The sequence below is a fragment of the Rummeliibacillus suwonensis genome, assembly GCF_007896435.1.
Taxonomy (GTDB): Bacteria; Bacillota; Bacilli; order Bacillales_A; family Planococcaceae; genus Rummeliibacillus; species Rummeliibacillus suwonensis.
Map to the genome: position 1 here is coordinate 2,102,749 of NZ_VCBL01000001.1, position 115,343 is coordinate 2,218,091.

The following is a 115,343-nucleotide window of genomic DNA, read 5'->3' on the forward strand; positions in this document are numbered from 1 at the left end:
ATGATGTGGTTGCACAGCAAAGAGATCAATTCCCGCTGTTGTAAGATTAGTGATCAATTTTGGCACATCCTCTCGTTCGATTGAAACTAAATAACCTTTTGAAAATTTTTCAAATAGATAATTTTGTTCTTTTAATAATGGCTCACATGGTTGTCCCACTTCAATATAGTATGTTGATTGCTGTTCAACAGTCATTTCACGAATATCAATTAATTGTCCATTTTTAATAACCGCAATACGGTCACAGATCAATTCAATTTCCGCCAATAAGTGACTGGATATAAAAATAGAAACTCGTTCTTTTTGAGCAATTGTGCGGAGATGTTCCCTAAATTCACGAATACCAGCTGGATCAAGTCCATTTGTCGGTTCATCTAATATTAAAAATTGAGGGTGATGTAATAATGCTTGGGCAAGTCCTAATCGTTGTCTCATACCAAGTGAATACGTTGATACTTTTTCATTTATACGTTTTTCAAGCCCGACAAGACGAACGACTTCCGCTATTCTTTCCTTTGACACGTTTTTATGCATTCTAGCAAAATGAAGTAAGTTTTTATATCCTGACATATATTTATACATCTCAGGATTTTCAACAATGACCCCTACTTTACTAATGGCCTCTTCAAAATTTTCTTTCAACGAAATACCATCAATTAAAACTTCTCCACTTGTTGGTTTCATCAACCCAGTCATTAAACGAATAGTCGTTGTTTTTCCAGCTCCATTAGGTCCTAAAAAGCCCGTTATTTGACCAGGGAAAAGCTCAAGATTCAAATCTTTAATTATTTCTTTCCCTTTGATTGTCTTAGATAAATGTTTCAGTTCAACAATTGGTTTCATCAAATCATCCTTTGCTATCTCTTTTTCCTTTCGACATTTTCTTATTGATTCAAGTTGTAAAAGTTATGATCTCCTTTGCCCTATATTTAGAGAAATCTTTAAATTGAGATGAATATGTCCCATTAAATTCGAGAAGAACTCATCAATATTTGGTAAATATGCTATATCTATTGCACTTTAATGAGGAACCATTTGCCCATCTATTTCAATTTTTCCCTTAATTGGAATTTTAACATTTACCAACAAACGGAGCAAGGTCGATTTCCCACAGCCACCTCCACAAGTAGGGTTTCTTCATTCCAAATAGTGTTGTTGGACCGGTCAGACTTTTACGAGGAAGCATCCCAATGTATCCCAATCTCTTTTCTTTCAGCTCATTACTTAAGGCTCAAGTCAAGGAATCTTACTAACTGTTCATGCGGGATAAACTGAAAAATCAGTAATAACTTATAGGAATAAAATAGTATATGTGTCTTCACTATTTTATCAATTCTTTTTCACACTTCATTCACATTTCACACAAGAAGTGTGATTTTTGTCACATCGAAAGCGTTTTATTTTATATATCATGAATTTAAGAAAGGAAGTTATAAGAATAAAGGAGAGGATCAATATGGCTAACAAAAATGAATCCGAAGAAAACCTTAAGGGCACGCTTTACCTCGTTACAGGAGTAGGCATTGTGATCATAGCTTTTTGGGCTACATGCTTTGGTCTATTTGTTGATCGCTTTTAAACAGAAGGAAAGAAGGGAAAACTATGCATCTTCATAAGTATGAAAAATATTGGCTAACATTTGGTGTTGGATCCCTGATCGTATTTTTATTGATTACCGGTATAATGGCCTTTCATAATGGGAGTCACCCACCAAGTGCAAAGAACACTATCAATCATGAAAAAGTTGATGAAATCGCACCATTCAACAAACCGGGGGTACATAAAGTATCCGGTAAGGATTGGGACTATGAAGTAGTAGTAGTAGCTTCCGCTTTCTACTACAATCCACCTGAATTGAAAATACCAGTAGGATCAAAAGTTAAATTTATTGCTACTTCTAAAGATGTTGTCCATGGTTTTGAAATTTCAGGAACTAACGTTAACATGATGCTAGAACCTGGTTATATTTCAGAATATACAACAACAGTGGATAAAGCTGGCGAATACTTAATCGTATGTAATGAGTATTGTGGTGCAGGTCACGCTCAAATGCATTCTATGCTTAAGGTGGTGGATAAAGAATGAGTCAAACAGTAATTGATCAATCTAATGTAAATGAAGAAAACGTAACGGTTTCAAGAAAAATAGCGAAGAAAACTACTGAATTATTAAAAGTAGATTCTAAAGATGCTAAACTTACAATGGCACATATTTTTGTAGCGTTTATCGCCTTATTTTTAGGTGGTACTGCTGGTCTTTTACAAGTATTAGTTCGTTCAGGTCACTTTGAACTACCTTGGGGAATTGGCTATTATCAAGTTTTAACCGTACATGGTGTGTTACTCGGCTTAATTTTAACAACATTCTTTATTATGGGCTTTCACATTGCAGGAGTTAGTCGTACATCCGGTGCACTATCTTCAAAACAAAGGTTGCTTTGTTGGATTGGTTTTTGGAGCATGACAATTGGTACCGCAATGGCAGCGGCTATGGTTCTCTTAAATGAGGCATCTGTTCTTTATACATTCTATGCTCCATTACAAGCACACTGGATTTTCTATGTTGGTTTAGCTCTTGTCGTTGTTGGATCTTGGATTGACGGACTCGGTCAATCATTGCGCTGGATACAATGGCGAAAAGAAAATCCACATCAAACATCACCATTGCTTTCATTTATGGCAGTTTGTAATAACTTAATGTGGTTTGTAGCTACTATAGGGCTTGCTATTGAAGTATTATTCCAATTGATTCCTTGGTCACTAGGTCTTGTTGATCGGGTCAATATTCTATTATCTCGTACACTATTCTGGTCATTCGGTCATGCACTTGTTTACTTCTGGTTACTCCCTGCTTACATGGTTTGGTATGTAGTTGTTCCAAAAGTAATCGGAGGAAAAATATTCTCTGATGCACTAGCTCGACTTTCATTTATGTTATTTGTTATATTCTCAGTTCCAGTCGGACTTCATCACCAATTAACTGAACCAGGTATCGATGGTTCTTGGAAATTCTTACAAGTTGTTTTGACAATGATGGTTGTTATTCCATCCCTATTAACGGCGTTCTCCTTGTTTGCCACATTTGAAATGCGTGGACGTGAATTAGGAGGTAAAGGTGTATTCGGTTGGTTGAAAAAATTACCTTGGGGTGATGCTCGTTTCTTTGCTCCATTCATGGGTATGTTAATCTTCATTCCAGGTGGTGCTGGCGGTATCGTTAATGCATCTTACCAAATGAACCAATTAATTCATAATACCATTTGGGTAACAGGTCACTTCCATTTGACAGTTGCTACCGCTGTAGTGTTAACATTCTTCGGTGCATCTTATTGGTTGGTTCCTCACCTTACAGGACGTACTTTGACAAAACAATTGAATCGCCTAGGGATCATTCAAACGATTGTATGGGCTGTTGGTATGATTATTATGTCTAGTTCAATGCACATTGAAGGTTTGTTGGGTGCCCCTCGTCGATCAGCATTCTCTGATTATGGTGGCGCTGAAATCGCAAAGACTTGGGCTTCTTATCAAGTTGCGCAAGCTGTTGGTGGAACATTATTATTCATCGGGATTATCTTGTTCCTATATATCTTTGTAAAACTTTGCTGGTTTGCTCCTAAGGGTGAACAAGAATTCCCAATCGGAACTGTAGCACCACATGCACAAAAGACTCCAGCTTTCCTAGAAAACTTCAAAATCTGGATTGTCATTTTAGTAGCATTAATCTTAATAGCTTACACGTTCCCAATCTACGATATTATTCAAAACTCTCCGCTAGGTTCTATAGGTTATAAACTTTGGTAATTGCTAGCGATAATAAAAAATCCGCTTTCTCAGTAGAGAGAGCGGATTTTTTTACTTTTCGAACCTCTTAATGGTTACTGTCTTTAAATAATCACTCATAGGGCATCAATGATATTCATCAGCAGAAACTGCAAAAATTGGTTCTATTTGTGCTTTATAATGTGCTTCTTCTTCATTTAACAAGATATGAATATCGCCATAATCATTGGATGTTCGAATTAGTCGTCCCATTCCCTGCTGCAAACGTAAGAGCATGAATGGAAGATCTACATCACCAAAAGCATCCTCTGCAAATTCCCGCTTTGCATCAAATAAAGGATCATTAGGTGGGAATGGCAAATCATAAATAATCACACGAGTCAATGTTTCTTCTGGCAAATCTAATCCTTCCCATAAATGATACGAACATAATACTTGGATTTTACCCTCTTGGAAATCGCGGATAATGGATGATAATTCTCGATCGCCTTCGAAGCCAATTTTAGTGGTCAAGCGTTCATCAATTTGCGACTTAAAGGCCTGCATTGCTTTTTTAGACTTAAAGAGTATGAGTGTTTGCTTTTCTTCTTCGAGTAAATCCTCAACTTTTTGAACTTTTTCTATTTGCTTTAAATGATGCAAAATGATTTTCATAACCTCTTCATAATCAAATGGTGATGATACTGAAAAAGACTGATAGTTTTGAATGCCTAAACTTCCCGCCATATAGCTGAAATCTTTATTGATTGATAGGGTTGCGGATGAAAAAACATATGGAATCCTTTTTGAAAATACTTTTTCTTCTAGGACCTCCGTGATAAGACGCGGCATAATCACTAGTGTTTCTTCTCCATCTGTTTCTTCCAACCAGTCGACAGCGTCACCCTGCGCTATGAAAATTCGCATCGCAGCCTCATACTGTTCTAAAAACTCTTCTGCCATGCGTAATTCATATTCTGGAATAACATATAATTCTGATTCAAACACAAATTCCTCTAGTAATATTTCAACAGTTTCAATAACCTTTTTCCCTAACTTTAACAGCAAAGCAGACTTTTTGATTCGTTTCCGTTCTTCATCTGAATCAATAACATCTTCTCGTAACTGTTCAAAGAACAATTCATGACCATCTTGTAATTGTTCCATTGTGTACAATGTTTTTTCTCTTAAACCATCCACCATTAAATGATCAAGTAATTGTACAATCGTATAATCCTGAACTTTATAGGTCATTGCTTTTTGTGCCGCATACTCCAGTAAATGCCCTTCGTCTAAGACGATCATTGATACCTCTGGAAGCAATGCTAATTGGCCCTCACGTATACGGGATTCTTTTGTAGAAATATGCTCCATTAAAAAGTCCTGCGAGCAAATGATGAGATCCGTTGATTCACGATAATGGGCACGGTGAAGCGTTTGCCCACAACGATTTCTTAAATTGCAGACTGAACATTGTTGAATGGAGTTGTAATTGACTAAGTTCCATTCTTCATCACTAATATTGGGATAATCACTGTGTTGACCATATAATTCTAAGGAACCTTGTCCAAATACGCCATCTGGAATTGTTTCTGCTATATCATCTAAAAATTCCCCATCAGCGAATTTTTCGGCTTCCTCATAACGCTTTAAACATAAATATTGATCACGTGATTTCGCTAGTCGAACATCAATCTTCAAATCTAGAAATTGTTGCAGTTTATAAATATCGCCCCCCTCTTTAACGAGCTGATCGATGAGTGCTTCATCTGCACATGCTATTAATGCAGGTTTTCCTGTATAACGAGCATACGCAATCGCTGGTAAAAGATATGCGATAGTTTTTCCTGTACCCACACCTGCTTCAGCAAAAAGGATGGATTTTTCTCGTAATACTTTTTCAATCTGATAGGCCATGAAAATTTGTTCATCACGACATTCTAGCCCTTTTTCAGGTAGTTCATCGTATAAAATATCGCCAATCCAGTCTCCCAATGAGTCAAAGAAAGACTTATCTTTGGATAAGGCAAATGGTATTGATTGTCTCATTCAAATTCCCCTCTTCTTGTACAGACAACGAAACGGAAGGGGTCACCCCCTCCCGTCTAAACATATTCAAAAAAACAGAGTCTATAATATTATAGACAAATATCCATCATTATAAAATATGATTTTAAAATTTTAAATAGTAATTTATTTTAGGATTCATCTTGTGTTTGTTTTGGTGTACGTTTTCCCCAGAATTGATAATAATCTGTTTTGATAAATCCATTAAATAGTTTGCGTTTTTTGGTTGCTTTTTTACCATACAGCGCTTCAAAGTTTTCCATGGAAGATAGCATATATACTGACCAAGACGGATATTGACTCATCATATGTCCCATGTCACGAATCATCTTCTCCAATACCTCTTTATCACCAATACGTTCTCCATACGGTGGATTACCGATCATTACGCCATCTGTCAGATGTGTAGTGAAATCTGTTACTTGCATTTGTTTCCAAGAAATTAAATCTGAGAATCCGGCTTCCCGAGCATTCGTTTTAGCGATTTCTACCATACGATGATCAATATCTGAACCAAAGATTTGGAGAGGTTGGTCATATTTCGCTATATCCTCTACTTCCAGACGTACTTCATCCCAAATTTTTTGTTTCATCCAAGGCCATTCTTCACTGATAAAATCACGATTATAACCGGGAGCTATGTTTTGTCCAATCATGGCCGCTTCTAATGCGATTGTCCCAGAACCGCAGAAAGGATCCACAAATGGTCGATTGGGATGCCATTTAGAAATATATACAAGGGCAGCAGCCAATGTTTCTTTTAACGGTGCTTCACCCTGATTAATTCGATATCCACGCTTATGCAATCCTGCACCACTTGTATCGATCGTCAGTGTCGCTTCATCCTTTAAAATAGAAACTTCAATTTTATATTTTGCACCTGTTTCCTCTAAAAAACCAAGTCGTTTATAATAATATTTCATTCGCTCTACAATAGCCTTTTTCGTAATGGCTTGACAATCTGGAACACTGAATAATTTTGATTTCACTGATTTTCCGGATACCGGAAATTCCGCATCCACTGGTAAGTACTTTTCCCATTCAATGGCTCTTACACCTTCGAATAATTGTTCAAATGTCTTTGCCGGAAATTTACCTACAACAATTTTTACCCGATCTGCTACACGTAGCCACAGATTTGTTTTCGCTATATCCTTTTCGTCACCTTCAAAATATACTTTGCCGTTTTCGGTTCGCGTTGTATAGCCCAAAACTTTTAACTCATCAGCGACAATGGATTCTAATCCCATCGCTGCGGTTGCCACCAATTGATAGTTTGTCATACTTATTTCCCTTCTAATTCTAATTCCCAGAATTCTAAGAATTCCATCAGCTTATTTAATGGGAGAGGTTTTGAATAATAATATCCTTGAATCATATCACAATCCAATTTATTGAGCAATTTGACTTGCTCCCGCTGCTCCACGCCCTCTGCAATCACCTTCATTTGTAAGCGGTGCGCCATTTGAATAATGGCATCAACAACTGCTTGTTTATCGTTCAATGAACAAATCTGTTGAATAAAACTTCTGTCAATTTTCAAATAGTCTAATGGAAATTGTACTAAATAACTGAGTGATGAATAACCTGTCCCAAAATCATCAATTGATAGTTTAAATCCCATTTGCTTTAGCTTGATTAATTTCCGAATGGTTTCTCTTTCATTTTCCATAATAGTCCGTTCAGTTAATTCTAATTCAAATTGTCTTGCTGGTAAGTTATTTTTCTCTAATATTTGTTCTACTGAACGGATAAAGTTTCGCTGATGAAAATGGATACTAGAGATATTTATGGCAATCGGCATCGCTTTATACCCTTTGCTTGCCATTATTTGAGCATCTAAACAGGCACGTTCAATAATACATTCACTGATAGGGATGATCAGTCCCGTTTCTTCCGCATAGGGGATAAACTCCGCTGGTGAAACATTTCCGAGCTTGTCATTATTCCACCTTACAAGTGCTTCGACTCCAATGATTTGATATTTTTTTAGATCCACTTTTGGTTGGTAATAGAGTTCAAAACTGTTATTTTTAATAACCTTTCTTAACTCATTGTCCAAAAGTAACGCACGTTTAGCATCGGTCTTTAGCTCATCAAAATAAAATGCGAATTGATTTTTCCCATTTTCCTTTGCATAGTACATAGCTTTATCGGCTTTGCTCAACAAGATCTCCGTTTCATCGCCATCATGTGGATAGAGGCTGATCCCGATACTAGCAGAAATATATACTTTTTGATCTTCAATGAAGAATGGTTGCTCCAATAATTGAATGATCTTTTCTCCTAAATGTATAGCTTCACGAGGATGATGTATGTCTACAAATGTGATAACAAATTCATCACCCCCATAACGAGCTAAAATATCCTTGTTTTTTAACAAGGTTTGAATTCGTTTCGTTACTTCTACTAATAACTGATCTCCAACTCCATGACCTAATGTGCTATTCACTTGTTTAAAACGATCTAAATCTATAAACAAGATTGCATGCTGGTAATTATGATTTTTAGAAGAATTCAATAGAACATTCATACGCTCATTATAGGCAAAACGGTTTGAAATGCCAGTAACAGAATCTGTCATTGTACGCCTTTTGAGTTCACTTTCAACAATCTTTTCCTCTGACAAATCAGAAAATACTCCACAATATCCTAGAGTTTGATGATTATCATCGTGGATTCTAATGATTTTCAACCATTCTGGGTATATATCCCCTGTTTTTCTTCGATTCCAAATTTCACCTTGCCACTCACCATACTGATCAATATCTCTCCACATTTTCTTGTAAAACGCTATCCCATGAACTCCTGACCTTAGTACATCAGGTTTTCTCCCAACTACTTCCTCTTTTTTATATCCTGTAACAAATTCAAAAGCTGGATTTACATCAATAATACGGCTATTTAGGTCTGTGATCATTACCCCTTCTGAAATTGCTGCAAGAATCTTTGGTGTTATGTATTGACAATTATCAGTTATGTTTTCCTTGTTAAGTATTTCTTGAAAATCTTTATTATCCATCGTATTTATCACCCCATTTCTAAAAGAAAAGCTCTCCAAAAAACTCTGGAGAGCTTGTCTAATCATGTTGAGCATCATTAAAAGATCATAAGCCATGTTTTGTGCCCAAGTACTATAACGGCTTTCACCTCGTACAATTGGGTAGTAATCATCTATCTACAAAAGTTTTATACTTTTGTCTCTCCATCCATTCATTTCCTTCAGGAGAGCGCCCCTACCATAATTTGGGTTGCTCACTCGCGGGGTTTACCTCGTTCCACCTGATACGTTTCCGTAACAGCTTCGTCACTGTGGCACTTTCAGAGAGTTTCAACCATATCCATATGGACTTAGGTCTTCCTCTCGCCGTCAGCTATCAAACTGCCTTAGCTTATTTATTCACTAAGCACGAACACTACGGTCATCTCAGAACCGTGCGAGCATGGACTTTCCTCAACAATGCTTAAGCATTGCAGCGATTACTCGTTCTTTCATGATGATAGGACAATTATATGCCTAATAATTACTAAATTCAAGAGTTTTATACTCTTTTATAGTGGCATGTGAGAAAAGTGTGAAGTCGTCAAAGAACTTAAAACTATATGCTAATCATAAAGTTTATCGCCAAATACATGTTTTTCTAAATTGGCAATGCGCTTTAAAATATCAAAGTTTGTGTTGCCAGTATAAGCTGGAGAAGTCAATTGACGTCTTGATTCTTGCGATGATGTTTGAGATTGAGCAAGCTTCAATTCATTTTTTAAAACATCTATTTCTTGTTGTTTTTCTGCTAATGCTTTCTCAAAACTTTCATAATCCTGGATGATAATATCTAAAAATTGGTCTACCTCATCTTGGCTATAGCCTCTAATTCCTGTTTTAAAATCTTTATCTAAGATCGTTTTTGCTGATAATTTAATGTCCATATCCATCTTCCTTCCATATAAACGTAGGTTTTATAATTATACCACATTTCACATAAAACTATCGTACTCTCTTCCAATGTTTAGCAAATTTCTCTTGCTATTTCCCCGGAAATAATCGTTTTTTTTCATTTCGAAATTTTCTCTTTTCAATTTCTCTTAATTTTTTAGATTTCAAATCAGATTTCCACAATGTACTATTTTTTACCAATTGATAAGCTTGGTGAGTATAATAAATAGCTTGCTCATAATTTTGATGACGATGTTCATCGATTTTAGCTAATTCAATCAGAGCAATGATTTGCTGTCGTTCATCAATGAAAGAAATCGCATTTTTAAACGACTGATAGGCCTGCTCAAAAGATTGCTGTTTCTTTTGTTGAAATGCCAAATGATAATAAGCATAACCTGTTTCACTGTTATTATATTGCTTTGTCACATTTTTTAATAGTTCGCTGCTTTTTTCAATATCAGATAAATCACCATACCATTTTCCAATGTTCGTATAAGTTGTGGCGGATTCTCCTTGAATACCTTCACATAGTAATTTGGTTGCTTGTATATAAAGCGTTATTAATGACAATAGATCATATTCGTTATGCTCTAATACTTTTAGCAATGACTCTGGATCACCATTTTTTACAGCATCTAAATAAATGACTGGAGCAAGATAACCAGGTATATCACCCTCTCGATGGAAACCTAACTTTTCTTCTTCCACCTGTGATAGTTTCATTCGAGATAAATCATTTTTCCAGATCCTTTTGGAACCATGAAGTAAATCAATTTGCTTTTGTTCTGGTAGTTTCGGTAAATCTTTTCTATGCAGAGTAAAACGTGTTTGTAATTGTGGCCAATCAAAACTTTTTCCATTATAGGTGACAATTGTTTTATGTTCTTGCCACAATTTTGATTCCCATAAAAAGGCCACTTCATGGCTTGGGTCTGCTAATACATATTGCTTTAAAACAAACCTATTATGATCTCGATCGGCTTCTAAAATACCATTTAAAAAGATCTGTGTTCCTACACCCTTTAATCCGGTCGTTTCCGTATCGTAAAAAACTAAATTCTTATCATCTGTTAACGCTAACGGATGCTTTTGATCTGTACACTTCCATAATTGAAATGCATGATAAAGTTCGCCCAATTGAAAATTACCATGTTGATAATGAAAGGAATAATGCTTTTCCAGTAAAAATACTACACCAAAATCGTTATCGATCCTTTTCAACCCAGCTTCTTCCCATTGGTCTGCATATATTGGCACATTAGGTTTTTTAAATATTGTTTTTGATGGCTGCTCTGTTTTAGGCGCTTTTTTAAGCATTTTTTTCATTTGAAGAATTTTATTTTCATATGACATTTAATCATCCAACTCTGTTAATAATATTGATTTTAAGAAAGTTAAAACTTGTCTTTTTCCTTCGCCATTTAAATCTTGTGCACCAATACATGAAGGGCATCCGTTTTGACACGGGCAACTTGCAACATGATTGTACACGTGTTGAAGTAGATCCTCCCATAAATCATAAACACGTTCGCTCAAGCCGATGCCCCCTGGGTAGCGGTCATATACAAAAAAGGTTGACTTTTCTGAGTGAGTCGCTTTTACTTGTGGCACAACATGAACATCACTACGATCACTTTGAATGAATAATGGTATAAAACTGTTCATGGCATAAGCAACTCCTGTCATAGCCCCTGTTAAATCATCTTCTTTCCAATTTTCTGGCTGGTCGAAAGACAGCCAAGTGCCACTTGTATGTAGTTCTTCGGGTGGTAAATGAATAGGTCCACTTCCTATATTATCATGCGTTCCAAAGCGGATTTTTTTAAAAACCGTTGTGCTTGCTAATGTCATAATATCTCCGAATGCGACTTCCACATGTCCTATTTGCCTACTTTTATCTTCACTAATGACTTTCAGCTCTACAGCTAAATTTGCATCTGTAAAATAATCTACATCGACTTCACGAACATATGCCTTTTTTTCTTCCCAATCTAGCTTTTCAACTTGAAACTGAGTCCCTTGGTGTAAATAGATCGCTTCTTCGTGAAGTAATGTTAGTGCACTATAACGATCCATTTCACCGATAACTTTTGTTTGAGCGGGAATAGATTGATCAATAATTACAACATTTTCTTGAGAAGCCGATCGAAGACTTATATCATGTGCTGGAAAGCTATCACTCATCCAATGCCATTTATCAGATGTTTTGATGAGCACACCTTCTTCTTGTAAATATTCTAACAAATCTTGTATGTCAAATTCGCCATACGTATCATCTGTTGTGAATGGTAATTCAAAAGCGGCGCATTTTAAATGATCCATTAGAATTAACATATTCTCCGGATACACTCTTGCTTCTTCAGGTGAGCTTTCAAAAAGATATTGTGGATGCTTAATAATATATTGATCTAACGCAGTAGATTGTGCAACATAAATAACTAGAGCATCATCCTGTCTTCTACCAGCCCGTCCTGCCTGTTGCCATGCGCTCGCAATATTACCTGGATACCCTGTCATGATACATGCTTGTAATTGTCCAATATCGACGCCTAATTCTAATGCATTGGTCGAAACGACGCATTGTATGGTGCCGTCTCTTAAACCTTTTTCAATGGCACGCCGTTCAGACGGTAAATATCCTCCACGATACCCACGAATTGTTTCATCCTGAATTTTCTTCACTGTCAAGGACTTCATATAAGTGACAAGCATTTCTACTCTTACTCTACTTTTGGCAAAAATAATTGTTTGGATTCTCGAATTATATAATTCTCTTGCCAAATCGCGTACTTCTAATATGGCACTTCTTCTCACGCCAAAAGTCGGGTGGATTATTGGTGGATTGTAAAACAAAAATGTTTTCTTTCCAGTTGGTGCGCCATTTTGAGCGATTAATTGGTGCTCTGTATTGGTTAGATTTTCTGCCAATTCTTTTGGGTTTTTTATCGTAGCCGATGTACAGATAAAAACAGGATGGCTTCCATAAAAATGACATATTCTTAAAAGGCGTCTAAGTACATGTGCCACATGTGAACCAAATACCCCTTTATATGTATGCAATTCATCTATGACAATATACTGTAAATTTTCAAATAGTGAAACCCATTTTGTGTGGTGTGGCAATATTCCTGAATGCAACATATCCGGGTTCGTCATCACTATATGCCCCGCTTTACGAACCTTTTGTCGGATTCCAGGTGCAGTATCCCCATCATATGTATAGCTTAAAATTTCTTCACCACTTTCTTCGATCAACTTATTTAAATCACTTTTTTGATCCTGCGCCAGTGCCTTGGTTGGAAACAAATATAATGCTCTTGATGCTCTGTTCTCCAAAATCGCCTGTAAAACGGGCAAATGATAGCATAGCGATTTACCTGATGCAGTAGGTGTAACTGCAGTAAAAGACTGACCATTCATCGCATATTCAAACGCTTCCCTCTGATGAGAGTATAGTTGATAAATCCCTCTCTTTTGTAAAGCTTTTTTAAGAGAAGGATGCAGCTTAGCAGGAAAATCAACTAATTTTGCCTCTTTAGCAGGTAGTGTATGAACGTATTTAATCCGGTCTTGCATTTCTGGATTGGCTTGCCATTCTTCTAGTATTTCTTCGATGGTTTTCTTTTTACTGATCATCTGAATCATCCTTTTGTAAAATACGTTGCAAATTTTCTAAAGTATATGTAACAGATTGAATCGATTGATATAATCGTTTTTTACTTGTTTTCTGATAAAAGGATTGCACGATCAATTGATCCATTGCATCTACAGCATTTTGAATTTGGATTTTATGTATATATTTTGGCTTTTCTTGATCAATCCAAATATCCACTTCACTTTTCCAAGCTAACAGTTTTTCATGGTATAAATTAGCATGTGGCTTTACATCGGCAAAAAAATCTGGAGATGTGTTGGTTTCTCTCATTTTTAAAAATCGTTGCCAACATTCTTCGCATTCATCTAATAATTCTTCTGTTAAAGCTTGCAGCATTGTACACACCTCCAAATAAAACTTCTCTCAGTGGAGATTTTCTCCATCCCTCACTGTGAGTTAGGGGAACTCAGGTTAAAAGCGCCACGTCCTGTGGCAACACCTGAGTGACCAACATCTTGTTGGCCCGAACCAATCGGGCAACTTGTTTCTATTATTATAGTGTATCAAAAAAGACATCATTTCACTACTTTAAAGCGAACAAATATTCTTTTTGCTGTTCGATCAACTCAAGGCGGTTTGCAACATCAGTCATATTCTTTTCAAGCGTCTTGCTAAACATTTCCTCTTCATGGTTCACTCTGTTTTGTATAAGTTCATCCACCATTTCAATTAAAATAATTAGCTTGGTTATTTTTTGCATGTTCATCGCCTCCTGCTGATACTTTTCAATATCTAAATAACAAATCCTTTGAGGTGGACAAAACAAGTGTATATTCGACGATAATAGTTTTATTTTTCAACTTCTTCTCATGAATTTCTCATCAATTACCATCCGTGGTTTATGGTATTATAGAGGCAGATGAGGTGAGATGAGGTGCTTTTATGACGATTCGCTATCCAAATGGGAAAAAATATACACCTGTACCCAAAACAGATGGGAAACTTCCCAAAAAGAAAGATTTATCTTACAGTAATCGCGGGAAAACTCTTGAAGAAGAAATAGACGAAACAAATGAATTTTACCTACAAAGAAATATTGCAGTGATTCATAAGAAACCTGTTCCTATACAAATCGTCAAAGTAGAATATCCATCAAGAAGTGCTGCAGTTATACGTGAAGCATATTTTCGAACACCATCAACAACCGACTATAACGGTGTTTACAATGGTCACTACATTGATTTTGACGCAAAAGAAACAGAAAGCAAAACAGCTTTTCCATTGAAAAATGTCCACCCACACCAAGTCTCCCATATGGAGTCTTCAGCAAAACAAAAAGGCATCTGCTTTTTGTTGGTGCGTTTTTCTTCCTTAGAGCGCTATTTTGTAGTACCTTTAGAAATGCTGTTACTAGCATGGAGTCGTATGCTAAATGGCGGAAGAAAGTCAATTCCTCTAGGGGAATTTGAGGAACAAGCTATAGAAATTCAACTTAGCTATATTCCAAGATTAGATTATTTAAAAGCAATCACACAATTGCTACCATAACTTGATCGTAGTTATGAGAAAGTGAGGAGAATGTTGTGGATCAACAAATAAATTCTCGAAAACAACGAAAGCAACTAGAAGAACAGCAACGAAGAAAACAACATGCAAAGAAGAAAAAAGCAAAAAATCCCAAGGAACCAAACCGTTCTTGGCTTAAAAAAACCATCATCGCTATTTTAGCGATCGGTATAGCAATGTTTGTAATTGGTGCTTCTGTTTTTGCATTTTATGCAGCACAGGCTCCTAAATTGGATGAAGAATTATTAAAAGATCCCGTATCATCAAAATTTTATGATGCTAACGGCAAAGTTTTTTACACAATGGGCGATCAGGAACGCGAACATGTAGCATATGAAGATATTCCGGCAAGTATGCGAGATGCTATCATTGCGACAGAAGATTCCCGTTTCTTCCAGCATCATGGAATCGACTTTGTTCGTTTAGGCGGAGCAGTATTAGCCAATTTCCGCTTTGGTTTTGGTGCACAAGGTGGTAGTACGCTAACGCAACAGGTGATAAAAAACTCTTTTTTAAATAATGACAAAACATTAAAACGTAAAGCGCAAGAAGCTTACTTAGCCATACAATTAGAACGTGAGTATTCAAAAGAAGAAATTTTCGAAATGTACTTCAATAAGGTGTTAATGTCTGGTCGAATCTATGGTTTTGGGACTGCAGCAAAATTCTTTTATGGAAAAAATTTAAAAGAGTTAACCCTAGCAGAACAAGCTCTTTTAGCAGGTATGCCACAAGCGCCTAATGCCTATAATCCATTTAAAAATCCAGATCGTGCAGAAAAACGTCGTAATATTGTTTTAGATCTAATGTATCAACATAAAAAAATTACAAAAGAACAAATGGAAGCCGCTAAAAAAGTTGATGTCAAAAAAGGTCTTCTACCTGAAAGTAAAAGACAAACTGCCAATGCATCAAAATATGATGCATTTATAGATGTCGTGTTAAAAGAATTAGATGAAAATGGCGATGAAAAAGCATTAGAAGATGGTGTCAATGTATATACAACATTAGATACATCCGCTCAAAAGATCGTTGAAAAAACAATGAATAATGATGCAAACTTCCCGACAAAGGATATACAAGCTGGACTATCTGTGATTGATACAGAAACTGGCGCGATTGTTGCGGTAGGCGGTGGACGTGATTATGGTCCAGAACGTGGATTTAACTATGCAGAAGCCCTTACAAATCGTCAACCTGGTTCTACTATGAAGCCTTTGATGGATTACGGTCCTGCTATTGAAAATCTAAAATGGTCTACGGGTAAAACAATTGTAGATGAGCCAATAACTTATAGTGGAACAGATCAACAAATCAATAACTTTGATCATCAATATAAAGGGGCTATTACGATTCGACAAGCATTATATAATTCGCGTAATATTCCTGCTGTCAAAACATTTAGAGAAGTTGGTGCTGCTAAAGCAAAAGCATTTGTTAAAAATCTAGGGGTAAATGCAAATAACGTTACAGAATCAGATGCTATCGGTGGTGGTGAGATCAATCTATCTCCAATTGAAATGGCAGGTGCATATGCTGCATTTGGGAATAATGGTATCTACACTAAACCACATGCTATTAAAAAAATCGTCTATCGTGATGGTAAAACGGCTAAATCATATACACCAGACCCAGTACCTGCAATGAGCGATTATACAGCTTATATGGTGACAGATATGTTGCGAGATGTCGTAAGTTCTAAGTATGGCGCATCTGGTACAGCCGCAGGAATTGCAGGATTGGATGTTGCCGGTAAAACTGGGACAACAAACTATAGTTCAGACAATTTTAGTAAATGGGGACTCCCTGAAACTTCTGTTCCTGATTCATGGTTTGCTGGATACACATCAAAATATTCAATCGCTGTTTGGAGCGGTTATACAAATTATAAAGATCCAATTACAACCAGTGCAGAACGGGTTCTTCCACAGCAATTGTTTAGAATTGTCATGTCACAAATTTCGGCAAATGTCCAAACGCCTGATTTTAAACAACCTAATTCCGTTGTGAGAGTTGGCGGTGAACTATACGTGAAGGGTCAACAACCAGCTGAACCGACAACGAAAGAAGAAGATACGAAAGAAGAAGATACGAAACTAAATGCTCCATCTGGTTTAAAAGCAACGTATGATGCTAATTCAAATTCAATCAATTTGTCTTGGTCACACGAGTCAAACGGCGAAGAAGCTACTAGTTTCAAAGTTTCTGTATCTGTCGATGGCGGAGGTTCACAGGCTTTGACAGAGACATCTTCAAAATCTTATACGTATAGTGGTGCAGAAGATGGCAAAACTTATGTATTCTCTGTTGTCGCAGTTGCTGGCGACAAGACGAGTAGCGCTGCAACAACGTCTATTCAAATACAATCTTCGGAACCCGAGCCTGATGTAACAGATCCAGATCAGACAGAAACGCCGACAAACCCTGATGAGACGGAAACGCCAAATACACCGTCTGAAGGAGATAACCAAGATAATACGAATACAAATCAGAATGATCAAAATGACCAAACAGATCAACAAACAGAAAACAATCCAGATACAAATCAACAAAATAATCAATCCAATACGGGAAATGTGAACCGAAGAAATAAGGCGAATCTCAATAGCGTGAATAAAAATAGCACACCCGATCAGACAGATAATCAACAATAATCATCGTTTCAAGATGATTTGGGCTGACGACAAAAAGGGATAGCAACCTTTTGTTGTCAGCCCTTTTTAATCATTTGCTCTAATCTGTTATACTTTAATCCGTTAATAATAATTGTGATGGAACACTGAGTGAAAGTGGCACTTCAATATGGCAAAGAGCAAGAATTTAGTGTATCGAATCACTCCGTGTTTTCAGAAAACGTTTTAGATTTTATCCTATAAGTTGTTTGATGATTGCTTGCCCTTTAGAGAACCTCATTCATTGTATAAGTCTAATGTTTTTTCTGTTAAAGGGACTTATTGGATAGATTTAGAAAAAACAAAAAGGTACGAATGCTGTTTAATCATCATTCGTACCTTTTTAGAGTTTTTATTTTGAAAAGGGCTTATACCCCTTTAATGTTTTAAGCGCAATCTTGCACATCTTTTTTTAGTTTCGATAAATAATTCATCCAACTGCCTATAGCATGCGTATTGGCCCGGACGAGATTTAATAAATGACAATCTTTCCATTGCATTGATTGGTAAAATTTCGTATTCTTCGTTTTCCGATAATACATCTTGCGTATCCGATGCGTCCAAAACGAAAGATTCATATAGCTGAATCGCTTTTAACATTATTTCTTTTGCATTGCCATCTCTAACTGAATGTGATTGGTGAATACCTTGTCGAAGCATTTCCCATTTCTTCATCCACTCATCTACAAGTTCCTTTGTAATGGCTTCTTTCTTGCATGCAATCATCTGTTTACAAGACCCTTCTTTGCCCTTTTTTGGCCTTCCCTGCATAAGTCAAATAAGGGACATTCTTTGCAATTAGGATTTTGTGCCTTGCAATGATAACGTCCAAAGAATATAAGTTGATGATGTGTTTTTGCCCATTTTTCTTTTGGTGTCTTTCTCATAACAGTTTGTTCTACTTCCAAAACGCTATCTTTCCATTTACAGAGTCCTAATCGCTTCGTCACCCGTTCTACATGTGTATCAACCGCTAACGCAGGTTGTCCAAACGCAACAGACAATACGACATTGGCGGTTTTACGCCCTACACCAGGTAAAGTTACTAGTTCCTCACGTGAATGTGGAATGACCCCATTATATTCATCTAGTAAACGTTGACAAAGCTTTTGAATGTTTTTGGCTTTGCCCCTATACAATCCGATTGAGCGTATATCCTGTTCTAATTCTTCTAACGGAACCGCTAAATAATCCTCTGGTTTCTTATATTTTTTAAATAATGTAGCAGTTACCTTGTTGACTAATACATCTGTGCATTGTGCTGAAAGCAAAGTAGCAATCGTTAATTCAAATGGATTATCATGTACAAGCTCACAATGTGCATCTGGGAACATTTCCTCCATTTTTTCCAAACAATATTGCCATTGCTTGATAGTTAGCATGTCGAATCCCCCTTTCACTTATGACGATCTAACCAGTTATAAAAAGGGACATTACTTGTCGGAGAACTTTGATCAGTCTCTTTTTTCATAGGCTGATGATCCGTATTTTTTGGGATAATATTTTTTCGGAAGTTATGACTCAATTTTTCCGCGTCTTCTGGCGTTTTGACATTATTTTTTTTCCATTCAAATAAAATACGGTCAATGTAACGAAGACTCAACTTTTGCGATAAAACAGCTTCCTTTAACGCTCTACGAATAACTTCAGGAGAATGTCCATCTTGGTCAAGCCACATGGAAATCATTTCGGTTTCCATAGGTGATAAAAAACGGCCGAATTCTTGCTCAAATAATTGGAATAATTGTCCCTCTTTTATTTTTTCCATTTCATTTTTATCATTCTCTTTTTTGACAAGAACACAATCAAGAAGTCTATTCCATAATGGCAGTAAACTGATAACTTCATATAGAACGCCTTTATCATCCAATTTTTGATGGATTTCCATAAATCCTTTTTGCATAAGCCTTTGCATACTTGTAGAAATCATATTTTCTGTCATACTCATACGTTGCGCAATATTAGCAGGAGTGGGGAATTCGTTTCCTTCCTCATGAAATGCGTTTAAATGCATAATTAGCATAGCTTCCGCATCTGAGATTTGTAACTCATTATAAAACTGAAAAAAAAGCTGAGAAATACTGACACTTCCCCGCTCAAGCCAAGTTTGGAGCCGCTCTGTTTCATTCATTACCATCGAACTCCTCTTTTATTTATAAATTGAACAAGAAGAATCGCCTAAGCGTTCCTTCTTGCCATTTGTCGTCTTTTTGAAAGCTGTATAGTGCATACCGGTTTTAGGATTATGGATAAATACGATTGAGCAAACGTGGGAATGGAATCGTTTCTCGAACGTGCTCGGCACCTGTAATCCAAGCAACTGTACGTTCTAGTCCTAAGCCGAAGCCTGAATGCGGTACGGAACCATATTTACGTAAATCCAAATACCATGCATAAGCTTCTTCATCCAATCCATATTCTGCAATACGTTGTTTCAATAGATCATAATCCCATATACGTTCAGAACCACCGATAATTTCCCCGTAGCCTTCTGGTGCGATTAAGTCTGCACATAGGACGACATCATCACGGTCAGAGTGTGGTTGCATATAAAATGGTTTGATCCCTACTGGATAACATGTGATAAATACTGGTTTGTCAAAATGTTCGGCAATAGCCGTTTCATGTGGAGCCCCGAAATCTTCTCCCCACTTGATATCATCAAAACCTTTTTCATGTAATAACTCGATGGCATCATCATAAGAAATACGTGGGAATGGAACTTGTACTTTTTCAAGTTTAGAGATGTCACGGCCTAATCTTTCTAATTCCAGTTTGCAGTTTTTAAGTACAGACTGAACAATATAGGAAACATATTGCTCTTGAATTTTAAGAGATTCATCATGTTCAACGAACGCCATCTCCGGTTCAATCATCCAGAACTCGATCAAATGACGGCGAGTTTTAGATTTTTCAGCACGGAATGTCGGACCAAATGAAAATACTTTTCCAAATGCCATCGCTGCCGCTTCCATATACAACTGACCTGATTGAGAAAGATAAGCATCTTGATCGAAGTATTTTGTATGGAATAATTCAGATGTTCCTTCAGGAGCCGAGCCCGTTAGGATGGGAGGATCGACTTTTGTAAATCCATGATCATTGAAAAATTCATAGGTAGCGCGAATAATTTCATTACGAATTTTCATATTCGCATGTTGTTTTTTAGAACGTAACCATAAATGACGATGATCCATTAAAAATTCTACACCATGCTCTTTTGGTGTAATTGGATAATCATGAGATTCAGCAATCACTTCAATTTCTTTTACTTGTAGTTCATAACCGAATGATGAACGAGTATCTTCCGTTACTTCACCGATAATATAAAGTGAAGTTTCTTGATGAATTGATTTTGCCAAAGCAAAAATTTCTTCAGAAACATTTGCTTTTACGACTACACCTTGTACGAATCCTGTTCCATCACGTAATTGTAAAAATGCGATTTTACCACTTGAGCGTTTGTTCGCAAGCCAAGCGCCTATTTTTACAGTTTCACCGACATGTTTAGGCATGTCTTGAATTGTAATTTTGTTCATGTTAACCTCCAGTATTTCAAACATTCATTAGGAAATATTCCTAATAATGTGTATTCGAGTTTTTTCGCAATGAGATTCTATATTGCCTTTATAAAATCAACATAAGAGAGCATCAATCTTTACAATTGATCAAATTTGATGCTTTTAAAAAAGTTACTTTTATGTTTCTTTTTTGGTTACAATGGCATCTCAAGTTTCAGCGAGTCCTATAAGGGAAACTTCACACAGTAGTTTTTACTCCCCTACTGCATGTTCATTCAACCAATCGGGCTTTATAGGTAGGTAGGCAAAAGACCACCACTTGTCCTCCTGGTTTTCACCTTGAGGCTTGCAAGATAAAGACGTCCATGCGAAATCATTGTAGCAACATCATTCTATATACAATGAGAATCACTTACCTTTATTATATACAAGTTTTGTCTAATTTTCGTGTGAAATGATTTGGATATTTGATTCAACAGGGACACAGGCATATGGGCAAATCTTATAAATTTAAAATACGCTTCCACCATTGACCGTTTTCAAACATGATATATACATAATTCAGTTTATCTTGTTTATTCAAATAGGTTATTTCCCATACAACACCTGGTTTTTCTACTCCAAGCCTTGTGTGTAGAATTTCCTTCACATCGCCTTTTTTAGATGCTTCTGCAATGGCTTCTTTTTTAGAAATCCCATCCTTTAAAAAGACTTCTGTCGGTTTCTCTTCACGATTATTTTTGGGCATAAAAATAGCCTTCTTCTTTCCATTGCTATCTTTTCCAATTACCGTTACATATGATTTTTTACTTTGATATACATAAGCATCTGTCACCTTACTAAGTTGTTGGTTATGTAACACCGCTGCTTTGGCCGTTTTTTCTGAACTGTGGAACGGTGCATATGATTTCCATCCAACTATAACAACTAATGATAGAGCTAGTATTGGTAAAAAGATTGAGAAGAACTTAATCCAATTTTTCATTATATCACCTTATATTTTATTTATCCTTTATATCGAGAAATCACATGATATGAAGGAGATTACCTTTAAAACAAAATAGCATAGCTTTAGGCTATCCTCCTTCAATGGATGCGGTCTTTTCGAACTGATCTCTCTTTTACTTTATCCAGTTGCGTTAGCCAGGATCTTGTCACTTTCGATAAAGAGCCCCTTCCAACACCTGTTGATCATTTCGACTCGACTCCACTTTAATGATTATACCAATCTTCTAATTCGAAGACCATGTGTTCAAGTGATACTTTTTTGATTGGTATATCTGGTAATGCTTTCATAAATTCTTGTCCATATGATTTTGTATCAATCCGACGATCAAGTACGATAAAAACGCCTTTATCATGTGATGATCGTATCAACCTGCCAAAACCTTGTCTAAAGCGTAAAATGGCTTCTGGTAAAGATAATTTATAGAACGTATTCATCCCTTTGCTTGCCATTCTTTCTGCTTTTGCCTTAAAAAATGGTTCCTCGGGTGAAGAAAATGGTAAACGTACGACAATCACTGCAGATAGAGCATCTCCAGGTACATCCACCCCTTCCCAAAAGCTATTCGTTCCAAATAAAACAGAGTGTTCAAAGCGTTGGAACATCTTTAACAGGCGCATACGACTACCCGAAGACATTCCTTGTGCAAATAACATATAATCGTCCAATGTTCCTGTTTCTTGGATAAGCTCTACTGTTTTTCGAAGCATATCCTGAGCCGTAAACAATACAAAACATCTTCCTTGAGTTGCTAATACCGTTTGAACGATAGCATCTGCGACAGCTTCTATATAAGCTGTTTGCGATACTGTTTTTATATCTGGCATATCTTCCACTATATAGACACTCGCACCGTCATAATAAGACTTAGGTGCTTGAAATTGATACAAAGGAACATTTTCTGAGAGCCCTAATTGCTGTGCGATAAAACGTTCATCATTCGGAACGGTCAATGTACCAGAAGTCCATATGATCCCCGATTGATGACGAAATGATTGCAGAACCTTTGTAATTTCTTTTTCAACTCGTACTGGCCTTTTAAACAAATGGAGACTTCCTGGCATACTTCTTGTGTCTATTTCAATCCAAGATGTATCTTCTTCCTGATACTGTAAAAAAAGAGCATTCCATTCTGCAAGTCTTATTTTAAGCTCACCAAGCTGAAATTGCCAATCTGCCAGATTCGCCTGTTGTTTTTTTGATAGTTCATCAGGATAACGCAAGTAAGTCGCTGTAACTGATTCTGCAAGTTGAATCCATTGGGTTAATTTATGACTAAACTCTCTACCAAAAGAAGGGTCTAATGGGATAGCTGATCGTAAAAAACTATATTTATGCTGATGTGTTTTAGTCCTGCGCAACGGCAATTGACGTATAAAAGAGTTAATTTCATTATCAAAAAGAGCTGTTATCTCTCTAAACGATGATTCCAAGGTTGTCAACTGCCGACGAGGGATCTTATCTTGTCGTTTCATCCCTAAATAAAAAGGATGCTCTATTGTATGTGTTTCAGTTGATTCTATCTGCCCAAATAGATATTTCCATTGAGTATATGAAAAAATTTTCTCATCTCTTATAGTAGCTGCCTGTATAAACTGATGCCCTTCATCTAAAATCCAACCACTTATATTTTCTAAAATCGGTTCTTTTCTACCTAAGTCAGCCAATACCATAGCATGATTAGTAATCACTAAATCGGCATTTTGACAATTCGTAAGTGCTTGGATATAAAAATCATAGGCACCTTTATGACGCGTATCAGATGTTGTTTCTGTTCGTCGTATTTTATCGATAAAATGCTGTCCGCCACCGGATACAGTGATTTCCCCTAGATCTCCTGTTTGGGTTTCCTGTAACCAAACAAGCAGTTGCATCTTCATGAAATTCTCATCGTAAGAATCATTCTTTACCTGCAAAAGATCACAAAACCGATCCATATCAACATAATGTTCCATACCCTTTACAAGCGCTGTAGAAACATCCGTTTTCAAAATGGCTTTTGCTTTCGGCAATTCTTCTAATAAAATTTGATCCAACAGATGTGATGTATAGGAACTAATCCCGACAGTACAAGTATTCTTTTTGGCAAATATGATCGAAGGGATAAGATATGCTAGCGTCTTCCCAATCCCTGTTGATGCTTCTGTCATAATTTCTTGCTTTGTCACTAGTGCCTGCCAGACTATATCCATCATTTTAAATTGATCTGGACGTACTTCAAAAGAATCGAATGCTACTTCAAAAAGTTTTTCCTTTTCCTTGAAAGAAGAGGGATAATGAAGCTCTCCTCTATCCGCTTTTTTGATTTTCACAGGTTGTTTTAAAGCAACATCCCGATAATAAATATGATTTTGTAAATCGTTTGAAAGCTTTCTTTTTATATGAATAGCCTCTAAAAATAGTTGGGATAAATTTGACTTTAGTCGAAACGATCTCTTATGGAGTTGTTCAGTTGTCACAAGAGGTAGAGCTAAAAGTTTTTCCCAACAAGTTTTTAATAAATAAGCTGTTGCTAATGCATCATCATCAGCGCGATGAGCATGTGTCAGTTGAATGCCTAATTCCATCGTAATATCTTGTAGCTTAAAGCTATAGGCAGTTGGAAAAAGAATTTTCGATAGTTCTACAGTATCCATATGCTTCCCAAACCATTTGGGTAAACCCACTCGTTTAAATTCCGCTTGTAAAAATGGCAAGTCAAAATCTGTATTATGTGCAACAAATACCTTATCTTGAAGAATTTCATAAATCTGCTCTGCCTGCTCTTCAAAAGAAGGCGCCTCTTCAACATCTTTATCTGAAATATGTGTTAAATCTTGTATGAAATAAGGAATTTTCTTTCCTGGATTTACAAAAGAGGTATACGTTGATACGACCTTCCAATCTTTCATCAAAACGATGGCGATTTGAATGATGCGGTCTCCTTGTTGTGAGGAATGACCCGTTGTTTCTAAATCGACAATGGCGTAAGTTTGACTTTCCATTTATTCTTCACAACTTTCCGTTCATGGTATATGGATGATTTTATCATATTTCGAGAGGAATAGCTGTGAATGAACAGCAAGACATTGAAAATATTTTCTGCAATGAACGGCAAGTTTCATGCTCAAAAATAAAGACTGTTCAATAAATGATTTTTTCATTCATTAAACAGCCTATTACAATATTATTTTATCCCACGTAAATACATCATTCGCACTTCCGTAGATTTCCAAAAATAGAACTGGGGACTACCCGAAAGTTCTACCAACACACCATCGAGCGAAAAACACTCCCCATTGTGTGTTCGTTTTACTTTATGATGGTTGCCTCTGGTTCATCATGTATTAATTGCTTTACTTTATTGTTATCATCTAATATAGCAACAACAGGTTTGTGCTGTGCAGCTTCTTCTACTGTCATGTAACCATAGCCAATAATGATTACAATATCTCCCGGTTGCACTAATCTTGCGGCTGCTCCATTTAAGCAAATAACACCTGATCCTCGCTTTCCAGGAATTGTGTATGTTTCAAAACGTGCACCATTGTTATTGTTGACAATTTGAACTTTTTCGTTAGGCAACATTCCTACTGTATCTAGTAAGTCTGCATCGATAGTAATACTCCCAACATAGTTTAAATCAGCTTGCGTTACAGTGGCACGGTGGATTTTTGAAGTCATCATCATTTTTAGCATTTCGTTAATCTCCTCAATTAAAAAAGAATATTATCTATTAATCGTACATTTGAAAAATAAACAGCTGTGGCAAGTAAAAAGTGTCGAGTTTCAGGATGAATCTCTTGTAAATCAGGGTAGCTACGTAATTCTAAATAATCGATCTTTCCTGATGTTTCGCTTTCAATCATGGTTTTGGCGATTTGAATAGCCTTGTCTTTGTCATGGGATTGCAAAAATTCTTTCTGTGCTTGTTGCAAAGCTTTTTGTATAGTGGGTGCTTGTTTTCTTTCTTCTGCTGTTAAAAAAACATTGCGAGAACTTTTGGCAAGACCATCTTCCTCACGCACAATCGGCACGCTACAAATCGTTAACGGGAAATTAAAATCTCTAACCATCATTTTAATCAATGCTAATTGTTGCGCATCCTTTTGCCCAAAATAAGCATGGGTTGGTTGAACGATGTGGAATAGCTTCGATACGACTTGTAAAACACCATTAAAATGAATAGGTCTGGATGCTCCGCAAAGAATTTTAGACGCAGGTCCTGCTTCAAAGCGAATACCTCCATCTGTTGGGTACATTTCTTCTACTGATGGAGCAAATAAATAATCGACCCCTGCTTCAGTTGCGATTTTTTCATCGTGTTTTAAATCTCTTGGATAACTTTCATAGTCTTCATTTGGCCCAAACTGTGTTGGATTGACAAAGTCACTCATTACAACAATATCATTATCTTTTCTAGCTGTCTTAGCTAGGGTTAAATGTCCATCATGCAAATAGCCCATTGTTGGTACTAATGCAATTTTCTTCTTGGCGGTTCTATACTTTTCAAGCTCTTGTTGTAATTCATCGATTGTTGTAACGACCTTCATCTTTTAATACCTCCATATAGCTGGCTAAGTGTTTCTTCTGACATTGAAAATTGATGTTCCGGCGCTGGGAATTTTCCTTGCTTAACAGCATCTCTATAAGCGGCTATCCCCTGTGTTGCTTCCTTTCCAATATCTGCGAAAGTCTGAACGAATTTAGGAACATGATGACTTCCATAAGACAATGTGTCATGGAATACTAATACTTGTCCATCTACCTCTTGACCAGCTCCAATGCCAATAATAGGAATCGTTAGTTTTGCAGCTACAATACCCGCCAATTGATGTGGCACACATTCTAATACAATAGCACAAACACCTGCTTCTTGAAGTGCCAAAGCATCATTGATCAACTTTTCAGCTGCTTCCGTTGTTTTTCCTTGCACCTTATATCCACCTAATACAGCAGCGGATTGTGGCTGTAAGCCTAAATGCCCTACAATGGGAATACCTGCTGAAATTAGTGTTTTAATCGCTTCGATTATATGTCCAGCACCTTCTAGTTTTAAAGCGTTGGCCCCTGTTTCTTGGAATAACCGTACTGCATTTTTTAACGTGTCCCCTACATCACCATGATAACTTCCAAATGGCATATCAATGACGACAAAGGTATCTTTCGCACCTCTTCTTGTCGCTTTTCCATGATGAATCATATCTTCCAACGTCACGTTAACTGTGGAATCATAACCAAGAACGACCATTCCTAGTGAATCTCCAACTAAAATCATATCGATGTCAGCGTTTTCAGCAAGCATCGCGGAAGGATAATCATAAGCGGTCAACATCACAATTTTTTCATGACGTTCTTTCATCTTTAAAAATTCAGCTGTGCTTTTCATTCTTGCTCCTCCTTTTTTTAGAGGAAGAAAACAAAAAACCCTTCTATCTAAAAATGGACAGAAGGGTAGTGTAGTCTCACATTGAATCGTTTTCTTCCGTCCCTGTCTAATAAGATCAAGGCAGATCTTTTTGTTAAAGTATTAAAAATGAGGTACAGTTCCGTTGAGATACTGTCCTATGGTACCACTATAACAATATTTAATGCGATTGCCAACATTATTTTTCAACTTCAATGTCCGCTGAATAGATTTCTTTTATGGTTCCATCGTCCAGTTGCAATTTTAATATGCCATCCTTTGTAATCCCAATGGCTTTTCCCACATAAACTTCACGTAGTGTTGTCGCCTTAATACGATTGCCAATCGTACAAGAATATTCTTCCCACAATGCTTTAATATTTTCAAAACCTTCTCTAACATACTGATTGCTGAATTTTTCTAAATAATAAAGAATCTTAGCCACAAGTTCTGCACGATCAATGGACTTACCCATTGCTATCTTCAAGGACGTTGCTAAATTGACAATTCTATCATCAAAATCTTCAGGTTCCTGATTTACATTAATACCGATTCCCATAATAATCGCGTTTACACGATCTGGGTCTGCTTGCATCTCTGTTAGAATTCCTGTGAATTTCATTCCGTTGATCAATAAATCATTCGGCCATTTAATATCTGGTCTAACACCAGTGACATCCATAATCGCACAAGTAACGGCAACAGCCGCCACCAATGTAAACTGTGGTGCTTCATAAGGAAGAACGTTAGGACGTAAAATAACACTCATCCAGATCCCCTTACCTAATGGTGCACTCCAAGGTCGCTTTAAACGTCCTCTTCCTTCGGTTTGCTCCTCGCAGATCACAACTGTACCGTTTGGTGCTCCATCCTGTGCTTGCTGATGCGCTATCGTTTGAGTAGACGTCAGTGATTCTTCATAAATGATTTTTTTCCCGAATTGCTCTGTTTCAAGTATAGCCGTTATTTTAGCAGGGTCTAAAGTATCTGGCGTGGAAATTAGGATATATCCCTTTTTTCGAATAGATTCAAATTGATAGCCTTCTTCTTCTAATTGCTTCATATGTTTCCATATAGCCGTTCTAGACAAATTTAAATCATCTGCTAATTGTTGACCTGAGACAGGCTTTCCTTTCGCATCAGATAACCGTTTTAATAGTTCATATTTAATGGGTACGCTCATTTAATAACCATTCCTTTATTTGTTGTCGTTCATTTTTTAGACGATTTTCAAGAATTTCAATCAGTATTTGATCCAGCGATTCTTTTAACCATGGGCCACTTTTTCGACCGCTCCATTCGATCAAATCATGTCCTGTTATCACTAAATCTGATTTTTTTTGTAAAGCTAGACTAGATTTTATCTTCTCTATTTCGATTAGCGATTTGGGCTGTACAATTGTTTTTCCAAAATTGTTTGCAAATTCATAAGCCGTTTTCAATATTTCTAAATGGAACGTAAAGTAATCTTTTTTCGTCCAGCCCGTTGAGATTAGAGATTGATAGGCTTTGATGATTTCATCTACTTGTTTTTTTTCATTATTGGAACATTTAAAGGCATGCATCATCTGGCTATCTTGAGGCTGTTGCAATAGGCAAAAATAAGCCCATCCCTTCCGTGCATCTTCACTTGCCTTGAAATGATTCCAGTAGCTCGCTTGATGCCTATATTCTCCTGGCAAAAATGGAGCTAAACCAGATTGCTGGATATTGTACATAGCATTTTCAGGATGCTCGCTAGTAAAGATTTTATCGAACTCAGCTTTTATTCGCTCTACCGCTATAAAACGGATATCTTGAGCCTGTCTTGAAATGGCTTGGAATGTAGCATCATCAATTTGAAAACCTAATTGTGCACTAAAACGGATTGCACGAAGCATTCTTAAAGCATCTTCTTTAAAACGCTCTATCGGCTCTCCTACAGCCCTTATCACACCATTTTTTAAGTCCTCTTGACCACCAAATAGATCAATGATTTTCCGATCTCCCGACATCGCCATGGCATTAATCGTAAAATCGCGTCTTTTTAAGTCTTCTACTAAAGAAGACACAAATTGCACCTGATCGGGACGACGATGATCCTGATAAGTACCTTCTGTACGATATGTCGTCACTTCTACAGGGCTCATCGGATGAATAACTAAAACTGTACCATGTTGAATGCCAACATCTGCCGTATGTGTAAAAACCCTTTTTACTTCTTCAGGTACTGCATTCGTAGCAACATCCACATCATTAGCCATGTGACCTCTGAGTGAATCTCGTACAGCTCCACCCACGATCACTGCTTCATAGCCATTGTCCTCCAGTGACGCAATCACATCGAAAGCTGCTTGCCATGCTTTTTGTTCAGTCATGTTTTCGTGCCACCCTTTCATAGAGCGATTCATATTGATCGACAATTTTAGACGAGTGAAAATGATGATTCGCCGTAAAGATAGCATTTTCTCGAAACTGTTGAAGTTTATGTTCATCTAGTAATAAATCAATTGCATATTTTGCGGCCTCTTCGTAATCGCCAAGTTCTACAATATAGCCATTTTCTCCGTGCTGAATAACTTCAGGTATCCCTCCAATATTGGTACCGATTCCTGGTACTCCACACGCCATTGCTTCTAATAATACGAGCCCAAAGGCTTCCTTTTCAGACATCAACAATTTTAAATCACTCATGGCATACAACTCGGACAAATTTTCTTGTTTGCCTAGAAACAAAATATCTGTCGCAAAAGGACATTTTTTCACTTCATGCATAATTTGGGTTTTTTCAGGGCCATCGCCAACTAATAATAATTTAGCGGGCATTTTCTCTCTTACTTTGATAAACGTTCGAATAACATCTGGTACATGTTTTACTTTTCGAAAGTTTGAAACATGTATTAATACCTTTTCATGCTCTTGAATACCAAAATCTTGTTTTAACTGAGTACCATCTTTCGGATAATATTCACGTTCATCTACAAAATTATAAATCGTTTCAATCGGTTTATCTGTTTCGATCAAATCATAGGTCTGCTGTTTTAAAGAAGATGAAACAGCTGTAACAATATCGGATTTCTCAATTCCATATCGAATGGCGCTCGTTAAAGAAGAATCATATCCTAAAACCGTAATATCTGTACCATGCAAGGTTGTGACGATGCCGATGTCTTGTCCTGACATATCACGTGCTAGAACTGCACATACAGCATGTGGGATCGCATAATGGACATGTAATACATCTAACTCTTGACTTTGAATGACATCCGCCATTTTACTTGCCAAAGCAATGTCATATGGAGGATATTGGAAAACCGAATAATTATTCACTTGGACCTCGTGATAAAAAATTGTCGGATAAACTTTATTTAAACGGAATGGCATACTAGATGTAATAAAATGAATTTCATGACCTCTTTCTGCCAGCATCTTACCAAGCTCTGTTGCCATAACACCAGAGCCTCCGACGGTCGGATAACATGTAATACCGATTTTTAGTTTTTTCATCCGACCACTACCTTTCTAATTTCTGCGTTCTTGTATTAATCGCCAATCAATAAATCCTTTCTCTAATCCTTTCAATAATACTTCCGCTGTCCCCATATTCGTCGCTAAAGGAATTTGGTAAACATCACTTAAACGGATTAATGCGGATACATCCGGCTCATGGGGTTGCGCTGTTAATGGATCACGGAAGAAGATAACCATATCCATGTCATTATTGGCAATCATAGCACCTATCTGTTGGTCCCCGCCTAACGGTCCCGAACGAAATCGCTTTACATTCAAACCTGTAGCATCTATTACTCGTTGTCCAGTTGTCCCTGTTGCAAATAATTCATGTTGTGCCAAAATGTCACGATATGCTGTCGCAAATTGCACCATATCACTTTTTTTCTTGTCATGCGCAATTAGAGCGATTTTCATAGATAGTCATCACCTTTTATAAAATATTTTCTAGCCCATAGACTAATTCTTTTAATTCCATTACTTTTTCAATTGATAATTTTACACCTGTCATAAATGATTTACGATCAAACGAATCGTGGCGAATGGTCAATAATTCTCCTGCTCCCCCAAAGAGAACTTGTTGATGTGCAACAAGTCCTGGCAAACGAACACTGTGGATGCGCATGCCATCAATATCAGCACCCCTTGCACCAGAAAGATTTTCGTGTTCTTCTGGATTCCCTTGTTTATGTGGCACACGGTTTTTGGCTATCAGTTGAGCCGTTTTCACACCTGTACCAGATGGTGCATCTAATTTTCGATCATGGTGCATTTCAATAATTTCAACATCCGCAAAATAATTCGCTGCCATTTGAGCAAATTTCATCATTAATACAGCACCAATAGCAAAATTAGGAGCGATTATACATCCTACTCCTGAAGTTTTCGCAATGCCCACAAGTTCTTCTAATTGTTCATCCGTAAATCCAGTTGTGCCAATGACAGGACGCACACCTGCAAAAAGAGCTGCCTTTGTATGTTCGTATCCTACTTTTGGTGTGGTCAAATCTACAAAAACATCTGCTTGTACAACATCAAATAATGTATGTAATTCTGTATAAACAGGGACATTATATTGTTCTGGAAATTGTTCATATTGTGCTAAATTGGGTGCTAATTCTTTATGATCCAGCACTGCTACTAATTCCATATTATCGTCATTGATGACCGTATGTACTGCTTCTTGTCCCATTTTCCCTCTTGGTCCTGCGATTACAACTCGAATAGTCATTATTTCTCTTCCTTTCTAGTCCAACAATTATCATCTTATATTTTAATTTATCTCACATGAACAAGCCGTAAGATTCCTCTCTTCTCGGTTCAAATAAACATGAAGAGGTGGTGGGAATCTTCTGCCTGTATATGCCCAATTGGTTCTACTAACATCTAATGAGGAGATGAAAATCCCTCTTCTTATCCTAATCAACTATCATCATTGTTGTCAAAATCTCAAAAATGCATGATAATATAATCTTGTGCGAAGTTATTAAAAAGAAACAATCTTACTAGCCATCTATACGCCCCAGCGTAATTGCGCCAACTATAGAGATGTCTTTTTCTGAATCAAGATCAATTTATGTTTCGCTGTCAAATTACGTATACTTCAAACCCAACTATTTATCTACACACTAACGTTATTATACTCTATACAACTAAAAATGAGGTGAAACGACATGCCAAATATTAAAATAAAAAATACTTTGTTCATTATATTAGGAGCCGCTATTTTCAGTTTTGGCTTTGTGCATTTTAATATTCAGAACCATCTTGGTGAAGGCGGGTTCAACGGTATTACATTAATCTTATACAATGTATTCCATTTAGATCCTGCGATCATGAACTTAATGTTAAATATACCCATGTTCATCATCGGATGGCGTGTACTCGGTAAAAAAACTTTTGCTTATACGATTATTGGAACTGTATCTGTATCCGTATTCCTAAAAATATTTCAAATTTATCAATTTCCAATTGATTTGCATGATGATATGTTCCTTGTATCATTATTTGCTGGTGTATTTCTTGGTGTTGGGCTTGGTATCATCTTCCGTGTTGGGGGCACAACAGGTGGCGTGGATATCATTGCTCGATTAGTGAATAAATTCTTCGGTTGGCCAATGGGGAAAACAATGTTTATCTTTGATGCAACCGTCATCGTCTTATCATGGATAACGTATCTAGATGCTCGCTCTGTTATGTATACATTAGTCTGTGTATTTGTCACCGCTCAAGTCATTGACTTTGTACAAGAAGGAGCTTATGCAGCAAGAGGGGCGATCATTATTTCAAATAATAATCATAAAATTGCTGAGCGCATTGCCAAACAAATGGATCGAGGTGTTACGTTTTTAAAAGGGTATGGCTACTATACAAAGGAAGAACGCGAAGTCATCTATTGTGTAGTCGCCAAAAATGAAATGTTCAAGCTGAAAAGTATCGTTCTGACAGTAGACCCACATGCCTTCATATCTGTCTCTGAAGTGCATGACGTTAGTGGGGAAGGTTTTACTTTAGACGATCAAAAAAGACCGATTGAATAAAACTTAGTGTGGATTTTCTTCATCTTTCTAGGTGTTCGCTAAATGATTCGGCCAGACCGCACCATCGTATAAAGTGAAGCTTCCATCAGTAGGCGCTTCTTCTTCCTCACTGAAATAGAGGAACTCAGGTGTTGCCACAGGACGTGGCAACACCTGAGTAACCAACATCTTGTTGGCCCGAACCAATCGGGCTTTTACGGGCAGTTGATCCCCCACTCTCTTTCTCATTTTTCCCTAAACCCTGAGGTGGGGTCTTACCGCCTGTTAACGCGGGATAAAATATGAAAAAAATAATTTTCCTCACGACATATTATTTATAAATATCATTATTCTTAATATACCAAGCACAAGTTTCTTCAATAGCTTATCCATATGAAGTTGGCTCAAATTCAAAATTACTAGTAAATTTGCTTGAATCTACTGTAAAATCATTAATATTTTGATAGATTAGTTCCAAAAAAATTACCCATTCATTCGAATATTAATACTCTAGTATTGACTGACAAATAATTATACTTTAAATGTATTTTACCCTGTAAGCTATTTGTTTCTTTACTATTTTCATGATTTAAACCCCTCTTGTATTTCATTTCTTAATCATTTTTTGTATGTCATCTAAATAATCTGTGAAAACACCATCAACACCATATTGTAACGTTTTATGAATGAGCTCCTTCTCATTTGAATGATCGAACCAAGCATGCACTTTTAAATGCGCTTGATGCATTCTGTCGACAAAGCTTTTATCAATCAGCTTCGCATAAGGCCCTACACCTATTGCATATTGCTTAACAGCATTTATATTTACGTTTTTTACTGCGTCGCCAACTAACAATAAAATTAAAGAAATATTAGGATCTAAACTTTTTACTCGCTTTAGACTATCCTGTGAATATGATTGTATGATGACTTGTCTTTCTAATCCATATTGATGAATTAGTTTTAACAATTCACCTTCCATCACAGTTTTTCCATCAACTTTCCTTGTTTCAATATAGTATTTCGTAGTCTTTCTGAAACGAGCAAAAATTTCTTCAAGGCTAGGTATTTTTTGGCCATCACCCAAGCTTAATTGTTTTAACTGCTGTAAAGTATAATCTGAAACTTTTCCGGTACCATTAGTGGTTCTGTCTACTGTTTCATCATGCATAGCTATTAACTGGTTATCTTTCGTTAATCTAAGATCAATCTCGATGTAATCCGCCTTTTTATCAACAGCTTGCTTATAAGCGAGTAGAGAGTGTTCAGAAGCAAGATGATTAGCTCCTCCCCGGTGAGCAATGATTAAGGGATGAATTGCTATATTTTCTTTTGTAGTTTTTACTTTTGCTGCATTTGGAGTATTTTCGTGTTTCACTGATTTAATTGTTTTGACTACTTTAATATATTGACCATTTAACCAGCCTTTTTTATTTTTATATTTCATTTTATACCAAGTACCATTCTTAGTACGTTTTTTGGAAATATAAATAACCTTTTTTCCTTTTGGAACTACGAGAATACGTGAAGATTTTATACTAGCCCCCTTACGCATATTTATATTAGCTGTAGTTTTATAAGTTGAAATCGAACTTGCCTTTGCAATCTCTGCTCCCCCAAAAACATTCCCATCAGTATTGAGTAGTAATGATATTGCGATGATGCAACATACTACTGCCTTTTTCATATGATATTCTCCTCCAAATATATGTGTATTTACCAATGAACGGCTTTTGTTATTTTTTCGACATATACTTGAATTGTTTTAGTCAAATTATGTATGATCTTACATCTCCGTCGTTTAATGAATAGCTAGATTCGGTAGATCATACCAAGAAATTTTCAACATTTATATGAGTTGTTTAAATACGTACATATAAAACAAAAAGGTACCTACAAATAAATTTTGTAGTATACCTTTTGGGCCTAGCTGAGTATTTTCATACAAACATTATGTTTGTACTACATCCTTAACCAAGATGCCTTAATATTATTTACGAACACTATTCATCATCATTATTCATACCTGTAAAGATTAACAATAATCGTAACAATTCCAAGATGGCGGTAGCTGCTGCTGCTACATAAGTTAAAGCTGCTGCACTTAATACTTTTCGCGCATCAGGTTCTTCTTCATTACGAATAATTCCTAAGCTAACAACTTGATTGAGAGCGCGTTTAGATGCATCAAATTCTACTGGTAGCGTAACAAATTGAAAAAGTACTCCAACCGCTAATAGTATGATTCCAACAAGCATCAATGATTTTATTGATCCAAGGAGACCAATCATAATGAAAATCCATGATGCATTTGAAGAAATATTGGCTGCTGGTACTAATTTTGAACGAAATGTTAAAAAAGCATACGCTTCCTTATGTTGAATTGCATGTCCGCATTCATGAGCTGCTACAGCAGTACCAGCAACGGAAGCATGATGATAATTTTGCGATGATAAGGCTACAGTCTTAGTTGTTGGATCGTAATGATCCGACAAAACACCTGATGTTTCTACAACTCTTACATTACTTAGCCCATTGCTATCCAAAATGGTTCTTGCTACTTCTGCACCTGTCATCCCCGAAGTGGAACGAACTTCTGCATAACGCCTATACGTTTTTATTACCTTCCGTTGTGCATAAAGAGGCAATAACATTAACACGAGAAAATATACGATATACATCGCTATTGACAAATAAACCATCCTCCTATTACGTACTTAACCTTATTTTAAAGGGAATCATTTTTTACCGCAAACGATAACCTTTTTTGTGATACAAAATAAGCTAACGTAATACAAGCAATTGATAACCAGAATGTGAAATAGCCTATTTTAGACATGTACATAGAAAGCATACTATAGATCGGCATCTGACCAAAGACATAATCAATAACATCATTATGTAGAGTCCAAATTGAAGCAATTCCTACATGAATCATCTTCATATTATACATGGGGATATATAAAATCCCCTGAACGGCCATTGCAAAATGAGAAATAACAAGCATCCATCCTAGAAAACCGATCGACCCCATTTGCATAAGTGCCAATATATTCATCACTACTGCCCAAAGACCATATTTAACTAATGTAATAAGCGCTAATGCTTCTATCAAGCTCCAGTTTTTGCCGAATAGCCATCCTATAATAGCAATCGAGAAAAAGAGAGTAGCTGTCGGACTATCGGGAACAAAAATATAAAAAATAGGACTCGTAATCGATAATTGCTCACCATACCAAATATAACCACCAATTGTCCCTAATATATTAATGATTAATAACATCCACAGAAAAAAACGGTGCGATAATATCTTCCATACAAACATCAATAGTCTAGTCATCATTTTCCCCTTATATTATAAAATAATTTGTTATGTATTATACAGTATTATCTTTATATGTAAAGAATAGAAGCAGTCCGAAAAAGAAAAAGAGCTACCCAAAAAGTCGGTGAAAACCAACTTTTCGGAGTAGCTCCATTAGCTAGTAAAAAATGTTTCGAAGATTATATAGTCCTCTATTATTCAGCTTTTAAACCTGAAATAAATTTAGCTAATTTTTGAAGATCTTCATCAGATCCTTTGTATTGGCCTGCTGGCATAGTACGTATACCTTTATGAGCAATATTAGCAATTTCATCAGCTGATAAGCCTGTATCCGTTAATGCAGGACCTGCACCGCCTTGAAGTTTATCACCATGACAGTTAATACATGATTGTTTCGCATATACTTTGTAACCTGGATCTTCTTGATTAATCTCAACTGTTTTAACGATTTGTCCTTGTTTCTTAGCAGCAGCCCAGTCGTGGTTAACAACTGATTCCCATGTTAAGAAGACCATAGAAGCAAGTGTTAATAACATAAATGCTACTGGAAGTGGTCGTTTTAATGGTTTACGTTCAGGACCTCTATCTAAGAATGGCGCTAACATCAATGAACCAATCGCAATGGCTGGAATAACGATTGCACCAATTGTATTATAAGGACCTGAAGCATATTCATATTTAAGTAATTGATATAAGAATAAGAAATACCAGTCCGGCATTGGAATATAGCTAGTATTAGTTGGATCAGCTTGTCCCTCTAGTGGAGATGGGTGAGCAATTGTTAAAATTAAATAACCAACTAAGAATACCGCACCAACCATCCATTCTTTTAACAAGAAGTCTGGCCAGAATGGTTCTGTTTTGCCTGGATATTCGGAATAATCTGGTGGATATACGTTTTTGTTGTCCTTTTTTGGAACACGCGTATCTCCTACGAATTTCATTCCTTTTCCTTTATGCATTTTGTCCCCTCCTTAAGGAAATATTAATGGCTGTATTGTAATACTACAATGGGCCAGATATCCCTTGTCTACGAATCATGATAAAGTGCGCAGCAAGCAATGCAAGTAGACATGCTGGCAAGAAGAATACATGAATCGCAAAGAATCTTGTTAATGTTTGTGCACCGATGATGGATGAATCACCAGCTAATAATATTTTGATTGCTTCACCAATAAATGGTACAGAAGCTGCAATTTGAATACCTACTTTTGTAGCAAATAATGCTTTCATATCCCAAGGAAGTAGGTAACCTGTAAAGCCAAGGCCTAACATTACACAGAAGATTAGAACCCCAACAATCCAGTTCAATTCACGAGGCTTTTTATAAGATCCTGTGAAGAATACACGTAATGTATGAAGGAACATCATGACAATTACGAGGGAAGCGCCCCAGTGGTGCATACCACGCACAATTTCACCGAATGCTACCTCATTTTGTAGGTAGTAAACAGATTTCCACGCATTTTCGATATCTGGTACATAGTACATTGTTAAGAACATACCTGATAAAATTTGAATAACAGTAACGAAGAACGTTAACCCGCCAAAACAATATACGAATGCAGAGAAATGGTGTGCAGGGTTTACGTGCTCTGGAACTTCGTGGTCGGCAATATCGCGCCAAATCGGTGTAATATCAAGGCGTTCATCGACCCAATCATAGATTTTATTAAGCACTGATGTCGTACCCCCTTACAATTATACTAAAGTGTTTGCTCTTGTTTTTCCGATCAATAATAGACCGTCTTTTACTTTTACTTCAAACTCGTCTAATGGACCAAGTGGTGGTGTACCTGCCACATTTTTACCGTTTTTCTCATAACGGCCTCCGTGACATGGGCAATAGAATTCGTTTTTAAAATCCTTGTTACCATCCCAGTTAACCGTACAGCCTAAATGTTTACATACTGGTGAAAGCGCAATAATCTTATCCCCATCTTTATAAACCCATGCTGTATTTGTAACTTTTGATTTGTACCAAGCATCAACTTGTTCAAACGTAAAATCTACTTTTACAGGAGTGTCAGAAAGCTCTGAGGCTTTTTTGTCAGTAGGTACGAAGTCTCCCCCAGCTTTTTTTTGTAAAATTGGGTCGACTGCGAAGCGAGCCATTGGCATTAACATACCAGCTGCCATGAAACCACCAACACCTGTAAGTGTATAGTTCAAAAATTGACGTCTTGTGACACGATTGTTACTCATCCTTTTCCCCCCTCTAACTTCAGGTCAGTCCAACGGACAAACTTATACAAAATAGTAATACTAGGACATATCTATGATATATCAACTAAAATGTGAGGTCAATAACGCATTCAACTGTTTTATGTCCATTTGTGAACATTTATTGAAAGAAGATTTATTGTTTTGACCATTTTGAAGATAGCACTGGTATTACTTGTCTTAACTGATCACTTAGAACTGATTGTTTAACTTTTTCATCCATATCACCTAATGGAATAGATGGCAGCCAAATCATGTCATAATTTGTTGTGAATCTATTCCATTCATGGTCAGATGTTATAAAGAAAATATATTTGAAACCAGCAGCCACTAATTCATCATAAATAGCTGTGATTATGTCTTCTTTTGACATTGACGCAGTATATGTAATTGGTGAAGTTAACACAATTCGTCCCTTGAATTGTTGTTCAATGAAATTTGTTAATGACATTAAAAATTCTGCCCCAGAAGCACTCTGTTTTATACCTAAATCTTTTCCTTCTAATATGACTAATGGAACTAATGCTGTATCAATAAACTCCTTTTGTTTTAAAAATTCATCAATATCCTTGCTTGTCCAAAACATTTTTATTCCTCCTAAAAGTAAGACTTCATCCAATGACGGATGAAGTCTTTATTTTTTTTCTACATTTTTAATCACATTCAATAATGCAGACAACCTATAAAACTTCTCTTTATCATTTTGATCTAACGCTTCATCAATCTGTTTTAAAATAGCTTCCTCTTGAAAAGTCTTCATACTATCTTGCAAAATTTCCTCTGCAAGCTGACGATCTGATTCGCTTATTTGTAAATAATTTGGCATATAAGGATTCTCCTCTAATACCGTTAAATATTCTCTACTTGGCGGAACCTTTGGAAAATTTAATTGGATGTACATCTCTTCATCTGAATGAAGTCTTAAATCATGGAAGGATTTTTCCGCATCTGCTGTCATAATATTCCCCCGATAGAAGCGAAATGGTATGCCAGATGATTCGGTTGTTGACATAACCATTGCTCGTGGGCAGTAATGTGCTTCTTCTACAAAATGAATATGTTCTAATAATTCATCATGACCAAGCAGATAATTCAAAATCCATACACACTCACGTCGTTTCATTTGGTACTTCTTTAAAAACCAGCGGACAAATTCTTTTTTGTCCAAGACAGAAACGGATGCGGTCATTTTGTATGAGCCTCCTCTCATTCAAAAGTTTGCAAAAGATCTTGCCAAGTAGGTTCTTCTGGTTGTAAAGCAATCAACTGTTTCACTACATCTTTTGCCTCAGCGCGTTTACCATCTTCAATCAAGAAATAAACGTATTTTTCAAGGAATAATGGATCTTCCTTATGGTCATTATATGCTAATTGATAAAAATCGTATGCACGTTCATAATTTTCTAATCGATCGTAAGAGATAGCTGCAAACGCCGATAAAGTGGACCAATCAAAACTTTCTTGCTCTAGTTTTTCGATTAGTTCAACAATTTCTTCATCTCGTTCTTCTTTTGAAAGGATCGAAACAAGGGTAATAATGGCTTCCATATATTCACTGTCTAACGCAATTGCTTGTCGTAAATATTGTTCAGCTTCTTCTGGTAGGCTGTTTTTAAGGGCCATTTTTCCTGCAAATAGATAAAGCTCTTTATCATACTCATCGCGAGTTATCCCCTCTTTGATCACTGCTAATGCTTGTTGATTATTTTCAAGCATCGCATAACTTTGCGCTAATAGCAGATAGGCTGAAAAGTAATCTGGATCTAAAGTTTTTAAATCCTCCGTGTATCGGATAGCTGTTTCATACATTTGTGATTGGAATGCAGAATAGGCTGCACCAAATAATAGGTCTGGTGATGTATTATCCTCAAGTGCTTTCATATAAAAAGTTAAGGCCTCTTCAAACGCCGCTCCTGCACGATGTACTTCTGCTAATCGCTCAACTAACCGTACACCTGCTATTTCAGTTTGTTCTTCGTACAATTCATGATAGATACGAGCTGCCTCCGTAAAACGTCCCATTTCCATTAATAATTCTGCTTTTGCAAAATGTAGTAAGGGTTCATCTGGCAATAAATCTAATGCTTCATCTATACGCTGCTCCGAAACTTCATATAACCCTTGCATTTGATAATAATCCGCCAAAGCCAATAAAACTTGTGGATACTCTGGTGCAGCATTGTCGATCGACATCAATAAATTTAATGCCTCATCCTCTTGTTCTCGCTCCATCAATAATGTAGCACGATCAATTTTAAGTTGCGCTTCATCTGGGAATAAATATAATAAGTGTTCTAATAATTCATCAGCTTCCTCTAAAAAGCCGAAATTCGTCAGCAACCCTATTACTTCATATTGTATAGAAGGATCTGCCTGTATTTTAAAATCTTCGAGAAGATTTTGAATGCCTTCTAAGTTCCCTTTTTGAATGGTATCAATCATTTTTTCCTGTATATCCATTTTGTCACCTGATTCTACTTTTTATGCCTTCATTAAGCTGAGCTACAACTTTAGCGCGGCTAAAAATAACTGCCCCTCGTACACTTTTTAACCTTCAATTGAATCATTAAAATAACCGCTTTCGATTTGGATTTTCCAATGATTTTCGAAGCTAGATGCACTGCCTTCGCTTTTAACATTATGCTACATGACTATGGCTTTATACACAAGGAAAAACTCTCCTAATATAGGAGAGTTTCTTGAGAACCTACTATTTTATAATTTTTTGAATATCTTCAAAGAATGTTGGATAAGATACCGCGATACACTCTATATCATCCAATTCGACAGCATCATCTATCAGCAAGGCCGCAATCGCGCCCATCATACCAATACGATGATCTCCGTATGTTTGAAGAGAGGCACCATGGAGCTCGCTGCCGCCATGAATAATCATGCCATCATCCGTTGCTTCGATGTCGGCACCCAATTTTTTTAACTCATTGACGACCGCCGTAATACGATCAGTTTCTTTTACTTTCAATTCAGCTGCATCTCGAATAACTGTCGTTCCTTTTGCCTTAGTAGCAAGTAAAGCAATAATCGGGATTTCATCAATCAAACGAGGGATTAGCTCACCATCTATTGTTATGGCTGCTAAATCAGATGTTCGAACCGTAATCGTAGCAGTAGGCTCAGCAGCTTCTTCATCAGCTACTATTATTCTCATATCAGCGCCCATTGCAGCTAATACATCAATAATTCCTGTCCGTGTGGGATTAAAACCGACATTATGCAGTGTGATTTCGCTATTTTCAGCCATTGCACCAGCTACTAAAAAGAATGCTGCAGAAGAAATATCGCCTGGTACATCTACATGTGTCGCGTGTAAAGTTTGTCCGCCTTTGTAAGATACGGTTCCGTTTTCTACAGTTATTTCTGCTCCAAATTGACGTAGCATTCTTTCAGTATGATCTCTTGAGACACTTTTCTCATGAATGACAGTAGTCCCTTCGGCTTGTAACGTTGCCAGTAAAATAGCTGATTTTACTTGTGCACTAGCTACGGGCATTGTATATTCAATCGCATGTAACGGACTACCTTTTATCGCTAAAGGTGTATACTGCCCATCCATTCTTCCTGTAATATGTGCACCCATTTTACGAAGTGGTGTAATCACACGTTTCATAGGTCTTTTTCCAATAGAAGCATCACCGTTTAGAATAGCATGTATGCTAGATCCAGCTAGTAACCCTAACATTAAACGAGTCGTTGTACCAGAATTTCCTGTATACAAAATATCGATAGGCTCTTTCCAATTTTTCATGCCTTGACTATCGATCACCACATTTGTATCATTCAGCTCGATTTCAACCCCAAGCTTTCTAAAACAGTCAATCGTACTTAAACAATCATCACCTAATAAAAAACCACTTACAGTTGTGCGACCTTCTGCAATACTCCCAAACATAATGGAACGGTGCGAAACAGATTTATCGCCAGGAACTGTAATGTCGCCATGTAGAATAGGCTTTTTATAATGTAGTCTTACATCTGCCAATTATGCAACCTCCTTTACGATATATATACCTCGTATGGGCTACGTTTTTCAATACAAGCAGCCGCCTTTGCTCGGTCATCTGCATTTTGGAAACTAACGACCAATATTCCGAAGATATCTTCACGTGTTTCTACAATTCGAATATTCGCAATACTAATTTGCTCATCAGCTAAATAAGCAGTGATTTCTGCAATACTCCCTGGATAATCAGGTACATCAATATACAAGTCATAAGTTGAATAAACCGCCCCTTGAGCAGTACTTGGAAGTTCATCTCTGAAAGCCTTTGCCTCCGCAAAGAAAGCTTCGATTTGTTGGTCATCTCCACTTTCCAATAGTGCTTGAACTCTTAACATTTCTTTTTGCCAATTAGCAAGTTGATGAATAATTTGCTTACGATTTTGCAGTGTAATATCACGCCATAAAATAGGATTAGATGATGCTACTCGCGTAATATCTCTGAATCCTCCAGCCGCTAGAAGCTTTGTTAAAGAATTATCTTTACTCTCTTTGGCGAGCTGATATACTAATGAAGCTGCTACGATATGTGGAAAGTGACTCACTACAGATGTCATTTGATCATGAGTTTCTGCTAAAACAGTCGTTAGTTTTGCCCGTGTATATTGAAGAACATTTTTTAACTGTTGTATTTTGTTTTCATCTTCATCTTCATGTGGTGTCAGCATATAATAAGCATTTTCAAAAAGATAAGGTTTTGCAGCAAGGACACCACTTTTATGAGAACCTGCCATTGGATGTCCTCCGATGAAAGTAATTCCCAAGTCTTTTAACTCAACTGCTTTTTGCATAATCAGTGATTTTGTACTTCCTGTATCAGTGACAATTATATTGTCAGGTAAATCCCAAGTTTTCAATCTTTCCATCCATTCGATCGTAGCATTAACTGGTGTAGCAAAAAGTAGGATATCTACATCTTTTACAGCCAACTCAGGTTGTTTTGTGACATCTTGCACGACACCTAGCACTTTGGCACTTTGAAGTGTTTTTTCGTTTGTGTCATAACCTATCACTTGAATATTCGATGATTTTTGTAAAGCCAATGCAATGGAACCACCGATTAGACCTAACCCTATGATAAGGACTTTTTGCTTCAAGAAAAGACGCCTTCTTCTTTTAAAATCTCTGTCAATTGTGCTAGTAATCCTTCATTTTGTGCTTGTGTGCCAATTGTCACTCGAATATATCCTGGTGTTCCAAGTGCATTACCACTTCGGATAATGAAACCACGTTGCATTAGTTTTTGGAATACAACATCACTATCTGCTTTTATTTCCATTAGCACAAAATTCGTATCTGATGGATAATAATGTAGATCATGTTCATCGCAATAGGCTTCGATTTGTTCCTTACCTTTTGTATTTTCCTCACGACATTTTTGAATATATGCTTGGTCTTGTAAAGCAACTTGAATAACAGCCTGACTTAACCCTGTATTATTAAATGGTCCTCTGACTGGATCTAATTTAGCGATTAAATCTTTATTGGCAATTCCATACCCAACTCGGAATGTGGCTAAGCCATATGCTTTTGAGAATGTACGCAAAATGATCAAATTAGGATAATCATGAATGTATGAAATCGTGTCTTTATGATTTTTATTTGTGACATATTCAAAATAAGCTTCATCTAATACGACTAGTACATCTTTGGGAACACGTTTTAAAAATGATTTCAGTGGTGCATCTTCTACAACGACACCTGTCGGATTATTTGGACTACATACCCATACAATCGCTGTATTTTCATCGATTTCTTTCAACATTGCATCCAAATCATGATTACCATCTTTTAATGGGACTTCACGAATTTCTGCACCTTCGATTCGGGCATTATGTGCATACTGAGAAAATGTAGGATTACCCATTACCGTATTCACGCCTGGGTGTAATAGAGCACGTGTAATAATACTGATCAATTCATCAGAACCGTTACCGAAAATTAGTTCATCTCCTGAAACGCCAAGATGTTTTGCGACAGCAGCACGCATATCTGTAGCATAACCATCTGGATATAAGGCAAAATTGAAAGACTCTTTCGCCAAAAACTCATGTACTTTTGGCGAACTACCAAATGGATTTTCATTGGAAGCCAATTTGACAATATGATCTAATCCAAATTCACGTTTTACCGCATCAATTGATTTTCCTGGTTGGTAAGCTTTCATGCCATTAATTTGTTCTTTCCATTTCATAAAAAAATCTCCTCTTTCCGGTAACATTTATTTTGCTAAATCTGGTCGTAACTTAATCGCATCATGCAAATAAATATGTCGAATGTCTTTTTGCTTTTCATCAGTATCCACATGTATTAATACACGAATACATAGTGGTAAAGCTCCAGGCACATTCATCTCGTGCATACACATAACAGGGACATAATTCCAATTTTCTAATGTACGAACAGCCTTTGCTGGAAAGGCCGAAACAATATCTGGAGTGGTAGAAACAATTACTGAAGCAACGTTTTCCGGTTCAATATGATTGGCAGCAATCATTTCTTGCATCAGATGAGTCGTTTCTTGTAACACAAGTTGAGCATCATCATGTTCAATCGTCACCGCGCCCCTTACGCCTCTAATCATAAGCTACCTCCTCTAATAATTTTCTTAAAAGATGATCCAATTCATGACATTCTTGTTGAGAAATTTGTTGAACGAATGGTTGACCAACTTTTCGTAATAAGACAAATTGCAAATGACCATATTCAGCTTTTTTATCTTTCATCAAATAACTGAGTAGTTCATCAAAAGTAAATTTTCTTACCGCTTCAAATGGATAACCATTTGAAAGGGCAAATTGTAAAAATTTCTTCGTGAATGAATGTGTAATGTCTCCATAACGTTCACTAAGTAATAGAGCATACACCATCCCAATCATAACAGCCTCTCCATGAGCTACCTTTCCAAAACCAGACGCAGCCTCTATTGCATGACCATATGTATGACCAAAGTTCAAATATTTTCGAACAGAGTGTTCTTCCTCATCTTGTTCCACAATATTGGCTTTGACACGAATACCTTGTTCTAAATTATGCTCTAATTGTTCTTTAGATAGTGACAGAATAGAAGGATAGTCCATCAGTTGCTGCAACCATTTTTCATCAGAAATCAAAGCATGCTTGATCACTTCTGCCATACCGGAACGGATTTCTCGTTGCGGTAAGCTTTCCAGAAAGTCAATATCATAAATAACGCCTTCTGGCTGATAAAAAGCACCAATCATATTTTTTCCTAGTGGATGGTTGATCGCCGTTTTTCCTCCAACTGCACTATCATGAGCCAAAATAGTTGTTGGTATTTGTATAAACGGCACACCTCTCATAAAAGTCGCGGCGACGAATCCTGTTAAATCGCCTACAGCCCCGCCTCCGAACGCAAATAAGAACGATTTTCGTGTGCATTTTTTTTCAAGAAGAAAAGTTTGGGCAGCAAAGTAATGATCAAATGTTTTACAAGCTTCTCCACCAGGCAGAACAAACACGTCAAATGGAAATGGAAAATTATTTGTAAATGGTTCTTTGTAAATTTTCCATACATGTTCATCTGTAAAAACAATCAAACGATCAGCTTTTGAAATTTTCTCTTCAAATGACTGAACGGCTTTTGTCAAATGACCGCTGCCAATTTGTACTTCATAAGCATGTGATCGTGCCTTAACAGGAATATTCATTTTTAAAACTCCTTCGCATATAGCTTCATTGCATCGATTTGTGCTTTCAATTGCTCTAATTGATCGCTATGGAACTGCTCCACAATCGCTTTGGCAATTTCAAATGCAACAACATGTTCTGCAACAACGGATGCAGCTGGAACTGCACAACTATCTGAGCGTTCAACACTTGCTTTAAATGGTTCCTTCGTCTCTATATCCACACTTTGAAGCGGTTTATATAAAGTAGGAATCGGTTTCATAACTCCTCTTATGATGATTGGCATTCCTGTAGACATTCCGCCTTCTAGACCACCTAAACGGTTCGTGCGTCGTGTATACCCATTTTCTTCAGACCAAAGTATTTCATCATGCACTTCACTACCTTTTAAATGTGCCATTTCAAAACCTAAGCCGAATTCCACACCTTTAAACGCATTAATACTTAACATAGCCGCAGCTAGTTTGGCATCTAGTTTTCGATCATAATGCACGTATGAACCAATTCCTGCAGGTAATCCTTCCACAATCACTTCCACAACTCCACCAATAGAATCGCCTGCTTCTTTTGCCGAATCGATCGCTTCTACCATTTTTGCAGAAGCTACTGGATCTGCACAATAGCATGGATCTGCTTCAACAATATCACGAATTTCATCTGCAGATTTACCAGCAATCGATTGATGGTCAGCTATTATCCCGCCAATTTCGGTAACGTGAGAAACAATACGAATTCCTAGTTCGTTGATCAAAGCTTTTGCTACTGCGCCAACTGCAACTCTAACAGTCGTTTCTCTAGCGGAAGATCGTTCGAGAACATTTCGTAAATCACGATGTCCGTATTTAATCCCGCCTACTAAATCTGCATGTCCTGGACGTGGTCTCGATATTTTTCTTTTTATATCATCGGGATTTACATCATCTGCTAAAGGCTCTGCTCCCATGATTTTTGTCCAGTGTTTCCAATCATCATTTTTAACAACTAATGCCACTGGAGATCCTAACGTTTTGCCGTGTCGAACACCAGAAGCAATTTCTACCGTATCTGTTTCAATTTGCATACGGCGGCCTCTACCATGACCACCTTGGCGACGCTTCAATTCTTTATTGATCATCTCAGCAGTTAATGGTAATTGTGCTGGCAATCCCTCTATAATCGTTGTTAGTTGCGGACCATGTGATTCTCCTGCTGTTAAATATCGCATGACACTTTCTCCCTTCAACTCGTTAAAGTATGTATTTTTCACTATAACATATTTTAGCGTAAAAAAGCAGTAAGTAGTGAAAATTTTTCAATAATCCTATCAGGCTTGTGGATGATCTAAGTCCCCCATAATCCTCCACTTTTGATATGGGGGCCTACTTCCATTAATGTAATACAAAATTTTCCAATTCACATTTTACGATAAAAGAAGGTATCCTCTATATCAAAAGAATATCTTGCTGGGTTGAAAATTTGTTCGGTGCTGCCTACAAATAATACTCCCCCTGAATGTAGTGCATGGCTAAAACTCTGATAAATTTTATCTTTAGCTTCTTCTGTAAAATAAATCATGACATTCCGACAAACGATCAAATCAAAATTACTATCATAAGTGTCTTTTAATAAATTGTGTTTTTTGAATGTCACCGTTCGCTTAATTTCATCCTGCACTTTAAAAAACGCACCGTTTTGCTCAAAATATTTAGTTTTGATATTAGCTGGGACTTCTACTATCGATCTTTCAGGATAAACGCCAGCTTTTGCCTTAGCAATCGCATTTTCATCTATGTCTGTCGCCAAAATCGAAATTTGCGATAATGGCAAGTAATTGGAAAGAACCATTGCTAAAGAATAGGGTTCTTCACCCGTTGAACAAGCAGCACTCCAAATTTTAAGTCTTTTATTATTCTGTAATAGTCTTGGTAATATTTTATTTTGCAATACTTCCCAACGTTTTCCATTACGATAAAATTCAGATACATTGATCGTCATTCGATCTAGAAATTCATTAAGAAGCTTTTGATCTCTTTCAATACCTTTAAAAAATTCACTGAAACTTTTAAATCCTCTTTTTTCATAAAGGGATGTTAAGCGTCTTTTCATTTGTGCTTCTTTATATAATGCTAGATCAATACCCGTTTTACGTTTAATATTTACAATAAATTGTTCGTAATCAGTTGTCATATGAGAATCTTCCCTCTCTATAGTCCTATGTCCATTATACCGGATAAAAAATGAATCTTAAATAGAAGAATAGAGAGATTATTTAAAAATAAGCTATATTAAACCAGGTGTGTTGATTATGCAATTTTCTCCATAAATATAGAGAGAATTCGTTGATTTCCGCTACGGCTTGCTCGCTTTCCTGTTGGCGGGCGCTGAGTGCAACAGGTGTTGGTCACGGAATCGTTGCCACAGGACATGGCGCCCTTAGACTCCGTTCCTTAATCGCTACGCTCGTGCAGGGTCTCAACTGTTCGCTTTTCCCGCGGGACATTGAATTGCCTTCATCGAATCGACATCGCACGAAGGAAATGCGTTCATTTTCGAGGACTCGAGCAAGCCGCAGCGAAGATCTACATAAATGGAGCTAAAAATACATGCTTTTTAAGGAATATGACAAATACATTTCCCGATTTCTTCCTAATCAACACATCTGATATTAAACAGTACTCACGAATTTTTACTAAAACCCAAATAGCAAAAGGCACGAATGCTATTCAATTCAACATTCGTGCCTTTTTCAGTTTACAGGTTTTGCTTCAGAAAATGATGAAACAATTCCTTTTTATCTATCCTAGTGTAATTCGTCTTCTCTGAAGAATAAACCAATTTCACGTTCTGCAGAAGCTAATGAATCAGAACCATGGATGACATTGTGAGATACTGTAGTTGAGTAATCGCCACGAATTGTGCCAGGTGCAGATTGTTCTGGGTTAGTAGCCCCCATCATTAAACGAGCAACAGAAATTACATTTTCGCCTTCCCATACCATTGCGAATACTGGACCAGAAGTGATGAATTCGACTAATTCACCGAAGAATGGTTTATCTGCATGTTCTGCATAGTGTTTTTCTGCTAATTCTTTCGTAATTTGCATAAGTTTTGCTCCTCTAAGAACAAAACCTTTGCGTTCAAAACGGTCAACGATGTCTCCAACTAATTGGCGTTGGACACCATCTGGTTTTACCATTAAAAATGTTTTTTGGATAGCCATTGTACAATTACAACTCCTTAATATTATCTGGGCTCAAGCCCTACTTGAAAATATTATCATTGTACAACATAATGTTCAACAACTACGTTAAAATTTCCGTTTTCCCATATAGATTGCTATGTCTTTTAATGATTTTTTTACAGAATTACTTGGCAAAGCTTCTACTTCTCTTAGTGCCTTTTGTAAATACAAATTGCTAATACGATAGGATTCTTCTATCGCATCAGATTGTCGGATCTTCTTTAGAAAAGCCTGTCTTTCGTCTTCTTTCATCGTACCATTCAGTGCTTGATTAATGAAGGGACGCATGTCAGCGTTTTCTTTCACCAATAAAACGGGTAGTGTAATATTCCCTTGCATTAAGTCACTGCCAGCCGGCTTTCCAAGTTGTTTGTCCGAAGCCGTTAAATCTAAAACATCGTCAATGATTTGGTAAGACATCCCTACGTAGTAGCCAAATCGCTTTAAATGACTAGCAACTTTTTCATCAACCCCTGCAGCGATTGCTCCTAAATAGCAGCTAGATGAAATCAACAAGGCTGTTTTTCTTTTAATACGTCTAAAATAATCACGAATATTTTGCTCTAAATACATTTTATCTTCGATTTGAATAATTTCACCTATACAAATTTCAACCATCGTCTTAGACAAAATTTCATGCGCTTTTTGGTTTTCGATTTTCGTTATATTTTCGATTGCTTTAGCAAAAATAAAATCGCCAGTGTACATAGCAACACGATTATTCCATTGCGATTTAACGGTAGGCCGTCCTCTACGTAATTCAGAATCATCAATAACATCGTCATGAACAAGTGAAGCCATATGAACTAACTCAAGTGCTACAGCAACGTTTTTTATCTGATGAATATCATATCGGCCAAATTTGGCAGCAAGCAAAACAAAAACTGGCCGTATACGTTTTCCGCCAGCTTTCAGCAAATGGAGAGAGGCATCTTTCAAATAGTGTGAAGATGAATCCAACGCTGTTTCCAATTCTCTTTCGATGACCTTTATATCTGACTGTAAATCAGCATAAAGAAACTTTAACTTCATCTTTTCCACGCGTTTAAACCTTCCCCCACACTAGATTTCTTTCTTATAACCCATATGCATAGCAGCTGCTCCACCGCTATAAGATTTATAAATCACATTTTGTAATCCGACTTCTTCAAACATTTTCTTTAACTTTTTCATTCCTGGGAAATCTTTTGCTGATTCTTGTAACCAAGAGTATTCTTTATAACTTTTCGCAAAAATTTTTCCGAAAAATGGCATGATATAATGGAAATAGAATCGGAATAATTGACGATAACCAGGAATTTCTGATTGGGAAGTTTCAAGGCATACTACTTTGCCACCCGGTTTTACAACACGACTCATTTCACGAAGTACTTGCATATAATCAGGAACATTGCGCAATCCAAAGCCGATGGTTACATAGTCAAATGTATTATCTGGGAAGGGTAATTCCATTGCATTTCCTTGAATTAGTTTAATTTGCTTTATATCCTTTGTTTTTTCTAATCCAACATTTAACATATTTTGACTAAAATCTAGGCCAGTAACATGTCCTGTTTCGCCTACAGCTTCAGCTAATGCAATCGTCCAATCTGCAGTCCCACAGCACACATCAAGAGCATTAGATCCCGGTTGCACTGCCATTCGCTCCATTGTGTCTTTTCGCCAATTTTTATGCATTTGAAAACTTATGACAGAATTCATCTTATCGTAACTATCAGAAATACTCTCAAAAACTTCATGCACACGTTGTTCTTTCGATTGTGGTGTCACTATAAATCAACCTTCTCTCATCGTTTGATGTTCTGACATATCACTTTCGATATGCTGCAACATTATTGTTTTCACTTCATCTAGCAGAAAAGGAGAAGATTTAATACTTCGAATTAAATTAGATGAAAGATCAGAAATTTGATATTGAAGAATTTGCTCATATGACAGACCCGCATATTCTTTTTGTTGCTCTAAAACTCTCTTAACACGTGTATTTTGATGCAATTCTTGATATTGTTGCAATTCATGTTTGAATCTAGTAAGAACTAAACCTTGGCAAGCAATATCAATATAAGCGTCAAAATCAAAACGTTTTAAAAATTGTTCAATGGTCTTTGTCTCAATCACCTGAAGTATCTCAAACCATTCTTTAACATCTCTTTTTTCCGGCTCATACAAGGCCGTTTTGCATTCGCTGATTTCAACGACCGCCTCCGATAAGGTGCGTATAAGTGGAATATCTGAGATCGATGCAAGTGTAGTATAATACATGCCGCTATAATAATCTCCGGCAAGTACAGTCAGTTGTTGGCTTTTGGAAGTAGCATCCTGTTCATCAATTTTCTCATGCTCATGTAAAGCCGCATTAATCATTGCAACAGCACTCGCTGCCTTTTCATGTCGCGCTGACCAATGTTCTCCATTGATCTTAGGCAACAGTAAATAGAGCAGTTGACTGTCTTCAACAACTGGTTGACCTGTAAATTGAAGGAGCGTTCTATGATGCAATTGCATTAAAATATTTTTTTTTAGTTGTGATACTTGTTTTTCAATATAAGCTGCATTCATAAACTTTTCTCCATTCAGTTTGATTCCTGTTGTCATCCTTGTTTTCAATCATTTTTAGTTATTATAATTATTTATTTGAATCGCTTTCAACAATTCCGAAAGCAGTTTGGATTTCTGCTTTACCGCGAATCTTCATAGCGGAAGTATGCTCAGTAAATTGTGCAATCATCACTTCACCATTATCTAACTTCTCAGAATGATGGAATTTTGTATCATTTCCACGAGTTAGGCCAATGACATGTACTCCATCTTCCTTTGCACGAACTACAACATAATCATTTTGAGCCATTTAAACTTTCTCCTTATTTTCGACTTTTCTCCAATCATCATACCACAAAAAAACTCGAATTTTAAGACATTTGAATGAATGAAAGTATTTCTGAACGTTTTGCTTCATCGTTCTCAAAAATACCCTTTGCTACAGAAGTGACTGTTTTGGAACCGGGTTTTTTGATACCGCGCATTGTCATACACATATGCTCTGCTTCAACAACTACATAAACCCCTTGTGGATTCAGCATTTCCATTAAAATATCTGCAATCGTACCTGTGATACGCTCTTGCAATTGAGGACGATGCGAAACCGTTTCAACTGTCCGTGCTAACTTACTCAAACCTGCAACTACCCCATTTTGAGGAATATATGCAACATGGACTTTTCCGTAAAAAGGAACTAAATGATGCTCACACATAGAATAAAATGGAATATCTTTCACAAGTACTACTTCATCATGTCCTTCATGGAAAATCGTTTCAAAATATTGTCTCGGATCTTCATGAAGCCCTTGGAACATCTCTTCGTACATTTTAGCTACTCGCTTTGGTGTATCTAAAAGCCCTTCTCTTTGTGGATTTTCACCGATTGCTTCTAAAATCATTGTTACAGCTTTTTCTATTTTTTCTAAATCTACATTCATCGTTAAATGATCTATTTTTTCAAAGTTTTTTTCAATCACCATAAATCCTCCAATATATCAACAAAGAGTCTTAAAATGAGATTACCACACAAGTAAAGTAATCGCAAAATATGTGGGCGAATTTTATTTTTTGCTGCCAGCTTATGTTAAAACCACTTTGGAATAGGCTTTAGAAAATTACGTAACGCTTTACCCCCAACTCCATCTGGTTATATTTTCAACTTTTCATTGCTTATTCATCATGAACTTTTATCGCTCCACAAAAAAAGAGCAGCCCAAAGGCTACTCTATGTAAAACAGATGCTTGTACTATTTGACAGCATCTTTAAGCGCTTTACCTGGTTTAAACGCAGGTACTTTACTTGCTGCGATTTCAATTTCTTTACCTGTTTGTGGGTTACGACCTTTACGAGCCGCACGTTCACGTACTTCAAAGTTACCAAAACCGATCAATTGAACTTTATCACCCTTTGCAAGAGCTGCTTGGATAGTTTCAAATACTGCTTCAACTGCTTTAGAAGCATCTTTTTTAGAAAGAGCTGCAGTTTCTGCAACAGAGTTAACTAATTCTGTTTTATTCACACCATTCACCTCCTCTCAAAGGGGCTTTACTAAATCATGTAAAAAGATTATCACAACAACTTTTGCTATGCAACAATATTTATACTCCTTTTCCCAACTTTAAGCAAATAAAATCTCAATTCCATACAAAAAAGGCCAATTTACCTACCGGAAATTGACCTTAAAGTTAAAATATTTAATTTATAAAATAAGTGTAACCATTCCTTGATCGCCCTTATTCACCATCTTTTCAACGGTTTGGCGCATTCTAGCCTTTGCATGTTTAGGTACCGATTCTGTTTTATAGGCAATACTTTCTTTCATCACTTCAAATAATGGCGTACCAAATATTTGAGTTTCCCATAGTTTTTCACGATCATGCAAATAGGCATACGTTAAATCTTTCAACAATTGCTGACTATAAAACTCTGAGCCAATAAGTGGAGAAAATTCCGCTTCCATATCAATACGCAAAATATGATAAGAAGGTGCCTTAACCTCCATTCGAACACCAAAGAAATTATTTTGTTTAATGATTTCGGGTCTAGTAGGCTCGAACTCTTGTAATGTTGGTAGGGTCACACCATATCCCTCTTTGTTGGCTTGCTCAATTGCTTTGTGGAATCGTTGATATGATTTTTTCGCAAGTTGTGATTCTTTGATAAATAATAGCCAATCTTTCTTACTTTGGATTGGCTCTTCTAGCCACTCTTCACAGATCGATTTAAAAATTTCGTTTTTTAATTGTAAAGAAATGATGGCATGCCCTAATCCGGCATCAATGTTTTTTACTTGAGCTGATGCAATAAATTCTTCCTGTAAGAGTTCCTGCGTCAAACGTTCAATATCTCGAATTTTATTGACGGACGCTTTCCAATTATCGATTGATTGTTTGATTAATTTATTTAACTCATGTTGTTCATCTAATACATCTAGCCAATCCGGTTTTTCTACTTCCAACTTGGCAATCGGGAACTCATAAAGTGCCTCTTCTAAAATATGCCGAACCTCAGTTAGTGACATTTGGTCAACGGAAGTAGAAATAACAGGGGCACTATAGCGCTCTTTTAATTCTTTACATAATTCTTTTGCATTCGTATGAGCAGGCATTTTGCTGTTCACAACAATAACAAACGGTTTACCAATTTCCTGTAATTGTCCAATAATCTCTTCTTCCGCTTTACAAACGGCCTCTCTTGGAATACCGTTTACTGTACCATCAGTTGTCAAAACTACACCAATATTAGCATGCTCCCTAATAATTTTATCAGTTCCAATTTTAGCTGCTTCTTCGAATGGTATCGGATCATTATGCCAAGGGGTATGTACTAATTTGGGACCATTTTCATCCTCATACCCTTTAACACCATCAATAATATAGCCAACACAATCAGCAAATCGTATTTTAAATGGCATGTCTTGATTGCCAACAGCAATTTGTGCTCCGTTCGCTGGAATAAATTTTGGCTCTGTCGTCATAATTACTGGTCCCGGAGAACTTTGTGGTAGCTCATCTTGTGCTCGTTGGCGTTCTTTTTCATCTTGCATGTTTGGTAATACCATAATATCCATTACACGCTTCGTAAACGTTGATTTTCCTACTCTTACTGGGCCGACAACACCAATATAAATATCACCGTTTGTACGTGTTGCTACTTGCTCGTACACTTCTTGCGACATCATCTTTCCCCCTTTTTTTCAGCACTATATCCTATGCACACAAAAAGCGTTTCATGCACAAGTCATGAAACGCTTTTGAAGATCCCTTATTTCTTATTTGATGTTGTTAAAAATTCTACTTCATTCTTGTCATTTACAGTATATGGCAATGAATAAGCGGGTAGAATTGGATATTTGTCAGAAAGCAAATAGCGAATATCTTCACCAGATTTTACTTTCACTTTGTCTTCATTGATGATTTTTTGCAATTCAATTGAGTAATCGATACAAATTTCACCGCTCCCCTTCACAACTAAAGGTAAATTTGTGTTTGAATAGGGACTTGGAACTGTTGGTGCTTTTTTATAACCCATTTTTTTATAGTCAAATTGATAGACATCATCTTTGATCTGTCTTGAAATAGGCACAAATCCGTTGACACCTTTTTTTATATTTAATTCACGAATGGTCTCAGAACCACGTAGATCCACTAATTTCACTTCAGGATGTTTACTTTCAGCATGCCAAATGACATATTGATAAATGCCACCTTTTTCAAAGGAATTTCCAGGGGCTTTAGCGATATAACCTTGTGTTAATTTGTCGAAATTAATCGGATACTTAATATATTGATCCACATCTTGATCTCGATTTTGGATTGGTAATAACCCACCATTATCCTTTCTAAATTGGTCGACTGCCTTTTGAACTGTTGATAATTGGGCCTCATCAGGTATCTGATTCTCTCCTTTTTCGCTATCAGGATACATACAACCGGATAAGACAACTGTCATTATTGATATAAACAATATTAAATATATTTTTCTCATGTAATCCCCTCATGTTCTTGATGATCAAAAAGTCATAACAACAAACACCATCGTTAAAAATCCAATGATGAGGAAAATATAGGCGATCAAAGCCACTATTGTACTTAAAATTCTATTACTTATTTTCTGTCTGCTTAAATAGATTAACCCTGAAGCAATTAGCAAAAAGCCAATAGAATAAAAGGATATCCACATCATATTCATTGGCGATATACCTTTGCCTGTAAGCAATACTAAATCTGTCAACAGTACAACCACCTTTCATATGTACAGTGAGGATCGTTTCTCACAGATGACAGTATAACATAAAAGCAAGAGATGAATCATGCTCACTCCTTGTTTCAACTAACCAATTAAGCACGAGTGTAAGAAGATTCTGTCTAATAATACGGTTGAAATTTACTGCATGCCACTATAAGTCAACACACTCTCTATAAGCAAAATTTTATCAATATTTTTCAATTCAAAAACGCGAACATTCTAATAAATAATTTCTTTAATATTCAGATTGTATGTTTCACCACATACAATGTTCTTTTCGGATAAGTGTCGAATTCTTTCTGAATCAAAAGTAAAGTATTAGATGTAAACTACTTTCTTCGCGTTGCTTAGCTCACTGAAAAAATCTATTCATCTTCCAAAATATGATAAAAAACAACTTTTTTCGTTCATAAAACGAAAGGAAAGATGGATTTTTACTAATAAAATAATCATCCTATAGTATTTCAGTGCCCCCGCATTGTTTGATCTAGAATCTTGGCTTGCTTATTTTCCCCTCAATACTCTGAATAAGTTTCGCTAAGCAAACACCATACGAAGGAAATATGCATATATTTTCGAGGACTTGACGTCTTCCTGTCCACAACTATCCAAATTAGCTACCAGTAAATGTTCGTATTTTCATCACGTCCTGTGGCAACACCTGAGGGACCAACATCTTGTTGGTCAAACCAATCGGGCGCATGCGGTAGTTGATCCCCCACCTATCTTTCTCGTTTCTCTCTAAACGTTGAGATGGGGGTCTTACTGCCCGTTAACGCGGGATAAATCTAAAAACAACAAATTTTTATTATTGAGAATGGACATTTAATCATTTTTCAGTAGTTTTGCTAAGACTTTCGCATAAGTTGCCATTTTTCATTTAAAATTTAAACGAATTTAACAACGTTTAAAAACGAGTTCTATCCTATTATATTCGTACAATTTTGTGAACTGCTCCTAAAAATCGTAGGAAGCATCTAATTCTTGTGTTTTTTCTCTCAACATTAATTGTTCTACAGCTTGATGTGGATCTTTTCCTTCGAAAAGAACTTCATATAATACTTCTGAAATAGGCATAGAAACTTCGTATTTTTTTGCTAGTTGATGAGCTGCTTTCGTTGTACGAACTCCTTCTACTACCATTCCCATTTGATCTAGAATTTCATTTAATGAATGACCTTTTCCAAGCATATTGCCGGCTCTCCAGTTACGTGAGTGGACGCTTGTACATGTCACAATTAAATCCCCCATTCCTGCCAAACCTGCAAATGTGAGAGGGTTTGCACCTAACTTCACACCTAGACGTGATATTTCTGCTAATCCACGTGTAATAAGTGCAGCCTTTGCATTATCACCAAATCCTAGTCCATCGACAGCTCCAGCAGCTAATGCAATGACATTTTTCAATGCACCACCTATCTCAACACCTACTACGTCCTGATTCGTATATACGCGGAAATATTGGTTCATGAAAAGATCTTGAATTTTTTCAGCGCTCTCTAAATTTTCACATGCAGCAGCTACAGTTGTTGGGTGATGCTGTACTACTTCCTCTGCATGACTAGGACCAGAAAGAACAACGATATCTTCTATGAATTTCGCAGGGATTTCTTCTCGCATGATTTCTGAAATTCTCAATAATGTATTGGGCTCAATTCCCTTAGATACATGAACAAATAATATTTTTTTGTTAAGCGTTTGCAACATTTTTTGACATGTTTCTCGAATTCCTTTTGTTGGAACTGCCATCACGATAATTTCTGCATGTGTGACAGCTTCAGCAATATCTGAAGTTGCTTTTAAGTTTGTTGGTAAAATAGTAGTTGGTAAATATTTCACATTTGTATGTTGTATATTCATTTCGTTTGCTTGTTCTTTTCGATGAGACCAGATTAACGTATCATGGCCATTTTCTGCTAAGACAATAGCTAAAGATGTTCCCCAAGAACCTGCTCCTAATACTGATACACGACTCATGTTGAAAATCCCCTTCCCTTTCGCTTTCGACTGTTTTAATCACGTGCTCTTGTGATTATTTTTATCGGTGTGCCCTCAAAATCAAATGTTTCACGAATACGATTTTCTAAGAAGCGTTCGTATGTGAAATGCATTAATTCTGGATCATTTACAAATACCACAAATGTTGGTGGTTTGATGGCAACCTGTGTTGCATAGTAAATGCGCAGACGTTTTCCCTTATCGGTTGGTGCAGGATTACGAGCTACCGCATCTAAAATGACTTCATTTAATATACTAGATTGAATCCGCATAGAGTGGTTTTCGTTTACTCGATTAATAATCGGTAAAATGGCATGTACACGTTTTTTTGTTTTTGCTGATACGAACACAATTGGCGCATAGTCTAAAAACTGAAATTGCTCTCTTATTTCTTTTGTTTTTTCGTTCATTGTTTTTTCATCTTTTTCTACAGCATCCCATTTATTCATCACAATAATCACAGCTTTACCAGCTTGATGAGCATATCCTGCGATTTTCTTGTCTTGTTCTTGGATGCCCTCTTCCCCATTTAAAACAACTAAAACAACATCAGAACGCTCAATTGCTTTCAATGCGCGAAGAACGCTATATTTTTCTGTAGACTCGTACACTTTCCCTTTTTTACGCATACCTGCAGTATCTATAATCACATATTCTTGTCCATCATACTCATAGCTGGAGTCAATAGCATCGCGAGTTGTACCTGCTACATCACTTACAATAACACGGTTATCTCCTAAAAAAGCATTGACTAGTGAAGATTTACCGACATTAGGTCGACCGATTAATGAAAATTTGATAACGTTTTCATCATAACGGGTTTCATCTTCTTTTGGGAAATGCTTAGCGACTTCATCTAACAAATCCCCCAGTCCCAGTCCATGAGAACCTGAGATTGGAAAAGGTTCTCCAAATCCTAAGGAATAAAAATCATAAATCATGTCATGCATATCAGGGTTATCAATTTTATTGACTGCTAAAACAACAGGTTTTTTTGTTTTATATAAAATTTTTGCCACATGTTCATCTGCCAATGTAACACCTTCTCGACCATTGACCATAAAAATAATGACATCTGCTTCATCCATTGCAATCTCTGCTTGATGACGAATTTGGTCTAAAAAAGGTTCATCTCCTATATCGATACCACCTGTATCAATAATATTAAATTCATGTGTTAGCCAATCCGCAGAACTATAGATTCGATCACGTGTTACGCCTGGAACATCTTCCACGATGGAAACGCGCTCTCCTACGATTCTGTTGAAAATAGTCGATTTACCGACATTTGGACGGCCGACAATTGCGACAATCGGTTTCGCCATAACTTTCTTCATCCTTCCGACTTCTAATAAGTGCTATTATACAACAAAAAAGATGATGGTACCTGATAAGTTCACCATCACCCATGCTTAAAGTCATTTTGTATAATTATTTTATCAAAGATTAGCTGTAATGCAAGAAAAAAAGCAGAAGAAAGCGTTCATACTCCCATCTGCCTCGATCTTCTCTTTGTTATTTATGATTTTTTTGAAAAGTTTTTGAGCTTATCTCCAATCACATCACCAAAGGAGAACCCTGTTGTTTCTTCAGGAAATTCAAATTCATCAGCTTTAGGTTCATCCTCATTTTCTACTAAAGCTTTTATACTAAGTGATAAACGTTTTTCATCTTTGTTGACAGCTAGTACTTTTACTTTTACTTCTTGCCCTTCTTTTAACACTTCATGTGGTGTGGAAATATGATTGTGCGAAATTTGGGAAATGTGTACAAGGCCTTCAACACCAGGGAAGACTTCCACAAATGCACCAAATGTTACAAGACGCTTAACAATACCTGTCAACACTGCACCTTCAGGAGCCTTTTCTTCAATTTGCGACCATGGACCTTCTTCTGTTTCTTTAATCGATAAAGAAATACGTTCTTGTTCAGGGTCTACGGATAATACCTTTACCTTTACTTTTTGTCCTTCAGAAAGAACTGTTGAAACATCATCAATATGCTTGTGAGAAACTTGGGAAATATGCACAAGACCATCCACTCCACCCAAGTCAATAAAGGCACCAAATGAAGCTAGACGTTGTACGGTTCCTTCAATAACATCACCTTCATGGATATTATTGATAACCTCCCCTTTTTTCTCTTCTTTTTGTGCTTCCACAACTGCACGATGTGAGAGGATTAGGCGATTTTTTTCTTGATCCATTTCAACAATTTTATAAGTGAGCGTTTTTCCCTTATAATCTTCAAATGATTCAACAAAATGATCCTCAACTAAAGAAGCTGGAACAAAACCTCTTACCCCTAGATCTACTACTAGGCCACCTTTTACAACATCCTTAACCTCTGCTTCAATCACTTCTCCATTATTGAATTTCTCTGTTAGCACTTTCCATGCACGTTTGGCATCTACTTGACGTTTTGATAAAACGTATTGTCCTGGTTTTTTATCATCAGGTTGTTCAATTTTAGTTACTAATAATTCTAATTCATCATTGACGGAGACAGCGTCAGAAGCTTTTTCTATATGCAAGCTTGAAAGCTCACTGATTGGCACTACGCCATCAAAAGGTGCACCTGCAATCGTTACTATAGCAACTTTGTCTTCCACTTTCTCTACCTTGCCTGTAACAATATCACCTTCACGGATCTCTTTTATTTCATTTAAGTTCAATTCTTCAGACATATGTAATCCTCCTTCACAATGTTCACTTTCTATTTTATTAGAATTTGCTAGTAAAAACAAAAATTAACGCTTTAAATACGATTATTTTTTATTATCAGGATGATATTCGTCTAATAGTAGCTGAATATGCGCCATAATGGCTTCTGTTACCTCTTCAGGTTTCGCTTTTCTTTCTCGGAACGGTTCAATATCAATGGCCTCACCAAATATAACTTTTACCTTATGAAATGGCTTATATGGACCTATGACAGCACATGGTACAACATTGGCATTTCCACGCAATGCAAAAAAACCAGCACCTGAGAAGCCTTTCCCGAGCTTTCCAGTTTTATTTCTATGTCCTTCTGGAAATAATCCAACAACTTGACCTTCTTTTAAAATGTTGATGGCCATCCGAAGTGCTTGACGGTCACTAAGGCCTCTTTTAACAGGAAATGCATGCACTTTCGGTAAAATTCCTTTTAAAATGGGTACATGAAAAAGTTCTTCCTTCGCCATAAAATTCACAGGTCTTGGAGCACAAATCCCTACTACTGGTGGATCCAAGTTATCGATATGATTCGAGCATAATAAGATGCCACCCTCTTTAGGAAAGTTTTCTACCCCTATTACTTCCATTCGATAAATTGGCTTCAATACAGTAAAAACAACAGACTTTGCAAATTGGTAAAAGTCCATATTTATGCCATCCTTTCACTCACTAATTTTAGAATCTCATCCGCTGCCTGCTGGATAGATAAATCAGTAGTATCTAAGTAAATTGCATCTGGGGCCTGTACAAGTGGGGATGCTTCTCGTTCACTGTCTAGTTTATCACGCAATGCAATTTCTTCCTTCAATTTTTCAATGGATGATTCAATGCCTCGCTGTTTATTATCTTCAAAACGGCGACGTGCACGTTCTGCCACAGTGGCTGACATATAAATTTTTAGTTCAGCATTTGGCAATACCGCAGTGCCAATGTCTCTTCCATCCATCACAACACCACCGTGTTCTGCCATTTCGCGTTGGCGTTCTACCATGATTTTTCGCATTGAAGCATGACAGGCAACCCTTGAAACATTTCCCGTAACTTCGTTTGAACGGATTTCTTTTGATACATCCTGTCCATCAAGAAATACTAATTGTCCACGTTCAGATGGTTTTAATGCAATAATTGTTTCTTTTAATAAATTGGTTACGCTTTCAGCATTTTCTAAATCTATATGTTCTTTCAATGCTTTTAATGTAAGTGCTCGATACATTGCTCCAGTATCAATATATGTGTAGCTCAATTTCTCTGCGACGATCTTAGCAATCGTACTTTTTCCAGCCCCTGCAGGTCCATCAATAGCAATTTGAATATTCTTCTTCACGGTATCAACCCTTTCTTTCCGTAATATTGTAACATAGAAAAGCGAAGGCGGCTTGTTTAGATTCGAAAATCATTGGAAGGTTCAAATCGAAAGCGTTTTCTGCTTTCGACCGAGAAACTGAAATGACTCGAGAATCTAGCCGCCGCAGCTGGACACAGAAAAGCGAAGGCGGCTCGTTTAGATTCGAAAATCATTGGAAGGACCTGAGTGAAAGCACTTTTTCGCATATTTTTATTCATTGTAGATGAAAAAAAGACTATAGATAAGCTCGAAAATCTCGAGGTTGCCTACAGTCTAACCATCCATCAAAATCGTGAATTAAAAAGTTGTTTCCTTTTTTCGAATTTTCAATTGTCTTTCAAAACAAAAACGGATAATGTTTTGACGATCAACATCATCAGTATTCGTAAATTGAAGTGGGACAATGACTCGGTTGTCTTTTTCAATAAATCTGACTACCCTTGCTGATGTTTGGACATATTTGATCCCATCATTCGAATTTGAAAATGGTAATACAATTGTCAATTGTATTTCATCATTTTCTTTAAAAGGGACGGACTGATTGACAATAATAGCTATCCCACCAGCACTAATATCTTCTGTAACAAATTGATAAAACTGATGGTCAAATTCGATAGCAACATCAACAGGTGTTTCTACTCTTACAAATTCGCGTCTTTGAATTTTGATAATCTCGTCATCTGTAGGAAAAGAAAGCATAATCATCGGTATATTAGATTTAACTCTTCCTAATACTTGTGTTTTAAATGCATGCGCTATTTTCGTTTCGTCTACGAAAGATGCTCTATATTGACCTCCTTCAAATAAAAAAGCTGTTTTGTTAGTTGCTGTATTTACAGGATAATCGATATAGATTACATTATTTTTTTGCTCTACAATTTTGCAGCGAAATTTTTCTGTTGTTTCTGAAGAAATTGACTCTAAAATGATATTAGTACCTATTTTCAGTTCCATCGCAATCTCCCTTTATGAATCATAAGTTGTATTAACATTATGCCATGAAACTACCATTTTAGCTATACTTATAGGTAATTTGATTTATCATTCATAGAGAGCAAGAAGACCCTTATTTCAAGATCCTAGCAATAAGCAAGAAGATAAGTGGGGAGTGAGTCCCCACTTTGTGCAGTTTTTACTTTATCCCGCGTTAACGGGCAGTAAGACCCCCACCTCAAGGTTTAGAGAAAAACAAGAAAGATAGGTGGGGGATCAACTGCCGCATGCGCCCGATTGGTTCGGGACAACAGGACGTTGGTCACTCAGGTGTTGCCACAGGACGTGGCGTTCTTAACCTGAGTTCCTCTAGTTCAATGGGGGATGAAGAAAACCTCCACTGATGGAAGCTTTACTTTATGATAGTTTTTCGTTCTTAATAACTTCTCCCGTTTCCGTATCCACTAAAATTTTGTAGGTGTGTGGAATTTTCGAAGAATCAATACGAACTGTTAATTCATAGCATAGTCTTTCAACAAAATCCTTATTTTCTACATATGCTAAGTCTTCGTTCACGACTTTCGCTTTATTTGTGAAAAATTTCTCCCAATCGATTTTCTTCATTAGTTGAGGCTCAAGCTTTTCTTTTTGAATATACTCGACACCATTTAGTCCCACTACTTCTCCAGTGTCTTTTGCAATCTTCACTTGTACACCATCTGCATAGACTTTTGCATTCGTTTTTTCATCTACTCGTGCATAAGTGATATGCCAAACATTATGATTCTCTCTTGCATCTGTTTCTTTTACGTCTTTATATCCTAGTTCTTTTAATCGTTGATCGGCTAATTTTTTCAATTTTTCTGCTGATAATGTTTTTTCTTCAAATGGTCTTTCAACAAGATATGAAAGCAAGTGTCCACCTTTTAAAGTTACATCTGCATATCCCGTACGCTCGCCTTTATGAAAAGCGATATGATAAAAGGCATATGGTGCTCCTTTTTTGCTTTGATTGACTGATAAAGTTGCATCCTCAAGTTCGGGGAACATCTCATAAAAACGTGCAATTGCCTCTTCTTTTGTAATCACCTTGTCATTGATCTCTTTTAATTCTTTCTTTTTCTCATGATCCGCTTCGCTTGCGGTTAGAGGAAAGTCACTTTCAGCATAGGTTTTTACTGATTTTGAAAGATTTTTGAATCCGGAAGTTTCTGCATTAGAGGTTTGCTCTTCTAACCATTGTTTATAATTATCATCTGCTTGCAGGAAATGTGCAGTGGCTATTTGCCAATCTGAAGAGAAATTAGATAAATTATTGGCTACTTGATTGACATTATCATGCCATTTATCAGCACTTTCTTGTGAAGTCATCGTCATTTTTGCACTATTTCCTAATCTTCCTAAATAGTTCATCCATTCTGTTGTAAATTCACGCTCTAAAGGTAAATCCGCAATGGAGTATCGAATATCTGAGGATAGTCTCCAAACATCCTGTAAAGAATCATGAAAGGCAGTAGGATCATTAAATAATAGGGATTGCTGTACCGCTTTTTGTAATTCATTTAATTGAGTGGAAGCATCAGCCATTTTACCGGTATATTGACCTTGTAACAAATACTTTAACTCTTGGTTTTCTCTATTAGAAGCTACACTAAATATCAGGCAAGCAACGACTGCATAACTTAATAAAAATATTATTTTTTTCATCTAGATCCTCCTTTTTTAAATACAGAAAATATGCTCGCCAATTTGCTTAATTTGTTTTCTTGTCCATATCCATTCGCTTGTTGCCGTTTTAGGATTAAAATAATAGAGAGCATTTTCAGAAGGATCCCACCCATTCATCGCATCTAATACGGCCTCTTTTGCTTGTTCGTTTGGTTCTAGCCAAATTTGGCCATCCGAAACAGCTGTAAATGCTCCTGGTTGGAAAATAATGCCGGATATTGTATTAGGGAAATCTGGGCTATCCAGACGATTTAGAATAACCGCTGCTACAGCTACCTGACCATCATATGGTTCTCCTCGTGCCTCTCCATAAACCGCGTTAGCTATTAGTTTCAAATCTTGCTCAGTAAAGTTACTTGGTACTTGCATATTGGTACCAGTACCTGTACCTTTCGAACTTTGCTTATTTAAATCTTGATTGCCATAATGAGTGAATTTATTGCCTTTATTGATTTGATCCATAACATAAGCCTTATCATATTGAGAAACAGATGCTAATTTATTTTTTGTTGTGGCCCCTGCAATTCCGTCAACAGGTAAACCATATTGATCTTGGAAATTTCGTAAAGCCCAATAAGTTCCATAGCCAAACTTTCCATCAATTGTACCGTTGTAATATCCTATATATTGTAGTCTTGATTGCAATTCAATTACGTCATCTCCAAATGCACCTCTTGTAATGACTTGATTTGAAAAAGCGTCACTATTTTGCGGAGCCATATTCATGATAAAAAGACTAAACGACAATACTAATAGAATTTTATAGCGTCTCATTTCATTTCTCCTTTTTTCTTAACATGCTTCAGGAAAAAATTTTTATACAAAAAAGCTGAGAGTAAATTTTACCCTCAGCTAAAACGAATTAGATTTTCTTTTGGATGAACAACATTTGAACTAAATGCTGATGCGCTCTTTTTACTTTTCGTAAAGCAAACCACCATAAAAAGAACATAAAAGGAATCATGATATATGTCCATTTTCCTTCGATCGTAAAAATAAAGTTGTAAATGATATGCAAAGTCATTGGAGCAAACAAGGCTAAAAGTCGATGCTGCATAGACAAATCGTCTTTCGAAAATTTAGCTTTTCCTAAATAATATCCCATCACCACACCAAATAAAGCATGACTTGAAACGGGCATCAACGCTCTCATAAAAGCTGTGTCAACACCAAATGATAGCATATATAAAATATTTTCCACAGTTGCAAATCCTAATGAAATACTAACACCGTATAAAATACCATCATAAGGATCATCAAATTCTATATGATGATAGATCGCGATCATTAATATAAACCATTTGAAAAATTCTTCCACTACTCCTGCAAAAAATATATCTTGAATAATCAAACTAGAGAATATTTGCTCCTCCTTCAATACATACTGCAAAAATAAAATAGGAAAAGTTAATATTGCACCGTATATAAAAGTGTGAAACAATGTTCTTCTAGGCTCCGTTGCCATCTGATTCCGTAGATAGAAAAAGCTAAAGAGAGCTAGAACAGGAGCAATGGATACTGATAAGAGTACGAACATTTAATAGCCCCTTTCAATCCATCTCTTTCTATTATACCATTCTATCAGTATGGTAATGAAAATTTAGGAGGATTTGTTATGAAAAAAACAATTTTACTTATTCATACTGGCGGCACTATTTCTATGCATGTCAATAAAGAATCTGGAGCTGTTGTACCAGATACAACTAATCCTTTAATACATGAAAGTAAACGGTTAGAAAAAATTGCAAATATCATCGAACTTGAGGCTTATAATTTGCCATCACCTCATATAACTCCTCAAAAAATGCTAGAATTGCGAAATTTAATCTTACATACGATTCAAAAAATGAAAATCGATGGGGTTGTTATTACACATGGAACAGATACGTTAGAAGAAACCGCTTATTTTCTTGAATTAACGACAAAACTAGAAATTCCAATTGTACTAACTGGTGCAATGCGTTCATCTAATGAGTTAGGCGCTGATGGTGTATACAATCTAGTAGAATCCGTGCGGGTGGCTTCCTCTGAAGATGCCAAAAACAAAGGTGTCCTAGTTGTGATGAATGATGAGATCCATTCAGCCATGAATGTGACGAAAACCTCTACAAGTTCAGTAGCAACTTTTCAATCACCTCAATACGGTCCCCTTGGATTAGTAACAAAAACGATGATTCATTTTCATCATGCACCCATGAAAAGAGAATATGTAGAAGTTCTTAAACTTGATAAAAAAGTGGCGTTATTTAAAGTGTATGCTGGAATGGATGCCGATTTAATACATGCAGCCATTGATTATCATTATGATGGAGTGGTTTTGGAAGGTCTGGGACAAGGAAATATTCCTCCCGCAGTTTTACCAGTTATCGAGGAATTAATACGACTTCATATTCCTGTTGTTCTTGTATCTCGCTGCTTTAACGGAATTGCTCAAGGTGTTTATGGCTACCAAGGTGGGGGCAAAATGTTAGAAGATATGGGCGCTATTTTCGCAATAGGGTTGAATGGACAAAAAGCTCGATTAAAACTATTAATCGGACTTAATCAAGTGGATGAACCGATGGATCTAAAGAAATTCTTTATTTAATAAGAGCTATTTCACCATCCAATTTTTCACCTAGTTGAACCGATCGAGCTATAACAAGTAGTTTTATCCCCCACACTTTTCTTAAGTGTGGGGGATTAGTTTATGTGGGATAAAATCTTTAAATCAAAAAACAGTTTAGTTTAAATCTAACTTCAAAAAACGCAGTTGGACTTTGGATTCTTACAAATTCTAGTTTACACAACTATGGTTTTATGAAATTGGTTACACGTTTTAGAAATAGTTTGCACAACCTTTCCATTCCTCAATAAACTATGGATCATTGCTGTTTTTCTTGAATATATTTAGCGATTAAATCTCCATGGAAACGACCATTTTCAATAAAAATTTCATTGGCATCATTTCCTGCAGCGATAACCCCAGCGATAAATAAGCCCGGTACATTCGTCTCCATCGTTTCGGGATTAAAGGTTGGGCGTCCTGTCGCTTCGTCTTCAGTAACTCCGATTTGTTGTATAAATGAGTGATCTGGATGATATCCGGTCATGGCAAAAACAAAATCATTTGGAATTGTAATTTCTTGTCCCTCTTGAAGTAAAATCACTTCATTTTCTTTGATTTCTTTGACACCCGTATTGAACATCATATGAATATTACCATCTCGCACAAGTGCCGCAAAATCTGGCAATACCCAAGGTTTAATACTTGAAGAATATTCTGCACCGCGATACACGACAGTTACGCGCGCCCCAGCTTTATGAAGAGCTAATCCAGCATCGATTGCGGAGTTCTTCCCTCCAATTACTAGTACATCCGTATCGAAGTATGGATGCCCTTCCTTAAAGTAATGATAGACCTTAGGCAAGTCTTCACCTGGTATATTCATATAATTTGGATGATCATAATAGCCAGTAGCAATGACAACATACGGTGTTTCATAAATTTCTTTATTACTATAGACGATAAATTTACCATCTTGAGACGTTACTTTTTCTACCTTTTCAAAGCGATGAACTTGAATATTTTTTCGTTTCACGACTTCACGATAGTATACAAGTGCTTGATTGCGCTTTGGTTTTTGCTGTTCAATAATAAACGGAACGTCACTGATTGCTAATTTCTCACTTGAACTAAAAAAAGTTTGGTGAGTAGGATAGTGAAAGATCGCATTCACAATATTCCCCTTTTCAATAACAATTGGGTTCAGTCCAATCTCTTGCAATGAAATAGCCGCTGCTAACCCACATGGTCCTCCCCCAACAATAATGGCATCTTGTTGTTGCATAAAGCTGTCACTCCCTATATAAATAAACACCTCTATTTTTAAGAGATATTATCGAATAATCCTAATTGTACATTATACGCCTGCGAATAATAAAAAAACAGGCATGTGCTCTATTTCACATACCTGTCATACATTATTGAGCTGGAATCGCAATGATCGTCCCTGCTGGAACGCTATCAGCTGTAATACCATTTGCTTCCTTAATAATGCCGATCCCTGCATCACTTCCATAGAATTTTAAAGCGATACTTTCGATGGTTTCACCTTGTTTTACGTTATAAAGTCTACCTGCAGCTTTCGCTTCGTTATAAATTTGTTGCTGCTTTTCTTTTGCTGCAGCAGCTTCTTTCTCTTTTTGCTTAGCTTTTTCCCTTTCAGCTTTTTCCTTTATCGCCTTTTTTTCAGCAGCTAGCTTTTCGGCTTTTTCTCTTTCAGCTTGTTCTTTTTTAGTTAGTGTATTTTCTTCACTATTTGAGGTTTTTGTAGCCTGTTTTGACTGACTATCGTCGTTCGTTTCTATTTGAACTCCACCTCGATCAATTTCTGCTTTTTCACTATTTTTTTTCTGATCAAAATAACCAAAGTAAAGAAGCGTTGACACTGGCAGTAAGATAAAAATAATAGCTAAGATTGTAAGCAATCTATTTTTGTGATTTTTTTTCTTATTTTGATTGCCATGAAGCTGTCTTCTAGTCATTCTTGAAGGGTTTGTCTCTTGTTCAGACTTAATAGTAATAGCTTGGCGATGTTCCTCAATTTTTTCACGGTAATCTTCTTGAGACATCTTATCCCCCCATTCTAATCATACTATGTAACACTATTATTATGACGAAATTATAGATAAATGTAAATCCACGTTCTGTTATAACTATGGCAGTAAGGAGTGCAACCTTTCTACCCATGTTGGCAGTTCCTTTTGCCCAATGATTGTCTTTCGCGGATGAATGATTTCGTCGTAATGGATTCCACAATAATGACAACAATTGGGTGGCTTTTGTTCCAACTTTTGATCAAAATATATGGTCAATTGTTCTCGCAGACAATGTTCTCCCTTTACAAGCGCTACTACTTGCAAAATCTGTTCTATTTTCTGTTGCCTTAAATTATCTAATTTTTGTATAACTTTATCTGGTGATAACTGTTCCATCCAATAGGAAAGTACCCGATAACCTGTTTCACTGATTTGTTGCAAATCGATCATTTTTTTAGGGTTCTCCCCTTGCTTTACATATTCCTTATATAAATCGACATGACACTCTAAAGGCAAGTCTGCTGTTACGACATATTGTGTATATTCTTCATCATTTGGACTATACACTAAAATCGCTAATGCGTCATGACCATCTCGACCAGCTCGACCAACTTCCTGCATATAATTGGCGATTGTCGCAGGAATATGATCATGTATCACTTGGCGTACATTCTCTTTATGAATACCCATTCCAAAAGCTGTAGTTGCACAAATCCACTCTAATTCCCCTGCTAGAAATTGTTGCTGGATAAATTGACGATCTAAAGCTTCCATTCCCGCATGATAGGCTGCTGCACGAATATGATGACCTGTTAAAGCTTCTGCAAAGGCAACGGTTTTTTTCCTTGATTGTGTATAGATGATGCCAGGACCTTCCGATTGCAGTATATGATGGATGATCCAGTCGAATTTTTCATCAACAGATTGTGTTCGAACGACATCATAGTGCAAATTTGCCCTCTCAACAGAATGAATGTATTCAAATGGTTGGACCATATGTAAATAAGTTTTCATATCATGGACTACTTTTTTCGTTGCAGTTGCACTTAATGCTAATATCGGTGGCCTTTGTTGTTTTGGAATCCATTCTGTGATTTTTAAATAATCTGGTCGAAAATCAAAGCCCCATTGTGAAATACAATGTGCTTCATCTACAACGATTAATGAAAACCGCAGTTGTTGAAATACACTCTGAATAATTGGCATAGCAAGCATTTCAGGTGAAATAAAGATAAAACGGTAACTTGACAGCCTTTGTAAAACCATTTGTTTTTCAATGCCCTGTAAAAATGAATTCAATGCAACAACCCTTTTTTCGCCAAATCGTTTCAATTGTTCAACTTGATCTTGCATTAAAGACAATAAAGGAGAAATGATTAAAATGGGGCCTTTCAAAATATAGCCCGGAAGTTGATAGCAAAGTGACTTTCCCATTCCTGTAGGGAGAAGGGCAATGACATCTCGACCTTCTAATACAGCTTCGATAACTTCTTTTTGTCCTGAACGAAATGTCGTATAACCAAAATGCTGCTGCAATAATTGTTCCAGCTCTAACATTCTATTCTCCCCCTTTTGCTGCAATGACTAAACGAATTTGAAAATAAGAAAATTGTGGAAGTTCATCTCGAATTACTTTTAACCTCTTACTTTCTGTTCTTTCTAATACTTGTAAAATTTTTTGAACATCTTTCTCTTCTATAAATTGGTGAAGCGGAAAATCTGGCTTGATCATTGCCATTTCAACAAAATGATCTTCAATCGTACTCATTTTTAAATGTCGCATAAATGCAATTTGTTCAAGTGAATATCCCTTTTCAAATAAGTCTACTGTTTTTTTAGTAGAATCTGTTAGCAAAAGTTCTATTCGAACATTTTCAGTTAGCTGATACAATAATGGATATTGAGCCGCCTCAGCAGTAAGAAGATCAAGCCATAAATGCAACAGCTCCACAAACATCAGCTGTATATCTATTTCTCCACAGTCAAACTCGCTCGCAAGTTGTTGCAATGTCCAACCTGTGCGTTGGAAACCTGTTAATCGTAGCATAACAATTTGCTTAGCTTGTTCAGATGATGGCACTTTATGTAAAGACTCTTCTATCTCATCCCTGAATTGTAAATAAAATGACGAATCTTGGTATGGATGATATTTTAAGAACATTTTCACCCATATTTGAATGTCTTCTTCTTTCTGTATAGGGATAAAACGATAGTCCTTTGCGCGTACATGTGATAAGGTCTGAACGATTAATGATAAACGTTTAAAGAATATATACTCATTTCCTCTGTAAAACCAACCGTTAAAATGCATAGGTTGGGATTTTTCTAGAATATCTTTCCCCCTGACTGTAAGTTGAAGCATTTGTTGATCATCGTAGAAAACCCAGCCGTTTTCCATCAATTGTTCAAAAGCCTCATTAAATTTATCTCTTGAAAGTTTTGGCATAATACTAAAATAGGCCTGTAATCTGAATGTGCCCACATCTTGAATCGTTTGGCCTGAACGCTTTCCACATATCAAATGATAGGCAGCTGAATAAGAGCGTTGACCATTGAATTTTTCAATAATATGTAATAATAATTGCTGTAAATACATCGTTATTCCCCCCGATAGAAAGTAATTTAAGTTGAAATGTGAGGAAAAGCGTTTTAGAATAATAAAGAAGCTATTGGGATTGTTAGTAAAAGGAGAGAAGTAGAATGGCTAAATTTACCATTGTCGATCAAGATACATGTATCGCATGTGGAGCATGTGGGGCAGCAGCACCAGATATTTATGATTATGATGATGAAGGTATTGCCTTCGTTATTTTAGATAATAACACGGGGACTACTGAAGTTCCAGAAGATTTAATGGAAGACATGGAAGATGCATTTGAAGGTTGCCCAACTGACTCTATAAAAGTGGCAGATGAATCTTTTGATGGCGATCCTCTTAAATACGAATAGTCTTTTATATTTGTATAATGAGCAAAGTGCACGGAATTCTTTCCTGTGCACTTTTTCTAATTCTCTGCTTTAAGAATACGTAGACGCTTCATAATAGAACTTAATAATAAAAGCGCACAGCCAATACCTAATTCAACATACCAATCCAATTTTAAAGCTGGACCAAGCCCTTTAGAAAAATAGTTTACCGTCACGACAGTACCTAAAAATACGATAAAGCCAACTGATGCTTTCAAAGTATCGATCGTTCGATGTTTATGAAATGCAGATTTTTTCAATAAATTGAGTATAAAAAGAATCATGCTGATACCACCAATAGTCAATATCGCGAGTACAATAAGTACAGAATAAAGATAGATGGTATCTTGCTTTGTAAAAGCTTTTCCAAAAGCATCTACAACGATGAACCAACCTATTAGAATACTTAAAGTTTCTAGTGCAAATTTAAAAACGCTTTTTCCTTTTTCTTTTGGTAATGCTTCTACGATTTCTAGGGCATATTTGTCAGGATTTGGACCAAAAACTTCTTTAGCCGTTTTTCCTTCATTTTGCGCTAATAATAAGTGGTCTAACAGTTCTATTAAAATTTCTTCAGTTTGTTTTTCAGACAATAATAAATGAGAGCGGAGAAAAACTAATAATTGATCATAATATTTTTCATTTTCTTCGGTTAATTGTTTTCTCTTATCATTATTTTCCTGAATCAACTGTTGAACATTCATCGTTTTCATCCTCTCTAAGTAATGTATTTACTGCCACCGATATCCCTGACCATTCTCGCCGAATATCGCATAACGCCTTTTTTCCATTCTCTGTCAATGTATAATACTTTCGATTAGGTCCTTCCTCTGATGGACGTATTTCCCCGTAAATCCAGCCTTTTTTTTGTAATCTTAATAATACTGGATAAATAGTACCTTCACTGACATCTGCTAAACCAATCGATTGTAATTTTTTTGATAATTCATAACCATAAACGGTTTCCTTTTCAATAACAACCAATACACATCCATCTAGTATTCCTTTTAATAGTTGGCTTCTCGTAGACATTGTTCATCACTCCCAATCCCCATCTACATTGTTTAACAAGATAGTTATGCAATAAGAAACAGCTATCTTGTTAAGCAATGTAGCATCCTAATAATATACATAAATCATATAGTGCGTCAACTATATTGTTTAACAAGATAGTATAATTTCTTTGTTGCAATATGAAACTGTATAGGTTACTATTTTAGTATCAGGTACTAATAGTAACTATTACAGGAGGCTATTATGGATAATCTATTACAATTAAAAGATAAAAATATTGTGGTAATGGGTGTAGCCAACGATCGAAGTATTGCTTGGGGTATTGCTAAAGCATTGATATCTGTTGGCGCTAACGTTATTTTCACATATCGTAAAGAACGTTCTCTCATGAAATTAGAAAAACAACTTGCAAAGTATGAAGATTTGCAACCACTTGTCGTACAATGTGATGTAAATAGTGATGAAAGTATTCAACAAGCATTTAAAGGAATCGGTGAAAAAGTTGGTACAATTCATGGGATCGTCCATTCCGTTGCATTTGCACACGCTGAAGACTTAAAAAATCGTTTTATCGAAACATCTCGTGATGGCTACGCATTCGCTCAAGATACTAGCGCTTACTCTCTAATCGCTGTCGCCAATGCTGCAAGACCTTTTATGACAGATGGTGGCTCCATTATTACGATGACTTATTTAGGAGCTGAACGTGTCCTTGAGGGTTATAATGTGATGGGTGTAGCAAAAGCCGCTTTAGAAGCTTCTGTAAGATATTTGGCTTCTGATGTTGGTGGAGATGGTATTCGCGTAAACGCTATTTCTGCTGGTGCCATTAAAACACTTGCTGCAAAAGGTGTCCCATCTTTCAATAAGATTTTAAATAAAATGGAAGAAACAGCACCACTTAAACGTAATGTTACACCGGAGGAAGTAGCGAATATGTCACTTGTCATGCTAAGCCCATTATCTAGCGGTGTTACAGGAGAAGTCATCTATGTAGATGGCGGCTATCATATTATGGGAGTTTAACGAGTTTCATCATATTCAAGTGAATAGCCATTAGAAATATCCTACTAAAAATCTTATCCTAAAAGATAAAGTGAAACTCCATCAGTGGGGGTTTTCTTCATCCCCCACTGGAATAAAGGAACGGAAGTGTAAAGCGCCACGTCCTGGGCAACACCCGAGTGACCAACGTCCTGCCCGTTAACGTGGGATAATTCTTACAACTATTAGTAAAAATCCGCTCATTTCAACACAGATAATGAGCGGATTTTTGTTTGTACCGATATTATTTTGTCAATTGATCAACAATTTCCTGAACAGTCCCTTTTTCTACTAAGTGTAAGCTTGTCCCTGCCCACATTGACATTAAACTATAATAGCCTAATTCTTGAGCTCTTGCACGAATACTTTTTGTCAAATCATTTTGATATGGGTATGGTGCAATCTTATTACCTTCCATAAAAATCATAAAATCATTTTCAATTCCACGTGCCAATTTACCTGAAAAAACATTTGATAGTGCTGTCACATCTTCATCCGCTAACAAAATTTGTTGTTTATGAACGTTTGGAGCCCCACTCTCTTCACTTACTACAAAAGCTGTTCCAATCTGTACAGCTTCTGCACCTGCCTCGATTGCATGCTGAAGCTGTTCTTTCGTCGCAATCCCGCCTGCTGCAATAATTGGAATCGTTATTTTTCCTTGAGCCTGTAGAAGTAATTCCTGTAATGGTACTAATTGAAAGGGCTCTATAAATGATCCCCTATGTCCACCTGCCTCTTCACCCTGTAAAACAACCGCATCCAAGCCATGCTCTTGTACCAAGATGGCTTCTTCAATGGTCGTAGCTGTTCCGATTGTAAAGATATCGTGATCACGAAGTTTTTTTATGACATCTTCAGAAGGTAAGCCAAAAGTAAATGAACATACTTTAACATCTTCTTCAATGACGACATCTACTTGCGTATTAAAATCCGTTGTGGAAAGAAGCGCGCCCTCATCTGCAATCATTAATTTTTCTCGATATGGCTTTAATACATTATAAGCTTCTTCAAGTTCTTGTCGTGTCGCATTGATCACATTAGGTACAAATAAGTTAACAGCAAATGGTTTTGTTGTTTCTTTTTTCACTGCCTGGATAAATGCTTTTGTTACATCAGCATTTAAATAACCTGCACCGATGGAACCTAAAATTCCAGCATTCGCACTGGCTATAACCATTTCTGGTGTTGTTACGCCAGCCATCGGTGCTTGAATAATAGGCCATTGCATTTTTAATCGTTCTAATAATGTCATCTATAATCCCTCCGCTAACAACCTTTATAAATTTTCAGATGTGTTGATTAAAAAAAATTAGAATAAATATTCGTTGTCATTATTTTTATGGATAAAATTGGATAATCAACACGCCTGCTACTGCACAAATCATTATGTAAAAACGATACTCTTATTAAAATGATTACTACAAAAGTGGTCACTACATACTGTACCATAAAAATGGAAAATGCTTGACTAAAATCTATTATGTTTTTTCATTCAATAAGTTCCAGTACATAAATACATGAATCAGACCCAAGCTGTGGTGATAAACCTACTTTATAGCAAATCACCATACATATTCCAATTCAATATAAATGAATCCTCTAATATGAATAATTGTGTCTAATTTATGAACTGACGTCAAAATGTCGTTTATTTTGATTTTCCTAACATTATAAAGGGATTTATGTAAAGTATCCTACTTTTTTAGATTTCCTTTAAACAGATAAAGTAAAGCTTCCATCAGTGGGAGTTTTCTTCATCCCCCACTGATGGTTAGCTAAACCAATCGGGCTTTTACGGGCAGTTGATCCCCCACCTATCTTTCTCGTTTTTCTCTAAACTTTGAGGTGGGGATCTTACTGCCCGTTAAAGCGGGATAAAAATAACGGTTACAAAATCAATATGTACATAACATCATTACGTCCAACTAGTTTTTCCTGCTCATGATGAATTTAAAATTTTCCATCTCTCAATAGAGGAATTCAGCCTTATAAAATAGTATTCTTTACAGAAAAAGTAGACAGGAATGACCTTGACTACTTGTCATTGTTGGGAGGAGATTCTATGTTTCGACCTTATGAAACCGAACCATATTTTGATGAAATGCTTAAAAATAATGAACCAAAACCTCATTATAAATCATTTTGCAATAAATTAATGGAATTTTCTGAAAACGAATTACAACAAAAAAACGATGCCGCTCAATCTAATTTTTTAAAACAGGGCATTACCTTTACCGTTTATGGAGCAGAAGGTGGTACAGAACGCACAATGCCGTTTGACTTTGTACCAATTATCATAACGCATGATCATTGGCGCACCATTGAAAACGGGATGAAGCAACGCGTCGAAGCACTTAATCTTTTTTTACATGATATTTATCATGAACAACAGATCTTAAAAGCCGGGATCATACCTGCTACACTTGTTGATCATAATCCTCATTATTATAAAGAGGTAATAGGAGCTAAAATCCCTCTGGATAATCATATCTTCCTAGCAGGAATTGATTTAATACGGGATGATCATGGTACATATAGAGTATTAGAGGATAATTTAAGAAATCCATCCGGTATCTCTTATGTGTATAAAAACCGTGCCATTATGAAACAAGTTTATCCGGAATTCTTTTCTAATTACACATTACATACATTTGACCACCAGCTTTCAACAATGAGAGAAGCACTTCTCGCACATCGGCCTATGAGTCTACAGCCCACTCAAGAACCTCATGCTGTATTATTAACAGCCGGAATTTATAATTCTGCCTATTATGATCACGTTTTCTTGGCAAAACAGCTTAATATTTCTCTTGTAGAGGGAAGAGATCTCATCGTGAAAGATTGTTTTGTTTACATGAAAACGATCCGTGGATTAGAACGTGTAGATATTATTTACCGCCGAATCGATGATGATTTTTTAGATCCTGCTGTATTTCGTGAAGATTCCCTATTAGGCGTCCCACATATTTTAGAAGCCTACAAAGCAGGAAATGTTGCTATTTTAAATGCAGTTGGAAATGCTGTAGCAGATGATAAAGCCATGTATGCCTACGTGCCTGATATGATTCGTTTTTATTTGAATGAGGAACCTATTATTCAAAATGTAAAGACGTATATGCTAAGCGATCCTCCTCAACGTAAATGGGTTCTTGAACATATCCATGAATTAGTGATTAAAAACGTTGGTGCATCAGGCGGCTATGATATGTTAATTGGACCGCATGCTTCTGAAGAAGAAATAGAGGTCTTTCGAAAAAAAATAACGGAAAATCCAAACCAATATATTGCACAGCCTACTATTAAACTTTCTAGAGCACCTGTTTACCAAAACAATCATTTTTACCCTTGTCATGTAGATTTACGCGTTTTTGTTATGAAAGGAAATGAAACAAATGTTTTGCTTGGAGGATTATCACGCGTTGCTTTAAAAGAAGGATCTCTAATCGTCAATTCTTCACAAGGTGGAGGAGCAAAAGATACATGGGTTCTAAAGGAGGAAGATCAACATGTTAAGTAGAGTTGCAGGATCATTATTTTGGATGGCTCGTTATAGTGAACGAACAGCAGCAAATACGCACATTATACATACTCAATTTGTCCAAATGTTAGAAGAATCTGGACTAGACACAACTTATCTAGAAGATTGGACAGTGATTTTAAATGTATGTGGATCTTCAAAAGAATTTTTTGACACCTATGATAAGCTATCTGTTCGAAATTTAAGTCATTATTTATTATACTCAAAGGAGAATTTCAATTCACTGATCCATACGATTTCTAGTATACGTGAAAATGCCCGGATGACTCGTGATATCATTCCACATGCTTTATGGGAGGAATGGAACGAGTTCTACTTATCCTTAAAAGATGATCCTCAATCTCCAATCTTTTCATTGCTTGAAATCAATAGGTTTCTCGAAAAGATTAACCATACATCACTTACTTCTACAGGAATCATTAATACACTCATGTCTCGTGATGAAGGCTATCATTTTTTGAAAATTGGTCGTTGGATTGAACGTGCTGAAAAAACAATGATTATTTTAAATGAATTACTTCAAAAAAAGGAACATGAAATAAGAAAATGTACAGCCACCTATAGTTTACAATTGACACAAACTTTGGAGGACTTTTCAAAGAAACATCGAATCTGCAATACAGATTCTGTTTTAAATTACTTGATAAAAGATGCAACATGTACACATTCACTTTCTTATTGCATTCAGCATATGAAACAAAGTATCTCTGTACTAGAGCAAAATAATAACAATTGTCGACTGAGCCCTCTTTTACAAGAATTACAGGCAATTCAACAGGCTATTTCTTCTGTAGATATAGCTACGATGTCGATTGAACAGCAAAAAATATGTATAGGTAGTTTTCTAACCCATTGTATTATGTTAGGCTCTGTCTTTTCAAAAGCTTATTATCTAGATGAATCTTTTCCCACTTATGAATTTCAATGACACTATGCACCAAGAGGAGAATCAACAATAATGAAATATAAAATTACGCATTTAAATACGTTCGAATACGATAGTCCTGTTGAACAAAGTTTAAACACGATACGACTTAAGCCGCGTACAAACGAATGCCAAAGACTATTATTTTATGATATCGAAATATTTCCAAATTCCGTAACAAGAGAATATACGGATATCTGGCATAACCCTGTTGCTGATTTTTACATACCACAAAAACACAGTAAGCTAGAAATTCAAACAACATCCATTGTTAGTATTCAAAAAGCACCACTCTTGAAGCAACTCCATTTTTCAAACAAAATGAAAGATATTTTTGAATCACAACTTTTTAGAGATCATTATTTACATTATTTGCAGGCAACTAAATACACTTATTTACCAGAACATTATGTGAAAGAAATCACTCAGATCATTGGTAATCGACATAATCCTATTGAATTTTCAATTGCACTGATGACCCATCTGCACAAAAATATTCGTTATGATAAAACGGCAACAACTGTGAAAACAACTGCCCAAGAAGCTTATGAGCTAAAAGCCGGTGTATGTCAAGATTATGCGCATATAATGATTGGTATTTTGCGAGCAAATGGTATTCCTGCTCGTTACGTCAGCGGTTATCTTTATGTAGGAAAAGAGGATGATTTAATCGGGGACTCTGCAACGCATGCTTGGGTAGAAATAATGGTTCCAGGTGTCGGATGGTTAGGATTGGACCCAACAAATGATGTTGAAGCACTTGAGAATCATATTATCCTATGCGCGGGACGAGATTATACGGATGTTAGCCCTATTGAAGGCGTTTATACAGGAGGAAATCATACTCTGTCCATTAAAGTAAAAGTTAAAAAAATCGACCATTTATAATACCATCTGATTGCTTCACTCCAGTTGAAATCGGAATATATCCCCCCACTTTTATACATTTTCTGCAATATGGTGTGAACCTATTTATTTTTCTATCCACAACATTTAAAGACAAATAAAGTGAAGCTTCCATCAGTGGGGGTTTTCTTCATCCCCCACTGATGGTTAGCTAAACCAATCGGACTTTTACGGGCAGTTGATCCCCCACCTATCTTTCTCGTTTCTCTCTAAATCTTGAGTTGGGGGTCTTACTGCCCGTTAAAGCGGGATAAAAAAGACTGTAGACCCACTGGAAAAATCCAGCTGATCTACAGTCTATATTTTTAATGGAATCGTTTTTAGTTTACGCCAGAAATACGGCCGTATCCTACTAAGTATTTATTCCACCAACTAAGTGACTCTGTAACTACACCTTTGTTTTGGGCATCAAGCATTCTTCCGCCCCCAAGGTAAATACCAACATGTGCAATACCTGAACCATAGCTAAAGAATACTAAATCCCCTGCTTTTGCTTCACTTGCACTCACTCTCTGCGTTGCCAAATATTGTTGTGCGGCTGTACGAGGAAGTGAAACACCTGCTTGTTTAAAGGACCATTGTGTCAAGCCTGAGCAATCAAAACCAGTTGACGGATTATTTCCGCCCCATACATATGAACGTCCAAGATACTTGCCAGCTTCTGCAATAGCAGCCTGTGCAGAACCTGATCCTGATACGCTTGGAGCTTTTTGATCGTTACTTGATGCTTTAGGGGCGCTTGTATCATTACCTGTATTAGCAGAATCATTTACGCTATTTGCATGTAACGGATTGCTCGTTGCAGTTACAGCTGTTTCTTTACTAGCATCGATAAATTGTTTTTCTTGCAGTTTTTTCAAACGTTCTGCTTCCGCTTCACGTTTTTTACGTTCTCTTTCTAGTTTTTCTTGTTGTTTCTTCGTAGCAATTTGCTCTTTTAGTTTTAAAGATTTTGCTTTATTTTCAGCTTTTTTAGTTTCTAGGCTGTTTTCTTGCTCTTGCATTTCTTGGAATTGTTTTTGCAATTTTTCTTGTTTTTCTTGCAAAGATTGTTTTTCTTTCGCTAATTTTTCTTTATCCGCTTTTTGATCATCTAATAGGTTTTGATCGGCATCTAATATTGTTTTGACAGAAACCGTTCGACTTACTGCATCTGCAATACTATCAGCGCCGAGAATAGCTTCAACGTAAGGACTCATTGTATTGTCTTGGTTTTGATATGCTTTCAAACGATCATTAATGATTGTTGAACGTTCTTTAATATTTTTTTCAGTTACTGCTATATTTTTGTTTGTTTCGGCAATTTCTTCTACTGTTTTTTCATATTCTTGTTGTTTTTTATCTAGTTGTTTTTGCAATTTTTTTATTTCTGTATTCAATTGATTAATTTTCTTATCTATTAAAGCTTTCTTCTGTATCATTTGTGCTGATGTTTTTGCATCAACTTGTGCTGGTTCAGCTGTATAGAAAAACCCACAAGTTAAAGCCAGGGTAACAGCAGCTGTGCGCCCCCATTTTGAACGTATACTCAATCAAATCAACTCATTTCCATTTATTTTCAATATGTACGTGTAATTACTCTACTTAATAATAGCACGATTCATATATTTGTATAGTCTTTTCCTCCTGTTTTAATGGAAGCGTAATTGCTGTTACATTTCTGTCATATTGTTTTTTTACTATGTTTCTTTTGTAAAATATTCTTTTTTTTGAACAAAACATTTTCTGAAGTTTAAGATTTATGATAAACTTTTCCATATATTTTCGCGAAAGGACTGTTATTATTATGCAATATGCAATACTTGGTGATCTTCATAGTAGTGTAGACGACACAAAGGCTGTTCTTCGAAATATTCATGAAAATGCTGAAAACGCAACTATATTGGGACTGGGAGATTTGTATGAATGCAAAATTGGAAAGAAAAAGGCGAAAGATGTCTCAGGTATTCCTTTAGATGAAGCTGCTGTGTATTCAAATGAATTTAAACAACTATTGCAATTTCCTTCAGTGAGAGGAAATCAAGAAGAACGGATTATGAAAGTGACAGGCTTAGATATGTTTTTGACTTTACCAGAATTTATCGAAATTGAAGGTGCCGAACTGATTCATGGTCACCAATTTAAATGGTCATCGGATTGGAAGCCATTTTTAGAACAAATTGAAACACCAATCGTGTTTTTCGGTCATAGTCATAGTGCTGCCTTTTATCGAAAAGGCAACAAAAAAGATTTTCAATATGGACAACCCATTCAGCTAAAAAAGAAAAAATACGGGGTTAATGTCGGCTCTGTTATTGAAAACCGCGAATGGTGTTTATATGATTCAAATGAGCAAACCATTACATTTATGAAGGCTTATAAATAAGAGGCCGAAACCGAACTAAATGAGCCTCTCCAAAGCTGAATAATTGAACTTTATAAAATCATGATAAAAAAGAAAATCCGAACTAATCTGAAATTCTAATTAGAACTTCGATTCATAGTTCGGATTTTCCATTAGTTAAAATACTTTTATCCCAACTTCTTTTTTATTGACTTCACGCATAATGTTTTTTATGATTAGTATCAATATGATGCAAAAAAGGCATGATTGAAAGGGAGTAAACTACATGGAATGGCAACAGCTAGAATACTTTCAGGTACTAGCAAAGATTCAACATATGACAAGGGCTGCGGAACAGTTATCCATTTCTCAACCAGCACTTAGTCGCTCGATAGCCAGATTGGAAGATGAGTTAGGTGTTCCTTTATTTGAAAGACAAGGACGCTCGATCTCTTTAAACCGTTATGGAGAAATATTTGTGAAACGTGTTCATAATATAATGAGGGAATATCAAAATGGGTTACATGAGATTCAAGAGATCATAGATCCGAATCATGGTGAAGTTTCTCTCGGCTTCTTACATACTTTAGGTACCAATGTCGTACCTGATTTAATCATGCATTTTAGAAAACAGTATCATGATATACATTTTAAATTAAAACAAAATCACACACATCTACAGTTGAAACAATTGCGATCAGGAGAACTCGATCTTTGTTTGCTTGCAGATATGGAAGTGGAGAAACCAATCCAATGGACTGAACTTTGGCGTGAAGAATTGTTCGCTATTGTCCCGACTTGGCATCCTCTAGCTACTCGTCGTTCAATTACTATAAAGGAATTAGCGAATGAGCCATTTATATTATTGAAAAAAGAGTATGCACTGAGAATACAATTGGATAATATGTTTAATAAAGCTCACTTTGAACCAACCATTACCTTTGAAGGCGACGAAGTAGCAACAGTTGCTGGATTTGTAGCAGCTGGACTTGGTGTTTCTATTTTGCCAGATGGCGAAGAGATTAACTCAAAACGAATTGTCAAAATACACATTAGTGATTTGAAACTTGAACGTATTATCGGTATGGCTTGGTCAGAGGGACGATATCTTTCACCCGCTACAAAACAATTTCAACAATTCATACTAGATTACTTTAAAAAAGAGCAGTCTAAAAAGTAGATTACTTACTAAGTTTAGGAACAATGATCGATTGAAGCTGGATAAAGTGAAACTCCCATCAGCGGGGGTTTTCTTCATCCCCCACTGAAATAGAGGAACGAAAGTGAAAAACGCCACGTCCTGTGGCAACACCTGAGTGACCAACATCCTGTTGGCCCGAACCAATCGGGCTTTTACGGGCAGTTGATTCCCCACCTATCTTTCTCGTTTCTCTCTAAACCTTGAGGTGGGAGTCTTACCGCCCGTTAACGCGGGATAAAAAATGACAAAGGGAAGAACAATCCCCGCCTCATGCCCAATGCTATTTTTCGATACAAATTGAGATTTGCCGCAAGCTATCTGTCAAAACTTTGAGAAGGCATTCGTAGATCATGAAGATTTTGAATAGTCAGCCGCTAAAAAGAGAAGAACGGACACTGAAACAGATTCGTCCGATATCTTTAAACACTATTCTTATATTTCAAACAAAATGAAAGGACAATTCAGATTGATACTGATTGTCCTTTTTTCAATGGTAGTAGAGTTTAAAAGTGAGGCATTGTTTCTGCTCGTCAATTTTCTTTCATATCAAAATAACTGTATGATAAGTTACTAAACTTTTATTCAAACGTAATAGTGATTGGCTGCCCATCGAAGTTTGACAGCCAAGTGATGCAATCAAATTCTTCCACATCCAAGTCATTTGCAAATTTACCGCTACCATAGCCATCTTTGCGAGGATCATTGCCTACAAATTGCCCGATTCGTTCAACTAATACTTAAAAAATTGTATAAATTTTACTTTATTTCAATCTAATCTATTATACTAGTGTATATTGCCTGTATGGATGCGATTCTCTTTGAGATCATGTCCAGTTACTGTAGTCAAACAACAAATCATGTGATGGATCGCATTCTAAATTAGTACAATTATATAGCGCTTACATTGTCATTGTAAGTAGCTTATATTCAATTTTACTTTCCCGGGAAATAAAAAGACTGCCTATACAATCAATGTTCTTGATTTATACAGGCAATCTGAATCATCTATTTTTTTTATTCATTTATAAAATGTTTACGTTGCTTTGCAATCCAATTTTTTGAACTTGAGAACAGCAATAACATGATAGCCGTAACAATGATGCCTTTAATCATATTAAAAGGTAAAACAAAAGTGACGATTGTCTTCGTCAATGCTGAACCTGTTTCTGTTGGCACATTTAAGAAGTAATTATACATTGGCATAAATAAGAAATAGTTTAGCACACTCATACCAACAGCCATCGTAATCGTACCTATGACTAAGCCTGTTGTTAACCCTTTAGCAGTCGTTAATCGTTTATAAACAAAATAAACCGGCATGATAAATAGAACTCCTGTTGTAAAGTTCGCAATTTGCCCAACTGGAACACCTGTTGGACTTCCCATGTAGAACCAATTCAAAACATTTTTAATAAATTCTACAACGATTCCTGCAACTGGCCCCATTGTAATAGCTGCCATCAGTGCTGGAACATCGCTAAAGTCTACTTCTAAATAACTTGGAAAAGCCGGTAAGGGAAAATTAAAAATCATTAATATAAATGAAATACCACTTAACATCCCAATGGAAACCATCTTTTGCAACTTTGTATTTTTCATCTTTTTCTCTCCTTTTGTCGATTCACTTCAAAAAGAGGAGAGGTCCGGTTCATATGATATGCAATAAAACCTTCAAACAAATTGACTTAAAGGAGAACTTGGCATAATCAAAAAACGTCTTAATAGATATATAGTTAAATAAGACGACCGTACCTTCACCTTCTCCCATCCAGACTATACTGTCGGCTCTGGAATCTCACCAAATCCTACCATTATTATGGCTCGCGGGCTCAAGAGTCATAACTTTATCCTCTAATACCGCCGATCGGGAATTTCACCCTGCCCCGAAGATGAATCACTATGATTTTAATTACAATGTAACTATATAAAAAAAAGAAGATTTTGTAAAGACCTTATAAGCTATTTCTCAAAAAAGTTACAATTCCTACATGTATAGTATGTTTTTAAACAGATAATTGAATGCATATAATTAAAATCTCCTATCAAGCAGCAATTTTTTAAGTATCAAACCTCTGTCTATAAAGTGAAGATTTCATCAGTGGGGGTTTTCTTCATCCCCCACTGAACTAGAGGAACGGAAGTGAAAAGCGCCACGTCCTGTGGCAACACCTGAGGGACCAACATTCTGCCCGCCCAAACCAATCGGGCGCATGCGGCAGTTGATTTCCCACCTATCTTTCTCGTTTCTCTCTATACCTTGAGGTGGGGGTCTTACTGCCTGTTAACGCGGGATAAAATGAAGATTCTTATGGAACCGTCTAAAAATGGAAAACGCACAATTCAGTATCTAACACCGAATTGTGCGCTTTTATTTTTCAATGATTGAAGTGTGTTTCTGTTCTTTGTTTTTGTTGTGGTAAACATGTTTTTCTATCGTTCCACTTTCGTCGCAAAAAGCATATGACTTCCGCTGCACTCTTATCGTAAAAAAGTTTTATACATTTCTATCAGTAAATTTGGAGGATTTTTACTATCCTATCGAAATATTATTTTGAGCTACTGAGCTTTTTAAACAGCTCTTCCTACCCTTTAGACTCTCCCCTCAAAAACGGGAACAGCTTAATATTATTAGTGTATTTCAAGCGGTAAAAAGAAGATAAAGTTCGTACCAATATCTACTTCACTTTCAACGGTAATACGGCCTTTATGCGCCTCTACTATATTTTTAGCAATCGCTAACCCTAGACCTGTACCACCTTTTCCTCTTGTTCTAGCTTTGTCAGCTTTATAGAAGCGTTCAAACACATACTCTAAATCTTCTTTTGGAATACCTGCACCATTATCTTTTACTTGAATACGAGCATAAGAAACTTGTTGATCCACGATCACCTGTACAGTTCCATTTGTATTCGTATGTCGAATGGCATTATCAATCAAGTTTGTTAAGACTTGTTCAATTCGATCCTCATCTAAACGAATTGTCGCTTTGTCATCAAAAGCGGATGAATATTTCAATTCGATTCCTTTTTCCTTTGCGGCTTGTACAAATTTTTGTGTAATTCTTTCAAACACTGGTGTGATCGGTACTACATCTTTGTATAAAGTGATATTGCCAGATTCCATCCGAGCTAAGTCTAACAAATCCGTTACCAATCTTCCCATTCGTTGAGATTCATCATAAATAATACGGATCATTTCTGTTCGTTCTTCTTCACTTGATACTACGTCATCTATTATTGCTTCGCTATACCCTTGTAGCATAGCGATAGGTGTCCGTAATTCATGGGAAACATTGGCGATAAAGTCTGAACGCAATTTGTCTAAACGATGTTCTTCTGTTTTATCACGTAAAACAGCAACTGCTCCTCGTACAGAATCTCCACTATAAAGCGGACTGATAGAGATCATAAAATAAGTTCCATCTAATTCTAATTCTTCTTGAAGCTCTTCCTCTAGGTCCAGTACATGATCTAACATATGATAAATTTCTACAGGAATCGGGCGATCACTGTCAGAGCCTTTATTGATAAACCACTTTTGTAACAATAACTCTGCTGGAGGGTTACTCAAAATAATTGAACGATCACTATTAAATGTAATCACAGCATCTGTCATTGATGTTAGAATGCTAGACAATTGCTCTTTTTCCTGATTGATCACTTCCATATGATGCTTGAGTTGGCGACCCATTTGGTTGAACGCAGTGCCTAATTGACCTATTTCATCATTCTGTAGAACTGGTACTTTTTTATCGAAGTTCCCTTTAGCTAGCTCGAAGGCTGCCTCACGCATTTTTCTCAAAGGTGATGTGATTCGTGTGGAAAGGAAAAAGGCAAAGAATGTTGTCAATATAAATGCAATGGCCGCAGATAAAAAGACGATCTTCGTTGTTTCTTTTGTCGTTCTATGAATAGCATCGGGGCTCTGATAAATATAAACGACACCATGTTTAATCTTGTCTACGTTTAATGGAAAGGCCATAACGATATATGACTCAACATGATCTCTTTCCGTTGAAGAGGGCAGCATCATTTCTTTTACAACTGGTTCATCAGATGTAAATACTTTGTTAAATGATTTTTCCCCTATAATTTTTTCTTTGATCTTTTCTTGGTTCAAACCTTCTTGCAGTGAAAAAGCTACTTTTCCAGGCTCATCTGCAATGACTGCGTTTGTTTCATCGCTTAAAATATCATCGATAATTGATTTTGTCGATGCGGTTGATTCATGATCATCAACAACTCTAGCAATGGTTGTTGCTTCTTGTCGAAGTAGTGCTTCCGATTGTTGGGTGTGGTATTTTGATAAAAATTCTAGCATTAATACTGTAAAAACAAATAATACAAATGAAACGAGAAGCAAAATGGTTACCCATAGCTTCCCGACAACACTGTTCCATATTCTAGTCATTGACTACCTCAAATTTATAGCCAACTCCCCATACCGTTACAATCATTTTCGCTGCATTTTCAGATACACGATTTAGTTTCTCACGTAGACGCTTAACGTGTGTATCGACAGTACGTAAATCTCCAAAGAAATCATAATGCCATACTTCTTTTAGAAGTTGCTCCCGATCAAAAACCTTATCTGGTGCCTTTGCCAAGAAATAGAGCAGTTCATATTCTTTTGGGGTTAAATTTACTTCTACACCATCCGCAGAAACACGATGTGCATCATGATCAATTGTTAAGTGTGGAAATACTACTAAGTCTTTCGAAGATGAAGTAACATTAACTGGTGAGAATGCTGCAGAACGGCGTAAAATCGCTTTTACTCGTAGTACCACTTCTCTAGGACTAAATGGTTTCACAATATAATCATCTGCACCCATTTCAAAGCCTTGAACTCGATTAGCTTCTTCACCTTTAGCAGTTAGTAAGATAATAGGTGTCGACTTTTTATCACGTAATTCCTCGCAAACCTCTAAGCCATCTTTCTCTGGCATCATAATATCTAATAGGATACAGTGATAATCTTTAGCGAGTGCTTTTTCTATAGCTTGTTCACCATTTTCTGCTTCATCTACTTCATAACCTTCGCGTTCTAAATACATTTTTAATAAACGACGAATACGATCCTCATCGTCTACTACTAAAATCGAAATTTGTTCAGTCACTGTTTATGCCTCCCCGTGTTCTATAGTCTTATTGTACAATCATACTTATTAATTGAAAAGAAAAGCCTTTCCACACTGCTGGAAAAGGCTTCTCTAAATTCTAATACACATTATCCTGCATATGAGTGTAAACCAGCAATGACTAAGTTGACTGCAACAAGGTTGAACATAATAATGGCAAATCCTACTACCGCCAGCCAAGCAGACTTTTCGCCTTGCCATCCTTTTGATAATCGCAAGTGAAGGAAAGCCGCATAGAATAGCCAAGTAATTAATGCCCATACTTCTTTTGGATCCCAGCCCCAGAATCTTGACCAAGCTTCTTGTGCCCAAATCATCGCAAAGATTAATGCACCTAATGTAAATACTGGAAAACCAATTAATACAGAACGATAACCAATTTCGTCTAATAATTGTGAATTGACACGTTTCGTGAGAGGTTGCACTACACGACAAATTGGTTTACGTAAAATAAGGCGAATTAGACCATATAAAACCGTACCAAAAATAACGGACCAAACTACTGTTGTCAATTTTTTTGCATTGACAATAGCAGGCATTTCAGCCAATGGTTCCATTTTTCCTGATGATTTTAGCTCATATTGATGCATTCCAAACAGTGCTGGCGTATTATAAGTGATTTCTTGCTGTGCACCATTTTTATCTACATAACTAAAATCAGCTTCATAGCCAATCGCTTTGAATGTTGTAGTTACAATTACAAAACCAAGCACTAATACAACTGCATACATTACGATTTCTAGCCAAATGCTACTTTTCGTCCGTTTTGTTGTATCAACATTTTTCATCAAATAGATTAACCCTGCCACAGCACTGATTGATAAGATCGATTCACCGATTGCTGCAGTAATAACATGGATGGTTAACCAATAGCTTTTTAATGCTGGAATCAATGGTGTAACTTCTTTTGGAAACATACTCGCATAAGCAATGATTAATATGGCAATCGGTAATGCGAATAATCCAAGTGCTGGAAGTCTATAAATAAAGTAAATTAAGATAAACGCCCCAACAACGAACATACCGAATGCGGTAGTAAACTCAAACATATTACTAACTGGTGCATGTCCAGCATAAATCCAGCGAGTGATAAAATAACCGAGATTTGCGATAAAACCGATAATGGTGATTGTAATTGCAATTTTACCCCAGTTTTTGTTGGATTTTGACGCATCTTGTTTTGTCCCTTTAATCGCTCCACCGAAAAACAACGTAGCGACTAAATACGCAATAAAAGCGATAAATAATAAACTACCACTTAGATCAATCAAACTCATAGGTTGTGGTCACCTTCCTTTTCATTCTCTTGCTTTTTCTTTAGATCATCTTCATCTTGTTGATCAATCCATGCAGGTAGGTGAGCAAAGTCTGTTACTGCATTCAAGTCCTTTTTCAGACTAAACCAGTTTTTATTGGTATGGGCAGCCATTATGAGGCGACCATCCGCTGTTTTTTGCAGCCATAAACGTCGATGACTCCAATAAGATCCCATAACAACACCTATCATGAAAATTATACCACCAAGTGCCAGAATAGGAAGCGTCTTATCTTTACGAACCGTTAGTCCAGAAACATTTCTTGTATCAATACTTGCAAATTTCATCTTATATTTCGTTGTACCAAGAGGTTCTAAAGTTTGTTTAATCGCTACGAAACTGGTTTCCCCTTTAGGTGTTTCAGGTGTATACATTTTGAAGATAAACGCTGGGTTGTTTGGAATAGGTGATTCTGATTGTGGCTCACCGTTGTCAAACCCAGAGAATGTTGGATAATATCCTTTTAACTCAACTTTTGTTTGATCATCAATTTTATATACTTTTTTAGGATCTGCCAAATCGATTGTTACTTCACCTAAAGATTTACCTGTTTTTTTATTTACTAAATCGAAGTGCATCGCTTTTAATTCATTTAAACGGAAATCCATTTGATAAAGTCCATATCCATTATATTTTAATGGCTCATTTACTTTAATAGCAGATTTTTTTATCTTTTTTAAGTTTTCTGTATCCCCTGCAATAGCACTATCTTTTGCTTTATATAATACAACATCCGTTTGATAGTTTTTGGCTACAGAGTTGACAGCCGCTTTAGATTGATTGAATTCTTTTGTTTGCTCACCTTTTTCGTATGTTTGGAAAGTAAACTTATTACTATGTAGGTAATAACCTTCCATACCTGGGATTGATTCTGTTTCGCCTTCACGGATCCATAAATCTTCATCTATATAAAAGCCAGGCATTAAACGTAGCATAACACCAAATAAGAATATAATTAGCCCTAAATGATTGACATAAGGACCTAGACGAGCAAAGCGTCCCTTTTCTGCTAAAAGGGCATTTTCTTCTCTACGAACATTGTACTTTAACTCTTTCATTTTCTTGTCAGCCAAATCCAATGATTCATCTGCTTCAGCTGAAGGCATTTCTTTTTGACCAAAAATACGTTGACGCTTCATAAAACTTTCATGGCGTTTTACACGTTGGTTTTTTAATGATTTGTAAAGAGGGATGCCACGATCCAAACTTGCCACGATTATTGAAATCGCTAACATTCCTATTAAAGTTTGAAACCACCATGAACTATAAATATCCGTTAATCCTAAATTGTAATAGATTTTACCAAACGTACCATAGCTATCAACATAGGCTTGTTTTACATCTTCGCCATCTGCTACGTTAACGTAGACGACTTGAGGCAAAAATGTACCCACTGCTGCAACAATCAATGTAACAATAATGATTGTCACCCCAACTTTTACACTCGAGAAGAAATTCCAAATTTTATCAATAATAGTTTTGTTATATGTTTTAGAACGAATTGCGCTTCCTTCGTACTTCATATCGACTATTTTTTGTTTTTTGTCTTCTTCAGTTAGAGGTCGCCCACATTTTTCACATAAATGCGTTCCTTCGGGATTAACATGGCCACATTCACAAGTTATTTTATTCATCCTTAAGAACTCCTTGTTATGGTTTAATACTTGTTAGGTATTTTTGAATATCTGTTTCCGTCATTTCTCCAGTAATAAATTTTACGATTTTGCCGTTTTTATCGATTAGTACTGTTGTTGGTAATGGATCTACATTATACGCTCTCATTACACTTTTTGTTTTATCAATCGCAATTGGAAACTCTACGCCTAATTTATCTGCATAGCTAGAAACTTCTAAATTAGATTGAGCGATATTAATACCTAAAATTTGAACCCCTTGTCCTTTAAATTGTTTATACTGGTTGTTAATAGCCGGCATTTCTCTTTTACATGGCTTACACCAAGTTCCCCAAAAATTCAATAGAACCCCTTGTCCTTTATAATCAGACAATTTATGTGTTTTGCCATTTAAATCGACCAATGAGAAGTTTGGTGCATCATCACCTACTTTTAGCAGTTGAATGTCATCTTTGTGTGCAGTATTATACACTGTGTATGCAATAGCAGCCACAAGCACGGCTAAAATGATGATGCGTGTATATAGTCTTTTTTGTTTTTTTTCCATTGCCGTAGTAAGCCTCCTTAAAAACGACAGAAACAATCCACTCTATTATAACAAAATATGACTTCAATAATTAAATATATATAAGTGGTTTGTGAACCTTTTGTAACATATAGCAAACATCGTTCGAGATCGGCGTCCGTATATCTTGCATCACGAACTCACTAAAATATAGCCATTAGCCAATTTTTCCTGTTTCAGATAGAACACGAAGTTGCTTCACTTCATGTGCAGTTAATGTACGAGATTCTCCTGCATTCAAACCTTGTAATCCTAAAAAGGCAAATTGTTCACGTTTTAGTTTTAATACTGGATAGCCAATGGCTTCAAACATACGACGAACTTGTCTATTACGCCCTTCATGAATCGTAATAGCTATAATGGATTTCCCTTGTTCCCGATTAGATGAGAGAATCTTCACTTTAGCTGGGGCTGTTTTACCATCTTCTAACATTATACCCCGTTCTAATTTTTTCAAATCTTCTTTTCTTGGAGAACCTTTTATCTTTGCGACATACGTTTTATCTATATTATAGCGTGGATGCGTCAATAAATTCGAAAAATCTCCGTCATTTGTTAATAATAATACACCCGAAGTATCATAATCTAATCGACCTACTGGGAAAATTCGTTGTTCAACATGCGGTAATAAGTCCACAACTGTTTTGCGACCATGATCATCTGAAACGGCTGAAATAACCCCCCGCGGTTTATATAATAGATAATAAACTTTCGCTTCTTTTTCAATCTTAACACCTTCTACTTCGATCGTATCTGAAGAAGAAACTTTTGTTCCAAGTTCTCGAACCACTTGACCATTTACTTTTACTTTGCCTTCTGTAATTAGCTCTTCTGCTTTTCTTCTCGATGCAATTCCCGCATGAGCAATCACTTTCTGTAGTCTTTCCATTTGGTCACCTCATTAAACTTATGCTAATAGCCTTCAAAAATTATTGCATATTTTTTCTAATAATAAAAGTATAAGAAACTATCTTTACTTTTGAATCTCAAAATAAAACGCGCTGATTATCCAATTTTCCTCATAAAAAAGGGGTTCGTTAATTTCCGCCCCATTGCCCATTAAACGCCCATTGCATCTTTATGTTCTTCTCCGATATGACTGTATACAAAAATAGCATGCCAGGATGATGCCTAACATACTATTTTTGCTTTCGCGCTATTTTCTTTACTTCCATACCATTTGAACGGGTTCTTCTATGAGTGGCTGACCATCAAGATAGAACGTCCAAATACCAGTGTTGCCCTTTTCAATTCTCGGCATTCTGAGAATCGACTTTACTTTATTTCTTTCTTCTTTAGAAATAAGTGCATATACTGGATGTTTCAGCTCCACTTGTAAATCGTCTCTCACTTGATATAAACCTTTTTTGGCCAATAATCTTTTATCATATTTTTCGAAGACGGCTTCCGCAAATCCTGCATGAACTTGCCAATCATTGGATTCATTCAAGGTGACGACAATCACACGTTTCCCATCCTTTTCGAAATAAGTTGCAAGTGTACGTCCAGCTACTTTTGTATAGCCTGTTTTTCCAGCAATTGCGTATTTATTGTAATGGAGAAGTTTATGTTTGTTTTTCCAAACAGTCGGATTTTTTAGATCATTTTTGTAATACTTAGTAGTAGCTATTTTTCGAAAATCCTTATCCTGCATCGCGATTCTTAGCATTTGAGCAGTATCATATGCAGAAGATAAATGCTTGTCATTATGAAGGCCAGACGGGTTTTCAAATTGAGTATCGGATAAACCATAAAGCACCGCATAATCATTCATTAATTTTACAAATCCACCGACTGATCCACCGACTTCTTCCGCAATTGCGGTAGCTGCATCATTTCCTGAACGCAACAGTAATCCATTCAATAATGTTTTTAATGTGGTTGTTTCACCTTCAACCAGATATATGGATGAACCTTCACTTAATGTAGCTTTTTTGGAGATAGTCGTTTTAGTTTTTAAACTAGATTCTTCAATCGCTACAAATGCGGTCCACATTTTGGTAAGGCTTGCAATTGGTAATCTTTCATGTTCGTTCATACCGATCAATAATCTTCCTGTATCGGCATCAATTACTGCATAAGAACTTGTAGCAGTTGCAGCTTCTGCTGTTCTTCCAAATGACATAAGAACGATCATACAACTTAATACAACAACAATCCATTGACGCAAAATGTCACTCCTTTAGCAATCAGTCTGTTTGTGGTTCTTGAAATACTTCTTGGAATTTTGACATAAACAAATCTGGTTGTTCATCTATTTCATTTGCATTTTCTTCCGGAAGTTCCGGTAACTCATGAATATCCTTCATCCCAAAATAATTCAAGAATTCTTTTGTTGTACCATATAAAATGGCACGGCCAGTACCTTCAGCTCTCCCAACTTCATGTACTAAACCTCTTGCACTTAAAGTATGTAACGCTCTTTCACTTTTTACACCTCTTAAATCATCAATTTCTACACGTGTGATTGGTTGTTTATAAGCGATAATGGCTAATACTTCTAATGCTGCTTGTGATAACGACTGACTTGGGGGATTTTCTACTAACCTTTGAATGACATCGGCATGCTCAGGTTTTGAAATAAGTTGGAATGTTCCTGCCAATTCTTTTATGACAATGCCTCGCTCGTCTTGTTCTTCGTAAAGTTGTCTCATTTGTTGTATCGCTTCTGCAATGACTTCTTCTTTCGCTTCAGTCAACATTGAGAGTTGTTGTATCGTTAATCCATCTTCTCCTATAACAAAAAGAAGACTCTCAATTTTACTCATCAATGGATTCAAGTTGCTCATCTGTTATTTCTTCCTTCCGTAAAATCACCGTTAAGTTTGCAAAATTATTTTCTTGTTCAACAGCTACCACCTGCCGTTTCATCAATTCTAATAATGATAAAAACGTTACAACAAGTGTTCCTTTGTCTTCGTATGGAAATAGATCAAAAAAATCTGCACGACCATTCGCTATTTTTAAAACATCAACAACAGCGCGCATTTGATCTTTTATGGATATATCTTGTTTTGTTACCGTTGTCGTAAGTGGTGCTTTTAAACGTTTGCGATTTAACATTTTTTGAAATGCTGCTACCATATCATAGACATTTACAGAAGTATCAAACAAAACTAGTTGTTCATCAGGCATATAAGCGGATAAATCTGCTGGAGGCCTTGTAAAATATTTTGTACGGGTTGTTTCCATTTTTTTTAAATTGATAGCTGCTTCTTTAAATTTTCGATATTCTATTAATCTTGCTACAAGTTCTTCTCGAGGGTCAGGTTCATCTATTTCAAACTCTTCTTCATCCAGCTCACCCTCGTGAATAGGAAGCAGCATTTTACTTTTAATGGCCAATAAAGTAGCTGCCATTACTAAGTATTCACTTGCTTCATTTAGCTCCAAAACTTGCATCGTTTGAATATGTTCCATATACTGTGCAGTAAGCTCAGCCATCGGGATATCGTATATATCGATTTCCAAGCGATGAATTAAATGTAATAATAAATCGAGAGGTCCTTCAAAAGCCTCTAGTTTCACTTCATATGACATAGTTTACCACCTGACAATTTATCTTCAAAATTTAGTATAGAGGAAAGGTGAGCAAAATGCATCCGATGCATCACCCTTTATTCATCCAATTTCTTACTTATTTCAATGGCAATCAAGATTATTTTGAATGTCATGAAGTTTTAGAGGAATATTGGAAAGAAGTCGCTCCAAAGGATAAAGCACATCCACTTACAGGATGGATTCAATTAGCAACAGGTCTTTATCACTGGAGAAGAAAAAATTTTAAGGGAGCCGAAACCATCTTAAAAAAAGCTGAACGAACATTAAGTGCCTCTATTTATGATCCGTTTTTAGAAGAAATAAATACATTCGATTTGTTGCAGCAGATTCATCTAACCCAAGAAAAAGTGACCGATCATAAACCGTATATTTGTTGGTATATTCATATTACTTCACCGGATTTAAAGATAAAAGTAGAACACTCTATCACTTTATTGCCACCAAGTGACAACTATTTTCTTCAAAATAAACATATGCTAAGAGATCGTTCTAATATTCTTTCAGCTCGGGATGAAAAAAGAAGAAGCAGACATTAATACTCGTTGTCTGCTCCTTCTAACATCGTTAGACATTTTTGGATGAATGGTTCTGTTAAAGAGTCTGATGTGATGGAACCACATAAATCCATTTTTGAAAGCTGTCGAATCATTTCTATTCCAAGTCCTTCTCCACGATGAGAAGGATCTACTGATATATGTCTAACAATCCATTGACTATCTTTTGTCTCAACACCAACAAGACCGATATAATCTTCTGCTTGTTTCCATAAAAACAGCTGCCAGTTTGGATCAGAATTATATTTACAAATAGTCTCCTGTAGCTTTTTTACATCTTTATGTTCTGGCATAAAAGACAAGAGCCCCATTGCAATTTTTTCGTATGCTTTCTTATAACGACATAACATATACTAGATCCCTCTTTTTTGCCTTTAAGTATCTTTGAATATCCTACACGAAAAGCAAAAAATGCGCAAATATTTTACCACTATTTAACAGTTTACTGTGGTGCTATAAAAAGCCAATAAATAGCTCCCCATATAAATGTTATAACGAGTAAGGATATAAAAAGAATCATATTATTTTTTTTCACGTTCTAGTTGCCCCTCTCCAATCAATAGCGGAAGGTCTAACTTTACAAGATCTTCATAGCTTTCACGTTTCACTACTAACTGATGTTCCCCATTTTCAACAAACACAACAGCTGGTCTGGGTATTCTATTATAATTGCTTGCCATCGAATAGCCATAGGCCCCAGTACAAAATACGGCAAGAATATCGTTTGGTTCGGCTTCTGGTAAATGGATCTTTTCAATTAGTTTATCACCAGACTCACATAGTTTACCAGCGATTGTATAAGTTTCTGTTGCAGGTTGTGTCATTTTGTTGGCAATTACCGCATCATACTTTGCCTCATAAAGAGCAGGTCGAATATTATCTGACATCCCTCCATCGACAGCTAAGTATTTACGTACATTGGGAACTTCTTTTTGAGAGCCAATTGTATAAAGTGTCGTACCAGCATCCCCTACTAATGATCTTCCGGGTTCGATCCAAATTTCAGGCATTGGAATATTCAAATTTTGTGCTTCTTGTTTAACAGTTTTTATCATATCATCCACATAAATACTAGGCTCTAAAGGTGTATCTTCGTCTGTATAACGAATCCCAAAACCACCACCTAGATTCAAAACACTCGTATGGAATTGATAGTTTTCTTGCCATTCTCCCATTTTATCTGCCAATTTTTTCGCTGCCAGTCGGAATGCTGCCGTATCAAAAATTTGTGAACCAATATGGCAATGCATACCTTGCAATTCTAGATAAGGATGATGGAGTAACTGTTGAAAAGCTTTATCAGCTTGACCATTATTTAGATCGAAGCCAAACTTTGAATCAGATTGACCTGTTGTAATAAAATCATGCGTATGTGCTTCTACTCCCGGTGTTACACGAATTAAAACATGCATTTTTTGCTTTCTTTGCGTAGATAATTGTTTTAACACATCGATTTCATAAAAATTATCGATCACAATACATCCGATATTAGATTCAAATGCAAATTCTAATTCATGCAAGCTCTTGTTATTTCCATGAAAATGTATCTTTTCACTTGGAAATCCTGCTTGTAGAGCCGTATACAACTCACCACCAGAAACAACATCTACAGATAATCCTTCTTGTGCCGCCACCTGATAAATAGCCACAGTTGAAAATGCTTTACTAGCATAAGCAACCTGGGCTTTTACAGAAGCATTTTTAAAGGTATCGATAAAACCTCGCGCCCTTTTTCGAAATAACGCAATATCATAAACGAAAAGTGGTGTTCCATAGTTTTTTGCTAACTCTACCGTATCAACTCCACCGATAGATAAATGATTTTTTTTTGTAATAGCTTGCGTCCCGTATAAATGCATCTAATCTCTCCTATCGTGTTTCTCCAACATTTAAGAATACACGGAATTTTCTATATCATGAACTTTAACACGATAGAAGAGTATATGCAATGACCTCAGCTACGTCTTCTGTCCTTAGCTCCTACGATAAACGGCCTTGGTGAATCATGTGTCATCGGATAGCGAATCAATACATGTGCAAAGGCTACAGGATAAAAAGGAATCAGCGGCCATAAATACGGTACTCTCATTGGTCTTAACGATGCCATATACCAAATAATCGCGAAAATACCTATAAAGAAGCCATTTACCCCAAAGGCAGCTGTCAATAACAATAATATTATTCTAAAGATCTTAATGGATACACTCAATTCATACGATGGAATTGCAAATGTGAAGATAGCTGAAACGGCGGTATACAACACAACTTCTGCAGAGAACAATCCTACGTCAATAGCAATTTGTCCAATAATAATCCCTGCAATCAGTCCCATTGCTGTGGATAGTGGGGTTGGTGTATGAATAGCTGCTAACCTCAAGAATTCTATACCAATATCTGCAACCAAGATTTGAAGAAGGAGAGGAACTGAGGTTTTTTTATTAATACCGATAAAATCCATAAAAGAAGGAACATATTCAGGATGCTTGATCATCAAAAACCATAGAGGCAATAAAAAGAAACTCAGAAATACCCCTAAAAAACGTAATGCATGAACAATCGTTCCAATAGCAGGTGCCTGTCTATATTCTTCTGCATGCTGCAAATGATGAAAAAATGTAATGGGCACTATTATAATAGAGGGAGATGTGTCAACCATAATGGCGATATGCCCTTCTAATATATGCGCTGCCACTATATCAGGTCTTTCGCTATAACGCACAAACGGCAAAGGATGAAAACCCTGTTTAATCAACCATTCTTCCAATGACTTATCTGCCATTGTCAACCCATCATGTTTTATCTCCTTTAGACGTTCTCTTATAAAATTTAAATGCTCCTCGTTCGCAACATTTTTCAAATAAATAATCGCTACATCCATTTGACTTCGAACAGTTTCTTGATGCAGTTCAAAGCGTAAAGATACATCACGTATTCTTCTACGGATTAAGCCTGTATTTTGAATAATATTCTCCGTGAACCCATCTCTAGAGCCACGAATAACTTTTTCATTATCAGGTTCTTCAGGGGTTCTCCCTGGATAACTCCTCAAATCTGCTGTAAAAGCAATGCCAGATGGTGTAATAAAAGCCACCTGGCCGCTCATGACAGCTGTTAATAATTTATCTTTTGAAGTTTGTAGCTCCCATGCGAAAAAAGGAAACGATTCAAAAAAATAATCAGCTTCCGCCTGTATCGTTTCTTTCTTTTCATAGGCTTTCGTATTCTCTGTGTCCTCTAATTCATCTTGAAAGTCAGCTTTATCCTTAGATTTAGGCTGTGCTGATCCTGTTGGAAATTTATTTCTTTCGTATACTGCTGTTGGTTGCATTGCCGTCAATAATCGAGTGTAATTTTGACTGTCGATTAAACCATTAATATTAATGGTAAATACATCCATATTATGAACATGGATATACTTCATATTGATATCGAAGCTTTCACTTTTCCCAAATTGGGAAATCATGAAAGCTTCTGCTGCTTCGTTATTATGAAAAATTGCTTGTGTTTCACTATTGGTACCACTACTCATGATCTGCCACCTTTACCAATTGTTCATATTGCTGATCTGTTAACCAAATCTTCAACTGTGCTAGAATCCGCTTTTCCAAACGTGAAACTTGAACCTGTGATATTCCCAATCGTTCTGCAATATCACTTTGAGTACAGTCAAGATAGTAGCGTAAGTAAATGACAGACTGTTCGCGTTTTCCTAACCTTTCCAGCATGTCCTTTAAAGGAATATGTTCAAATGGCTTTTCTGATCTTTCGTCTTTCATCTGATCCATTAAACTAATTGGATCACCATCACTTTCAAAAATTTGCTCATGAAGTGATGCCGGATCACGTAAGGCATCACTTGCCATAGTGATATCATCGATGGATACATCTAATATTGTTGCCAACTCTTGAAGGGTCGGTGGTCTTTCATGATCTTTTAGAAAATCATCTGAGGCATGACGGATCTTATAATTCAATTCACGAATAGAGCGACTGACTTTTACCATACCATCATCACGTAGAAATCTTTGAATCTCTCCAATAATCATCGGTACGGCATATGTCGAAAATTTTACAGGATAAGAGAGATCGAATTTATCGACAGATTTCATCAGTCCAATACAGCCAATTTGAAAAAGATCTTCTAAATCGGCACCCCTTGAAGTAAAACGTTGAACAATTGACCATACAAGTCTAGTATTACCTTCTACCATCTCTTTTCTTGCTGTTTCATCCCCTGCCTGCGCTAATTTAATAAGCTCTCTCATTCTTTCCTGTGTCAGAAGTTCTTTTGACGCTTGCGGGTTTGATGCCATTGTCCTCACCTTACATATAGCGGCTCTTCTACTGGTTGAAAGTTTTTCTTAAAGGTGACAGCCGTTCCTTTCCCAGGTTCTGATTGTACAGTCAATTGATCCGTAAAGCTCTCCATAATTGTAAAGCCCATTCCTGACCGTTCTAACATTGGCTTTGTCGTATATAAAGGTTCCATCGCTTTTGTCACATCTTCTATTCCTACACCTTGATCTAAAATAGTGATCGTAATTTCTCTTCCTTGACGTGATGCCTGAATCGTAACAATACCATTCGGGTTTTCATCATAGCCATGTATAATGGCATTCGTAACTGCCTCAGATACAACCGTTTTAATTTCTGATAATTCTTCGATTGTTGGATCTAATACAGAAAGAAAACTGGTAATGGCGATTCTAGCAAGCGCCTCATTATCACTAATAGCTAAAAAAGATAGCGTCATTTCGTTATCCATGTAGAATCCCTCCTAAACTTTGGATAGCTTCCTGTTCTGTATCATGCCAAATATATTTTCCTAATCCTGAAAACTGAAAAATTTTCTCCATTGTTGAAGAAGGTTTGATGATTAAAGTACGACCATTGTGTACTTGAAGATCTCTCATTCTCCCCAAGATTAGTCCTACACCTGCACTATCCATAAACTGTAGCCCCTCTAAGTTCCAAATAATATCTTGTACATAACCACTGTAAATAGCCTGCGAAATATCTTCTCGGATATGACGAGCTGCATGGTGATCCAGCTCTCCTCCTAATCTAATAATCGCAATTTTTTCTGATGTAATTTCAATATGGTGCTGCATTTACATACCTCCTTTTCAAAGACTATTCTACGGAAGAATAGGAGAATCCTACGTCCTGACAATTTAACAATCAAAACGCTAAAGATAGAAAAAATACGACATACCATCCATTAGTATGGATTTAAATATCCTTTTTTAATCAGGTGAAACATTTAAAATAAAAAATATTTGAATGTTTTTATCAGGCGTGTTGATAAGGAAAATATTCCAGCATTTTAGGGCTTTGAAAGGAAAAGTCTGCCTGGATAATAAAAAAACGATAATCTTTTATCTGTCATTTTGACAAAAGATTATCGCTTTAAATTTAAAAATTATTCTTATTTAACAAAGTAAAAGTCTTTGGGTGTTTATAATGGTTGATCAACAATATAGTCATTCTTCCTAACAAATATCCAAGTATTCCTCCTAAAACGTTGAATACTAAACTTTTTAGAAACATGCCATTATTTAAATCCCAGACTAAACCAAATGATTCAAATGCAAGACGAAGAATTTCGATTGCTATACAGCTTAAAATCACACTAGGTATAAAGTGAAACTCCATCAGTGGGGGGTTTTCTTCTCCCACTGATGGTTAGCTGAACCAATCGGGCTTTTACGGGCAGTTGATCCCCCATCTATTCTTTCTCGTTTCTCTCTAAATCTTGATATGGGGTCTTATTGCCCGTTAAAGCGGGATAACTTTTTTCAAGTTATTTAACTTGAAAAGAATCGAAAGATAGATACCAAAAGGACAAATAATAGCAAATTATAAAAAACAGCTGAAGGAAAATTGATCGTAGTCTTATCGAACATAAAATCATATACGCCAAACCATTCCAACGATGAAGTAAAAATGGCTGATGTATCATTTCGACTTTGCATAGGAAGGGTAATCCCTCCAAATTTTATTTGAATCAGACTTAATAAGTAAAATAAGAAACTGTATCAGGCGTGTTGATTATCCAATTTAATCCATGAAAATAGGGGAATTTGTTGATTTCCGCTCCGGCTTGCTCGCTTTCCTCGGGCAAATGCTGAGCCTCCTCGCTACGCTGCGGGGGTCTCATCTATTCGCTTTTCCAGCGTGAGTCGAGCAAGCCTCCGCTCCAATCTATATAAATGGTCTTAAAAATACAGAGTTTTTCAAAAACTATGACAAACAAACACCCCTAATTTTGTCAAATCAACACGCGTGAAACTGTATAGTATTATTCGTTTTGTATGACTCATCCTCGGTTTCCTAAAGAAATCCAAAAATATGTCTATAAAAATATAGAGAAGTAATAATGAGAATCCCCAGGATATAATATTGTGCAGAACATACGTAGACATATTTTATCCTCCTACACTCTTAAATTACAGGTATTCTTGAAAAATTTTAAGTTTGCTATTTTTCTTTTACAGTCCATGACTTCAAACTCTAGTATTAAATAATTTTCGTTATAGAACCACCTTTGATCACTATCTATTTTTCTTTAGACTAGGATACTAGATCATTCGGTAATCATTGCTTCAATCAATTTTGGTGCTGTGACTTCTACTGAAGAAAGTTCGATATTTGCATAAATTTTTTCAATTACTTCTTGAACGTTTTCACGATTAGAGTAGATTGTAACAAGAGATTCCCCCATTTTTACTGAATCCCCTACTTTTTTATGTAATACTAATCCAACTGCTAGATCAATCTCAGATTCTTTTGTTGCACGTCCTGCCCCTAATAGCATTGCAGCTGTACCGATTTCATCTGCAACAATATGACTGATAAATCCACATTCTTTTGCGGGTACTTCGAATAGATATTTGGCTTGAGGAAGTAATGCTGGATGATCCACGACTGCAGGATTGCCACCTTGAGCTTGGATGAATTTTTTAAATGCATCCAGTGCTGCGCCATTTTTAATGACTTCTTCCAATTGTTTTCGTGCCTCTTCTATGGTTGCTGTTTTACCTCCAAGGACAACCATTTGGGAACCTAAAGTTAAACAAAGTTCCGTTAAATCTTTGGGGCCTCTGCCATTCAAAGTATCAATGGCTTCCTTCACTTCTAATGCATTGCCAATCGCATAACCGAGTGGTTGATTCATATCAGAGATGATCGCCATTGTTTTACGCCCTACGTTTTTACCGATTTGAACCATCGCATGTGCCAATTTTTTTGAGTCTTCAACCGTTTTCATGAATGCCCCATCTCCCGTTTTAACATCTAAAACGATGGCATCTGCACCGGCTGCAATTTTTTTACTCATGATAGAACTGGCGATCAATGGGATACTTGGTACAGTACCTGTTACATCTCGTAAAGCATAGAGTTTTTTATCTGCTGGAGTTAAGTTGCTACTTTGGCCTATTACCGCTAATTTGATATCATTGACCTGTTGGGTGAATTGTTCTGTCGTTAGTTCTACATGGAATCCTTCAATCGATTCTAATTTATCGATTGTCCCACCAGTATGTCCTAAGCCTCGACCGCTCATTTTCGCAACAGGAACCCCCACCGCAGCTACTAAAGGTCCTAAAACAAGTGTGGTTGTATCCCCTACTCCACCTGTCGAATGCTTATCTACCTTGATTCCTTCAATACGGGACAAATCGATTTGATCTCCTGATTCAACCATAGCCATTGTTAAATCAGCTCGTTCTCGATCTGTCATATCTTGAAAGTAAATAGCCATTGCCAAACTGCTTGCTTGATAATCAGGAATACTCCCTTTTGTATAACCATCAATGAAGAAACGAATCTCTTCTGTAGTTAGTTCATAGCCATCACGTTTCTTTTCAATAATATCCACCATTCTCATGATATCACCCTACTTATTCTAAAAATTGTAAAAAGCTTTTTCCGTATTCAGGTAGTTTCACATGGAAATTATCAGCAACTGTTGCACCTAATGATGCAAAGGTATCTATTTTAGGAAGCGCTTTTCCTTCCTTGAAACGTGGTGAATACACGATCAGTGGAACAAATTCACGTGTATGATCTGTTCCTTGGAATGTTGGATCGTTTCCATGATCTGCAGTGATTAGAAGTAAATCATCTTCTGTCATCAACGATAATGCTTCAGGAAGTCGACGATCAAATTCTTCAAGAGCTTCACCATAACCAATCGGATTTCGACGATGCCCATATTTTGCATCAAAATCGACAAGATTCAGAAATGCCAAACCATGAAAGTCTTTCTTCATCACATGGACTAATTGATCCATCCCATCAGAATTATCTTTCGTACGAATAGCTTTTGTTACCCCTTCACCATTATAAATATCAGAGATCTTTCCTAACGCAATCACCTCTAATTCTGCATCTTTCAACTCATTCATCACCGTGCGACCAAATGGTTTTAATGCATAATCATGACGGTTTGAAGTACGTGTAAAGTTTCCAGGTGTACCAACGAATGGACGAGCAATGACACGACCAACTAGATAGTCGGGTTTCAATGTCATTTCTCGAGCAATTTGGCAAATTTCATATAATTCTTCAAGCGGTACAACATCTTCATGTGCTGCAATTTGAAGAACAGGATCCGCAGATGTATAAACAATAATCGCACCTGTTGCCATATGTTCTTTCCCAAATTCCTCAATAACTTGTGTACCTGACGCTGGTTTGTTACATAATACTTTGCGTCCAGTACGTTCTTCCAATTCATCGATTAATGATTGTGGGAATCCGTTTGGATAAACTTTAAATGGTTTCTTTATGTTGAGCCCCATCATTTCCCAATGACCTGTCATTGTATCTTTTCCCACAGAAGCTTCTTGCATATAACCATAGTAGGCTTCTGGTTTTTCTACTGATTTCATGCCTTCAAGATCTTCAAGGCCTAGCAAACCACGAATATTGGTATAACCAAGGCGTTCCATATTCGGCATGGTTAGGCCTTTCATTTCATGTGCAATATGTCCAAGTGTATCAGCACCCACATCGTTAAACTTTGCGGCATCAGGTGCTTCACCTATTCCAACTGAGTCCATGACGATTAAGTGAATACGTTTAAAAGATTTTGTAGTCATCCATTTATCCTCCTCGTTCCTACATCCATTTTACCAAATTGTTTCAAAAAATAAAGGTCAGACATCTGATGATTTCAAATCATGCTCTAGGATGGAATTGCTTATACACCTCTGACAGTCGAGTTTTACTAATATGTGTATAAATTTGTGTTGTGGCAATATCTGCATGTCCTAGCATTTCTTGAACGGCTCTTAAATCTGCTCCATTTTCGATTAAATGTGTGGCAAAGGAATGTCTTAAAATATGCGGTGTTAATTCCTTTTCAATACCCGCTTTTTGTGCATACCCCTTCATCAATTTCCAGCATCCTTGTCTAGTCAGCCTTTTTCCTCTTTGGTTGATGAATAATGCCTCCGTTCGTAATTTGGGATTTTCTAATTGAAAACGGGCTGTATTTAAGTAATTTGTACAGGCTTCAATAGCGGAGCTTCCTAATGGAATAATTCGCTCCTTGCCACCTTTCCCAAATACACGTACAAAGCCCATTGTCAAATGGATATCTTCTAAGTTCAATGAGATACATTCACTTACCCTCATACCTGTTGCATATAACAATTCCAGCATGGCACGATCCCGAACACCTTGTGGTTTACTTATATTTGGCGTCGCTATTAAGCGATCTATTTCTTCGATGGATAAAACTTTTGGCAATTTTTGTTCAATTTTGGGCATATCAATATGCACGGTTGGATCATTATTGCATCTTTTTTCTCTAAGCAAAAATTGATGGAAAGAGCGAATGGATGAGATATGTCTTGAAATCGTTCTTGCTGATATTCCTTTATTTTTTAACGCTTGTAAATGCTGTAGTATATGAAAACGTTCAACTTGGTCAAAAGTTTCAAGTTGTTGGGTTTCAAAAATATTTTGTGTATAGTCTTTGATATCTCGTTCATAAGATTGCAATGTATTTTCGGAAAGTTGACGCTCGACTCGTAGAAAATGTATATACTCTTCAATCGCATCTGCTATATCTGGTTTCACAGCTTCTATTCCTCCAATTTGGCAAAATCTATCTGGCTTTCAAGCTAGCCTATCAAGTTTCAATGCATCTCATTCGAAAGCTAAAAAACGCTTTTGGTTGAAAGATGCATTGGGATTTTTCAGTATGTACAAAGTTTTAGTGCTAAAATCGATTTCATCAATCTATTTTTATCAGATGTATTCATTAGTGGGGCTTATCTATAAAATCAAGCATATCGATGACCCAATTTTCCTCCATAAGATATAGTGTATTCGCTGATTTCCGTTGCGGCTTGCTCGCTCATGTGGAAACGGACTTGTATTTGCTCTTTCCGAGGAGTTATTCGTTCTCCTATGATTTATTCGCTCTCTCGGAGACTTTATTCGCTCTTTCCGAGGAGTTATTCGCTCTCTCATAGATTTTATTTGCTCTTTCCGAGGAGTTATTCGTTCTCCTATGATTTATTCGCTCTCTCGGAGACTTTATTCGCTCTTTCCGAGGAGTTATTCGCTCTCTCATAGATTTTATTTGCTCTTTCCGAGGAGTTATTCGCCCTCCTATGATTTATTCGCTCTCTCGGAGACTTTATTCGCTCTTTCCGAGGAGTTATTCGCTCTCTCATAGATTTTATTTGTTCTTTCCGAGGAGTTATTCGCCCTCCTATGATTTATTCGCTCTCTCGGAGATTTTATTTGCTCTTTCCGAGGAGTTATTCGCTCTCTCATGATTTATTCGTTCTTTCAAAGACTTTATTCGCTCTTTCCGAGGAGTCATTCGCTCTTTCGGAGACTTTATTCGCTCTTTCCGTAGACATTGGATTGTCTTCACCCGAGTATGCGCTACTCGAAGGACTTGAGCAAGTCACAACGAAGACCTCATAAATGGAGCTAAAAATACATGTTTTTAGAATGATGCCTAATTTATCACCTATTTTCCCCCTAATCAACACGTCTGCTATGAAATATAGGGAATTAGCTGATTTTAATATGAATTTTACATGATGAAATGGATTCACTAAAATAAAAAAGGACAGCACCTCCGCCATCCTTTACTCGTTTGCTATAAACTTATTCTCTGTTTTTTTCTTCTTTGTTTTTTTCCTCTGCTGCGTGCTTTTCATTACAGCGCCAGCAAATACCATGGAATGTTAATCGGTGATCTTTAATTTGGAAATTCCAGCGTTTTTCAACGACAGCTTCTACATCTTCAAGTAAGTCCTCTTGAATTTCATCGACGGCGCCACATTCGATACATACGAGGTGATGATGAAAGTGAGCTGCTCCCTCTTGTCGTAAATCATAGCGAGAAACTCCGTCACCAAAATTAATCTTGTCGACAATTTTTAGTTCTGTAAGTAGCTCTAATGTACGATATACAGTTGCTAGACCGATTTCTGGTGCTTTTTCCTTCACTAAAAGGTAAACATCTTCAGCACTTAAATGATCTTCCTCATTTTCTAAAAGCACTCTAACCGTCGCTTCTCGTTGCGGCGTCAGTTTATAGCTAGCACCATGTAGTTGTTTTTTTATACGATCAATTCGGCTCTCCATATGACGCCCCCCTAAACTTCTACCATTATACCAAAGAATTATTTCTTATTACAAGATTAAGCAACTAAAATGTTATAGCAATTATTTAATGATAATAATTATCATTAAATAATTCATTTTCAGTTGAAAATAATTTTTCCTAGTATGTTGATTATCCAATTTTGTACATTGAAATATAGAGTGTATTCTCTGATTTCCACTACGGCTTGCTCGCTTTCCTGCAGGCAAACGCAGAGCTGGTTGGTTCTACTAACACAATGAGAGATAAAGTGAAAATCTCCCTTGTGAGGCTTCACTTTAAGCATAGCATTGAAAAAGCATTCCTTCTATGACAAAATTCATCTAAAACATGAAATGAATGATAATCAACTCTATCCCAAATATCATAAGAGTCATTATATTAATGACGATTACTCTCTTCCAATGTATACCCTTTTTCCGATTATTATAAAATGGTTTTGGAACAAGGACAATAGAAAATAATAATAATAAACAAGTGTACAAAAATTGTATAGGGAACCACCACAATGCGTAACTCCAAAATGCATGTTGTGTAGCAATTAAAAAGGCAGAGCAAAATCCAAAAAAAGCACTTTTGCAAACAACAACTAGTCGCGTTGCATGTCTAAACCATTGATGTGTTGCAAGAAGCACTAAAAATAGATATGGCATGAATGCTGGCCAAAGTGATTGCCATAGTTTAGGCTTCCCTTCTAATAGTAACCGTGGATCCATAATAGATATTAACCATTCACTTTGAGAGGGAGTAGATAGTTTGAATGCAATAATACCACCGATAAATCCAATTGAGATAATAAGGAAAAAATAAATGATTTGTAATGAACGATTCACTAGGTCACCTACTTTCTAATAGTACAACCTATGCACATCGTTCTTAAAAATACCTTATTTTACTAGATTATTTTTTGCCCACATGATAGCTAAAATGGTTTTAGCATCGAAAATCCGTTGTTCTGCTACCAATTGTTCTGCCTCTTCAATTGAAACTTCTAAAAGTTCGACAAATTCATCCTCATCTAAACTTGCAGGTTGTGCTATTTTAAATAAATTTCGTGCAACAAACAGATGGATTACTTCATCCGCAAATCCGGGAGAAGTGGCAAATGACTGAATGACATCGAGATCCATAGCCCCATAACCTGTTTCCTCTTCCAACTCTCTGATAGCAGTAAATTCTGGCTTTTCCCCTGGTTCTAATTTTCCGGCAGGTATTTCAATAATACTGCGTTCTAGCGGCTTGCGGAATTGCTCTACCATTACGATTTTTCCATCACTGGTGATGGGGATAATGGCTACAGCTCCTGGATGCTTCACCAATTCTCTCGTTGCTTTTTTTCCATCCGGTAGGATCACTTCATCTACTTGCACTTTAATAACTTTTCCTTCAAAGATTGTTTTTGTAGAAATCGTTTTTTCTTCAAATTTTTCCATATTTAAATTCCTCTCTGTTGTTCTTTTTCCATAAATCATTGTACCATTAACTAAAAAGGAGGAATATATTTTGAAAAAAAGGCAATTAGGTGCAAGTAATTTACATATTTCTGAAATTGGTTTAGGGTGTATGTCTTTACCTACGAATTTGCAGGACGCTTCTTATATTGTTGATGCAGCATTGGATTTTGGCATTAACTATTTCGATACAGCCGATCTGTATAATCATGGATTAAATGAAAATATTGTTGGTCAATTGTTGAAAGAAAAAAGGCAACAAATTGTTTTAGCCACTAAGGTAGGGAATGTGTGGAATAAAAACGAAGATTCTTGGTATTGGGATGCCTCAAAATCACATATCAAAGAAGGCATTAAAGACAGTTTACATCGCCTACAAACAGATTACGTAGATGTTTATCAATTGCATGGCGGTACAATAGAAGATCCATGGGATGAGATTATCGAAGCATTTGAAGAACTTAAACAGGAAGGCTACATTCGAGAATATGGTATTTCTTCTATCCGACCAAATGTTTTAAAACGTTTTTTACCAACAAGCAGTGCGATCTCAGTCATGATGCAATACAATCTTCTTGATCGTAGACCTGAAGAATGGTTCGATTTTATCGTAGAACAAGGTGCATCTGTGGTTACTCGAGGTTCAGTTGCCAAAGGTCTATTAACAGCTGAATGGCAAAAACGGCTCGCCAATTCGAACGGTTATCTATCTTATTCGCAAGAAGAACTACAAGACACGCTTCAACATATAATTGCTATAAACTCTTCCATCCACGCTGCTGCGCTAAAAATGATTTTAAGTCATTCGGCAATTGCCTCAGCAGTAGTTGGTGCAAGTTCCAAAAAGCAATTGACTGCAACCATTGATGCTTATGAAGCTATCGATGCGGTCAACAATATCGATGAAATAATTGCATCCACTAAAAAAGATCATTACACGTCTCATCGTGATTGAACAAATTTTCACCTTTGTTATCTTTTGCTGCCTAAAAGATACAAAGGTGAAAAAATAATTTAAACGGCAATCATCTCATTGGAGAGAAGAGCTATTCACTTGTTCTCCATTGTCAATCGTCACCTATACATCCAAAATGAAACAGGATGGGATGTTTTTCAGCCATCGGACACCCCTCTGGGAGCACATTGGCAGATCAGAAGCCACCACCGAGTTACAGTGATAAGCCAGAAATAGTTATATCCTAGTATTTTGAACCTTGATCGCCATATTCTTCAAGTAATTTTGCAAAAGATTTATTTTTTTCACGTTGTTTTCTTTCAAATATAAGTTGAGCTTCCTTCTCTTCTTGCTGTTTCTTTTCTTTCACTACTAATTCTTTTTTAGTCATCTTTAATTTAGCTAATACATTTTCATCTAGTTGATCTTGAAGCGTTATTGCTTCTTCTTTTACTATTATGTTAGATGATGTTTGATTTTTAGATTGTGCTTTTTTCTTTGCCATTGATAAGATCCCCTCTTCTATTCGATTAATATTTGTATGTATTCTAATCATTATTCATATCATTTTAATACTGAATAGTCTTCTTATCAACATGATAGAATCACTTATGTTATATTGACCAAATGGTTATGCCGTTCATTTCAAATGTACAAAATAAGCTATATTAATAAAGAAAAAGGTGATGTTGCTTATGAAAAAAAGAATCATATGGATCTTTGGTTTAATAACTGGAATTGTTGGAGGAATCGCCTCACTTATTGGATATCTCATCACGAGTCGCATCATATATATTAAGAAAAAAGACGATCATTTTATTTTAGAACGTGAGAAAAAAGCATTACGATATGATGAAAATTGGTATACAAACGTCCGTAAAGAAAACATAAGTGTTCATTCTCCTAATGGGTATATCATTAAAGGAATTTACTTTATGCCTTTGGATACGGTTAATACGATGATTGTCTGTCATGGTGTAACCGAAAATAAAGTAAACTCGATCAAATATGTCCGTTTATTTGAACGTCTAGGATTTAACACAATCGTCTACGATCATAGAAGACATGGTGAAACTGGTGGTAAAACGACCAGTTATGGCTATTATGAAAAATTTGATTTACAAGCGGTCCTCCATTATTTAAAAAAGCGCCTAGCTAAAGAAGCAATAGTTGGCGTCCATGGAGAATCTATGGGTGCTGCCACGACCTTATTATATGCAGGGACTTTAGAAGATGAAGCTGATTTTTATATAGCAGATTGTCCTTATTCTGATTTTTCCGAGGAACTTTATTACTTACTTACCAAACAAACTCCTTTTAAAACAGCTTTTGCGATAAAACTCGCCAATTTGTTTTTACGATTGCGAGATGGTTATTGGCTAAAAAATATCGCACCTCGAACAGCTGTCACCAATATTCAAAAACCGGTTCTTTTTATCCATAGTCTACCTGATGACTTTATCTTACCAGGAATGACAATTGAGTTATATCAATTAAAAAAAGGCCCTAAAATGTTGAAACTATTTGAACAAGGAGAACACGCACAATCTTTTAACAAAAATCCACAAGAATACGAAGAAACCGTTCGAACATTTCTACATGAATATGTACTCAATAAAGATCAAAATACAGGTGATCCAAAAAATCGTTGAATAGGCGACTTTTGAGATCACCTTTTTATTTTACTTGTATTGAGCTTTTACTGACAGTTAGCACATACTTTCTCTTTAATGAGTGGAGACTTACTGCCTGTTTTGAAAATAAAAACATGTAAAAAAGAAGTACAAAATCTACAGCCTGTATAAACCCGATTAGTCAACATACAATTTAGGGGGGAGATGAAAAAATCCCTCCCAAATGAAGTTTCACTTTATAATTTTCTTTTACTTTTCATAGACTTTAGACATAGATATAAGACTTAAATGGTAAATAAGTTTACCATTTGGATAAAAAAATTAAGCCGTTTCATTTGTTGCGGCCTCTTCGCCATGTGTTGATTTCAATGAGTTTTCTTTTTTCTGTTGATGATCGCTAGAAGAAATCATGCTCTCCATGTACCCTAAAACTTTCATTTGGTTTTTTAGGGAGAGTTTTCGAAATAATTGCAATAACTCATTTTCATCTGAACTAAGGGATTCTTGTTTTATTGAATACTCTTCACCCGTCATCAACCAGTCTAGAGAAACGTCAAAAAAACTCGCAATTGCGATCAGTGATTTGGCAGTAGGTGTAGATTTCTTCTTGTCATTTTCCCAATCACTTATATTTCCTTGAGATGCTCCAATGGCCTCTGCTAATTCCTTTGCTTTAATCCCTCTTTGTTCTCTTAATGCCCTTATTCGTTTACCTATTTCTTTCATGGTAATCCCTCCTATAGTTCGCATTTAAGGGTTAAAATTGTAAAAAAACGATTTTTTTCTTGAAATAATTCGCATATGCGATATAATATATTCAAAGGAAAATAAGTTGCTCATTAAATTTTGGCATTTATCCTTGGCAAAATCAATAAGCACCCTTGGTTCCTTTAACAACGCTACATAGAAGAGGTGAATGTGTGCAAACGATGAAAGACGAAATTCTGGATATGGGAAATGATGAAATCACATTAATAGTCTAACCAAATGAACAAAATTTAGCTAAACCATCTCACAGATCATGCAGCTAAAATACGAAAATTAGACGCGATATTAAAATAAGCTTGATTATCCAAAATAGGAATTGAACAGCTCAAACACTAGTAAATATAAAAAATGTCCGCGTGTTGATTTGACAAAATTAGGGGTGTCTGTTTGGCATAGCTTTTGAAAAACTCTGTATCTTTAAGACCATTTATATAGATCTTCGCTGCGGCTTGCTCGACTCCCGCGGGAAAAGCGAATAGATGAGACCCCGCAGCGTAGCGATTGAAGGAACGGAATCTAAGAACGCCACGTCCTGTGGCAACGATTCCGTGACCAACATCCTGTTGCCCCCAGCATTCGCCCGCAGGAAAGCGAGCAAGCCGGAGCGGAAATCAACGAATCCCCCTATTTTTGTGGATTAAATTGGATAATCAACACGCCTGAAAAAATGTAGATACTATTAAAATAAAGATTGTCATATATTGAATCAGAACATATAAAGGCATAGACCTAAAACACTTGGAATTCTTATAGAAATATTATGATATACTCGCTTAATCGAAAGAAATAGAAGCAGAGCAAACTAGAAAGGTCAGCGTTAAACACCAGATTTCTAGAAAAAAGAATAACTTTAATTAATCATAGAAGGGAGTGGTTTAAATGAAGCACCGACAACTGACTCCATTAGGCAAAAAGATTGTGAAACGATTGGTAGATATGAATCAAACACAGGTGTGGCTTTGTGAACAAGTTGGTGTGGATAAAACGTACTTGAATCGAGTAATCTATGGCGAACGCTCTGGAAAAAAATATATGGCAAAAATTTATGATGTGCTTGGTTTTAATGAAGACGAGCAACAGACAGCGTAAGAAACAACTTTTGAATTCCTGTATTCGGATTTCAAGATAAACAAATATGCCGTTTACTTGAATCATGTAAACACGATCGAAAGAGTATCGTATTTGGTTTTCTGACTATTCTGCATGGATATTCTGAGGTGATTTGCCAAATAAAAACTTTAATCGCATTCTCTACTCTGTTTCCAACTTATAGTCGACTTAAATTTTCCTATCTTTTATCGCTAAAATGTACCTTTAAAGGTGAAAATTTATAAATTATTAAGTAAAAGTAGTTTAAGCTAGTTATTTATTGGATTCTAGGAGAAATTTCTTTTAAAAATCCAACTAGAAAGGAATAAATAATGAAAATATTTAATAAGCAAAAAAAAATTGGTACAATAGATTTTACATCTACTATATCTGTTACACTTAATCTTTCCGAGTATCCGGAGGTTCAAAAACAGGTTGAACTCATTCACTTTTCAAAAAAAGATCTTTCCATTCTTCATCATTTACAACCTTATATAGAACAGATACTAAAAAACGTCGTTCATTCTTTTTATAAGTCTCTAGAAATCGAACCTTCACTCACTAGCATCATTTCAAAGTATAGTAATGTCGATCGATTAAAAAAGACATTGTATCATCACTTATATGAAATGTTTGGAGGAATAATTGATTCCAACTATATAGAAGAACGAAAAAAAATTGCCTTAATGCATGTAAAAATCGGTTTAGAGCCCAAGTGGTATATTGGCGCATTCGAAACTTTATATTCTGAATTTTCAGATCTTATTTTTCAACTAGAATTGTTAAATAAAGATAAATTAGACGCTCTGAATGCCATCAATAGAATATTAAATATAGAACAGCAATTAGTTTTAGAAGCGTACGAGCAAGAAAATACCCGCTTACGATTAGAAGCAACTGCCAAACAGGATATTCTTAAAAAAAGTGTACAAAAGACCGTTCAGGATCTTGCAATCATCAGCGAGGAAACCAGTGCTTCCGTTGATCATTTGGCAACTCAAACAAAAGCAATCAATGCATTTACTGCACAAAACCTATCTTTTGTTACCCAGACTGAGGAGAAGACATT

111 protein-coding genes, 1 other RNA gene, 1 pseudogene and 1 riboswitch (2 of these 114 only partly in view) are annotated in these 115,343 nt (G+C 36.3%); of the genes and pseudogenes, 19 read left to right on the forward strand and 94 right to left on the reverse strand.

Features of this window, described 5'->3' with window-relative positions; genetic code table 11:
• Both FEU33_RS09615 and FEU33_RS19405 read right to left on the reverse strand, forming a co-directional pair.
• On the reverse strand, nt 1-846 hold the 5' portion of the coding sequence (locus tag FEU33_RS09615; protein WP_244951006.1) for an ABC transporter ATP-binding protein. Its footprint begins 69 nt before the window's first position; only the first 846 of its 915 coding nucleotides appear in the window; its start codon is at nt 844-846; its stop codon lies off the left edge, out of view.
• Between the two features lie 174 nt (nt 847-1,020).
• Nucleotides 1,021-1,104 (reverse strand): annotated as a pseudogene (locus FEU33_RS19405) (hypothetical protein); the annotation flags it as partial.
• A 352-nt stretch (nt 1,105-1,456) separates the two neighbouring features.
• Here FEU33_RS19405 and FEU33_RS19295 point away from each other — a divergent pair.
• From FEU33_RS19295 to FEU33_RS09630, 3 genes are all read left to right on the forward strand, one after another.
• The gene (locus tag FEU33_RS19295; RefSeq protein WP_279590408.1) at nt 1,457-1,579 is read left to right on the forward strand and encodes a hypothetical protein; all 123 of its coding nucleotides are present in this window, start codon (nt 1,457-1,459) and stop codon (nt 1,577-1,579) included.
• Nucleotides 1,580-1,602: 23 nt separating this feature from the next.
• Nucleotides 1,603-2,085, forward strand: a complete 483-nt coding sequence (locus FEU33_RS09625; protein WP_146549158.1) for a cytochrome c oxidase subunit II — start codon at nt 1,603-1,605, stop codon at nt 2,083-2,085.
• Between the two features lie 116 nt (nt 2,086-2,201).
• A complete protein-coding gene (locus FEU33_RS09630) occupies nt 2,202-3,803 on the forward strand; it encodes a b(o/a)3-type cytochrome-c oxidase subunit 1 (protein WP_244951045.1) in 1,602 nt (533 codons plus the stop codon).
• 105 nt (nt 3,804-3,908) lie between these two features.
• On the opposite strand, the gene FEU33_RS09635 is transcribed toward FEU33_RS09630, so the two are convergent.
• The 9 genes from FEU33_RS09635 to FEU33_RS18810 form a co-directional block, all read right to left on the reverse strand.
• The gene (locus FEU33_RS09635; RefSeq protein ID WP_146549160.1) at nt 3,909-5,810 is read right to left on the reverse strand and encodes an ATP-dependent DNA helicase; all 1,902 of its coding nucleotides are present in this window, start codon (nt 5,808-5,810) and stop codon (nt 3,909-3,911) included.
• Between the two features lie 149 nt (nt 5,811-5,959).
• The gene (locus FEU33_RS09640; RefSeq protein ID WP_146549161.1) at nt 5,960-7,111 is read right to left on the reverse strand and encodes a THUMP domain-containing class I SAM-dependent RNA methyltransferase; all 1,152 of its coding nucleotides are present in this window, start codon (nt 7,109-7,111) and stop codon (nt 5,960-5,962) included.
• A gap of 2 nt (nt 7,112-7,113) precedes the next feature.
• The gene (locus FEU33_RS09645; protein WP_146549162.1) at nt 7,114-8,850 is read right to left on the reverse strand and encodes a putative bifunctional diguanylate cyclase/phosphodiesterase; all 1,737 of its coding nucleotides are present in this window, start codon (nt 8,848-8,850) and stop codon (nt 7,114-7,116) included.
• An 84-nt stretch (nt 8,851-8,934) separates the two neighbouring features.
• Nucleotides 8,935-9,320: RNase P RNA component class B (gene rnpB / locus FEU33_RS09650), an RNA gene on the reverse strand.
• Between the two features lie 114 nt (nt 9,321-9,434).
• Entirely contained in the window at nt 9,435-9,761 is a 327-nt protein-coding gene (gene gpsB, locus FEU33_RS09655) for a cell division regulator GpsB (RefSeq protein WP_146549163.1), read from the reverse strand.
• A 91-nt stretch (nt 9,762-9,852) separates the two neighbouring features.
• Entirely contained in the window at nt 9,853-11,118 is a 1,266-nt protein-coding gene (locus FEU33_RS09660; protein ID WP_146549164.1) for a ribonuclease H-like domain-containing protein, read from the reverse strand.
• Nucleotides 11,119-13,401, reverse strand: a complete 2,283-nt coding sequence (locus tag FEU33_RS09665) for a DEAD/DEAH box helicase (protein ID WP_146549165.1) — start codon at nt 13,399-13,401, stop codon at nt 11,119-11,121. It lies immediately after the preceding gene.
• Nucleotides 13,391-13,756: a DUF1798 family protein gene (locus tag FEU33_RS09670; protein WP_146549166.1), complete on the reverse strand. Its 366-nt coding sequence runs from the start codon at nt 13,754-13,756 to the stop codon at nt 13,391-13,393. Before FEU33_RS09670 ends, FEU33_RS09665 begins: the two co-directional genes overlap by 11 nt.
• A gap of 187 nt (nt 13,757-13,943) precedes the next feature.
• Nucleotides 13,944-14,120 (reverse strand): hypothetical protein, encoded by a 177-nt coding sequence (locus FEU33_RS18810; protein WP_186725810.1) that lies wholly within the window; start codon nt 14,118-14,120, stop codon nt 13,944-13,946.
• Between the two features lie 182 nt (nt 14,121-14,302).
• Between FEU33_RS18810 and recU the strand changes: the two genes are divergently transcribed.
• Both recU and FEU33_RS09680 read left to right on the forward strand, forming a co-directional pair.
• Nucleotides 14,303-14,908 (forward strand): Holliday junction resolvase RecU, encoded by a 606-nt coding sequence (gene recU, locus FEU33_RS09675; protein WP_146549167.1) that lies wholly within the window; start codon nt 14,303-14,305, stop codon nt 14,906-14,908.
• A 35-nt stretch (nt 14,909-14,943) separates the two neighbouring features.
• Entirely contained in the window at nt 14,944-17,580 is a 2,637-nt protein-coding gene (locus FEU33_RS09680; RefSeq protein ID WP_244951007.1) for a PBP1A family penicillin-binding protein, read from the forward strand.
• A gap of 396 nt (nt 17,581-17,976) precedes the next feature.
• On the opposite strand, the gene FEU33_RS09685 is transcribed toward FEU33_RS09680, so the two are convergent.
• The 14 genes from FEU33_RS09685 to dapB form a co-directional block, all read right to left on the reverse strand.
• A complete protein-coding gene (locus FEU33_RS09685; protein WP_146549168.1) occupies nt 17,977-18,324 on the reverse strand; it encodes a YpoC family protein in 348 nt (115 codons plus the stop codon).
• Nucleotides 18,321-18,980, reverse strand: a complete 660-nt coding sequence (nth, locus tag FEU33_RS09690) for an endonuclease III (RefSeq protein ID WP_146549169.1) — start codon at nt 18,978-18,980, stop codon at nt 18,321-18,323. Before nth ends, FEU33_RS09685 begins: the two co-directional genes overlap by 4 nt.
• Before the next feature lie 14 nt (nt 18,981-18,994).
• On the reverse strand, nt 18,995-19,729 hold the full coding sequence (locus FEU33_RS09695; RefSeq protein ID WP_146549170.1) for a DnaD domain-containing protein: 735 nt from the start codon (nt 19,727-19,729) through the stop codon (nt 18,995-18,997).
• A gap of 112 nt (nt 19,730-19,841) precedes the next feature.
• Complete coding sequence (gene asnS, locus FEU33_RS09700) at nt 19,842-21,137, reverse strand: asparagine--tRNA ligase (RefSeq protein ID WP_146549171.1); 1,296 nt, start codon at nt 21,135-21,137, stop codon at nt 19,842-19,844.
• Between the two features lie 484 nt (nt 21,138-21,621).
• On the reverse strand, nt 21,622-22,104 hold the full coding sequence (locus FEU33_RS09705; protein WP_146549172.1) for a cell wall elongation regulator TseB-like domain-containing protein: 483 nt from the start codon (nt 22,102-22,104) through the stop codon (nt 21,622-21,624).
• Between the two features lie 227 nt (nt 22,105-22,331).
• Complete coding sequence (gene dinG, locus FEU33_RS09710; protein ID WP_146549173.1) at nt 22,332-25,109, reverse strand: ATP-dependent DNA helicase DinG; 2,778 nt, start codon at nt 25,107-25,109, stop codon at nt 22,332-22,334.
• Nucleotides 25,110-25,416: 307 nt separating this feature from the next.
• Nucleotides 25,417-25,803, reverse strand: coding sequence for an aspartate 1-decarboxylase (panD, locus tag FEU33_RS09715; protein WP_146549174.1), 387 nt, complete (start codon nt 25,801-25,803; stop codon nt 25,417-25,419).
• A gap of 17 nt (nt 25,804-25,820) precedes the next feature.
• A complete protein-coding gene (gene panC, locus FEU33_RS09720) occupies nt 25,821-26,657 on the reverse strand; it encodes a pantoate--beta-alanine ligase (protein ID WP_146549175.1) in 837 nt (278 codons plus the stop codon).
• Nucleotides 26,654-27,493: a 3-methyl-2-oxobutanoate hydroxymethyltransferase gene (panB, locus tag FEU33_RS09725; protein ID WP_146549176.1), complete on the reverse strand. Its 840-nt coding sequence runs from the start codon at nt 27,491-27,493 to the stop codon at nt 26,654-26,656. Before panB ends, panC begins: the two co-directional genes overlap by 4 nt.
• A 217-nt stretch (nt 27,494-27,710) precedes the next feature.
• Complete coding sequence (locus FEU33_RS09730) at nt 27,711-28,694, reverse strand: biotin--[acetyl-CoA-carboxylase] ligase (RefSeq protein ID WP_146549177.1); 984 nt, start codon at nt 28,692-28,694, stop codon at nt 27,711-27,713.
• Nucleotides 28,678-29,868, reverse strand: coding sequence for a CCA tRNA nucleotidyltransferase (locus FEU33_RS09735; protein WP_146549178.1), 1,191 nt, complete (start codon nt 29,866-29,868; stop codon nt 28,678-28,680). Before FEU33_RS09735 ends, FEU33_RS09730 begins: the two co-directional genes overlap by 17 nt.
• Entirely contained in the window at nt 29,861-30,997 is a 1,137-nt protein-coding gene (bshA, locus tag FEU33_RS09740) for an N-acetyl-alpha-D-glucosaminyl L-malate synthase BshA (RefSeq protein WP_146549179.1), read from the reverse strand. Before bshA ends, FEU33_RS09735 begins: the two co-directional genes overlap by 8 nt.
• Nucleotides 30,998-31,012: 15 nt before the next feature.
• Nucleotides 31,013-31,417: a methylglyoxal synthase gene (gene mgsA / locus FEU33_RS09745; protein WP_146549180.1), complete on the reverse strand. Its 405-nt coding sequence runs from the start codon at nt 31,415-31,417 to the stop codon at nt 31,013-31,015.
• A 16-nt stretch (nt 31,418-31,433) separates the two neighbouring features.
• Entirely contained in the window at nt 31,434-32,231 is a 798-nt protein-coding gene (gene dapB, locus FEU33_RS09750; protein WP_146549181.1) for a 4-hydroxy-tetrahydrodipicolinate reductase, read from the reverse strand.
• Between the two features lie 442 nt (nt 32,232-32,673).
• Between dapB and FEU33_RS09755 the strand changes: the two genes are divergently transcribed.
• On the forward strand, nt 32,674-33,540 hold the full coding sequence (locus FEU33_RS09755) for a YitT family protein (protein WP_146549182.1): 867 nt from the start codon (nt 32,674-32,676) through the stop codon (nt 33,538-33,540).
• Between the two features lie 27 nt (nt 33,541-33,567).
• Here FEU33_RS09755 and FEU33_RS18815 read toward each other — a convergent pair whose 3' ends face one another.
• From FEU33_RS18815 to prsW, 36 genes are all read right to left on the reverse strand, one after another.
• Nucleotides 33,568-33,756, reverse strand: a complete 189-nt coding sequence (locus FEU33_RS18815) for a hypothetical protein (protein ID WP_186731375.1) — start codon at nt 33,754-33,756, stop codon at nt 33,568-33,570.
• A gap of 370 nt (nt 33,757-34,126) precedes the next feature.
• A complete protein-coding gene (locus FEU33_RS09765; RefSeq protein ID WP_146549184.1) occupies nt 34,127-35,206 on the reverse strand; it encodes a glycerophosphodiester phosphodiesterase family protein in 1,080 nt (359 codons plus the stop codon).
• Between the two features lie 316 nt (nt 35,207-35,522).
• Nucleotides 35,523-36,200: a zinc metallopeptidase gene (locus tag FEU33_RS09770; RefSeq protein WP_146549962.1), complete on the reverse strand. Its 678-nt coding sequence runs from the start codon at nt 36,198-36,200 to the stop codon at nt 35,523-35,525.
• 47 nt (nt 36,201-36,247) lie between these two features.
• Nucleotides 36,248-36,859, reverse strand: coding sequence for a lipoprotein heptaprenylglyceryl N-acetyltransferase LhaT (lhaT, locus tag FEU33_RS09775; RefSeq protein ID WP_425127958.1), 612 nt, complete (start codon nt 36,857-36,859; stop codon nt 36,248-36,250).
• Nucleotides 36,860-37,038: 179 nt separating this feature from the next.
• Nucleotides 37,039-37,806: a menaquinol-cytochrome c reductase cytochrome b/c subunit gene (locus FEU33_RS09780; protein WP_146549186.1), complete on the reverse strand. Its 768-nt coding sequence runs from the start codon at nt 37,804-37,806 to the stop codon at nt 37,039-37,041.
• A 43-nt stretch (nt 37,807-37,849) separates the two neighbouring features.
• Nucleotides 37,850-38,524 carry a menaquinol-cytochrome c reductase cytochrome b subunit gene (gene qcrB / locus FEU33_RS09785; RefSeq protein WP_146549187.1) on the reverse strand — a complete coding sequence of 225 codons (675 nt, stop codon included), beginning with the start codon at nt 38,522-38,524 and terminating at the stop codon, nt 37,850-37,852.
• A 21-nt stretch (nt 38,525-38,545) separates the two neighbouring features.
• Complete coding sequence (locus FEU33_RS09790; RefSeq protein WP_146549188.1) at nt 38,546-39,049, reverse strand: QcrA and Rieske domain-containing protein; 504 nt, start codon at nt 39,047-39,049, stop codon at nt 38,546-38,548.
• 154 nt (nt 39,050-39,203) lie between these two features.
• Entirely contained in the window at nt 39,204-39,653 is a 450-nt protein-coding gene (locus FEU33_RS09795) for a DUF2487 family protein (RefSeq protein WP_146549189.1), read from the reverse strand.
• Nucleotides 39,654-39,701: 48 nt separating this feature from the next.
• Nucleotides 39,702-40,256 (reverse strand): ReoY family proteolytic degradation factor, encoded by a 555-nt coding sequence (locus tag FEU33_RS09800; protein ID WP_146549190.1) that lies wholly within the window; start codon nt 40,254-40,256, stop codon nt 39,702-39,704.
• Between the two features lie 17 nt (nt 40,257-40,273).
• Entirely contained in the window at nt 40,274-41,527 is a 1,254-nt protein-coding gene (locus tag FEU33_RS09805) for a tetratricopeptide repeat protein (RefSeq protein ID WP_146549191.1), read from the reverse strand.
• A gap of 250 nt (nt 41,528-41,777) precedes the next feature.
• The gene (gene aroA, locus FEU33_RS09810) at nt 41,778-43,067 is read right to left on the reverse strand and encodes a 3-phosphoshikimate 1-carboxyvinyltransferase (RefSeq protein WP_146549192.1); all 1,290 of its coding nucleotides are present in this window, start codon (nt 43,065-43,067) and stop codon (nt 41,778-41,780) included.
• 14 nt (nt 43,068-43,081) lie between these two features.
• On the reverse strand, nt 43,082-44,182 hold the full coding sequence (locus FEU33_RS09815; protein WP_146549193.1) for a prephenate dehydrogenase: 1,101 nt from the start codon (nt 44,180-44,182) through the stop codon (nt 43,082-43,084).
• On the reverse strand, nt 44,179-45,279 hold the full coding sequence (hisC, locus tag FEU33_RS09820) for a histidinol-phosphate transaminase (protein WP_146549194.1): 1,101 nt from the start codon (nt 45,277-45,279) through the stop codon (nt 44,179-44,181). The genes FEU33_RS09815 and hisC overlap by 4 nt, the downstream gene beginning before the upstream one ends.
• 27 nt (nt 45,280-45,306) lie before the next feature.
• Nucleotides 45,307-45,669 (reverse strand): chorismate mutase, encoded by a 363-nt coding sequence (gene aroH / locus FEU33_RS09825; RefSeq protein ID WP_146549195.1) that lies wholly within the window; start codon nt 45,667-45,669, stop codon nt 45,307-45,309.
• Nucleotides 45,662-46,756 (reverse strand): 3-dehydroquinate synthase, encoded by a 1,095-nt coding sequence (gene aroB, locus FEU33_RS09830; RefSeq protein WP_146549196.1) that lies wholly within the window; start codon nt 46,754-46,756, stop codon nt 45,662-45,664. The genes aroH and aroB overlap by 8 nt, the downstream gene beginning before the upstream one ends.
• A 2-nt stretch (nt 46,757-46,758) precedes the next feature.
• Complete coding sequence (gene aroC, locus FEU33_RS09835) at nt 46,759-47,940, reverse strand: chorismate synthase (RefSeq protein ID WP_146549197.1); 1,182 nt, start codon at nt 47,938-47,940, stop codon at nt 46,759-46,761.
• A 188-nt stretch (nt 47,941-48,128) separates the two neighbouring features.
• On the reverse strand, nt 48,129-48,902 hold the full coding sequence (locus FEU33_RS09840) for a CheR family methyltransferase (RefSeq protein WP_146549198.1): 774 nt from the start codon (nt 48,900-48,902) through the stop codon (nt 48,129-48,131).
• 613 nt (nt 48,903-49,515) lie between these two features.
• Entirely contained in the window at nt 49,516-49,935 is a 420-nt protein-coding gene (ndk, locus tag FEU33_RS09845) for a nucleoside-diphosphate kinase (protein WP_146549199.1), read from the reverse strand.
• An 87-nt stretch (nt 49,936-50,022) separates the two neighbouring features.
• Nucleotides 50,023-50,997 (reverse strand): heptaprenyl diphosphate synthase component II, encoded by a 975-nt coding sequence (hepT, locus tag FEU33_RS09850; RefSeq protein WP_186731376.1) that lies wholly within the window; start codon nt 50,995-50,997, stop codon nt 50,023-50,025.
• A 21-nt stretch (nt 50,998-51,018) separates the two neighbouring features.
• Nucleotides 51,019-51,726: a demethylmenaquinone methyltransferase gene (locus FEU33_RS09855; protein ID WP_146549200.1), complete on the reverse strand. Its 708-nt coding sequence runs from the start codon at nt 51,724-51,726 to the stop codon at nt 51,019-51,021.
• Between the two features lie 6 nt (nt 51,727-51,732).
• Nucleotides 51,733-52,515, reverse strand: coding sequence for a heptaprenyl diphosphate synthase component 1 (locus FEU33_RS09860; RefSeq protein WP_186731377.1), 783 nt, complete (start codon nt 52,513-52,515; stop codon nt 51,733-51,735).
• A 67-nt stretch (nt 52,516-52,582) separates the two neighbouring features.
• A complete protein-coding gene (gene mtrB, locus FEU33_RS09865; RefSeq protein ID WP_146549202.1) occupies nt 52,583-52,804 on the reverse strand; it encodes a trp RNA-binding attenuation protein MtrB in 222 nt (73 codons plus the stop codon).
• A 61-nt stretch (nt 52,805-52,865) separates the two neighbouring features.
• Nucleotides 52,866-53,432 (reverse strand): GTP cyclohydrolase I FolE, encoded by a 567-nt coding sequence (gene folE / locus FEU33_RS09870; RefSeq protein ID WP_146549964.1) that lies wholly within the window; start codon nt 53,430-53,432, stop codon nt 52,866-52,868.
• 309 nt (nt 53,433-53,741) lie between these two features.
• A complete protein-coding gene (locus FEU33_RS09875; RefSeq protein WP_146549203.1) occupies nt 53,742-54,014 on the reverse strand; it encodes an HU family DNA-binding protein in 273 nt (90 codons plus the stop codon).
• 180 nt (nt 54,015-54,194) lie between these two features.
• On the reverse strand, nt 54,195-55,673 hold the full coding sequence (gene spoIVA / locus FEU33_RS09880) for a stage IV sporulation protein A (protein ID WP_146549204.1): 1,479 nt from the start codon (nt 55,671-55,673) through the stop codon (nt 54,195-54,197).
• Nucleotides 55,674-55,759: 86 nt separating this feature from the next.
• Nucleotides 55,760-56,482 (reverse strand): hypothetical protein, encoded by a 723-nt coding sequence (locus tag FEU33_RS09885; RefSeq protein ID WP_146549205.1) that lies wholly within the window; start codon nt 56,480-56,482, stop codon nt 55,760-55,762.
• Between the two features lie 24 nt (nt 56,483-56,506).
• The gene (locus tag FEU33_RS09890) at nt 56,507-56,728 is read right to left on the reverse strand and encodes a DUF2768 domain-containing protein (RefSeq protein WP_243881117.1); all 222 of its coding nucleotides are present in this window, start codon (nt 56,726-56,728) and stop codon (nt 56,507-56,509) included.
• 972 nt (nt 56,729-57,700) lie between these two features.
• Nucleotides 57,701-58,720 carry an NAD(P)H-dependent glycerol-3-phosphate dehydrogenase gene (locus FEU33_RS09895; protein WP_146549206.1) on the reverse strand — a complete coding sequence of 340 codons (1,020 nt, stop codon included), beginning with the start codon at nt 58,718-58,720 and terminating at the stop codon, nt 57,701-57,703.
• Nucleotides 58,721-58,755: 35 nt separating this feature from the next.
• On the reverse strand, nt 58,756-60,066 hold the full coding sequence (gene der / locus FEU33_RS09900; protein WP_146549207.1) for a ribosome biogenesis GTPase Der: 1,311 nt from the start codon (nt 60,064-60,066) through the stop codon (nt 58,756-58,758).
• Between the two features lie 194 nt (nt 60,067-60,260).
• Nucleotides 60,261-61,427, reverse strand: a complete 1,167-nt coding sequence (rpsA, locus tag FEU33_RS09905; protein WP_146549208.1) for a 30S ribosomal protein S1 — start codon at nt 61,425-61,427, stop codon at nt 60,261-60,263.
• 81 nt (nt 61,428-61,508) lie between these two features.
• On the reverse strand, nt 61,509-62,105 hold the full coding sequence (locus tag FEU33_RS09910) for a lysophospholipid acyltransferase family protein (protein WP_146549209.1): 597 nt from the start codon (nt 62,103-62,105) through the stop codon (nt 61,509-61,511).
• 2 nt (nt 62,106-62,107) lie between these two features.
• Nucleotides 62,108-62,782, reverse strand: a complete 675-nt coding sequence (cmk, locus tag FEU33_RS09915) for a (d)CMP kinase (protein ID WP_146549210.1) — start codon at nt 62,780-62,782, stop codon at nt 62,108-62,110.
• Between the two features lie 318 nt (nt 62,783-63,100).
• Complete coding sequence (locus FEU33_RS09920; protein ID WP_146549211.1) at nt 63,101-63,757, reverse strand: flagellar brake protein; 657 nt, start codon at nt 63,755-63,757, stop codon at nt 63,101-63,103.
• Nucleotides 63,758-64,153: 396 nt separating this feature from the next.
• Nucleotides 64,154-65,443, reverse strand: coding sequence for a PepSY1/2 domain-containing protein (locus FEU33_RS09925; RefSeq protein ID WP_146549212.1), 1,290 nt, complete (start codon nt 65,441-65,443; stop codon nt 64,154-64,156).
• 15 nt (nt 65,444-65,458) lie between these two features.
• On the reverse strand, nt 65,459-66,238 hold the full coding sequence (gene sleB / locus FEU33_RS09930) for a spore cortex-lytic enzyme (protein WP_146549213.1): 780 nt from the start codon (nt 66,236-66,238) through the stop codon (nt 65,459-65,461).
• 88 nt (nt 66,239-66,326) lie between these two features.
• Nucleotides 66,327-67,001: a glutamic-type intramembrane protease PrsW gene (prsW, locus tag FEU33_RS09935; protein ID WP_146549214.1), complete on the reverse strand. Its 675-nt coding sequence runs from the start codon at nt 66,999-67,001 to the stop codon at nt 66,327-66,329.
• Nucleotides 67,002-67,079: 78 nt separating this feature from the next.
• Between prsW and FEU33_RS09940 the strand changes: the two genes are divergently transcribed.
• The gene (locus FEU33_RS09940; protein WP_146549215.1) at nt 67,080-68,051 is read left to right on the forward strand and encodes an asparaginase; all 972 of its coding nucleotides are present in this window, start codon (nt 67,080-67,082) and stop codon (nt 68,049-68,051) included.
• Between the two features lie 277 nt (nt 68,052-68,328).
• On the opposite strand, the gene FEU33_RS09945 is transcribed toward FEU33_RS09940, so the two are convergent.
• From FEU33_RS09945 to FEU33_RS09960, 4 genes are all read right to left on the reverse strand, one after another.
• A complete protein-coding gene (locus FEU33_RS09945) occupies nt 68,329-69,294 on the reverse strand; it encodes a YpdA family putative bacillithiol disulfide reductase (protein ID WP_146549216.1) in 966 nt (321 codons plus the stop codon).
• A gap of 133 nt (nt 69,295-69,427) precedes the next feature.
• Nucleotides 69,428-70,078 (reverse strand): LysM peptidoglycan-binding domain-containing protein, encoded by a 651-nt coding sequence (locus FEU33_RS09950; protein WP_146549217.1) that lies wholly within the window; start codon nt 70,076-70,078, stop codon nt 69,428-69,430.
• 84 nt (nt 70,079-70,162) lie between these two features.
• Nucleotides 70,163-71,602: a RecQ family ATP-dependent DNA helicase gene (locus tag FEU33_RS09955; RefSeq protein ID WP_146549218.1), complete on the reverse strand. Its 1,440-nt coding sequence runs from the start codon at nt 71,600-71,602 to the stop codon at nt 70,163-70,165.
• A 1-nt stretch (nt 71,603) separates the two neighbouring features.
• Nucleotides 71,604-72,641 carry a YpbB family protein gene (locus FEU33_RS09960; RefSeq protein ID WP_146549219.1) on the reverse strand — a complete coding sequence of 346 codons (1,038 nt, stop codon included), beginning with the start codon at nt 72,639-72,641 and terminating at the stop codon, nt 71,604-71,606.
• Nucleotides 72,642-72,745: 104 nt separating this feature from the next.
• Here FEU33_RS09960 and FEU33_RS09965 point away from each other — a divergent pair, with 104 nt between their 5' ends.
• Complete coding sequence (locus tag FEU33_RS09965; protein ID WP_146549220.1) at nt 72,746-72,994, forward strand: ferredoxin; 249 nt, start codon at nt 72,746-72,748, stop codon at nt 72,992-72,994.
• A gap of 56 nt (nt 72,995-73,050) precedes the next feature.
• On the opposite strand, the gene FEU33_RS09970 is transcribed toward FEU33_RS09965, so the two are convergent.
• Both FEU33_RS09970 and FEU33_RS09975 read right to left on the reverse strand, forming a co-directional pair.
• Complete coding sequence (locus tag FEU33_RS09970; protein ID WP_186731378.1) at nt 73,051-73,716, reverse strand: DUF1129 family protein; 666 nt, start codon at nt 73,714-73,716, stop codon at nt 73,051-73,053.
• A complete protein-coding gene (locus tag FEU33_RS09975; RefSeq protein WP_146549222.1) occupies nt 73,685-74,044 on the reverse strand; it encodes a PadR family transcriptional regulator in 360 nt (119 codons plus the stop codon). The genes FEU33_RS09970 and FEU33_RS09975 overlap by 32 nt, the downstream gene beginning before the upstream one ends.
• Before the next feature lie 225 nt (nt 74,045-74,269).
• On the opposite strand from FEU33_RS09975, the gene FEU33_RS09980 reads away from it, so the two are divergent.
• The gene (locus FEU33_RS09980) at nt 74,270-75,052 is read left to right on the forward strand and encodes an enoyl-ACP reductase FabI (protein ID WP_146549223.1); all 783 of its coding nucleotides are present in this window, start codon (nt 74,270-74,272) and stop codon (nt 75,050-75,052) included.
• Nucleotides 75,053-75,314: 262 nt separating this feature from the next.
• Here FEU33_RS09980 and FEU33_RS09985 read toward each other — a convergent pair whose 3' ends face one another.
• On the reverse strand, nt 75,315-76,325 hold the full coding sequence (locus FEU33_RS09985) for an NAD(P)H-dependent flavin oxidoreductase (protein ID WP_146549224.1): 1,011 nt from the start codon (nt 76,323-76,325) through the stop codon (nt 75,315-75,317).
• 810 nt (nt 76,326-77,135) lie between these two features.
• Here FEU33_RS09985 and FEU33_RS09990 point away from each other — a divergent pair.
• Genes FEU33_RS09990 through FEU33_RS10000 form a run of 3 tightly spaced genes read left to right on the forward strand, consistent with a single transcriptional unit; the run spans nt 77,136 to nt 80,424 of the window.
• Nucleotides 77,136-78,590 carry a circularly permuted type 2 ATP-grasp protein gene (locus FEU33_RS09990; protein ID WP_146549225.1) on the forward strand — a complete coding sequence of 485 codons (1,455 nt, stop codon included), beginning with the start codon at nt 77,136-77,138 and terminating at the stop codon, nt 78,588-78,590.
• Nucleotides 78,580-79,539: an alpha-E domain-containing protein gene (locus FEU33_RS09995; protein ID WP_146549226.1), complete on the forward strand. Its 960-nt coding sequence runs from the start codon at nt 78,580-78,582 to the stop codon at nt 79,537-79,539. The genes FEU33_RS09990 and FEU33_RS09995 overlap by 11 nt, the downstream gene beginning before the upstream one ends.
• A gap of 30 nt (nt 79,540-79,569) precedes the next feature.
• Entirely contained in the window at nt 79,570-80,424 is an 855-nt protein-coding gene (locus FEU33_RS10000) for a transglutaminase family protein (RefSeq protein ID WP_146549227.1), read from the forward strand.
• Between the two features lie 338 nt (nt 80,425-80,762).
• Here the strand turns inward: FEU33_RS10000 and FEU33_RS10005 are convergent, their stop codons facing one another.
• Nucleotides 80,763-81,974: a C40 family peptidase gene (locus FEU33_RS10005; RefSeq protein ID WP_244951008.1), complete on the reverse strand. Its 1,212-nt coding sequence runs from the start codon at nt 81,972-81,974 to the stop codon at nt 80,763-80,765.
• A 254-nt stretch (nt 81,975-82,228) separates the two neighbouring features.
• Between FEU33_RS10005 and FEU33_RS10010 the strand changes: the two genes are divergently transcribed.
• Both FEU33_RS10010 and FEU33_RS10015 read left to right on the forward strand, forming a co-directional pair.
• A complete protein-coding gene (locus tag FEU33_RS10010) occupies nt 82,229-82,807 on the forward strand; it encodes a metallophosphoesterase family protein (protein ID WP_146549228.1) in 579 nt (192 codons plus the stop codon).
• 244 nt (nt 82,808-83,051) lie between these two features.
• Complete coding sequence (locus FEU33_RS10015; RefSeq protein WP_146549229.1) at nt 83,052-83,945, forward strand: LysR family transcriptional regulator; 894 nt, start codon at nt 83,052-83,054, stop codon at nt 83,943-83,945.
• A gap of 1,035 nt (nt 83,946-84,980) precedes the next feature.
• Here FEU33_RS10015 and FEU33_RS10020 read toward each other — a convergent pair.
• From FEU33_RS10020 to FEU33_RS10065, 10 genes are all read right to left on the reverse strand, one after another.
• Nucleotides 84,981-85,565, reverse strand: a complete 585-nt coding sequence (locus FEU33_RS10020) for an ECF transporter S component (RefSeq protein ID WP_146549230.1) — start codon at nt 85,563-85,565, stop codon at nt 84,981-84,983.
• A gap of 153 nt (nt 85,566-85,718) precedes the next feature.
• Nucleotides 85,719-85,861: riboswitch (FMN riboswitch) on the reverse strand.
• A gap of 733 nt (nt 85,862-86,594) precedes the next feature.
• On the reverse strand, nt 86,595-88,376 hold the full coding sequence (locus FEU33_RS10025; RefSeq protein ID WP_146549231.1) for an ATP-binding protein: 1,782 nt from the start codon (nt 88,374-88,376) through the stop codon (nt 86,595-86,597).
• Nucleotides 88,369-89,085, reverse strand: coding sequence for a response regulator transcription factor (locus FEU33_RS10030; protein ID WP_146549232.1), 717 nt, complete (start codon nt 89,083-89,085; stop codon nt 88,369-88,371). The genes FEU33_RS10025 and FEU33_RS10030 overlap by 8 nt, the downstream gene beginning before the upstream one ends.
• A 110-nt stretch (nt 89,086-89,195) precedes the next feature.
• Nucleotides 89,196-90,383 carry a c-type cytochrome biogenesis protein CcsB gene (gene ccsB, locus FEU33_RS10035; RefSeq protein WP_146549233.1) on the reverse strand — a complete coding sequence of 396 codons (1,188 nt, stop codon included), beginning with the start codon at nt 90,381-90,383 and terminating at the stop codon, nt 89,196-89,198.
• Nucleotides 90,380-92,056, reverse strand: coding sequence for a cytochrome c biogenesis protein ResB (gene resB, locus FEU33_RS10040; RefSeq protein WP_146549234.1), 1,677 nt, complete (start codon nt 92,054-92,056; stop codon nt 90,380-90,382). Before resB ends, ccsB begins: the two co-directional genes overlap by 4 nt.
• Nucleotides 92,057-92,072: 16 nt before the next feature.
• A complete protein-coding gene (resA, locus tag FEU33_RS10045; protein ID WP_146549235.1) occupies nt 92,073-92,603 on the reverse strand; it encodes a thiol-disulfide oxidoreductase ResA in 531 nt (176 codons plus the stop codon).
• 175 nt (nt 92,604-92,778) lie between these two features.
• Complete coding sequence (locus FEU33_RS10050) at nt 92,779-93,510, reverse strand: pseudouridine synthase (protein ID WP_146549236.1); 732 nt, start codon at nt 93,508-93,510, stop codon at nt 92,779-92,781.
• Between the two features lie 276 nt (nt 93,511-93,786).
• Entirely contained in the window at nt 93,787-94,791 is a 1,005-nt protein-coding gene (locus FEU33_RS10055) for a D-alanyl-D-alanine carboxypeptidase family protein (RefSeq protein ID WP_146549237.1), read from the reverse strand.
• A 19-nt stretch (nt 94,792-94,810) separates the two neighbouring features.
• Nucleotides 94,811-95,410 (reverse strand): SMC-Scp complex subunit ScpB, encoded by a 600-nt coding sequence (gene scpB, locus FEU33_RS10060; protein WP_146549238.1) that lies wholly within the window; start codon nt 95,408-95,410, stop codon nt 94,811-94,813.
• Complete coding sequence (locus tag FEU33_RS10065) at nt 95,382-96,161, reverse strand: segregation/condensation protein A (RefSeq protein WP_146549239.1); 780 nt, start codon at nt 96,159-96,161, stop codon at nt 95,382-95,384. The genes scpB and FEU33_RS10065 overlap by 29 nt, the downstream gene beginning before the upstream one ends.
• A 56-nt stretch (nt 96,162-96,217) precedes the next feature.
• Between FEU33_RS10065 and FEU33_RS10070 the strand changes: the two genes are divergently transcribed.
• Entirely contained in the window at nt 96,218-96,718 is a 501-nt protein-coding gene (locus FEU33_RS10070; RefSeq protein WP_146549240.1) for a DUF309 domain-containing protein, read from the forward strand.
• Here the strand turns inward: FEU33_RS10070 and FEU33_RS10075 are convergent.
• The 13 genes from FEU33_RS10075 to FEU33_RS10130 form a co-directional block, all read right to left on the reverse strand.
• Nucleotides 96,715-97,086 carry a GNAT family N-acetyltransferase gene (locus FEU33_RS10075; protein ID WP_146549241.1) on the reverse strand — a complete coding sequence of 124 codons (372 nt, stop codon included), beginning with the start codon at nt 97,084-97,086 and terminating at the stop codon, nt 96,715-96,717. The genes FEU33_RS10070 and FEU33_RS10075 overlap by 4 nt on opposite strands.
• A gap of 171 nt (nt 97,087-97,257) precedes the next feature.
• Nucleotides 97,258-98,595, reverse strand: coding sequence for a diaminopimelate decarboxylase (gene lysA / locus FEU33_RS10080; RefSeq protein WP_146549242.1), 1,338 nt, complete (start codon nt 98,593-98,595; stop codon nt 97,258-97,260).
• Between the two features lie 95 nt (nt 98,596-98,690).
• Nucleotides 98,691-100,265 carry a spore germination protein gene (locus tag FEU33_RS10085; protein WP_244951009.1) on the reverse strand — a complete coding sequence of 525 codons (1,575 nt, stop codon included), beginning with the start codon at nt 100,263-100,265 and terminating at the stop codon, nt 98,691-98,693.
• Nucleotides 100,258-101,049, reverse strand: a complete 792-nt coding sequence (locus tag FEU33_RS10090; protein WP_146549243.1) for a SigF/SigG family RNA polymerase sporulation sigma factor — start codon at nt 101,047-101,049, stop codon at nt 100,258-100,260. The genes FEU33_RS10085 and FEU33_RS10090 overlap by 8 nt, the downstream gene beginning before the upstream one ends.
• Nucleotides 101,050-101,054: 5 nt before the next feature.
• Nucleotides 101,055-101,501: an anti-sigma F factor gene (gene spoIIAB / locus FEU33_RS10095; protein ID WP_146549244.1), complete on the reverse strand. Its 447-nt coding sequence runs from the start codon at nt 101,499-101,501 to the stop codon at nt 101,055-101,057.
• Nucleotides 101,494-101,847: an STAS domain-containing protein gene (locus FEU33_RS10100; RefSeq protein ID WP_119416430.1), complete on the reverse strand. Its 354-nt coding sequence runs from the start codon at nt 101,845-101,847 to the stop codon at nt 101,494-101,496. Before FEU33_RS10100 ends, spoIIAB begins: the two co-directional genes overlap by 8 nt.
• Nucleotides 101,848-102,543: 696 nt before the next feature.
• Complete coding sequence (locus FEU33_RS18820) at nt 102,544-102,711, reverse strand: hypothetical protein (protein ID WP_186731379.1); 168 nt, start codon at nt 102,709-102,711, stop codon at nt 102,544-102,546.
• 611 nt (nt 102,712-103,322) lie between these two features.
• Nucleotides 103,323-104,627 (reverse strand): pyrimidine-nucleoside phosphorylase, encoded by a 1,305-nt coding sequence (locus tag FEU33_RS10105; RefSeq protein ID WP_146549245.1) that lies wholly within the window; start codon nt 104,625-104,627, stop codon nt 103,323-103,325.
• Nucleotides 104,628-104,640: 13 nt separating this feature from the next.
• Entirely contained in the window at nt 104,641-105,843 is a 1,203-nt protein-coding gene (gene deoB, locus FEU33_RS10110; RefSeq protein WP_146549246.1) for a phosphopentomutase, read from the reverse strand.
• A gap of 79 nt (nt 105,844-105,922) precedes the next feature.
• Nucleotides 105,923-106,828, reverse strand: a complete 906-nt coding sequence (xerD, locus tag FEU33_RS10115) for a site-specific tyrosine recombinase XerD (protein ID WP_425127957.1) — start codon at nt 106,826-106,828, stop codon at nt 105,923-105,925.
• Nucleotides 106,829-107,875: 1,047 nt separating this feature from the next.
• Complete coding sequence (gene fur, locus FEU33_RS10120; RefSeq protein ID WP_146549248.1) at nt 107,876-108,358, reverse strand: ferric iron uptake transcriptional regulator; 483 nt, start codon at nt 108,356-108,358, stop codon at nt 107,876-107,878.
• Nucleotides 108,359-108,700: 342 nt separating this feature from the next.
• The gene (locus FEU33_RS10125; protein WP_146549249.1) at nt 108,701-109,210 is read right to left on the reverse strand and encodes a hypothetical protein; all 510 of its coding nucleotides are present in this window, start codon (nt 109,208-109,210) and stop codon (nt 108,701-108,703) included.
• 54 nt (nt 109,211-109,264) lie between these two features.
• Nucleotides 109,265-109,810, reverse strand: coding sequence for an NUDIX domain-containing protein (locus FEU33_RS10130; protein WP_146549250.1), 546 nt, complete (start codon nt 109,808-109,810; stop codon nt 109,265-109,267).
• Nucleotides 109,811-109,880: 70 nt separating this feature from the next.
• Between FEU33_RS10130 and FEU33_RS10135 the strand changes: the two genes are divergently transcribed.
• Complete coding sequence (locus FEU33_RS10135) at nt 109,881-110,783, forward strand: aldo/keto reductase (protein ID WP_146549251.1); 903 nt, start codon at nt 109,881-109,883, stop codon at nt 110,781-110,783.
• A 244-nt stretch (nt 110,784-111,027) separates the two neighbouring features.
• Here FEU33_RS10135 and FEU33_RS10140 read toward each other — a convergent pair whose 3' ends face one another.
• A complete protein-coding gene (locus tag FEU33_RS10140; RefSeq protein ID WP_146549252.1) occupies nt 111,028-111,288 on the reverse strand; it encodes a DUF3886 domain-containing protein in 261 nt (86 codons plus the stop codon).
• 190 nt (nt 111,289-111,478) lie between these two features.
• Between FEU33_RS10140 and FEU33_RS10145 the strand changes: the two genes are divergently transcribed.
• The gene (locus FEU33_RS10145; RefSeq protein WP_146549253.1) at nt 111,479-112,435 is read left to right on the forward strand and encodes an alpha/beta hydrolase; all 957 of its coding nucleotides are present in this window, start codon (nt 111,479-111,481) and stop codon (nt 112,433-112,435) included.
• A gap of 303 nt (nt 112,436-112,738) precedes the next feature.
• On the opposite strand, the gene FEU33_RS10150 is transcribed toward FEU33_RS10145, so the two are convergent.
• A complete protein-coding gene (locus FEU33_RS10150; RefSeq protein ID WP_186731380.1) occupies nt 112,739-113,143 on the reverse strand; it encodes a helix-turn-helix domain-containing protein in 405 nt (134 codons plus the stop codon).
• 921 nt (nt 113,144-114,064) lie between these two features.
• On the opposite strand from FEU33_RS10150, the gene FEU33_RS10155 reads away from it, so the two are divergent.
• Both FEU33_RS10155 and FEU33_RS10160 read left to right on the forward strand, forming a co-directional pair.
• Complete coding sequence (locus tag FEU33_RS10155; RefSeq protein ID WP_146549255.1) at nt 114,065-114,274, forward strand: transcriptional regulator; 210 nt, start codon at nt 114,065-114,067, stop codon at nt 114,272-114,274.
• Nucleotides 114,275-114,606: 332 nt separating this feature from the next.
• A protein-coding gene (locus tag FEU33_RS10160) for a globin-coupled sensor protein (RefSeq protein WP_146549256.1) crosses the window boundary here: on the forward strand, nt 114,607-115,343 show its 5' portion. It continues 559 nt past the right edge of the window; the window shows 737 of its 1,296 coding nt (coding positions 1-737); its start codon is at nt 114,607-114,609; its stop codon lies beyond the right edge, outside the window.

Coding starts and splice junctions, on each gene's coding strand:
- FEU33_RS10000 (WP_146549227.1), top strand. CDS start 79,570: ATGAAATATAAAATTACGCATTTAAATACGTTCGAATACGATAGTCCT.
- FEU33_RS09790 (WP_146549188.1), bottom strand. CDS start 39,049: ATGAGTAACAATCGTGTCACAAGACGTCAATTTTTGAACTATACACTT.
- FEU33_RS09925 (WP_146549212.1), bottom strand. CDS start 65,443: ATGAAAAAAATAATATTTTTATTAAGTTATGCAGTCGTTGCTTGCCTG.
- aroH (WP_146549195.1), bottom strand. CDS start 45,669: ATGATTAGAGGCGTAAGGGGCGCGGTGACGATTGAACATGATGATGCT.
- resB (WP_146549234.1), bottom strand. CDS start 92,056: ATGAATAAAATAACTTGTGAATGTGGCCATGTTAATCCCGAAGGAACG.
- FEU33_RS09685 (WP_146549168.1), bottom strand. CDS start 18,324: ATGATTGCATGCAAGAAAGAAGCCATTACAAAGGAACTTGTAGATGAG.
- spoIIAB (WP_146549244.1), bottom strand. CDS start 101,501: ATGGATAACGAAATGACGCTATCTTTTTTAGCTATTAGTGATAATGAG.
- aroC (WP_146549197.1), bottom strand. CDS start 47,940: ATGCGATATTTAACAGCAGGAGAATCACATGGTCCGCAACTAACAACG.
- FEU33_RS10155 (WP_146549255.1), top strand. CDS start 114,065: ATGAAGCACCGACAACTGACTCCATTAGGCAAAAAGATTGTGAAACGA.
- folE (WP_146549964.1), bottom strand. CDS start 53,432: ATGAATGTAGATTTAGAAAAAATAGAAAAAGCTGTAACAATGATTTTA.
- FEU33_RS10015 (WP_146549229.1), top strand. CDS start 83,052: ATGGAATGGCAACAGCTAGAATACTTTCAGGTACTAGCAAAGATTCAA.
- FEU33_RS10105 (WP_146549245.1), bottom strand. CDS start 104,627: ATGAGAATGGTGGATATTATTGAAAAGAAACGTGATGGCTATGAACTA.
- FEU33_RS10020 (WP_146549230.1), bottom strand. CDS start 85,565: ATGAAAAATACAAAGTTGCAAAAGATGGTTTCCATTGGGATGTTAAGT.
- bshA (WP_146549179.1), bottom strand. CDS start 30,997: ATGAAAAAACTAAAAATCGGTATTACATGTTATCCGACCGTCGGAGGC.
- panD (WP_146549174.1), bottom strand. CDS start 25,803: ATGCTAAAAATGATGATGACTTCAAAAATCCACCGTGCCACTGTAACG.
- FEU33_RS09985 (WP_146549224.1), bottom strand. CDS start 76,325: ATGACATTATTAGAACGATTAAAAATGCAATGGCCTATTATTCAAGCA.
- FEU33_RS09895 (WP_146549206.1), bottom strand. CDS start 58,720: ATGAGTCGTGTATCAGTATTAGGAGCAGGTTCTTGGGGAACATCTTTA.
- FEU33_RS09975 (WP_146549222.1), bottom strand. CDS start 74,044: ATGTCTACGAGAAGCCAACTATTAAAAGGAATACTAGATGGATGTGTA.
- FEU33_RS19295 (WP_279590408.1), top strand. CDS start 1,457: ATGGCTAACAAAAATGAATCCGAAGAAAACCTTAAGGGCACGCTTTAC.
- FEU33_RS09660 (WP_146549164.1), bottom strand. CDS start 11,118: ATGTCATATGAAAATAAAATTCTTCAAATGAAAAAAATGCTTAAAAAA.
- FEU33_RS10085 (WP_244951009.1), bottom strand. CDS start 100,265: ATGAGTAGTGGTACCAATAGTGAAACACAAGCAATTTTTCATAATAAC.
- FEU33_RS09945 (WP_146549216.1), bottom strand. CDS start 69,294: ATGCAACAACAAGATGCCATTATTGTTGGGGGAGGACCATGTGGGTTA.
- panC (WP_146549175.1), bottom strand. CDS start 26,657: ATGAAGGTCGTTACAACAATCGATGAATTACAACAAGAGCTTGAAAAG.
- FEU33_RS18820 (WP_186731379.1), bottom strand. CDS start 102,711: ATGCAAAGTCGAAATGATACATCAGCCATTTTTACTTCATCGTTGGAA.
- mgsA (WP_146549180.1), bottom strand. CDS start 31,417: ATGAAAATCGCTCTAATTGCGCATGACAAGAAAAAAAGTGATATGGTG.
- FEU33_RS09910 (WP_146549209.1), bottom strand. CDS start 62,105: ATGGACTTTTACCAATTTGCAAAGTCTGTTGTTTTTACTGTATTGAAG.
- FEU33_RS10130 (WP_146549250.1), bottom strand. CDS start 109,810: ATGGAAAAATTTGAAGAAAAAACGATTTCTACAAAAACAATCTTTGAA.
- prsW (WP_146549214.1), bottom strand. CDS start 67,001: ATGTTCGTACTCTTATCAGTATCCATTGCTCCTGTTCTAGCTCTCTTT.
- FEU33_RS09705 (WP_146549172.1), bottom strand. CDS start 22,104: ATGAAAAATTGGATTAAGTTCTTCTCAATCTTTTTACCAATACTAGCT.
- FEU33_RS09940 (WP_146549215.1), top strand. CDS start 67,080: ATGAAAAAAACAATTTTACTTATTCATACTGGCGGCACTATTTCTATG.
- FEU33_RS09695 (WP_146549170.1), bottom strand. CDS start 19,729: ATGAATGAAACAGAGCGGCTCCAAACTTGGCTTGAGCGGGGAAGTGTC.
- gpsB (WP_146549163.1), bottom strand. CDS start 9,761: ATGGATATGGACATTAAATTATCAGCAAAAACGATCTTAGATAAAGAT.
- panB (WP_146549176.1), bottom strand. CDS start 27,493: ATGAAAAGCACAGCTGAATTTTTAAAGATGAAAGAACGTCATGAAAAA.
- FEU33_RS09885 (WP_146549205.1), bottom strand. CDS start 56,482: ATGAGAAAAATATATTTAATATTGTTTATATCAATAATGACAGTTGTC.
- FEU33_RS09955 (WP_146549218.1), bottom strand. CDS start 71,602: ATGTTAGAGCTGGAACAATTATTGCAGCAGCATTTTGGTTATACGACA.
- ccsB (WP_146549233.1), bottom strand. CDS start 90,383: ATGAGTTTGATTGATCTAAGTGGTAGTTTATTATTTATCGCTTTTATT.
- FEU33_RS09730 (WP_146549177.1), bottom strand. CDS start 28,694: ATGAGCGTACCCATTAAATATGAACTATTAAAACGGTTATCTGATGCG.
- FEU33_RS09665 (WP_146549165.1), bottom strand. CDS start 13,401: ATGATCAGTAAAAAGAAAACCATCGAAGAAATACTAGAAGAATGGCAA.
- FEU33_RS10090 (WP_146549243.1), bottom strand. CDS start 101,049: ATGGCATCAAACCCGCAAGCGTCAAAAGAACTTCTGACACAGGAAAGA.
- FEU33_RS09980 (WP_146549223.1), top strand. CDS start 74,270: ATGGATAATCTATTACAATTAAAAGATAAAAATATTGTGGTAATGGGT.
- FEU33_RS10065 (WP_146549239.1), bottom strand. CDS start 96,161: ATGTCATATGAAGTGAAACTAGAGGCTTTTGAAGGACCTCTCGATTTA.
- FEU33_RS10150 (WP_186731380.1), bottom strand. CDS start 113,143: ATGAAAGAAATAGGTAAACGAATAAGGGCATTAAGAGAACAAAGAGGG.
- FEU33_RS09920 (WP_146549211.1), bottom strand. CDS start 63,757: ATGGAACTGAAAATAGGTACTAATATCATTTTAGAGTCAATTTCTTCA.
- asnS (WP_146549171.1), bottom strand. CDS start 21,137: ATGAACAAAATTACAATTCAAGACATGCCTAAACATGTCGGTGAAACT.
- FEU33_RS09735 (WP_146549178.1), bottom strand. CDS start 29,868: ATGACTGAACAAAAAGCATGGCAAGCAGCTTTCGATGTGATTGCGTCA.
- FEU33_RS09670 (WP_146549166.1), bottom strand. CDS start 13,756: ATGCTGCAAGCTTTAACAGAAGAATTATTAGATGAATGCGAAGAATGT.
- FEU33_RS09995 (WP_146549226.1), top strand. CDS start 78,580: ATGTTAAGTAGAGTTGCAGGATCATTATTTTGGATGGCTCGTTATAGT.
- FEU33_RS09625 (WP_146549158.1), top strand. CDS start 1,603: ATGCATCTTCATAAGTATGAAAAATATTGGCTAACATTTGGTGTTGGA.
- aroB (WP_146549196.1), bottom strand. CDS start 46,756: ATGAATATTCCTGTTAAGGCACGATCACATGCTTATGAAGTACAAATT.
- recU (WP_146549167.1), top strand. CDS start 14,303: ATGACGATTCGCTATCCAAATGGGAAAAAATATACACCTGTACCCAAA.
- FEU33_RS10070 (WP_146549240.1), top strand. CDS start 96,218: ATGCATCCGATGCATCACCCTTTATTCATCCAATTTCTTACTTATTTC.
- FEU33_RS10010 (WP_146549228.1), top strand. CDS start 82,229: ATGCAATATGCAATACTTGGTGATCTTCATAGTAGTGTAGACGACACA.
- FEU33_RS09645 (WP_146549162.1), bottom strand. CDS start 8,850: ATGGATAATAAAGATTTTCAAGAAATACTTAACAAGGAAAACATAACT.
- FEU33_RS09800 (WP_146549190.1), bottom strand. CDS start 40,256: ATGACCGCATCCGTTTCTGTCTTGGACAAAAAAGAATTTGTCCGCTGG.
- scpB (WP_146549238.1), bottom strand. CDS start 95,410: ATGAGCAACTTGAATCCATTGATGAGTAAAATTGAGAGTCTTCTTTTT.
- FEU33_RS09805 (WP_146549191.1), bottom strand. CDS start 41,527: ATGGATATACAGGAAAAAATGATTGATACCATTCAAAAAGGGAACTTA.
- FEU33_RS09960 (WP_146549219.1), bottom strand. CDS start 72,641: ATGTATTTACAGCAATTATTATTACATATTATTGAAAAATTCAATGGT.
- spoIVA (WP_146549204.1), bottom strand. CDS start 55,673: ATGTCGCAAGAAGTGTACGAGCAAGTAGCAACACGTACAAACGGTGAT.
- FEU33_RS09950 (WP_146549217.1), bottom strand. CDS start 70,078: ATGTCTCAAGAAGATTACCGTGAAAAAATTGAGGAACATCGCCAAGCT.
- FEU33_RS09630 (WP_244951045.1), top strand. CDS start 2,202: ATGGCACATATTTTTGTAGCGTTTATCGCCTTATTTTTAGGTGGTACT.
- FEU33_RS18810 (WP_186725810.1), bottom strand. CDS start 14,120: ATGCAAAAAATAACCAAGCTAATTATTTTAATTGAAATGGTGGATGAA.
- FEU33_RS09840 (WP_146549198.1), bottom strand. CDS start 48,902: ATGACAACTGATTACGAACAATTTATTGTAAATATTAAACGTAAAACG.
- deoB (WP_146549246.1), bottom strand. CDS start 105,843: ATGACTACAAAATCTTTTAAACGTATTCACTTAATCGTCATGGACTCA.
- FEU33_RS09965 (WP_146549220.1), top strand. CDS start 72,746: ATGGCTAAATTTACCATTGTCGATCAAGATACATGTATCGCATGTGGA.
- dinG (WP_146549173.1), bottom strand. CDS start 25,109: ATGGAAAGTCAAACTTACGCCATTGTCGATTTAGAAACAACGGGTCAT.
- dapB (WP_146549181.1), bottom strand. CDS start 32,231: ATGACTATTCGAGTTGTAATCGCAGGACCAAGAGGGAAAATGGGACAA.
- lysA (WP_146549242.1), bottom strand. CDS start 98,595: ATGCATTTATACGGGACGCAAGCTATTACAAAAAAAAATCATTTATCT.
- der (WP_146549207.1), bottom strand. CDS start 60,066: ATGGCGAAACCGATTGTCGCAATTGTCGGCCGTCCAAATGTCGGTAAA.
- mtrB (WP_146549202.1), bottom strand. CDS start 52,804: ATGGCTCAAAATGATTATGTTGTAGTTCGTGCAAAGGAAGATGGAGTA.
- FEU33_RS09770 (WP_146549962.1), bottom strand. CDS start 36,200: ATGTATATCGTATATTTTCTCGTGTTAATGTTATTGCCTCTTTATGCA.
- fur (WP_146549248.1), bottom strand. CDS start 108,358: ATGGAGAGCCGAATTGATCGTATAAAAAAACAACTACATGGTGCTAGC.
- ndk (WP_146549199.1), bottom strand. CDS start 49,935: ATGGCTATCCAAAAAACATTTTTAATGGTAAAACCAGATGGTGTCCAA.
- FEU33_RS10100 (WP_119416430.1), bottom strand. CDS start 101,847: ATGCAGCACCATATTGAAATTACATCAGAAAAAATTGCGATTATTAGA.
- FEU33_RS10145 (WP_146549253.1), top strand. CDS start 111,479: ATGAAAAAAAGAATCATATGGATCTTTGGTTTAATAACTGGAATTGTT.
- FEU33_RS09990 (WP_146549225.1), top strand. CDS start 77,136: ATGTTTCGACCTTATGAAACCGAACCATATTTTGATGAAATGCTTAAA.
- FEU33_RS09795 (WP_146549189.1), bottom strand. CDS start 39,653: ATGTTTTGGACAAGCAAGGATATTGATGAATTTTTAAAACAAAAGGAG.
- sleB (WP_146549213.1), bottom strand. CDS start 66,238: ATGAGACGCTATAAAATTCTATTAGTATTGTCGTTTAGTCTTTTTATC.
- FEU33_RS09635 (WP_146549160.1), bottom strand. CDS start 5,810: ATGAGACAATCAATACCATTTGCCTTATCCAAAGATAAGTCTTTCTTT.
- lhaT (WP_425127958.1), bottom strand. CDS start 36,859: ATGACTAGACTATTGATGTTTGTATGGAAGATATTATCGCACCGTTTT.
- FEU33_RS10050 (WP_146549236.1), bottom strand. CDS start 93,510: ATGGAAAGACTACAGAAAGTGATTGCTCATGCGGGAATTGCATCGAGA.
- nth (WP_146549169.1), bottom strand. CDS start 18,980: ATGCTAACTATCAAGCAATGGCAATATTGTTTGGAAAAAATGGAGGAA.
- hisC (WP_146549194.1), bottom strand. CDS start 45,279: ATGAAATGGAAAGAACAAATTAATGGCATGAAAGCTTACCAACCAGGA.
- FEU33_RS09755 (WP_146549182.1), top strand. CDS start 32,674: ATGCCAAATATTAAAATAAAAAATACTTTGTTCATTATATTAGGAGCC.
- FEU33_RS09860 (WP_186731377.1), bottom strand. CDS start 52,515: ATGAATGCAGCTTATATTGAAAAACAAGTATCACAACTAAAAAAAAAT.
- FEU33_RS09640 (WP_146549161.1), bottom strand. CDS start 7,111: ATGACAAACTATCAATTGGTGGCAACCGCAGCGATGGGATTAGAATCC.
- FEU33_RS09970 (WP_186731378.1), bottom strand. CDS start 73,716: ATGAATGTTCAACAGTTGATTCAGGAAAATAATGATAAGAGAAAACAA.
- FEU33_RS10140 (WP_146549252.1), bottom strand. CDS start 111,288: ATGGCAAAGAAAAAAGCACAATCTAAAAATCAAACATCATCTAACATA.
- resA (WP_146549235.1), bottom strand. CDS start 92,603: ATGGAAAAAAAACAAAAAAGACTATATACACGCATCATCATTTTAGCC.
- FEU33_RS10075 (WP_146549241.1), bottom strand. CDS start 97,086: ATGTTATGTCGTTATAAGAAAGCATACGAAAAAATTGCAATGGGGCTC.
- FEU33_RS09765 (WP_146549184.1), bottom strand. CDS start 35,206: ATGAAAAAGGCAGTAGTATGTTGCATCATCGCAATATCATTACTACTC.
- FEU33_RS10025 (WP_146549231.1), bottom strand. CDS start 88,376: ATGACTAGAATATGGAACAGTGTTGTCGGGAAGCTATGGGTAACCATT.
- rpsA (WP_146549208.1), bottom strand. CDS start 61,427: ATGTCTGAAGAATTGAACTTAAATGAAATAAAAGAGATCCGTGAAGGT.
- FEU33_RS09780 (WP_146549186.1), bottom strand. CDS start 37,806: ATGCATAAAGGAAAAGGAATGAAATTCGTAGGAGATACGCGTGTTCCA.